The sequence below is a fragment of the Leeuwenhoekiella sp. NPDC079379 genome, assembly GCF_044542075.1.
Lineage (GTDB): Bacteria > Bacteroidota > Bacteroidia > Flavobacteriales > Flavobacteriaceae > Leeuwenhoekiella.
Window position 1 is genome coordinate 115,343 of the sequence record NZ_JBITTU010000001.1, and the last position, 115,343, is coordinate 230,685.

The window sequence follows — 115,343 nt, forward strand, 5'->3', positions numbered from 1 at the left end:
CAAATGTGATCCCGGGCTCATCACTACGTGATGCCCGCTTTTTGCAGCAGCGATACCTCCTTCTTCACCACGCCACGACATAACCGCAGCATTAGGAGCAAGACCTCCTTCAAGAATCTCATCCCAGCCAATAATTTGCCTTCCTTTTGAATTTAAAAATTGCTCTACCCGCGTGATAAAATAACTCTGTAACTCGTGCGCATCTTTTAGACCTAACGAGTCTATTTGAGACTGCACACGTGGTGATTGCTCCCATTGATCTTTTGGAGCCTCGTCGCCGCCTATATGAATATATTCTGAAGGAAAAATATCTATGACTTCGGTCAATACATCTTCCATAAAACTAAAGGTACTGTTTTCGACATTTAAAATATCAGGAAAAACACCCCAGGTTGTTGATGGCCTAACCCTATTTCCGGTTACACCCAACTCAGGATATGCAGCCACTGCAGCAGTAGAGTGCCCGGGCATCTCAATTTCAGGAACAACTGTTATGTACAAATTTTTAGCGTATGCCACGATTTCTTTAGCCTCTTCCTGAGTGTAAAAACCGCCATAGCGCTTCCCATCATATTTACCGGTACCGTAATGACCAACTAGGGTAGAATCACGAAATGCACCTACTTCTGTTAATAAGGGATATTTTTTTATTTCTAAGCGCCAGCCCTGATCCTCGGTTAAATGCCAATGAAAGGTATTTAACTTGTGCATCGCCATATTGTCAAGATATTCTTTAATAAATGCAATCGAACTCACGTGGCGCCCGGTATCTAAATGTAAACCTCGCCAGGCATATTTTGGAACATCGGTGATACTCACTGCAGGAACAACCCAATCAAAAGCACGAATAATTTCTTTTTTTACAATTTCGGGAGGTAGGAGTTGTATGAGCGACTGCACTCCGTAAAACAAACCAGCAGGTTGTTGTGCATTTAACTTAATTTGGTTAGTAGAAACTTCAAGTTCGTAACCCTCATTACCTAAATTACTCAGCGAATCTAGTTGAAAAGTAACTGCATGCAAAGTGCGCTCATTAAATTCTGAAAGTGGCTTAATAGGAATCATCATTCCGCCTACCTCTCGTAGCTTTGCCTGTAAACCTTCAGCAATTTTATAAACTTCTGCATTAGTGGTATCTACATAAAATGTAGTGTTTTCGTCAAATTGAAAATTACCCTCTTTGACTTCGTATTGCGTAGGAATAGGAATTATAGATAGTACTTCTTCCTGCGCTGTAATTTTTCCGCAAAGCGAAAAAATTAAAATCAGCATCGCTGCATACCGTAAACCTAAATTTATTCTCATTATCCTATATTTTGTTATAAAACTCACTGGCTACTTTAAAACTTAATACACTTCAATATTAGAAATTAACGGACACGCCAAGGCTTCAGTAATTTCAATTTTGAGCTTTGTGGTTGCTACGTCATTTAATTTTATAATACGTTTATATCCTATAGTTGTCTGATTTGCTACGGGCTTCCAGCTATCATTTTCCCAAACTGAAACTGTAAATGCAGCTACACGCTGACCCAGTGTAATATATTCCTGAAGCACTAAAAAATTTAGAGTTTGTGAAGAATCCCAGGTTAATTCTATGCTTCCGGTGGTAACACCATCGTTTGTCGCCCAGTAGGTATCCTTATCTGCATCAAGCACTTTACTTACTGTATAATTTTCTTTTTTACCTCTAGAGGTATTTGCACGAGCTGTTGCTTTTTCTGCAAGATTTACCGCAAAAACCGAATCTAAAATACTTCGAAAGCCTCTTAAGGCAGCTACATCATTTTCATGAAACAATCCTCGACGATCTGGCGGAATATTTAATAACAACGTAGAACCGCGACCCACAGAAGTAAGATACAACTCAAATAAATTTTCTGGAGTGCGCACCAAAGAATCTTCTGAAGCATGATAAAACCATCCCGGACGAATTGAGGTATTTACCTCTGCCGGTATCCAGCTTTTCCCGCCTTTAGCTCCTGATTGTAACAGATCTTCAATACCCGATTTACCTGCATAAAGTGTATCTACATCTATTGTATTCCAATGTGTTTCTCCTCCTATCCCGCGCTCATTTCCTACCCAACGTAAATCTGGTCCTGCATCACTAAAAAACAAAACCTGATCCTGTATATCTGATGCATAACGCAGAGTCAAAGGCCAGTCGTAGTAGGTTTGACGATCTATTTTTCGCTCTTCATTAGCACCTCCATAATATCCATCACCTCCGTTTGCTCCATCAAACCACATTTCAAAAACAGGTCCGTAAGCAGTAAATAATTCTTGTAATTGCTTCCGGTAATACGCTACGTAAGAAGGCTCTCCATAATCGGCACGGTTGCGATCCCAGGGAGATAAATACACCCCAAATTGCAATCCGTATTTTTGAGCAGATTCAGACACCTCTTTAACAAGATTACCGTTTCCGTCTTTGTAAGGACTCGCAGCAATATCGTGCTCGGTATAGTTAGAGGGCCATAAAGCAAAACCGTCATGGTGTTTTGCTGTTAAAATTGCGCCTTTAAAACCCGCATCTTTTAAGGTAGAAAACCACTGGTCTGTATCTAATTCTGTAGGGTTAAAAAGTTCTGGCGACTCATCTCCATAACCCCATTCTTTATCAGTAAACGTATTGATGGTGAAATGAATAAACGCATTCATTTCCATCGCATACCACGCAAGCTGTTCTTGAGAAGGCACTGCTCCAAAAGCTTCCGGAGGAGTTTCTTCATTAGAGTTTTTACAGGAAGTTACTCCTAATAATAACATTACAAGTAACGTGGTTATTATACGATTCATCGGTATTATTTTTTAAATGAAAATGCCAATGCCGCTGTTCCAGCTCTACGTATCTCTGATGGAATCGCTACTGTAACTTTATCGTCTTTAACAGTATACTTTAAAGATTTACCGCTGCTCACTAATTTTAAAACACTTCCTTTCTTGGGTAGATTTCCTTTCCAGGATACACTTTTAGGAGCATCACTGCCTTCAGGAATTAAGGTAATTGCAAAAGTCTCATTATCATTAGCCGTAAAATACGTATCTCCATCCTGAAAAGTATCTATAGCATGAGTATTATAAATTGCAGTACTGTTTGCATCAAGCCAGTCTCCTATTTCAGCAAGAATAGGTAATGCATCTGGAGGTAATAAGCCATCTGGTTGTGGACCAACACCCAGCAACATGTTTCCACCTTTAGCAACCACTTCTACCAGACTGTGAATCACTTTTGCTGAGGTTTTAAAATCATCATTGGGCACATAACCCCAGTTATTACCTAGCGTCATACAGGTTTCCCAAGGGTTATCCAGTTTCGTATCCGGAATTTTACGTTCGGGGGTTTGATAATTCTCATACGGACCGTGAACGGTGCGGTCTGCAAAAATAATTCCAGGTTGTGCTTCTCGTGCCATTTCTGCAATATGCGGCATATTTACTTCCTGGTCCCACTCTGGGATAGGCGCTCCCCAGGCTCGCACTTCGTCATTTACAGTCTCTTTAGGACGCACCCAGCCTCCATCTAACCACAAAATATCGATCTGCCCGTAATCGTGCATCAGTTCGCTAATCTGGTTGAAGGTAAAGTCTTGATAGGCTTTCCATTTTTCAGGATATTTACGAATGTCATAATTTACATTACGATCTGGTGTAGCATATTTATCCCACCAGAAATCCTGATTGTGCCAATCGGGCTTTGAGAAATAAGCTCCTATCATAAAATCTTTCTTTCTAAACGATTCAAAAACATACTTAGCCACATTGGCTTTAGGGTGGTTTTTAAAGGGTCCGTTTGTTATTTTATAATCGGTTTGCTGGGTATCAAACATATTGAACCCATCGTGGTGTTTTGTGGTAAACACCACATATTTCATCCCGGCTCCTGCTGCAGCATCTGCCCAACTATCGGGATCAAAATTCACCGGATTAAACACCGAACTCAAATTCCAATACCACTTTTTGTAGTCGTTATACGCCATGCCTTCCGGTCGCTCAAGCCACGGCTCAGAGCAAATTTGCCAGGATTCTATAATTCCGGGAACCGCATAAACTCCCCAATGTATCAGCATTCCGAACTTTTGATTCCCCCAGTTTTCCAGCTTGGCTTTCACTTGTGGGTCTACCGGTGCCTCATAAACTTCAGAGCGTTCGTGTAAATTACCACCTTGTGCAAATAAGCCTCCACTGCAGACTAGGGAACCTGCTAGTGCGGCTAAACAATAAAAGTATTTAGGGTATGAAAGGATGCGCATAAAATTTTATTTAGATTTTAATAGTATAGTTTCCGTAAGCTCAAAACTGTCTTTAAGTCTAATATCTTGAGAGGAAGCGCCTATTTGCACTTCAAAACTTCCGGCTTCTGCCACGTGTTTCATTTCAGCATTGTACAACGCCAACTCTTCGGGCGTAAGTACAAATTTTACTGTTTTGCTTTCGCCTGGCGCTAAATGTATACGCTCAAAACCCCGCAATTGTTTTACTGGTGTCACCACACTGCTCACCTCGTCTATCAGATACAATTGAACGACTTCATCGCCGGCAACTTCACCTGTATTTTTTACAGTTACCTGCACTTCTATTTGTGTAGATTCATCAGTTCCGCTTTGCGAAATTTTTAAAGTGGAATATTCAAAAGTAGTATAGCTTAACCCGTGCCCAAATGCATATAAAGGTTTTGAAGATTCTTCTACATAGTCACGGCGCCTGGGCCACCAATGGTTGTAATAAACCGGCGTTTGACCTACAGAACGAGGAATCGAAACTGGCAGGCGACCCGCCGGGTTATAATCACCAAATAAAACATCTGCCAACGCGTGTCCTCCCTGAGAACCCGGATACCAAGTATCTATAATCGCCGGAATATTTTTGGCAGGCCAATTTATTAAAAGAGGTCTGCCGGTAATCAACACTAATATTGTAGGAGTTCCTGTGGCTTCTACAGCCTTGAGTAACTCGAGTTGTTTTCCCATTAAATCTAAGGTAGAGCGGTCGTAGCCTTCACCACTTTCCATATCGCTAAGCAGTTCATCTTCTTTTGAAGCTACAGTAGCTGCCCCTGTTTCCAGATATTCGGTTTTAAAATCACGTGCGCTAGAGCCACCTAAAACCACAATGGCTATCTCTGCATTTTTTGCCGCCGCAACAGCTGCAGGAATATCAGTTTGAATGGTGTCACGTATCGCTGTCCCTTTTACGTAAGTGATTGTAGCATTGGGCATTTTTGCTCGTATACCTTCTAGTGGAGTAATAATATACTCGGGATCCTGAGGAGCTGTGTAATCACCCAGCTGGTTATACATCGCATCTGCATTAGGCCCAATAACTGCTATATTTTTTAAATTTTTAGAAAGCGGAAGTAAGTCACCCTCATTTTTTAAGAGCGTAACGCCTTCTAATGCCATCTGTTTTGCAATAGCTATATGAGCAGCATTGCGCACCACCTGTTTAGGTTTCTTTAAATCAACATAAGGATTTTCAAAAAGTCCCATTTCAAACTTTAAGCGCAGTACATATTTTACAGCTTCATCCAGTCGGGTTTCAGTTACTTTTCCGTCCTTACAAGCTGTAAGCAAAGCATCATCATAACCATTACCGCCTAAGTCTGCATCTACCCCGGCATTCATTGCTAAAGCCGCAGCTTCTTCTAAAGTCGCTGCTGCGTGATGGTCATTTTTTATACCTTCAATACTTCCCAGGTCAGAAACCACAAAACCTGTGAAGCCCCATTGCTCTCGAAGCAAACCCGTTAATAAACCTTTATGTGAAGTACTGGGAATCCCATCTACCGAACTGTAAGCGGTCATTACAGAAAGTGCACCTGCATCAATTGCCTTTTTAAACGGATACATATAATCCTGCATTAACTCCCGCTGGCCTATATGTACAGCTCCACCATTATGACCTCCCTCTGAAACTCCATAAGCAGCAAAATGCTTTAAAGTTGATATTACTTTTTCTGAATCATTTATACCGTCACCCTGAAAACCTTTTATTACCCCCAATCCCATTTGAGCAATTAAATAAGGGTCTTCCCCAAAAGTCTCTTCTACTCGCGACCACCTAGGTTCACGTGCCAGATCTAATATAGGCCCGTAACCAATATGTGCCCCTTGAGCGCGTAGCTCTACAGCAACGGCAGCTCCCATTTTTTCATTCAATTCTGGGTTAAAGGTACTCGCCTGAGCAATCGCACTCGGAAACTCAGTTGTACCTATAGCCATATGCCCATGCATCGCTTCTTCCGCCAGAAATAAGGGAATTCCTAAACGGCTTTCTTCTACAGCTACTTTTTGAATCGCATTGGTTGCCTTTGCAGCAAGTTCTGGGTTTAATCCATTTACCAGTGTTTTTTGCGTCCAGGGATCTGCACGCAAAACACCCCACAAAGCTCCTATTTTTTGATTTTGAATGGCATTTTTAAGTTCCTGACTAGCTTTTACCTTATCACCCGTTTTTGTGTACATTTTCCAGCCTAAAAGCGTGGTTAATTGTCCCACTTTTTCTTCAATCGTCATACGATTAACTAAATCAGAGACCCGTTGTTCTACAGCTAGTTTAGGGTTTTTATAGTCGGCGTTTGCCAAGATTTTATCCTGAGCAGAAAGTTGTGCCACTGCAACAAGCACAGTAACAGCGGCAATCAACCTCTTCAAATAAATAGAATGCATAGAATTTTGTAATGTTTTCTAAAAAAAACTGCTAATAACTCACACTTTATATCTGAGTTATTACAATACATCCTTTAAAGCTAACAGATTACTTCAGTTTATTGAAAAATAATCGCTGAATAACTACAGAGCGTAGCTTAGTGACTTGAAGAATTAAAATGATTTTTGAAAAGAATTATCTAATAGACAGCTAACTCAAGAAGTACATACGGGTGACTAATTCAAAATTGAATTTTTCCGCATTAAACGTATAAAAATCACCAGAAAGAAACCAAAAAACAGCCAGTCATTTACACCATACATCGAGAAAAATAGACCTGCTAAAGTGTCTTTCTCATAAACTTCTGGAAGATTGTGATTAAGCAACCAGTTAATCCAGATGATGCCATAAATCAATTTTTCAATAACAAAAACACCCACAAGCCATTTTACATGTTGATAGCTTTTGGTCACCGAAATATACGCCAGTCCCCAAATAACAATCATCAACAACCCAAAATTTGACATGACTACAGGATCGTATTCAGTTATGACGGGGTTTGAAAAGAATTTTGAAAATACCAATACAGACATATTCATAAGTCCGCCTGCGATAAAACCCTTAGAAATAAAAGCTTGTTTGTTTGTCATCCTTGCGTTGTAAAAAATTAGAAACCTTAAAATACAGGTTTAGTAAATTACGCTATTTAAAACCAGAATTGGTAGAACTTAAATACAAGGGAATGTATAACTCAGAAAGTATTAAGATATCTAAAATTTAAACCTTCTGAGGAAACTTCAAATTTAATCCAGAGCGGTAATGCTTAAAATTCGAACTCCGATAAAACAATCATCTGCACAATTATCTTCAACGTAACCGGCCAAAGAAATTAAGCCGTTATTTTTAGCTTCAAAATACGAACTAAAGCCTTTTTGCTTCACGAGCCATTTTTGAACCGCTTTAGTATAGATTTCGTCTAAAGTTAATGTAGCAGCTGCCGGCGAATCTTCGTGTGTATTTAAGGTATTTCCAGTTTCAGACCACTGTTTCTGATCTTCAGGAATAGTACTGGGACTACCACCCACATAAGCAAAATCACGCTGAGTGACCATCCCGTTTGTAACTGTAATTATAGTTTCCCAGGAGTAATCTGTAAAAACCGAACCCCCTCCTACTACATATTTATAATTGTTAGCAGATTCATTTTTAAAAGTCAGCCAGCTCTTAAAGCTGTTCTCATAATCACCATTAAAATTTAAATCATCGTCAGAAGCACACGAAATTAATGTTGTATTAAATACCAGAAAAATGATTAAATAATAATAGTGTTTCATAACTGTTTGATTTTTGATTGCATCTTGTAGATGCAGCAAACTGATTTTAGTTGCGTTAAATTAATGATATCTTAAAAGAAATTAATACAGTTGAATTCTAGAAAATAAAAAAGCGCTCTTTCGAACGCTTTTTAACCAGAAACAAATTTAAAAAAAACTCAAAAAACTCGCGTTTTTATGCGCTTCCATAGTTTTACCAGAACTAAGGTTGAAATAAGCGTGAGTGCTGTTAAGATCGTGGCCTGAGTAAAGTAACCGTATATCCAGTATCCGGTGCTAAACAAAGCACCATATATAGTAATACAACCTACTAATGTAGCGAGTATCCCTGCAGGTACAGACCATTTTTGGGTATTGGTAATTAAATTATTTCCCTCCTTACTGGCACGTTGTATAATGCGCTGCCAGCCTGGTCCGCCGGGTTGGGTTTGCTTGTAGAAATCAAATAAAGTTTTGTCCTTTTCGGGTTTGGTTAAAAAAGTTACTGCAACCCAAACTACGGTCGTTAACAATACAATCATCGGATAGGTTGACCAGTTAGGAAGCATCCCATCTTCTTGTGTAGTGCCAAAAAGCACAACTCCCAGAGAAGTAAAATTGAACAGGATTGAAATAATTCCCGAAGAAAACATTGCTGAAATTTCGCTCCACGCATTGATTCTCCACCAGAACCAGCGCAGGATAAATATAAGTCCTGTACCTGCACCAAACATCAAAATAATATTGAATAGCTGATACGCGTTGGTAAGCACCAGTGCCAGTGCCGAACTCACTACCATAAGCAGTACCGTAGAAATTCGACCTACATTTACGAGTTCCTTTTGAGAAGCCTCTTTCTTGATATAACGGGCATAAAAATCATTTACAACATACGACGACCCCCAGTTTAAATGTGTTGATATGGTCGACATATAAGCTGCAATTAACGATGCCATTACCAGTCCTAAAAGACCGGTTGGTAACTTAGTTAGCATCGCCGAATAGGCTAAATCATCTCCCAATTTGCTTTCTACAATGTTGGGAAATGCTTCGTGAATGCTGGCGATATCAGGATACACTACTAATGAGGCTAAGGCTACTAAAATCCACGGCCACGGACGTAATGCGTAATGCAAAGCATTAAAGAAAAAAGTAGCTCCTATAGCGTGATTTTCATCTTTTGCCGCCAACATCCGCTGGGCGATATACCCACCGCCACCGGGTTCTGCACCTGGATACCACGCGCTCCACCACTGTACTGCAAGCGGAATAATAAGTAATGTAACCACTAAACTTGTATCGCTAAAGTCTGGCAGAATTGCCAGTTTATCTATTACTTCAGGATGTGTCATCAGTCCGCTCATACCGCCAACTTCTGGCAGATTCACACAGTAATACGCTGCTCCTATACCTCCTGCCATAGCAGCGAAAAAGAGAATAAAATCGGTATAGACCACTCCTTTAAATCCGCCAATGGTACTAAAAATTACCGTTACCAAACCTGCATAGCCTATAGTTTCTAACGGACTCAACCCCAACATAATTTGACCGATTTTTATCGCCGCCAAAGTCACAGCACTCATCGCCAAAACATTAAAAATAACGCCTAAATAAATAGCTCTAAACCCACGTAAAAACTTTGCAGGTTTGCCACCATAACGCAATTCGTAAAATTCAATATCTGTATTTACCCCAGACTTACGCCACAGCTTAGCATATACAAACACGGTAAGCAAACCGGTGATTAAAAAAGCCCACCACACCCAGTTACCACTTACTCCCTGATTACGTACAATATCGGTAACCAGGTTAGGTGTATCTGTAGAAAACGTCGTGGCAACCATCGAGATTCCCAGTAACCACCACGGCATATTTCTACCCGATAAAAAATATTCTGAAGAGCTCTTACCTGATTTTTTTGCGACCAGTAATCCTATGATTAAAGTGATTGCAAAAAAGCTGATGATAATGGCATAATCAAGCGTTTCTAGAGCTACCATACTATCTATTATTATTGGTATTGTTATTACTATTTTAGATTCTTTAACTGATGCTATTTTCAGTATTCTTTTTAGAAATGATAGCGCATAAAAGCTTCCATTGCGGCATATTGTGCCAGTCCTAAATCTCTGTATTTCTGAGCCGTTTCTTTGTTTCGGTCTTCTGCACGTACCCAAAATTCGCGTAAATCTTCTCCCTGAAACATTACTCCGTCTTTTTGAGACTGGTGGTAAAATATCGCCTGTCGTTTTTTAAGCACCTGATCCGGACTCATAGGTACGGCCATTTCAATCTCGTGCATTTCAAACTCGTGCCACGCACCGCGGTACAACCACACCCAGCAATCGCTCATATACGCTTCTTTTTTGAGCTGCTCGAGGGATTCAAAAATAATATCAAGACAGACTTTGTGGGTTCCGTGGGGGTCGGCAAGATCGCCCGCAGCATAAATCTGATGCGGTTTTACTGTAGAAATAAGCTCGTTTACCACAGCAACATCCTGCTGCGACATTGGGTTTTTCTTAATGCTTCCTGTCTCGTAAAACGGAAGGTTTAAAAAGTGTACCTGCTCGTCTGCAACGCCTTCAAATCGTGTAGCGCCCAGAGATTCACAACGCCTGATTAAACCTTTTAACTGACGTACTTCTAGAGGATCTACTTCATTACGCTGCTTGTTTTTAATTTGCTCTGCAATTTTATTAAAACGATCGCAGTCGTTGTTTCCCAATTGTGCGGCTACTTCAGCAAACTTCAAGGCTTCGGTATCGCTTACTGCAATATTGCCACTGGTTTGATAAGCGATATGCACCTCGTGACCTTGTTCTACCAGACGGTCAAAAGTACCTCCCATAGAAATCACATCATCATCAGGATGCGGACTAAAAATTATAATTCGTTTTTTAGCTGGGGTAGCGCGCTCAGGACGGTTAGTATCGTCTGCCCCGGGTTTACCTCCCGGCCAGCCGGTAATGGTATGTTGTAACTTATTGAACATCTCTATGTTCAGATTGTATGCAGAGCCCTGTAATGCCAGTAAGTCTGACATACCATGGTCGTTGTAATCTTTATCGGTAAGACTTAATATTGTTTTGTTTGTTTTTTGGCAAAGCCAAAAAACAGCCTTTGCAGTGAGTTCTTTAGTCCAGTCACAGGTGCCTACCAGCCACGGCGTTTTTACACGGGTAAGTTCTGAAGCTGCGGCGTCGTCCAGTACAAACGTGGTGTTATCGTGTTCCTGCAAATACGTTGCAGGAACCGTAGAAGAGATTTCTCCTTCTATAGTTTCTTTTAAAATCTCTGCTTTATTTTGTCCCCAACCTAAGAGCACAATACGGTTTGCATTGAGCACCGTATTGATTCCCATCGTGATGGCTTTTTTAGGAACATTAGAAATACCTCTAAATGAACCTGCAGCATCTGCACGGGTTAAATAATCTAAAGTAATCATTCGGGTACCCGAATTAAAATGCGAACCTGGCTCATTAAAACCTACGTGACCCGTTCTACCTATTCCCAAAAGTTGAAAATCTAATCCACCAGCGGCTTTTATTTTAGCTTCATAACCAATGCAATAGGGTTTAATCGCTTCCTGAGCAATTGTGCCATCAGGGATATTTACATTTTCTGCAGGAATGTCTATATGATTGAATAAATGCTCGTGCATAAAATAATGGTAACTCTGTACATCAGACTTATCCATAGGCCAGTATTCATCAAGATTGAAGGTTACTACGTTTTTAAAACTTAAACCCTCTTCCTTATGCATACGTACCAACTCAGCATATACATTAATAGGCGATGAACCGGTTGCTAAACCTAACACACACTGTGCTCCCGCAGCTGCTTTACTACGAATTAAATCTGCAATCTCGTGTGCTACGATAACCGAAGCTTCACCAGATCGCGAAAAGCTGATGTTGTGGATTTTTTCAAAACGGGTCTCTTCAAATTTACCCGCCGGTTCATAATTTATAAGTGTCGAATTCTTAACGCTTGTTTCCATAATGATTCTGCTAAATAGTTCTGCTAAAAACTAATATTCAATAACTGTTTTAAAAACCTCTTTCATTCTAAAAGAAGACTTTTAATTTTCTGATATGAAATTCTAATTTATCTTAATATTTTCAAAAAAGATTCGATAGACAACGATTCTAAAGGTCTAAATAACATTTGGGTTATTTAAAATTTATTTCGTGTATTTACGACAGTAGTATTTATTCAAAAATTACGTGGCCTGCCTTCACCCAATTTTTATGAGAGATCAAATTGTCTTTTAAAGGCTTACCATCAATTTTAAAATTTGCATCCTTATCTGTTGTTGCATCACTTTTCCTTTCGATCAACAATAATTTTTCAGAATAAAAATCTGAGTTTAAGTGAATTTTAATAGTCTCAAATTGGGGTTCAGACAGGGTGTACATAGGATCTGCAGGAGTCATAGGATAAAATCCCATCATTGCATAAATTAACCAGGCACTCATTGTACCGGTATCTTCATTACCCGGTAATCCTGCCGGCTTATTGGTGAAATAGGTATCTATTAACGAAGCAACTTTCTCTCTTGTCTTATGCGACTTACCAGGCAGATAATTGTATAAAAACGGATAAGCAATATCGGGTTCATTTGCCATATCGAATTGTTGCTCACTAAAAACGGCATCCAGTTTTTCTTCAAAAGCTTTTGCTCCACCCATTAACTTAATCATTCCATTAATATCGTGCGGTTGCATAAATAAATACTGCCACGCATTGCCTTCTATAAAACCCGGATTTTCTGTAAAATTTGCGCCCGCTAATGGGTCAAAAGGTGTATGCCAGCTGCCATCAAGCATTTTAGGTTGTAAAAAACGGCTCTCTTTATTGTATAATTTTTTATAAGAAAGTGATCGTTTTTTAAAGCGCTTAGCATCCTCTTTTTCACCCATAGCTTCTGCTAATTGCGCAATCGCAAAATCGGCTATATTGTATTCTTGAGTGGTAGAAACAGGGCCTTTTATATGCGAATCTACACTTACATACCCATTATCTATATACTCGCCCAGACCGGGACGCAACGGATTATTCTCACGAGTATCTGCACTTTTTAGCATAGCCTCGTAAGCCTTATTGATATCAAAATCTTTAATGCCTCGTAAATAGGTATCTGCAAGAACTACAGCAGCAGGATCGCCCACCATCGTAAAAGTTTCGGTAGCATTGAGCTCCCACTTAGGCAACCATTCATTCTGATCATAAATATCGAGCATTGAATTCACCATATCTAATTGCTCTTGTGGATATAACAAACTCATTAATTGATGATAGTTGCGATACGTATCCCAAAGCGAAAACACGGTATACCGCGTGCCATCTGTATGCTTTACAGCACGGGTTTTCATCGCGGGGTACTCCCCATTGCTATCATTTAAGATACTGGGAGCAACCTGCGTATGATACAAAGCCGTATAGAAAATAGTTTTATCATCGGTGTTGTCGCCGGTAACTTCAACCACATTTAATTTATCATTCCAGTCTTTTTGAGTTTTTTCATACACCTCATCAAAAGTAGCATCACCTACTTCGGCATCCAGATTTTCACGCGCATTATCAATACTCACATACGAGATACCTACTTTCATCACCACCTGTGTAGGCGCTTCAAAATCATAACTAAAATAAGCTCCTATGCTATCTCCCACGACCTCTCGCATAAACTTTTCTTTTATGCGGGTTTTGCCATTATACGTCATCCACTCGGCTTCTACGCCTTTGTATTTTTCGGGTTTATCCCAAATACCATAATCTTTTGCTTCGATAGAAAGGCGCGCTACAAAATAAACAGGATAGGCACCCTCTGCATTGTTATAGCAAAATGATCCTACCATACGATAGCCTTCTAATTCATTAGCCGAATTTAGTTTTAGCATTGCCCCGTGTTCGTTAGTAAGACCTAACCCTAAATTGAGCAGAATATTAGATTTCCCTGCGGGAAAACTATAGCGACTCACACCTACACGCGTACTAGCAGTCAACTCTGTTTTAATAGCATATTTATCAAGTTCTACCCCATAATAACCGGGTTTTGCAACTTCATTTTTATAGGTTGTTCCGTATTTTAAATAATCTGTTTCGAGCGCACCTGTGGTAGGCATACTTAAAATCACACCTAAATCTGGGCAGCCTACACCGCTCATATTTACGTGGCTAAACCCCGTTAAAAACGTGTTCTCACTCACATATGGATTAGACAACCAGCGGCTGTCTTTTTCTAATGTATTTTGTTTTCCTGCTACGTTAAAAGGAGAAACACTTGCCATACCGCGTGGTGCAATTGCTCCGGGATTTGTAGCTCCAAAATTAGAAGTCCCTATAAATGGATTTACATATTGAGTATAATCTGCTTTTTGCGCATTCGCAAAAAAAACACTGAATAAACCAATAAGAAGAACTGTTTTTTTACTTACTATCATAACAATATTCTGGTAATTATTCAATCACTAGTTCATCAAGGAATGTAAAAACTCCTCTTTTATTTTCTGGAATATACGTAGTGATTTCTACTTTTATAAATTGTGCCTTTTGCATTTTAGTGTCTACTGTAAATGTTTTTAATGTTGATGCCCCATTGGCTTTAAATACATGTTCTAACTGACCAACTGTCACATAATTAATTGAATCTTTTGACACTGAAACTTTAAAATCTGATGGAAAATAAATGCCCGCACCTTGATTTTCTAAAGCTCCTATACGCACTTTAGAAAATTCTTTAACCTCATTGAGATCTATAAGTAACGTAACAGGTGTGGCTAACCAGCCCAGCCATTGCCCATCGTGAAAATTCTTAGAACCGCGTAACACATTAACTAATGTTGCGCCACCTGCTCCCCGGTAGTTTCTGTGCGGTTGTTCAACAAGCGTAACTGTAGAACCTGCTGCTTTATGAAAATTAAATGTTTTAGATAAAACGCGACCTGTGGGGGCTCCATTTTCAAAAACTGCTGCAGTAAGTGTGGTTGTAGAATCTATCGTAAATGGCTCATTATAAACTTTAGCATTAGCATTTAGCTCTTCATTATCTAGCGCATACAATACTGATGCCTGAGGCATTTCTGAAGCAAGCGCTAAACGAATTCCGCCAAAGACCGTGTCGCGTTCTGCAGTTGCTTCCACATTATAAATGCTTCGCGAATAATTAATTCCTAAAGCATCTAGACGTGGCAAAAAGCGCTGCAGCCGCGAAGTATAGTCTTCCCATCCCGGTTTAGAATTAGCAGACCAAAGCACTTCTGTAAGCGCTGTTATCCTCGGAAAAATCATGTACTCAGAGTCATCTTGGGTGGTGATATACTCTGACCATAAATTAGCCTGTGCACCCAGCACGTGATTTTTTTGACTTACGCTCATTGAGTCTATTACAGGTGAAAAATCATACACCTGCTCAAGGGTATTCATCGCGTCAAAGGCTAAGGGCTCTACATCAGGATTGCCCTGATAAAAATTAAAATACATCGGATTTTCGGGAGTCATAATCACATCGTGACCTGCCTTTGAAGCTTCCCAGCCTCCTTTTGTACCACGCCAACTCATAACGGTTGCAGATGGCGGTAAACCACCTTCAAGAATCTCATCCCAACCTATTAACACCTTATCATTAGCTTCCAGAAATTGCTCCATACGTTTCATAAAATAACTTTGGAGTTCGTCGGTATCTTCCAGATGTTCTTCTTTCATACGACGCTGGCAATCGGGACAGGTTTCCCAGTTTGTCTTTGTGGCTTCATCACCACCCACGTGTATGTATTTTGATGGAAAAAGCGGCATTACTTCGCTAAGTACCTCTTGTAAAAATTTAAAAGTAGTTTCTTTTCCGGGACAGTAAATCTCGGTAATGGGCCATACTCCACCACTGGGCACACCTATAGGTTGCTGTGTACAGGATAAAAATGGATATGATGCGATAGCACTCATCACGTGAGCCGGCATCTCAATTTCGGGAACTACGGTAAGACCGCGTTGTGTAGCATATGCTACGATCTCTTTTATATCTTCCTGCGTATAAAACCCGCCATACGTACCGTTCTCATCAGGATTATTTTCTGATCGGGCATTCCAATGCTTGTCTTCCTGATTTACTCTAAAGGCTCCTACCTCGGTAAGTTTGGGATATTTTTTAATCTCAATGCGCCATCCCTGATCGTCTACCAGATGCAGATGCAGCGTATTCATTTTTAGTAATGCAAGGCGATCTATAGTTTTTAAAATATAATCCTTCTCAAAAAAATGTCTGGAAACATCAAGCATCAATCCGCGCCACTTAAAGCCTGGCGCATCTTCTATTGCAAGATTGGGAATATAAAAACTATCTTTTTCTCCTACTTGTTTTTTTTCAATATGAACCGGTAGCAGTTGGCGTAAGGTTTCTAAAGCATATCTAAAACCAGCGGCAGAAGCAGCTTTGATATCTATAAATTCAGAAGTTACAGTTAAGGAATAGGCTTCGGGTTTTAGATTTTTATCAATGGTAAACTGGACATAATTATCAGCAGGAGCTTGCTGTTGCACTTGTAAATCCCAACCGGCGCTTGAATTAAATTGATCACGAAATACAGTTGTAACCGACTGTAAACTGTCTGAAATCACAAAAACGGTTGCTTCGGTAAATTGAAAATTTCCCGGGTTTAATGTTAGCTTTTGCGGTTGCGGGATTAATGCTAAATCATCTGCTGTAAAAATCGGCTTTTCCTGATCGTCACAACTCAAAAAAAACAAAACAAGCAAACCGATTAATATCTTCAGATTTTTCATATTAATAAATTTTATTGGGTTCAGGCATTTCTAACTTACGATCTGCCGGCTCACTGGTCATTTCAAAGAGCAGCTCGCCACCTTTTACAATTTCATCATGAGTTATAAAACCTCTTTTTAATTCGTTGCCGTTTAGAAATACCTGCTTTACAAAATTATTTTCTGTGGAAAAATTAGTGGTGTTAATCGTAAATTTTTTAATCCCCTGAAGTTTTATTTCTGCGTGTTTAAACAACGGGATTCCTAAAATATAAGTCCCTTGTGCGGGATTAACCGGATAAAAACCCAGTGCATTAAAAACATACCACGATGACATTTGCCCACAATCTTCATTACCGCAATGTCCGTTAGGAGTGTTCTTATACTGAGTTGTAAGAATCTGGCGAATGCGCTTTTGAGCTTCAGAAGGTTTATCTACATAATTGTATAAATATGCCACGTGGTGACTAGGCTCGTTTCCGTGGTTGTATTGACCTATCATACCTGTACTAAAAATTGGCAGTTTATCTGTAGCACTAGGATACAAACTAAACATGGAGTCTAATTTTTGTGTAAAAGCTTCTTTCCCTCCTGTGGTTTTAATTAATGCAGGGATATTCTGAGGTACAAACCAGTAGTATTGCCACGCATTACTTTCGCTATAAAAACGTGTATATTCTTTAGCCTGAAAATCATCTACAAATGCACCAGCTTTAGTTTTAGGCCTAAAAAAATTTGTCTTTTTATCGTGTAATTTCTTCCAGTTCTCTGAGCGTTTTAAAAATTGCCTGTATAGTTTGTTCTTACCGAGGGCCTTAGCAAACTGCGCTACACACCAGTCGTCATAAGCGTATTCTAAGGTTTTAGAAACACTCCAATCTTCATTCTCGTTAGTAGCAGGCACATAACTATAAGTCTCATATTCTGGTATCTGCCTGTCGGCAGCAGTTGCACTTGCGAGACAAGCCTCAAAAGCCAGCTCTGCATTAAAATCAATACCCTTAAAATAGGCATCTACCACTACAGGAACTGCATGATAACCCAGCATCATATTAGTTTCATTGCCCTGTAGTGACCATACCGGCAATAAACCAGTTTCTTTGTAATGAGCTAAAAGAGACTTTATAAAGTCTGAAGATTTTTCTTTTTGAATGAGCGTGTATAAGGGATGCGCTGCACGAAAAGTATCCCACAGCGAAAAAGTGTCATAACGATCAAAGTCTTTAGCATACATTATCGTATCATTAGGTGCTTTGTAATTTCCATTAGGATCGCTTAATAGTGTAGGCGCAAGCATAGACTGATAAAGCATGGTATAAAACAAGACTTTCTGATCTGCATTGCTTGTAGTGATCTCTATTTTTTGGAGTTGGTTTTCCCAAATCGCTTCAGCATTTTTCTTGTAGGTATCAAAATTAAAATGGGATGCCTCTGTGTTCATTGATGCATAAGCTCCATTAATATTGGCAGTAGAAAGCGCAGTTTTTATTACAAGCTGTTCTCCTTCTGCAGTATCATAGTTGAGAATAATTTTAGTGTTTTCGCCTTGTGCTTCCTTTCTTACTTTTGTAGTATCTCTAAAAAGGTCATAGCTCAAAAATGGTTTTGAGAACTGCATTACAAAATAAATACGCTGATCGCGTGCCCATCCCTCAGATTTTCTATAACCTTCTAACGTAGTAGAATTAACAACTTTTATATAGGTGTCTTTTGCTTTATCCCAATTTAAAGCATATCCCAGATCTACATAAACCTGAGAAAGACTGTCTTTAGGAAAAGTATAGCGCTGAATACCTGTACGTGCTGTGGCAGTAAGTTCTACGTTAATGTCAAAATCCTGAAGTTTAAGCTGGTAATAGCCGGGAATTGCCTGCTCCTCTTTATGGTCAAACTTTGAAAAGGGTCGGTAACCATTTGCAGCAATGCGCTTACTTGATTTAGAATTAACCGGCATTAATAGAATATCATATAAATCTCCTGCGCCTGTACCTGTTAAATGTGTATGAGAAAAACCGCTTGTAATACTGTCTTGATAAAAATAACCAGCAATGCGATCCCAGCCAGGCGTCCCTATATCTGGACTCAGTTGCACCATACCATAAGGAACAGTGGCACCGGGATACGTGTTCCCGGGACCATCTGTACCTATAAAAGGATTTACATAATGAGTAAGGGGAGACTGTTGCGCAAAACCAACAAGGCTTATACATAGTAAAATAACCAAGCCTGTTATTCTCATTTATTCAGATTTAAACGATTTTATAACTGCGAGCTGTTCATCTGTTAATGCATTACCGTCAAAAAAAGCAGCTCCTTTTGCGCCGTTATCTTTAGCTTGATTAATTGCTTCTTTCAATTGTTCTGGACTCATTTCCGGAACGTAAATCCCCGTATGCAACTCAGTATCTGAACCTTCAAGATCTTTAACTCCCTGGCGGGTTGCAAAACCTATCCAGTCTATCTCTTCATTATAAAAGTTATTATAAATCATTGGCAATACCACATCTATGTTCCATTTATCCCAACGCTGGCGTACCATATGGTCTGCCATTTCCGGATACGGAAAAACCGCCCCTGTAAGTAACTTTCCATTTTCATGAACAATTTTATAGGCATCATCAACCACTGCTTTTATTTGATTTAAACGGAATTGTTTCCACTCCATATCAATTGCAGTATTGTGAGATTCTAGCGGGTTTTTATGATGCTCTTCTTCAAACTTTGCTATACAAGCATCACAATAGCAAAAATCATATTCTGCAAGCTCCTCATCCTGTACAAGGTCATATTTAGGCAACAAACCTATAGGCAGAAACACATCTGGGAAACGTATGTAGTCCAGGTGAAAACTCGTCACACCTTCTACTTTACTCATCTTGTCAATTAAACCTAAAACATGCTCTCTAGATTCTTTACGGGTAGGACATAAAAACTGATAGTAATCTACATAAGGGCGGGTTTCAAAACTAGACTCACCATTGCGATTTACGACATACCACTCTGGATGCTGCATTGCAATAGAATCTCCTGGGCGGTTCATTGTAAACATCCACGCGTGAACTTCAAGACCTTCGTTAACTGCTAAAGGAGTTAATCGTCCCAGCAAATCTGCATCTGCATTGGTATTAATTAAAACAGCATCAATACCATTATCACTGTATTTTTTAAATTCTGTCGTGTACGACTCATCAGTACGGCTGGCATCTGCAGTCATCCACGTCCAGAATTTAAAATCTGTAGCCGTCTCTGTTACTTCTTCTGCTTTTTTCTTGTTCTCTTTAGGATGCATATTGTCTATGCAAGAGGTTGTAGCAATGATAGCTACAAGCATCATAAATAGATGTTTTAATCTCATAGTTGTATTATTTAATTTTTGAATATTTGCCGTCTTCTCTTATACTGTACACTGCATTAGAGAACGGACTTTCTACTGTAATAGACCAGCCGTACGTATGGTTTTCTAATACAGGAGTAATTGTTTTACTTTCTAATTTAAATGTCTGTGCCTGCAGATCGCTTAAACGTGTTGCCCAGGTATTGTGTTTTGAAAAATATGTTTTTTGCTTTCGGTAGATTTCATATAATTTCCAGCGTAATTTCTCGTCTTGAGGAATTGTAAACACAACTTTCTCCGTAGGTGGTTTAGCGGAAAAATATACATAGCCCCAATGCTCGGGTTCATGCATATTGATCACTCCTTGCGGGGACCAAACCCAATTATATTCAGGCAAAAATTTTCCCGAAGCATCTTTTTTACGGCTGTATTTTCCATTTTCTAAAGTGTGATCCCAGTTTACGCGAGAAAAATTGATTCGCCAAAATTTATCTATTGGTAAATCATTTGATCCGCTTGCTTCGGTTAATACAGACCACGGCATAGCTATTTCTACACTCCAGCTCGTATCTATATCACTCGGGTCATTTAATGTCCCATTAATAGAAACAGCAGATTGTAATCCCTGTATATCCCAACTGTCTAAAACCGGCGCAGACTCTCGATAAGGTTTCGCTAAAAGCAAATCCCAAATCGTGTTGAGGGAATTCATCTCAAACTCGTAATAGTTATGTGTATCCCCGTCAGGATCAATAAATATTTCAAAATCGTTATTGTAAAATATAACGGTATCGCGTTGCTTTAGGGTTGCCCAGATATGCGGTTCTATTAATTCGGCATAGAAATACAAATTATCATCATCCCACAACATTTTAAAACGAGTTTGATATTTTGGAGTCTTTACACCTTCTATATCAATAAATTCCTCAGAAAACTCTGCCTGTTGCCAAACACCTTCGTTTCCTTTACCATCAATAGTTAGTGGAGCTTCAATATGATGCGCTACATAAGAACGAGGAGTGATTTTTTGGGCTACGCCCGAAAAACAAAACAGAAAGACTAAAAGTGTAAAGCTGAATGTATTCATAAGTTACAGACTATTATTTTTTACAAAATCTATGATTTCGCTCAATTTCCCAAAAGCTACCGAAGTTACCGTATCTGCAGCACCATAATACAATGCCACTTTATCTTCTTCTATAGAATGCAAAGTTGCACACGGAAATAATACATTTGCCACATCACCTACCAATTCATAAGGTGCTGCCGGAGCCAGTAAATAGGGCTGACTGCGATATAATACCTTATCAGGATTTTCAATATCTAATAGCGCTGCCCCTACCGAATATCTAAACCCATTACATGTATTGATCACACCGTGATAGAATAATAACCAGCCTTCATCTGTTAATATAGGTACAGGACCTGCCCCTATTTTTGTACACTGCCACGCACTATCGACAAATGGAGTCACTTTCATCACGCAACGGTGTTCACCCCAATACTTCATATCGGGGCTGTAGCTGATGTAAATATCACCAAAAGGTGTATGCCCATTATCGCTAGGACGGCTCAACATAGCATATTTACCATTGATTTTCTGTGGAAATAAAACGCCATTACGATTAAAGGGGAGAAAGGCGTTTTCGCACTGAAAAAATTCTTTAAAATCAAAAGTATAACCTATACCTATAGTTGGGCCGTGATAGCCATTACACCAGGTAATCCAGTAGCGGTCTTCAATAAAACACACTCGCGGGTCGTACTTATAATCAGATTCAATCATCTCGGTATTGCCGGCACCAAAGGCAATTGGGTCGTGATTGATATCCCAGTTGATTCCGTCTTTACTAAAGCCTGCAAAAATGTTCATTTGCACCGCTTTATTATCACATCTAAATACTCCTGCAAAACCATCTTCAAAAGGTACTACTGCAGAGTTAAAAATACTGTTAGAACTTGGGATGGCATACCGGTCTATAATAGGGTTCGCATCATAGCGCCACATTACATCTGTATTGTTTGCCGGTCTATCTTGCCAGGGGATTTGGGTTGTACTCATAATCGTATTTATCGTTATCATTTTACCTGAAAACAGGCATCTTATATTTGTATTAATCTAATTTTTTAACCTTATCCAACCAGGTAAATTTTAAAATCAATGTGGTGACTCCAAAAACTAAAAAGCTTATCGCTGTCTTATTATAGTCACGTACTATTAGAAAAATAGGCAGTAAAATCATACTCGACTGCCATACTATACCTATTGCACAATTGAACATATCAATTTTAAAGTCTTTATTCTTCCCTATTTGTTCGGTTTCGGTGAGTTGCTCTCGCACCGGTTTCCACCAGCCCCATGGATGTACCGATGTATAAAAACTTTTAAGAGTTGCAATTGCCGTAGGGGGCGTAAAATAAGTTCCTAAAAATGAACCTAAAAGTGAAAATCCAAAAATTACCGGGAATAAGTATATGGCCGGAATTTGGGCGTATTGATATAATAAGGAACCCTCTTCATAAGTTGACGCACCCTGATCTATTATATATTGCAACGTCGCTACAATTAACCCTGAAAGCATTCCCCAGAAATATCCCCAGCCGTTAAAACGCCACCAGATCCATTTTAAGAAATTTGCGGCTACATAACCTCCATAAAGTGCACTGGTAATCCATAAAGTGATTGAGTTTATAGAATCTGCAAAAAAGCCCATAATAACACCAAGAATCACCACTGCAAAAGAGGCGATATGACTTGCTTTTACATAATGATTATCTGAAGCTTCTGGTTTAAAGTACTTTTTATAAATATCATTTACGATATAGGCGGGTCCTGCATTTACAAATGCTGAAAACGTTGACATAAATGCAGCAAGTAGCCCTGCGAGCATCAGTCCTTTTATACCTACAGGCACGTGATTATTAATAACCTGCGGTAAAATAACTTCAAGATCATTACCACTTATACCGCCTTGCGCAGCAAGCTCTGGAGCTATAAATACCAGACCTAATAATACAATTGCCGCAATCATTAAATATCTGGGAATAAACAGCACTAAATTTGTGAAACCGCTCATGTAGGCTGCATCTTTTACCGTTCGGGTTGACAAAATACGCTGCATGTCATAACTGGGTGTAGGCCCTGCAATACTTGCAAAAATGCCTTTAAACAAACTCATACCCACAAAGGCTCCAAACATTTTATAACCTTGCGAATCTATTAACGCATTAAAGCTTTCAAAATCGCCGGCCCAAAAACCGGTTAGCTCACTGCCAAATGCTACATTAGTCCATTCTGCGGGAATAAGCGCAGTTACCTGCGCATCTGTAAATGCGTAAAAAGTATATCCCGCAACCAGAACACCTGCCAATACCATTATACCAAACTGCAATACTTCGGTAGAAACCACAGAGAACATTCCGCCTTTAATGGTATAAATCGTAGTTAAAAAAATAAGCACTAAGGCATAAACCTGTTCTGAATTTAAAAGCTGCGTATCTGCAATCACCAGACTTACATCCCACGGGAGAATAACAGTCATAAATTTACCTACACCTTCAAAGAAATAAGCGATAAAACCTACCGAAGCCACAACAGCAAATATTGCGACAATAAGATGTGAAGCACGGCCTGCTTTATCATCTCCAAAACGAGAAAGAATCCATTCAGAACCGGTCATCACGCCCGATCTTCTAATCCATACGGCCAGAAACATCATCACAAAAATCTGATTAAATATGGGCCACATCCACATAAACATGAAGCTTTTTACGCCATATAAAAACAAGATTCCCACCATCCAGGCAGTTCCCGAAACGTCAAACATTCCCGAACCATTACTAAGGCCTAAATAGTACCATTTTATACTTTTACCTCCTAGAAAGTAGGAGTCTAATCCCTTTGAAGCTTTTTTAGCTACCCACACACCTATACCTATGGTGGCTAGTAAATAAACTGCAATAATTAGTATATCTATACTGTTCATCTCTAGTTTACCGTCTTAGTTACTCCCCACTTTTTATTAGGTGCAGACCCCATCACAAACTTGAGCTCACCGCCTTTTAAAAGTTGGTCGTGTGTAATTTGAGTTTGATTGAAAACTCCCCCATTAAGAGTTGCAGATTGAATGTAAAAATTAGCTTCAGAAACCCCTTGTGCGATTATACTGAAGGTTTTTCCGTTAGGTAAATTAATGGTTGATTTTTCAAAAATGGGACTTCCTATTTCGTAAGCTGCACTTGCCGGATTAAATGGGTAAAGTCCCATAGAACTCCATACATACCAGGCAGACATCTGGCCGGCATCTTCATTACCACTCAACCCATTAGGCGTTGTATTGTATTGTGTTTTTAGAATCTGATTAATCCAGTATTGGGTTTTCCAGGGTTTACCGGCTTTGTTAAATAAATAAGCGATGTGATGACTAGGCTCATTTCCGTGTGCATATTGCCCTATTAAACCAGATATATCTGCAGAAACATTATCTCCGGTTATTTCAGAACTTTGAGTAAAAAGCTGCTCCAACATTTTAGTAAAAGGTGCTGCCCCGCCATGAAGTTTTATAAAATTATCTGTATCGTGAAGTACAAACCAACTGTGCTGCCACGCATTACCTTCAGTATAATCTGTGTTTTTCATATGTTGAGAAAACTTAGGATCAAAAGGTACATGCCACACACCATTTGCAGATTTGCCACGCATAAAACCGGTTTCTGAGTCATACAACTGCTCATACGACTTAGAACGTTTTGAAAAATACTCGTAATCTGCGGTATGCCCCAGCGCTTTAGCCATCTCAGCTACACACCAGTCATTGTAAGCATATTCTAACGTGTAGGTTACAGATTCGTCTATTTTATCATAAGGGATATACCCATATTCTTTAAGATACTCTAGTCCCCGCTCATCACGCATTTGTGTGTGTTTTATCGCCTCAAAAGCCTTTTCTACATCAAAGCCTTTAATACCTTTAAAATATGCTTCAGTAATTACGGGTATCGCGTGATTTCCTGTCATGGTATTGGTTTCATTGCCATAAAGCGTCCATACGGGTAAGCTCTTATGTACTTGATAGTACGCCAACATAGAGTTGACAATAGCTGTGGTTTTATTAGGTTGAATTAATGCGAGCAAGGGGTTTTCAGCTCTAAAAGTATCCCACAGCGAAAGCGTTGAATATGCTGTAAAATCTACTTTTACAATGCTGTCATTTTCCTGACGGAATTCTCCATTTACATCGCTAAAAGTTACCGGCGCAATTTGTGTATGGTATAATGCCGAATAAAAAATTGTCTTTAAAGAATCTGTAGGGGTTTCTACTACAATATGCTGTAACTGTTCATTCCAGGCTTGCTGCGCGGCAGTTTTAGCCTGTTCAAAATTCATGTTAGCCGAAGCTTTCATATTTTCTTTTGCATTAGCAACACTCACCGAAGAAACCGAAATTTTGACCTCAACATCACGACTTCCATCTATATCAAAAAAGAATTGAGCCGCTGTATTTTTCCCGACTACGCTAGCTGTTTTTTGAATGTTTTTATCCTGTATTAATTGATATCTCGAAATAGGCTTTGAGAAAGTCGCCACATAAAAAACCTTTTGATTTTTTGCCCAACCTGTAGTATTCCTGTAGCCGCTAATCGTATTTTTATCTTCTACGTGTATCGCTGTCTCCATTGTCGCATCCCAGTTAATCGCAAAACCAAGATCAAGTACTACAGAAGGCTCACCTGCACCCTCGTAATTGTATTTTTGAAACGCTGTGCGCTGTGTAGCTGTAAGTCTCACCTTAATTTGAGGATCTTCAAGATAAACCGAGTAGTAGCCCGGTGAAGCGCTTTCACGCTTATGTGAGTATTTTGAAATATAAGGGCGTTCTAATCTACTGGAATAGGTTCTCGTTAAGTCAAGTTCTTTCGCTGTAGGCATAAATAATAGATCTGCTAAATCACCTATACCGGTGCCACTTAAGTGCAACTGACTAAAACCAGACACGATAGAATCTGAATAATGATACCCTGAGCACCAGTCCCAACCATTTGTACCATTGTCTGGACTTACCTGCACCATACCAAACGGCATCGTAGCACCAGGATAGGTGTGCCCGTGACCACCGGTACCTATAAATGGATCTACATAAGCCGCTAAATCAAACGCTGGTTTAGAAAGATTTTCCTTTTTTTCTTCGGTTTTACAAGAAAAAAAAGCGGTTATGAGTAAAATATAAATAGATTTTTTTAACATTTGTAAGCTTATTTTTTGCCTTGACAGTGTGAACTGTTAAGATTTTTAATAAATATGTAATATATTATAACGGTATAAGTTTTTTATTAGACCAACAACAGTTCTCAAAAGCTAAACAGCTTAAAATTCATTTTTAGAACAATGGCCCTAAGCGCTACACTCAAGAATAATTTGTTGCTAAATGCAACAACCGGCTACAAGATAAACAGCTCACACCACGTCATATTCTGGTTGGTTTATTTCTTATTTAACTTTTTGCGGTGGGGCAGTTATTATGAAGATTATTTCTACTCGTTTAAGTCTAATTTACTAGGCTTCCCCATACATATGACGTTATCATATTTTACAATTTATGTACTCATACCCCTATTTATATATAAGCGAAAATACATCTTCTTCATATTGAGTTTAGTAGTCGCTATTTTTATAATGGTTGTCGTAAAGTACGAGCTCACTTATTTCTTAATTAGCAATAATGTCTGGCCTGAAGGTCCCGAAGAAACCACGAGTCTCAATGTAAATTACATCGTAGTCATGATGCTGGGCGAACTATATGTAATCTCTTTTGTTACCGCTATTAAAATAACTATAGATTGGATGCGAGAACGCCAGCTGGCAGCCACTCTTGCCGCTTCGCAGTTAGAAACAGAATTACGATTTTTGAGATCACAAATCTCACCACATTTTTTCTTTAATACACTAAATAATATCTATTCATTAAGTTTAGAAAAATCTGAAAATACACCAGATACCATTTTAAAATTATCAGATTTAATGAGGTATTTACTTTATGAGACTAAAGAAAAACGGCAGTCTCTTGCAAAAGAGATTAAGTTTATAAATAACTATTTAGATCTGGAGCGCATACGCTATAATCACAAACTTGATTTGAGTTTTAATGTTACGGGCAATCCCAGAGGAAAAAAAATTGCTCCGATGCTACTCATTCATTTTATTGAAAATGGCTTTAAGCACGGAGCCAATAAAAATATAGGAATGGTATCTATTAAAATAGATCTTACCATAGATGAAGACGTTCTCTATTTTAAAATGAGTAACACCCTACCTCAAAAGGATTTAAAAAATAACATTCCAGATGTAGGCGGAATAGGTATTGAAAATATTGAAAAACGTCTTAAATTGGGCTACGGAGCACAGGATTATGACCTCAAGATTTTTTCAGAAGATGGGGAGTATAAAGTACATTTAAAATTAAAGTTATTATGAGTTTACAATGTGTAATAATAGATGATGAACCTCTGGCAATCAATGTCATTAAAAACCACATTACAAAACTTAGTACACTCAATGTTATTCAAACATTTGATAATGCAATCTCGTGTATTGATTTTTTAAGAAATAATCCTTGCGATTTAATATTTCTAGATATAAATATGCCAGTTTTAGATGGCTTAAGTTTTCTAAAAAGTCTTGATAAAAAACCAATGGTTATATTAACTACGGCTCATGAAGAATACGCCGTACAAGGTTTTGAACTCGAAGTTTTAGACTATTTAGTAAAACCTATTTCGTTTCCGCGGTTTTTAAAAGCTACAAATAAGGCGCTTTCTAAACATCAAGAACAACAGAAACCTAAGGGAGATACAGATTCTATTTTTGTCAAAGTAGATAAGAAAAAAATGAAGAAAGTATATCTAGATGATATTCTTCTTATTGAAAGCCTCAAAGATTATATTAAGATTATTACCACCAGCGGCAACTATGTAGTTCACCAGACCTTAGGAAGTTTTACAGATGAGTTGCCTACCCCAAAATTTATACGCATACACAGATCTTACACGGCTAATATCACAAAAGTAGATGCCGTCGAAGGTAATAGTGTTGAGATTGCTAATAAGCGCTATACTATAGGTCGCAATTATTTAGAAGATGCAAAAAATGCTATTTTACACAATCAAACCGGAAACTAGCTTCTTGATTATCAATAATTCAAAAAATTAAGAATCGCAATTCTACATAGTAAACAGTTAACATAATAGCATAAGTTATTTTGCTATTTTTGATTCAAAATTTTAACTGTATGCGATACATAAAACAACTGCTTTTCTTTGCTATTTGTTCTTTCTTCACCTATTCTGCCACTGCGCAAGACCAGGTTTCTGCACAAATAATAAAAGAAAGAGATTCTCTTTTACTCAACCTGAACAGACAATTAGAAGATAATGCGGTTAAACTTAAATCCCTTCAGGGTGAGTTTTCAGACCTAAATCCTAACCGTACCAGCCAACGCCTTGGAAGCCTAGACAGTATTATTTCTAAGCAAGAAAATCGCATCACGCTGCTTGAAAATTCTAGAAAAATTCAGCTTAAATTAAACGGCCAGCTTGCTTTTACAGAATTAATGAGTATTCATCGGGATATCAAACCCAGCAACCTACTACTTTCTTCACAGGAATTTTTCAGTAAAATAGCAGCAATAAATAATCCCACAAATTACGCGGCTTATGAAAGTTGGTTTAAAGAATATCAAGACTGGTATGAGCGTAAAAAAGGAAAAGACAACTGGTTAGATTTAATCAATAACAGTTTAACGGTTTTAAATAAACCTGCCAGCAATGTGCCTCTTTATGGCTCCTTATACCAAACATTCTCTACAGGAATCACTTCAGCATTAGAGATTGTAGGCGGCGCTAGTAAAGATTTGCGCGATAAAACCCCGGCAATGCTCAACGTTTTGAATACGGCGAGCCAGTTTAGCCAGCAACAAAGTATTATTGATAATGAGTGGAAGAGTATTAATGAAGAACTTAATAAACTTGAAAACGAATACAATCGCCTTTTAGAAGAACAAGCCACGTATTACGGTCTTAATATGAATATGGTTAAGCAATATCAGAATGCAACTTTAGACAGTGAGCGTGAGACTTTAAAAAATAATTTTAGAAAAGCTATAAATACAAAAATCGGTGCTATGGAAAAAGACCATAATAAAGAATGGCTCACTGAAGTTGAACGATTTATGGTTAAAACTCAGTCGTTACGTCAACGTTTTGGTATGCTTACGTTACGTATGAAAAGTAATATTGCTAAGTACAAAGAATTGATTGTTCAGTTCTCTAAAAATGAATTACTTGCGGAAGAATTTAGGTCTAAAATACGCGAATTACAAGGTAGCATAGATCAGGTAAACGCAAATTTTAATGCGGTATTTAACCCTTCAAAATACATTGAAGATTCTGCCGTAATGTACATCACGCAATAATCACGTGGTGCTGAAACCCGGTAAAATTTAAAAATAAGGTTATGAAAAAGCTTAAAAAAGAAGACATCAAACAAGAAGTTTTTGATCTGTATGACGCATACGCTCATAACAAACTAGAACGCAGACAATTTGTAGAACGGTTATCTGTTTTTGCTGTGGGTAGCATTACCGTACCGGCACTTATGAGCTTTTTAATGCCAGATTATAAAACTACCATGCTCATAGATCCTCAGGATCCTAATCTTGATTCTGAATTTATCACCTACGATTCGCCTAAAGGTGGTGGTGAGATAAAGGCGTTGCTTTCAAAACCTAAAAATGCAACTCAAAAACTAGGGGGTATTGTTGTTGTGCATGAGAATCGTGGTCTTAATCCTTATATTGAAGATACCGCGCGCAGAGCAGCTCTTGCTGGTTTTATAACAATTGCCCCAGATGCATTGAGCCCTCTGGGTGGATATCCTGGTAATGATGATGAAGGTCGGGAGATGCAACGCAAACGCGACAGTGGCGAGATGCTTCAAGATTTTATCGCGGCCTACGAGTTGCTTAAAAATCACCCCGATTGTAATGGGAAAGTGGGTGTTGTAGGTTTTTGCTTTGGTGGCTCTATCTCCAATATGATGGCCGTGAATGTTCCAACACTCGCAGCAGCTGTACCCTTTTATGGCGGGCAACCTACCGAAGATATTGATAAAATTAATGCGCCTTTACTACTTCAGTATGCCGGTTTAGACGAACGCATAAATGCAGGCTGGCCAGAATACGAAGCTAAACTGAAGGAATATAATAAAGAATATGGTGTGTTTGTTTATCCTGATGTAAATCACGGTTTTCACAATACCACTACCCCACGCTATGACAAAGAAGCTGCAGAACTAGCTTGGGAACGTAGCATTGCATTTTTTAAGGAGCATTTAAGTTGATTTATAAAAGTGAATTCAAATATTATACTAGTAAGAGGTGTAGAATTTCTAATTCACACCTCTTTTATTTTTAATGAAATCAAAATAAAGTTTAACCTCAATTTAAAACGGAAGTCTGCTGCCCTGCCTAACTTTAAAGAAAAACAAACATTATGAAATTTAATTATGTGGGAGATACTGGGCTTTTGGTATCAGAACTGTGTTTTGGCACAATGACCTTTGGTGGAGACAATGCAGGAATGTGGAGTAAAATCGCAGCAGTTGATCAAAAAGAAGTGAATGGGATGCTCAAAGCTGTTTTTGATGCCGGTATTAACTTTATTGACACTGCTAACGTTTACTCTTTTGGGCAGTCTGAACAACTATTAGGGCAGGGCTTAAAAGATTTAGGAACAAAACGGGATGATGTGGTAATCGCAACAAAAGTTTTAGGCCCTATGAGTCAAAAACCAAATGATGTAGGACTTTCTCGATATCACATTTTCAACTCAGTTGATGCCAGTTTAAAAAGATTACAGCTTGATCACATAGATATTTTATATGTACACGGTGTAGACCCTAGAGTTTCAATAGAAGAAATTCTAAAAACGCTTAATGACATCGTAGCTACTGGGAAAGTACGCTATATCGCTATTTGCAACTGGCCGGCTTGGATGGTTGCAAAAGCACAAGCGATTGCTAAATACAATGGCTGGCAAAAATTTATAGGCCTGCAGTATTATTATTCTGCCGTAACCCGAGATATCGAGACCGAACTCGTACCTATGGCTGCAGATCACAATCTGGCTATTTTTCCCTGGAGTCCTTTAGCAGGTGGTTTTCTAACCGGAAAATATGCTCGTGAAGGCAGCAGTGAAAAAGGCTCGCGAAGAGCAGACTTTGACTTTCCTCCTATTAATAAAGACAAAGCATTTAACCTTGTAGATGTAATGCAGGAAATCGCTATTGCTCACAATGTATCTGTCGCAGAAGTTGCTTTGGCATGGGTACGTCATCAAAAAGGAGTTACCAGTACAATTATAGGAGCAAAAACAATTAAACAATTACACTCAAATATAAAATCTACAGAAATTAATCTTTCTAAAAACGATTTAGATAAAATTGATGCAGTAAGTGCTAAACCCGATTTATATCCTGGGTGGATGATAGACCGCCAGTCAGAATATCGAAAATAAAATGTAAAACACGCTGTAAAAAGCTCCTCAACTGAGGAGCTTTTTAATTTTAAAACGATTCATCCATTACGTAAAACACCTTAGACATATAGGGGTTAAAAACCTCACTTATAGGTAATTTGCCTGTATAACAACATAGCACAATCTTGTAGTTTTAGAATATACAAATCACTAAAAACTACTCATTATGCCAGGACCGGCTGTACACTACATCGTAGGAAAAGATCTAACGCGCGGATTTCCTTTCAAAATTGATTACAAGCCAAATGCTCCCAGAAAAGATCATTTATTTGACCCACAAACAATTGGAATTTTAAATGAGCATCCCATATACCGAAACTTTGGAACGTTAGGTCCAGATTTTTTATTCTTTAATGTAAAAGATTGGCCTGCAGGCGAATTTATTCCTGTCAAACAAATGATCAAGTTTGCCGAAATTCTAAAATCTCTTGAAGTTAAAATTGAAGAAAGTTTTCCTGCACTTATAAAAATTAAGGAGCTGAAAGAAGATCTTGAGGAAGTGGTAGATGATGTTATAGCAAGCTCTGCAATTTTATTAACAATAAAGTTATTTATAGACGATATTAAAGCAATCATAGGCCTTATAGGATCTATTGTAAAAGAAGGACTTAAAGATCTCGTAACCTCAAATATTGATATTTATAGCTTTCTCTCAAGCCCTATACAGGTATGTGAACCTAAAAATAACTGGTGGTGGTTTGATGTTTTACATTATAGTAAAACCGGGGAATTTGCAGAGTATCTTTTAAAAAACTCAAAACACAATGATGCACTGCACGCTTATGCTATAGGATATTTATCTCACGTAGCTGCAGATAGTGTAGGTCACCCCTATGTAAACAATATTGTAAGAGGTCCTTATCGTACGCATAGCCAAAGACACAATGTTGTAGAGAAATTTCAAGATGTTTCTGCATTCAACTTTTTTGAGTCTAAAGAATTTAGCACAAGCGAACTGCATGAAGAATTTAAGTTTAATGATCGTATACATGATCTGTACACAGGAGCTCCTGTTCCCGATTATGATTCTATTATAGACGGCTTAACACCGGGGTTGACAGATGTAGGACTTCCTAAAGAGATTGCAAAACTTTTTGCGGAAGCTACTCAAAATGTCTATAATACTCCAGGTGGGCATCCGTTTGGGGGTGGTATGACCGAAGAAGAAGTTGATGCTTCCTACAGGCTTTGGTACAGCTGGTTTAAAGCGACCACTAGTGAAGCAATTCTACCAGACTCTCTTCCAGATTTACCACCACTTACAGAAGAAATACGTGAAGTATGGAACCGTTTTAGAGACAAATTTAATAATGCGTTAGATGAACTGGATAATGCATTAGAAGATTTATTCTCGGGTGGCGGAAGTTCTTTCAGTTTAAAAGGCTTAGCAAATTTCTTTAAAAAAATTGCTCGTATTATTGAAGCAGCTGTTGCTGCAGCTGCAGCATTTATAGAAGCTATCGAAGAAACTATAGCCAGTATCAGCAAACAGGCAGTGCACTTCATGCTTAATAAAGTATATCAGGCATTGTATGTCATTTACGACTATTTTAGACTCTCTGTATCGTTAAACGGCCTAGCGTTTCCCGGGGTGCGTCATCTTGACGACTCAAAAGTACGCCATATGTTAAATCCTATTATTGAAGATGTTAGAGGTAATAGGTTATCTAATTCCTGGCCCTACCCCATAAAACACGTTGATGTAGGAACGGGTATCTGGCGCACAGCATCACAAGAAGCACATTTAGTATACCCTAGCCTTTTAAAGCCTGAATTAGATCTGGTTACCCCGGCACCACTGAGTTACACCTCAAATGTGCATACGTATTATATTAAAGATGATGTAGGTATAGATTTAAATTTTATTAATCAATTTGCACCCATTCAAGATTTTATTAGTCACAATTTGCGGGTTAAGAATGAAGTGTTAGGCAACGCCAGTGAGCTAACGGGAGCGCTCTATGATAATTTTCAGAAAGGAAAAAAACTACCCAATATAAACTTAGATGCAGACAGAGGTATAGGGTATCCATGCTGGGAACCCGAAGGCTGTGAGAATGACAATATTAAGGAACCGGTAAATCCAAAATTCAATCATTAAAATTTTTGCATTATGAAAGAACTACTCAAAGAAATAAATAGAGATATTAAAATTCTTACAGAACAAATAAAAAAGGATAGTAACGAGCTAAAGCGATATAAAGATTCCCCAGAATTTAAGACGGAACAAGAATTATTAAAACGACAGGAGTTTGACAATACAATAGATGAGTTTCAAGCTAAATCATTTTTAGTGATCCCCAGCGTTATTGGCGATTCCGGAAATCGTCCTTTAAGCAGTTATGTTAGAGGAAGTAGCGTGGGGATAAAAATTTCTGATCCTGCAGGAATAACACAACATACAATTAAGGCAAATCATACTTATGTAATTGAGACAGAACTTATAAATAAAGGTGACTTATACCTCTCATCCATTAATGTTGATTTTTTTTGCAGCCCGAAGTATAAGGAGTCAGATGTTTTATTTGAAATTACGGGTATTAGCTTTTTATTTAAGGCTCCCATTGTAAAAGGAATATTAAAAAAAGGAAGTTTAAGTATAGGAGATCATTTAAAAATCATCACAGAATCTCATACAATTTATACTCAACTTACAGGAATTACAATTCCTAACGGAACAAATCATTCCATATCAAGCAGCTCTCAGATTATTAGTCTATTTCTAGATACAGATAAATTAAAAGATCAAATTAAAAGTATAGTCTTACCGGGAGACCGTATAGTGGAAGCACCAGAATACAATACAGATCAACGTATGTTTCGATTTAGGGTCGAAGATGTATTTTCAATAACAGGTAGAGGTACTGTCGTTTCTGGGCTAGTAGAACAAGGTACATACACTTCAAATGAAAAATTAAATTTATTTACAGGAACCCAAAGTGGTGAGCGATCAAGAAATAGACTTGGCCTTCAACCTACAAGTCTAACCATAATGCGCCAGACCATTACGCATATAAAAACAGGTGATCAGGTTGGTTTTTTGTTTAGCGGTCTGAATAAAGCAACTTTTAAAAGAGGTGATATTCTCGTTAAACAATTTAGAGAAACTTTTACTGCTGCAATTAACCTAAATGACCCCCCGCAAAGTGTAAAAAACAATGAATTTTTAGGAAGTAGAACCACCTATTGTAACGGGTTTGACGCTACCATATCCTCTTTAAAATGGACAGCGCCACCACATAAAGACAGAAGTGAATATATTTTTACAGCACGAGCATATGCTACATTCCCCACAGATATGCCCCAAGATTTTGATGCATTAAACCCAAAACTTGATCGCCACGTAGCATCAAAGAAAGTAGAATGGACTGTTTAGCTTAAAAAATAAATCCAAAAAAAACCTCTTGTTTTCACAAGAGGTTTTTGCTTTGTACAGGCGGGGAGAGTAGAACCTTGACAATTTGATTCAATTTTAAAAATACCTCAACACCTATAAAACCAATATTAAGCCCTGTAAATACTAATCAAATCAAATAACCCACAATCTAATTACATTTAAACAAATGGAATAAAACAGCAAAACGGTTGACTAGATGTTGACTAGATTAATTATATTTGAATGTTCAAACTTTCAAAATATGGCAACTACTAAATTTATACTACAAGGTAAAAGTAACCCTACACCTATTTACCTAAGATTGTCACTAGGCAGGAATAACACTCCAAAGCGTAAAACAGGCTTATTCTGCAATCCTAACGACTGGAGTACTACTACAGGTCTACCTAAACAAAACAAAGCAACTAACAAAGCCTTAGCATCACAATTAAAGAATTTAGAGAATCACATTTTAGACCGATATAATTTTGAGTACCCACAAGGCGTGCAGATTACAGGCGAATGGCTAGAAAATGAAATAGATAGTTTCTTTAAACAAGGCATTAAGAAAAACGACCTTAATAAATTAACAGATTACATAGATCATTACCTAAGTTCTGCACACCTTAGAAAAAATGCAAAAGGTGGAGTTGGTCTAGGAAAAAGTAGTATTAAGAATTACAATCGGCTCAAAGGACTTATACAAGAATTTGAGAGTAAAACACCGGTTTTAATTAGAGACGTTAATTTTAAGTTTAAAGATGCCTTTTTAAAATGGATGACCGATACTAAAGGCTATGCGTTAAGTTATGCAGGGCGTAAATTAGGCAGCATTAAAACGATCTGCATAGATGCTAAAATAAACGGCATAGAAACACACAGGCAATTAGATAAAATTTCTGGCTTTAAAGTTAAGAATGAAAATATCATTTATCTTAATCCTGACGAACTACAGCAAATTGAAAATGCCACACTAGAACACCCCTATTTAGAAAATGCGCGCAAGTGGCTTTTACTAGGTTGCAGCATTGGGCAACGTGGTAACGATATGTTAAGCCTTACCGAAAATAATATAGTCCTTAGAAACGGTTTAAAATTAATAGAACTCACACAAGAAAAAACAGGTAAAAATGTTGCTATACCTGTACTACCTACAACCGAAAAAATTATAAAAGACGGTTTACCTTATAAAATTTCACTTCAAAAATTAAACGATTACATTAAAGAAGTTTGCGAGATAGCCGGTTTAACTGATTTAGTTAAAGGACAAAAAGTTGAGGTAATTGAAAAAGGTAAAGGCAATAAGCAAAAGAGAATTAAAAAAGGGCTTTATCCTAAACACGAGTTAATCACTTCACATATTTGCAGACGGTCTTTTGCAACCAATCTATACGGCAATATGCCAACGCCACTAATAATGCAAATAACCGCACACAGCACGGAAAAGACCTTTTACGGCTATATAGGTAAAAATTCCCTTGATTATGCGCAACAAATTGCGGAATACTATGCAAAACAAACAGCAAGAGAAAGTAAAGAACCTCAAATGCAGGTTATAAAAAATGCAAGTAACTTATAAATCTTGGTTATGGTAAGAGAATCGAAAACGATCAATACTAAGGTCTAAAAATTGAAAACTTGACGTTCAAAAACACTCATTTTCAACTCAGAGCAAAACTTTAACATTATTTAATTAGCGATTTTCTTATTTAGAATGATTCTAAATAGTGATTATTCAAGGCTTTGCGATCATTTTACATCAAAAACAAAGGTAATGAAATTTCTTATACTAAACCGTTATAAGTCTTAAACAATACCCATATCTTTAATAAAACAAAAAAACGCATAAGATTAACTCAACATCAATCCCATACGTTTTGTAACCTAGGAATTACAAAAGTATAAAATAGTTGAGTTGATTTTGTGCAAAATCAAATTTTAACTTAATAGTTTTTACAATGAGTCAAGTGCAGTTTATTTCTGTTACGCCTGAACAATTACAGGCGAAAATCGTTGAGGGAATTAAAGCCCAATTAGACGATTTAAAAGAGTTTTATCAACCTAAACAACCTACCGAGTACTTAACACGTGTTGAGGTGGCAGAGTTGCTTAAAATCGATTTGTCAACCGTTCACAACTGGAGTAAAAAAAACATCTTAAAGTCTCACGGTATTGGAGGTCGTGTTTAGTACATTCGTAAAGAGGTAGAAAGCGCAATCATTAATTTAAAATCTTAATGATATGGCAACGCAAATACCTAAGTACCTAAAATGCGTGTTTACTGAAATTAACGCAGGTAGATACCGGACAGTAAGACACTATAAACCAAAAGAGGGAATTACTAACAATGGGCTTTTTTCTGACCTAATTAATGTTAGTAATAACCGCGCCTTTGCAAAGTCAAATCCTGAATTTTGGGTCAAATGCAAGAAAGGTAAAAAGTGGGATTACCCATTGACAGGGCTTTTTAAAACTGAAATAGATAACGTATTTAAAGGCGATCTATACCACAAAGCCCACCTACTAATAATGCACTTTAGTAGTGACTACACAACTATAACGGCTTACCTATTCCCTGACTTCTACACGCGGAATCTAGAGCCTTTACTCTCTCAAATAATACATTAATCATAAATAGAAAAAAGGGGCATAAAAACCCCTTTTCTATTGTTCAAACGGTAGGCAATTCGGCAACGCCTTACCTATCGTAAATATACGATTTTCAAATGATAGATTTTTTAAAAATCTGGATTTATGACATACGACAAATTGAAATATTATATACTAGTCCGTTATTGGTTTGGAGTGGAAAAAATGAAAAACTTTTACCTGATCTGGAAAGTATCAAAACCGTTGTAACTAAGACCTATGAGGGTATAATATTTAATTTTGATTGTGATAAACTAGAAATCCTATTCAAACCACATTATTATTTTAATGGCAATAAACACAACGCCAATGATTTTACTATAAAAGACTTTTTATATACTCTAAATTACTTTCAACAAATTTTAAACTTAGACTTAAACCTATGCTTCATTATGAATATAGAATTTGGGGTAAATATTATATCCCCGATATGTATTAAAGACCTTATTAATTATATAAAGTATCATTTGAAAAATGAGTTTTTATGCAATGCTGGATTGAGTTATAGTAAGTTTTCGACATCAACTAATAAAAAAGGTATATTGAATGTATATAAGATTATTAAAGCCTACGCCCAAGGCCTACAACACCCTAAATACTGTGACATAAATACTTTTAGGTTTGAAATAAAAAGCAATAGAACAGACTATATACAGTCCACCTTAGGCGTAAATACTTTACAGGATTTAACTATTTTAGACCCTTTTTTAAAAATGAAAAGTAAAATTATTGAAGAGTTTGAGAATGTTTTAATCTTAGATATTTTTGCAAATCCTATTTTAAATTTAACTGAACAAAAAAAGTTTGAAAAATTACTAAACTGTGATAGTTGGTATCACTTTAAACAGCATAAAGACCGGAATAAATTCTCTAAAAACAAAAAAATATACCTCAACTTAATAGCCAGAGATAATAACAACTTACACCTTACTATTTTAAATTCGATTAAAGATAAACTTTGTTTTTTAACAAAAGGTGCAATTTTAAGCCCCCCTATTAAAAGTTAGAAATGGTGCAATTTTGAGTATATATATAGGTTAAATACGCACCTATATTAAACACTCAAAAGAAAACAGGAACAATACGCGCGCGAGGCTTTAAGAATACCTAAGAATACCTAAGGTTAAAATAACTAATCGGAACAATCGGACGAAGCAAAAAGGTAATTAAACCCTAACAATACCTAACGAATTTTACAAAATAAAAAGTAAAGCAATACGCGCGCGCGAAAGATTTTATTGAGGTCACTACACGCGCACAAGGTTTTTTGATAGTCTATACACATACACGAGAAGCAAATCAAACCTAGCCTCATCAATTCTTACTCTTACAAATGTATTGCGACACTAAATTGTAATTAATATTCAGACATCATACACGCGAACAGCGAACAGAAAAAAATGCAAAGTTTAAAACATCACACCTAAACCGCCCAAAGCAAAAATTAAGATTACACAGAGTATTGGTATTGCGATAAGCCACCAAACCAGAGAGGAAGTATTTGACCTGATTTTTTCTAGTTTCTCAATCTGGAGCATTTGAGCATATAGAATTTCTTTTAGTGTTTCACTATCGGTATGCTCACCATATTTGTCTAAAAAATTAAGACGTTTTGCAGACATTTTTTCTTCAACCATATTTTTCATAACTAATTTTCTATAAATTGAACATCGAAATATTCTACACTTTCTAATTCTTTTGGGTCTTTATTTATTTTGAATAAAACAGATTGACCAGATCTAAAATAGTCACCTTGATTAATATGCGCCTTTGCATCGCCAATAATATCATTTTCAGAATTAAGGTACTTAACTTTAATGTAGCCTTTAATTTCCTTATTGGCTATATTTCTAACACTACCATTAATCGACCACAAAAACTTACTATCCTTAACTACAGTAATTGGTGAAATATCAACAACCATTTTTTTATTTAATCTCTTTGGAGCATCTACACAAGAATTAAACAAAAAAGGAATAAATAAAATTAGTATTAGTTTATTCATAACTAGTTAATTTCCTGCATCTAAAATATGGTTTTTTTTAAATGAATTCTCTTACATTATAAAAAGACTTAATTATAACGTGTAGTTTTTAATACGATAAGTAAGAGAAGTTTTTCACACCTATAAAAAAGGGGTTTTCTTACATTATAAAAACCAGGAGTACCTCTTTTGGGTTATGGTTGACTAAATGTTGACTAGGTAAAAAATAAAAAAAGCCTAACAAACTAATAAATAGTAAGTTAGGCTTATTCGTTGTACAGGCGGGGAGACTCGAACTCCCACACCTTGCGGCACTAGATCCTAAGTCTAGCGTGTCTACCAATTCCACCACGCCTGCATACTACTTTTAACATACTTAGGACTTCTGCTAAAAGCTTGCACTTCCATATCTGAAAATGCGAGTGCAAATATAGTAAAGATTTTTGATATGAAAATCATTTTTTGAGAGAAATTTCACATTCCAATTCTTATTTTTACGACAATACGATTTTAAAACTATGAAAGACACTAAGAACTACGTAGATACCCATCAAACACGTTTTTTAAACGAACTTATAGAATTATTAAAAATACCTTCTATCAGTGCAGATAAAGCCTACAGAGATGATGTTTTTAATACCGCAGATGCAGTTGCAGAACGATTAAAGGAGGCAGGTTGTGATACCGTAGAGGTTTGCGAAACACCGGGATACCCCATTGTATATGGAGAAAAAATTATAGATCGAAGCCTGCCAACAATCTTAGTTTACGGGCATTATGACGTGCAACCACCAGATCCCTTAGATTTATGGGACAGTGCTCCCTTTGAGCCGATAATCAAAAAAACAGATTTACATCCTGAAGGTGCCATCTTCGCTCGCGGCGCCTGCGACGATAAAGGTCAGATGTATATGCACGTAAAGGCCCTCGAGTATATGACTCAAAATGACGACCTGCCGTGCAACGTTAAGTTTATGATAGAAGGTGAGGAAGAAGTGGGCAGCGAGAACTTAGGTTGGTTTATATCACGCAATCAGGCAAAACTGGCTAACGATGTGATTCTTATATCAGATACGGGTATGATCGCAAAGGACGTTCCTAGTATAACGACAGGCTTACGCGGACTCAGCTATGTAGAAGTTGAAGTTACCGGTCCTAACCGTGATTTGCATAGCGGACTTTATGGTGGTGCTGTTGCAAACCCAATCAATATATTGACTAAAATGATTGCATCACTTCATGACGAAAACAACCACATCACCATTCCCGGTTTTTATGACGCCGTAGAAGAGCTAAGCACTGAAGAACGCGCTAAAATGGCCGAAGCTCCATTTTCTCTAGAGAATTATCAGAATGCCTTGAATATCGATTCTGTTTACGGCGAAAAAGGATATTCTACAAACGAGCGCAACAGCATACGCCCTACCCTTGATGTAAATGGAATTTGGGGCGGTTACATTGGCGAAGGTGCAAAAACGGTTATCGCAAGCAAAGCGTATGCTAAAATAAGTATGCGACTTGTACCCGATCAAGATTGGAAGGAAATTACCCAATTGTTTAAAAATCACTTTGAAAGTATCGCACCTGCAGGTGTTCGCGTTAAAGTAACACCGCACCACGGCGGGCAGGCATATGTGACTCCCATAGATCATATAGGTTACAAAGCAGCAGAGAAAGCTTATGAAAATACTTTTGGTAAAACGCCGATACCACAACGCAGCGGCGGTAGTATTCCTATTGTAGCTCTTTTTGAAAAAGAACTCGACAGTAAAACAATTCTTATGGGATTTGGTTTAGACAGTGATGCCATACACTCGCCTAACGAACATTTTGGAGTTTGGAATTTTCTAAAAGGAATTGAGACTATTCCACATTTTTATCATGAGTTTACCAGGTTAAAAATCGCAGAAAAATAAAGTTAAGAATAAGGGCATGACCCCGCAAAATAGCGGGGTCGGGCTTTACGCTCTATCTTTTTTTCAGCTTAAAAAGCCTCAAAAAAGGATGCCGCTGCAATCCCTCACGCAGGTATTGTATCTATCAAACACCACTATTTTAAATAAATAAAACCCATAGCACATTGCGTCTATGGGTTTTTAAATTTTATCGATTAAGGCTTAATTAATTGAGTTTAATTTGAGCATACCTCGCCTGAATAAACATAAATACAGCGTAAGCGACAAGTCCCAGCGCTACAACACCCATAGCTACAGCTCCTAGAGTATCTTGTAAAAAGTCAAAAGCAGCAACTTTTCCTCCAGATGAGCCTCCACTGCCTATAGCCACTTTAAACAATAAAAAAGCTACAATGCCTGAAACAATACCTCTGGCAGTAAATCCTATTTCCCCGGCTCTAATCAATACTTTCTTTCCTTTTGGCCCCAGATTACTTTCATTAACGTCATCTCTAAACTTCCCGGAATAGGCTTTATAGGTTTGAAATATTGCTTTTCCCGCAATACATAGGGCTACAAAACTTAATAAATAAGGTCCATAAGACTTTGACATTAAAGTCGTAATCATAGAATCACTTCCAGAACCCGAACTGCCCGCAACAACCATCTTAACTGCCGTTAAACCCAGAGCTCCATAAAATATACCGCTTATAATATAACCTGAACGTTTTACAAAACCTTTTAACTCACTCCAGGAATCACCACTACCTTTTAATGCTTCATACCATCTATAAAAGGTATAACCAAACAAGCCTATTCCTAAAATAACGAGTAGCACTTTACCAAAAGGTTGCTCTCGTAAAAATTGCAATGCATTCTGTTGTCCGCTTTTTGAACCTCCCAGATTAAAAGCTGCCATCGCTGTAAGCATACCTATTATAGCATATACCATACCTTTTGCTACCATGCCAAACCGGGCTAGTTTTTCCTTTTTAGAATTCATTATTGAGTTAATTGGTTAGTTTCTGAAAAAGTAGAAATAACCGCTGCTTATTACTCCCAACTAGATGTTATATTAAACCAAAGGCTTTATTAAATTTAAATTTTCTTCACGTAGTCTGTAATCAAAACAATCTGCTGACCATCTACTTTACCTTCTATGTATTTATCATTCTCGTGATCTAATGATATACGGCGTACCGCAGTACCCTGTTTAGCAACCATACTGCTGCCTTTTACCTTTAGATCTTTGATTAATACTACAGAATCACCTGCTGCCAGAATAACACCATTACTATCGCGGTGTATAAGTCCTTTTGAAGAATCATCTGCAATACCGGCCTTTGCCCACTCTTTAACATCTTCTTCCATATACATCATATCGAGCAGGTCCTGAGGCCAGCCCTGACCTTTTAATTGATTAAGCATACGGTAGGCTACCACCTGCACAGCAGGAACCTGGCTCCACATACTATCGTTAAGACAACGCCAATGGTTAGCTTCTACTAGTTCTGCATCTTGCAATTGTGTTCTGCAGGTTCCGCAGGCAAAAATATGTGTGTCTGCTGTAGCATTATCTGGAGAATCAGGAACTGCGTATATATCTAAATCGGTACTACTGTTGCATAATTCGCATACATTACTACTACGATCTCTTAAGTCTTGTTCTAGGCTCATTGTTATTTTATTTAGAACGCAAAGATAGATTTATAGATAAGGTAGCGTCACTTAAAACGCAATCATCGTTAAGCCTGAAGCCTATTTTCTCTTTAATGCGATAGGGATTGAGGCTTTGTTGAAGCTCTTTTTGCCTTTTGCAAAAAAGCGACTGCCGAAAGCTCGGTTTTATTCGGGCTTTTTCTGGCCCGTATAAAAATTGCCAAAAATTAAATATAAAAAAGTTTTGCTCTACGCTTGTAGAATTGAAATTTATTTCTACATTTGTAGAACACACTCTCAATTTGTAGAATATGACACTTTCTAATGCCGAAGAACAATTAATGCAACTGCTCTGGAAACAGGAAAAAGCGTTTATGAAAGATCTTATAGATGCGTATCCTGATCCTAAGCCAGCGACCACAACAATCGCAACGCTATTGAAACGGATGCAAGACAAAAATTTTGTTGACTATGTGCAATACGGGCGATCACGAGAATATTTTCCGTTAGTGCGCAAAAAAGATTATTTCTCAAAACAAGTAAATGGGATGATTAAAAATTTCTTCAACGACTCTGCGGCGCAGTTTGCTTCGTTTTTTACAAAAGAAACCGATTTGTCCCAGCAAGAACTTGAAGATCTTAAAAAACTGATTGATGAACGCCTAAAAACAGAGAAAAAATGATAGCCTATGTTTTAAAATCGGTATTGTGTTTAATGATTCTCTGGGGCTTTTACAAAATCACTCTTGAGCAACAAGCCGCACACCAGTTTAAACGTTTTTATTTATTAGGAAGTCTGGTTTTAGCGCTTGCTCTGCCCTTAATCACCTTGAACTACAGTGTAGCAGTTGAACCGCAACAGGCAGTTGAGCAGGTAGCATTTGATACTATCGCAGTTACAGACGAAGTTAATACATCGATTGAAGAAACTATACATTGGATACCTATACTAATAGGCTCAATTTACGCGGCAGGTGTATTGCTTTTTGGCTTTAGATTCTTAGGTAATCTATATCGCCTACGCCAAAAAGTAACTCACAATGAGCGCGTAAAATCTAAATCGCATATCAATGTGCTCCTTCTTGAAAAGATAGTCCCACACTCGTTCTTAAGCTATATTTTCTTGCCCAAAAATGACTTTAAAAACAATGCGATCGCCCCAGAAGTTTTGGCCCACGAGCAGGCACACGTCACGCAAAAACATAGTTGGGATATTCTTTTTATTGAATTCCTACAGGTGGTATTTTGGTTTAATCCGCTGTTGATTTTACTTAAAAAAAGCATTGCTTTGAATCACGAGTTTCTAGCCGATAGTGCTGCGCTATCTCAAAATAAAAATTTAGAAAATTATACTAATCTTTTATTCACCTATTCGGGTGGTAGTCATCATACCGCGTTATCAAGCCCGATTAATTATTCATTAACTAAAAAACGAATCATTATGTTATCAAAAACCCGTTCGGTCAAAAAACTGGCCACCCGTCTCGCACTCTTTGTGCCCGTGCTCGCCTGCTGTATTTATCTTTTTAATCAGGAAATTGTGGCGAAGCCTGTTTCTGTAAATATTGATAAGCAAACTGATTTATTGAATACACAGACAAATTCTGATTCATTAGCCTTAGAATATTACAATACTTCCTCTAAAAAAAGTAATCTTCTATTAAAGAAATTTATTGCTGATAATTTAATTGATCATTCAAGTGACGATTCAATAGCAACAAAAAAAATTACCGGTAGATTTAAAGGTGAAACATTCAACGGTAAAAATCCTACTAAATCACAAATAGACCGTTGGATTAAAGATGGTTTTAAATTAAGTATAAATTCAAAAATTAGTTCCCCAGAAGATTTAAATAAATACAAAGCTTCTGATTTCGAAATTTATAGTGGCGTAAAAACAGTTGACACGGTAACCGGGAAAATGGTAAATGCATATGTTAACCTGTTTACTAACAAATATTATGAGGATGTAAATCGTAAAAGAATTCAAAGCAAAAATCCAGATTCATTAGCTTTTGAATATTACAAAGCCTCTTCTAAAAAACAAGTTTTACTTGATACAGTTCGACACCAGGAATACCCCACTTTAAAAATACGTGTTGAAGATGAATCGGTATGGGTAAATGGTGAGTCTACTTCCATAGAAAATTTTGCTCAAACGATTAACATGATTACCAAAGACTGGAGCAAAAGTGATATGATGAATTATTCACTACAACTCAAATCTCAAAACGGTGTAGATAAATTTGTAGGGAAACTTACGGGTGAATTCAAAAAGACCAATATTTATAAAACCAATCCTTCGCGACAATTAATTCCGCCTCCACCACCGCCAGCTCCGGCTGTGCCTGAGGGTCAGCTTCCTCCGCCACCGCCACCGCCATTACCAGCAGATCCTGTATATTCTAATGCAAAAGAAGAAGTATTTGAAATAGAGGTGTTTGATGTTATTAGCATTGATATTGACAAAGACAATCAAGTCTTTATTAACAACATTAAGATTGATGAAAACAATATTGAAGAAGCATTGAATAAATACAATACAAGGACATCAAAAGAAGAAAGAGAACAATTTTTAGATGTCAAAATTAAAGTTGATCCAGATATTAAAATGGGTATTTTAACTGACGTTAAAAGTGCACTTCGCTCGTATGGCATAAAAAAAATAAGTATTACTTCTGAGCCAGTTAATTTTAATAAATCTAAAGTTCAAAAACCTACTCAAGAACAAACACCTGTAGCGATGATTAATACGCTAAAAGAAAATAACGGAACTGCTTACTACAACGGTAAAAAGATTTCTTATGAAGCGGCGCTTTCCCTTATGAATAAGAAAAAAGATTTACAAATACTCCTCAATGAAAATAAAGGAAAAGGAACTCCTGATCTAATCATAAAAGATTAATTAAATAGAAAAGGGTCAAATAAGCTTATCTTATTTGACCCTTTTTTCTTTAACCCTACTTAATAGAAACGTTTTCTGAGAAAACAATTAAATCATCAGCACCAGTACCGGTTAGCCTACGTACAAAAACTTCTATATAATCATCAGCCTCTAAGTTTACTACACTAGATAAACTTACATTTTGTATTTGTGTATTGCTATCTATGTAAACTACTGCATTAGATTCTGTTATTAAAGTTCCATTTTTGGCGAATAAGAAAGCATAAAAATTAGTTGCAGCATCTGTAACACGTACAGACAGTGATGCAGTCAATTGAAAATTACGGCCTTTTCTTCCGGTATAGGTAAGACGATTGTCACCTCCACTAGCTGTAAACCTAAAAAGGTTTTGAGCAGCAAAAGCACCGTTTCCCTGTATTTCTGCAGCAGTACCATCAGATATAGACTGTGTAAATCCAGTAGTTAAACCACTCGTAGAATAAAAATTAGCTGATGCATTGCCATCTGTTTCAACAGGTATTCCTTCACAATTTACATCCCATTTTATGGAAAAGTTATATCCGGGAAATGTATTTGCAGCTGTATAACCATTTACTAAAGTCCCTGCCCCCACAAAACTCAAACCACTCAACAAACCCGAATTAACTATAGTAGGATTAGAACTTACATTTAATCCGGTCTCCCCGGCATCTGCCACAATACGTCCATTTGCCATTTGCAGGTTGTCAAATGCCCCTGTTAAGGTCATAAACGTGCCTTGATTAGTATCTGTCCAGAATGTGTTACTCATAAAAAACGATTCGATACCCGATACTGTAAAACCGGTAGTATTACCCACATACTGGGAAACATTAAAAAATACAAGGTTTAATCCGGTTAATGTTCCCAATGATGATGCCCCAGAAAATATGGTATTATTCACTACCAAAACACCACCCGTCATATTAAAAACCTGACGATTACCACCACTAATTGTAAGATTTCGAATACTACCTCCGCCACTACCATTAAATAGCGAACCTCCTGATGCATTTACTAGAATATCGCTTCCAGAATCTACTCCTTCTACATATGCACCATTTAAATTAATAGGGAAATTAATAGGTATGATTCCGTTGATCTCATATAGAAAATTGGTGTTTAGTAAATACTGAGTTCCTCCACCTGCTGCAAGTTCGTCAGACAAATCTGCAACACTTTTAACCAATTTGTAATTATCTCTTTTGACCGCACCGGCAAGCTCTACCCAAACGGTTCCGTCGTTATAATAATAACTATTTGTTTCAGTATTAAAAATCGTAAGACCCTTTACCGGCGAGGCTATAGAATTCATTTGTGCTGTAGTCATTCGAGGCAGCAGCACACCACGTGTCGATGAAGTAACATCAAGTATACTTGAAGCATCTGGAGATGTTATTCCTATACCTACCTGTGCAAAAACTATAGCAGGTAATATAAATAATAAGAAGCGTAGATTTTTAAGCATAAAATAGGGATTTCAAACATTAATTGCGTGTAAAATTACAGTCAAATACTGCCCAATTACTTATATTAACGATGATTAACTCCTTATCTATGGTAGATGGTATATTTATACAAGTTAAATAGTACAAATACTATAACCGTGTAAAAACTACACTATACTAAATAATTCTATATTACGTTCTATTAAAATTCATCAAATCAAAATACCCATGTTAAAAAAAATTTTTATTCTTTGTTCTGGAGCAGATCACGCTCTTTTAGAAACCTGCGCTCCCGGTGAGCAAAATAAATATGCAGGTATAGGTGCTACTGTTTTTTTTACGGCACTTATGGCTTTTGTAGCCTCTGCTTATGCATTATTTACTGTTTTTGATTCTATTCCCATAGCGGTAGGATTTGGATTTATTTGGGGACTATTAATTTTTAATCTTGACCGTTTTATCGTTTCTACAATTAAAAAGCGAGACAGCTTTATAGACGAATTTTTACAGGCATTACCCCGCCTTATTCTCGCGCTCATAATCGCAATAGTCATTTCAAAACCACTCGAATTAAAGATTTTTGAAAAAGAAATTGATCGGGTTCTTTTAGAACAAAAAAATGATTTAACCCTTGCTAATCAGGTTCAAATTGCAGATCAATTTACCCCTGCGCTAGCCTTATTAGATTCTGAAATTACCGAACTAAAAAATGCGATTACTACAAAAGAAGCCGAAGTAAATACTCTTTACAATACGTATATCGCAGAAGCGGAAGGAACCTCAGGAACAAACCGCCTGGGAAAAGGGCCGGTTTACAAAGAAAAAAGAGAGAAACACGATGCCGCTTTAGCTGAATTAGCAAAACTTAAAGAAACTAACGCTGCTAAAATTGCGGCACTAGAAATTGAAAAAGCAGACCTGGCCACTACCTACGAAACCCGCGTAGCCGAAACACAACCTATTATTGACAATTTTGACGGTCTAATGGCGCGTATTGAAGCTTTAGAAGAATTACCCTGGATTCCCTCTTTCTTTATCTTTCTACTCTTTCTGGCTATTGAAACGACTCCTATATTCGCTAAGTTAATCTCACCAAAAGGAGAATACGATTTAAAACTGGCAGATGCAGAGGGCGAACTCAAAGCCTGGGTGACTCAAAAAGCGAATCAACGTAAAAATTTAATTGACGCAGATAATGTGGTCAACGATAAAGTATATGGCGATCTGGCTCAAGAAGATGAACTCTACAATTACAAAAAGAAAATGGCCCGCGACCTGATGCAAAAACAACAGGATGCCTTTTATAAAAGACAGAGTAAGTTACTTTAGGTCTTCATAAAAACAGTGCTGATGCGATGGTGAAACACGTTCAGCTTGATTTTAAAACTTCTTTCTTAAATTACTGAAGGATGACGCCTTGGGATGAATGCAAATTCTCGATATAAATTTGAACCTGCTACCGCTGTTCAAATTCACTCGAAGTGACATCATTAATGGCTGTCAGTTCGAGTATTTCCACAATACCATAGCATTGTGGAAATGTATCGAGAACTAAAACTTACGGTCCGGATTGTATACATTTAAATCTAACCACGGTTTTTTACCATTGATGATTTCAGAAACCAGTAATCCCGTGGCGGGACCGAGGCTCCAGCCCATCATCGCATGACCGGTGGCGAGGGTAAGGTTCTCCCATTTTGAAGTTTTACCTATATACGGCAAACCATCTGGAGTTACCGGTCGTAAACCGCACTGCGCTTCAGCCTTTTCTTGTTTTGTAATAGAAATATTATTAAAATATCTAGGCACCGCTTCTGCTATGGCTTCAACACGGGCCTTATTGATGTTGTGATTAATTCCTGCGATTTCCATCGTACCGGCATAACGGGTAAAACCGTTCATTGGCGTTATGGCAACTTTGGCTTCACAAAGTATAGATGGTAATGTAATACCGGTTTCTGATGTAGAGTTAATGCGATAGCCTTTACCGGCCTGCATTAAAATATTTAAGTTTAGTTTTTTGTTTAAAGACCCCGCCCAGGCGCCTGTAGCGAGGATGACCTCATCTGCTGATATCGTTTTACCCGATTCTGTTTTGACTTGCGTTATCTTTTTACCGTTAAATTCAAAATCAATTACCTTTTCATTTTTTAAAAAAGTAACACCTTTGTTTAGAAGCAAAGTTTGTAGTTCTGCCATAAATTCTCCAGGTGTGGTATGTTGATCACACTCGTAGTAGGCGGCTCCTTTAATATTCAATTGTGCATTAGGCATTTTTTGCTGTACTTCTTCCGCAGACAGCATTTTTGCAGGCAAACCCTCTTGCGTTGCTAAACCAAGTATATGAGCTTCTTCATCTAGCATATGATCTGTTTGACACAGCATCAGCAAGCCTTTTTTTTCTAATTGAAACCCAAAATTTTCAGTCTCCCTTATATCTGAATATAAATCCCTAGACAATAAATTAATAGCCTTAATTGCAGGTATTGCCTTAGCTACATTAGCTTTTGAACAGGATTTATTAAATGCTACAGACCATTTTAAAAATTCAGAATTGAGTCGCGGCTTTATGTACAACGGACTTTTACTGCTAAACATCCATTTTAGGCCTTGCTTCATCGCTCCCGGTGCTGCAAGCGGCATAATATGACTCGGCGTGAGATATCCGGCATTTACATACGACGCTCCGCCATTCATTGCACTTTGATCAATAATAGTAACCTTGTGACCTGATTTCTGCAGATAGTATGCACATGACAATCCTATAATTCCGCCACCTATAACCACACAATCTTTACCCATATTAATTGATGTTATATTCCCAAAGAGGTTCTTTATTCAATAGATTTTTAATAAAATAATTCCAGCGTTTCTTCTGAAAATAAGTATTGTATTTACCCGTATAACCGTGACGCTGACTCGGTATAATAAGCAAGTCAAAGTCTTTATCTGCTTTAATTAATGCTTCTGCCAGTTTGTAGGTTCCTGAAGGGTTAACATTGTCATCAATACCTCCGTGAACGAGTAGTAATTTGCCTTTGAGATTAGGCGCCATAGTCACATTAGAAACCTGCTCATACCGCTCATCTATAGGGTATCCCATATACATCTCAGGCCACCAGGCTTTCTCCATCCTAAAATCGTGATCCCCACTACTGGCTACAGCTACCTTATAAAAATCAGGAAAAGCAAGCAAGGCATGGGCCGCATCGTAACCACCAGCAGAATGGCCAAAAATACCCACTCGGTCAACATCTACCCAGCTGTATTGCTTACCTAAAAACTGAATTGCGTTTACGTGGTCCCTCAGGTTATCACCCATATTTTGATATGACACATCCCTAAAAGCTTTTGATCTCCCGGCAGTTCCCAAACCGTCTATAACCACAACAATAAAACCAAGATTAGCCATTGCCTGATTGCTAAAAGCGGCATCAAAAGATCTCGGAAATCGCTGTGTATGCGGTCCTGTGTAAGTCGCATCTATAACCGGATATTTTATGGCTTCATCAAAATCTACCGGTTTCCATAACGCCCCGTAAATAGGTGTTTTACCATCTTTACCGGCTAGTGTAAAAACTTCAGGGGTTTGCCAGCCTTCTTTAATTACCGATTCAACATCTGCTCTGGTGAGTGTTTTAACTATTTTACCGTCTTTCTTAGCTCGTAAAACCGTATGTGTAGGTGTGGTTACTGTAGAAATCGCATCAATAAAATATTCTGAATCTTTAAAAAACTGAATATCATGATTACCGGTTTCGGGAGTTAGAAGTGTGATCTTTCCTGCTAAAGAAACTTTATACAGGTTCTGATGGTACGGGTTTTCTTTAGCGTCAACACCCGATGCTAAATAGTAAATTTCCTTCTTTTTTGCATTTACTGAAACAATCTCATTCACAACAAAGTCACCACTGGTAAGGGTTTTCAATTTTTCAGATTGTTTATTGAGCAAATACAATTGTTTCCAGCCGCTACGTTCAGACAACACCACCAGATCATCCCAACCTTCAATCTCGCGATATTCAAAATTGTCTATACTGGTTGCTACTGTTTCTTCATAAAACGGCGTTACGGTTTGTGCATCAAGATCTATTTGCTGTAAATACTGGTTTTTATAACCTCTACTGCGATAGGAAGCAATCATTTTATGGGGTTCCCCATCCTGCCACTTTAACCAGATCCCGTTTACATGAATTTTTGCAGGTAAATCTATTGCCAACTGCTTTTTTGCAGGCACGTCAAAAAATACAGGTTTATACATCACCATCGTCGTATCTCCCGGAGACCCTCGATAATAACTCAACAGTTTAGGCTTGTATAAGCTATCTATGCTATAGTCGAGCAAATACATTTTCTCTGCATTACGCGTATCTACAACCTGCGTAACAAGATATTTTGAATCTGGTGACCACTGCACATCAAAATGATCAGGTCGTTCTGTACCTTCTCCTTCTATAATATCAAACCAGCCGATGCTGCTCGCATAGTCATAACCTTGTTTTCCATCGGTTGTTAATGCAAACTCGTTTTGAGTCGCTGCTTCTCTTAGGTATAGGTTGTGCGCTTTAACATAGGCTATCCACCTGCCATCTGGCGAAGTAGATTCTTTAATCGTTTCCCGCTTTAACGACTTCTTTTTTTGTTTTTCTTCGGAACGTAAAACGCTAGAATTTGAATTCCAGCTAAAACTCTTATTACCATATTTAAAGCGTATTCCCGATTGGGTTTTCTCAATATTTTCAAGATTTAGCGCTGTTGCCTCAACCTTAATTTTTGTGTTTTTAGCTAATGCTTCAGCCAGTTGAATATGGTCAAATAATGGTTTTTTTTGAAGATTCTTATACGCGACCGTTTGGTATGTTTTTCCGATTGTATCGTATTCTACAAACCAAATACCTGAATGATCTTCAAATTCGTGAACATCAGTCTTGAGATTGAAAACCTTTTTATTCATTAGATTTCCGTAGGTATATTCAATGGCATTCTGATATTCTGCCAAGGTCATTTGCTGTTGAGCCAAAAGACCTGAACTAAATACAATACCCATAAAAAATAATAGACTGTAAACCCGAAAATATCTCATAGCTGTCTGTTTAATTTAGATCACTTGAAACCCGAATGCATACGGATCTTCTTCATCTATAGTCATCGTATTGTGCCCGTAAATACGTGCCCAACCTTTGATACTGGGTACTATTGCCGGAAAATTACCCAGGGTGGTTACTTCTTCTACACACCCTATAAATTTTGAGCCGATAATACTTTCGTGAATAAATTCGGTTTTGGGTTCTAAAAGACCACGCGCATGTAATTGGGCTACACGTGCCGAAGTACCTGTGCCGCAGGGAGAACGATCTATTGCTTTATCACCGTAAAATACTGCATTTCTACCCGATGAACTTGGGTCTATAGGGGTTCCCGTCCATAACATATGACTCACATCTCGTATGGTATCATTTTCAGGATGAATAAAATGATTGGGGTATTTTAAATTAATACGCTGCCGCAACTCCTGACTTAACTGAACAATTTTTGAAGCTGAGTAATGCTGTATTCCGCTAAAGTTTTTCTGGGGATCAACAATCGCATAGTAATTTCCGCCGTAGGCAACATCAAATTTAAGTTCGCCTAACTCAGGGCAAATTATGGTCAAATCTTTTGCTGCCAGGTAACTTTTTACATTAGTTAGTTTTACCCAATCTACTTTGTTACCCGTCTGCTGATACTCGATTTCTACCAGTCCTGCGGGAGCTTCCATTCGTATTCTTCCAGGGATTTTAGGCACAACCAGACCTTCTTCAATGGCGATCGTTATTGTCCCTATAGTACCGTGGCCACACATAGGTAAACACCCGCTGGTTTCTATAAACAGAATTGCAAAGTCATTTACAGGATCATGGGGCGGAAACAAAACACTCCCACTCATCATATCGTGACCGCGGGGTTCAAACATTAGACCTTTACGTATCCAGTCATATTCCTTTAGAAAATGCTGCCGCTTCTCGCTCATGGTTTTGCCTTCTAAAGCAGGACCACCGGTTTTAACCACACGCACAGGATTACCACAGGTATGTGCGTCTATACATTCAAACGTGTGTATGGCCATTCTTATTTGTTATTTCTTGTTTCTTGATTGAAGGAATTCGGGTAAATTTTTTAATGTGTATTTTAACCTTTTACGGCTTTAGCGATATACGCATCTACCTGCTCTTCGAGAATAGGAAGCGTTACCGTTCCCGAGCTTAAAATCACTTCGTGAAATGCCCTAATGTCAAAGTTCTCACCAAGTTCCTTTTTAGCACGTTCCCGTAATTCGCGTATTTTGAGTTCGCCTATTTTATAACTTAACGCCTGTCCCGGCCAGCCGATGTAACGATCTGTTTCTGTGTTGATCTCGTGAATTGAAAGCGCTGTATTTTGCGACATATAATCAATAACCTCTTGTCTTGACCACCCCATTGCATGTATTCCGGTGTCAACCACAAGGCGACATGCACGCCACATCTCATAAGTAAGCTGACCAAATTTCTCATACGGTGTTCTATAAATCCCCATCTCATCTGCCAGATATTCTGCATACAAACCCCAGCCTTCCCCATAAGCAGAGAGGTATAAATTTTTTCTAAACTGCGGAATGCTATCGCTCATTTCCTGATTAAGCGCTCCTTGTAAGTGGTGGCCCGGCACCGCCTCATGAGCCGTCAAAGAAGGCAATGTATATAAGGTTCTACTATCTAATTTATACGTGTTTACTAAATAATGTCCTGCCTGAGTTCCGTTTATAGAGCTACCGCTGTAACGCCCTCCAGTATATTTTGGTGCGATCGCATCAGGTACTTTTATTACACCATAAGGCTGGCGTGGAAGCTTCTTAAAATATGCGGGCAACTCGTTATCAATGCGTTTTGCGATGTCACGCGCGTGCATTAAAAGCGCATCGCCTGTCGTTACAAAAAATTGCTTATCGGTACGCAAAAACTGAAGGAATTCTGCAAACGACCCTTTAAATTCAACTTCTTTAATGATCTCTTCCATTTGCCCTTTTATGCGCGCCACCTCTGCGAGACCAAGTTCGTGAATGGACGCTGCAGTATATTCTTTAGAAGTGGTGTAGAAGTTAATTCGATTTTGATAAAAAGCTGAACCTTCAGGCTGAGCAGAAACGCCGATAGTTTCACGACTATTGGGCAAATATTCAGTTTCAAAAAAGAATTTAATTTTCTTGAAACTCGGCACAACATCATCTGTAATAATCTGCTTTGCAGCAGTTAGCAAAGAGTCTTTTCGCTTTTGCGAAATGTTATCTGGTAATTCTAAAAATGGAGAATAAAAGTAGCTGTCTAACGGGTTTTCTACAATATGGGTCTCGTAGGATGCTTCATAACCTTTAAAAATTATTCGAGGCTGAACGATGCCCTGCGCAAGACCTTTACGCATTAATTTAAACTGACTTTCTGTAAAATACGGAATGGCTTTTAAACGCTCTAAATACCCTATTGCCTGCTCATAACCGCGAATGGGGCGTACCTGATAATTAAGATCTAGGTGAAAACCCTGATCCGCCTGCAAGGGATTGAGATGCATTTTATACGTGTATTCATCTACCTGATCTTGCAAAATAAAGCGCAGTAATTTATACGAAATCGTCTCACTCGTGTTTAAATCTGCAACAGCAACTTTATCAAGTTTAGCTAGCAAACTCGTTGCAAAATCTCCGCGCTCTTTGGGCAACTCTACGTCATATCGTCCTAAAGGAAAATCTTGCCGGTCGTAATCACGATGCTGCTCATACGTGTTGATAATGCTATCTAGTGATACCGCGTTTTGAGACATCGCAGAAGCGGAAACAAAAAGAATCCAAAATAATATACTATAGTTTTTCATAAGCTGAATTCCTTTAAATCTAGTTTCGGTTTAAATGCTGTACTCTACCTTAACGTTTTTATAATTTGTTTTTTAGTTCTACTTCCTGTTTACGAGTTGCTGTACGTTCCATTTACCTTACGGAAAATCCCTAATGGATTTTTATCCTGTAAAGCAGCAGGCAACAATTCTTGTGGCCAATCCTGATAGGAAACCGGCCGCACCCAACGGTAAATTGCATCATTACCCACAGAGGTAAATTTAGAATCTGAAGAAGCCGGAAACGGACCACCGTGATGCATTGCAGGACACACCTCAACACCCGTAGGAACTCCGTTAAATAGCATTCTTCCTACTCGAGAGCGCAGTGCATCTACCACGTCATTGTACTTAGCAACTTCTGTAGTTTCGCCAATTAATGATCCTGTTAATTGCCCTTCTAATTGATTTAAAACTTCTACTAATTGCGCCTGTGAATCGCAGGTAACCAGCATAGAAAATGGTCCAAAAACCTCATTATGTAATTCTGTGTTTTCTAGAAAAGCGTCTCCGCTAACCTTTACTAAAGTAGGCTTAGCGTCATTTGCTCCTTCTGTAGCCAGTTTTACGGCAAGTACTTCAGTTGAAGAAGCATCAAGCATCTTTTGTTTTCCGGTTTCATAAGCCGAAAGAATATTAGGATGCAACATGCAACTTGCTGCCTGCTCATCTAAATAGGAAGCCAGGTGCTTACCAAAAGTATCTAACTCGGCGCTAGCAACACCCAATATGAGTCCGGGGTTTGTACAAAACTGCCCTGCTCCCATATTAATACTTGCGGCATATTTTTGAGCCCAGAATTCTCCATTTTTCTTTAAAGCTTCCGGGAGCATTACTACAGGATTAATACTTCCCATCTCTGCATAAACCGGAATAGGCTCTTCCCTATTTGCTGCAATTTCACACAAGGCTTTACCTGCTTTTATACTTCCTGTAAAACCAACACCTTTAATTGCTGGGTGTTTTACTAATTGCTCACCTACCGCAATTCCTTTGCTATTTAGATTTGAGAATACACCTTCGGGCATTCCTGCTTTTTGCGCTGCTTTAATAATCGCTAAAGAAACCAGTTCTCCGGTAGCTGCGTGCATAGGATGACTTTTTACTATTACCGGGCAACCTGATGCCAGCGCACTTGCCGTATCACCACCGGCAGTAGAAAACGCAAACGGGAAATTACTGGCGCCAAATACCGCTACGGGACCTATAGCAATCTGCATTTTACGCAAATCTGGTTTAGGAGCAGGGCTACGATTAGGCTCTGCAAGATCTAATGTTGCCTGTACCCAATCACCTTGTTCAAGAAGCGCAGCAAAAGCATTTAATTGACCTATAGTACGACCACGTTCTCCCTGCGCTCTACCTTCAGGAAGACCAGATTCTGTAGTATAGGTATCTATAAGCTCCTGACCTAATGCCTCAATCTCTACTCCTATTTGACGTAAAAACAAAGCACGTTCAGCATCGGTTTTCTGTTTGTATATAGCAAAAGCTTCAGTTGCAAGTGTTGCAGCATCGTCAACTTCAGACGCTGTAGCTTCAGTAAACGTCCACTCATTTTCTGTATTTAGTTTTGGGTTTATGGTCGTGTAGGTTACATTGCCTTCCGCAGAAATTTTACTTCCTATATAATTCTTACCTGTTATCATTTGTTCAATTTCGTTTAACTCTATTTTTTGATTTATTAAGTTATTCTCAATAATCAATATAATCAAGTTCTTTATAATACCTGTAAAGCAGATACCTCTTGTTTATGGCAAAAGCACCGTAATTGCGGTGCTTAATTTTTCTCGTTAAATTGAGTGAAATAGATGTTCTGCAATGCCTCGGGTCTTGGTAATTACTGATAGCCGTATAACTAATTATACCACACTTCAAATCTACTTAATCACCAATTTAAATTTTACAATTGTTACACAGAAGCGCCTACACTCAAGTTTTTATATTCTGGCAATGTTGGACGACTCGCCAAACCCTCATTTATAATTTTAAGTACTTCTTCACGACGTGCTCCAGATAAAGGAAGACGTGGTGCGCGTACATGCTCAGAACCTATATTTGTATGTACTTCTGCAAGTTTAATATTTTGAACCAACTGCGCATCTATATCTAATTCTAAAAGCGGTAAAAACCATCTGTAGATTTCTAAAGCTTCTGCGATACGACCTGCTTTTTGCAACTCATAAATAGCAACCGTCTCTGCCGGAAATGCACAAACCAAACCCGCAACCCAGCCATCTGCGCCAATTAACAAACTCTCAAGAGCCAATGTGTCTACACCCGTCATAATTTTTAAACGATCACCAAAACGATTTTTAATACGCGTAACATTTGAAATATCACGGGTAGACTCTTTTACCGCTACAATATTTGCTTCTTGCAACAACTCTTCAAACATATCTAGCGTTACTTCAATCTTATAATCTACAGGATTGTTATAAACCATTATCGGCAAGCTGGTACTTTGCGCTACGGCTCTAAAATAAGCTACGGTTTCTGCATTGTTTGCTTTATAGCGCATAGGAGGTAACATCATTAGACCATTTGCACCATCCTTCTCTGCCTGTGCAGCTGCTGCAATAGCTCCTTTGGTAGTTTGCTCAGCAATGTTCATCATTACCGGCACACTGCCTGCTACAATCTCTACGGTTTTGCGCGTTAGCGTACTTTTCTCTTCATCTGTTAAGGTACTTGCTTCACCTAGCGTCCCTCCTAAAACGATACCATGTACCCCAGCATCAAGCTGTGCTTTTATATTAACCTCAAATAAATTAAGATCTAATTTATCGTCTGTTGTAAACTTTGTAGTTACTGCTGGCATTACGCCCTCCCATTTGATTTGCATAGTTTCTGGTATTTTTTACTAAGACAAATGTAACTGGCTTTGCACCATTTCATTTTGTAGGTTTTAGCAATAACTTTGCATATATTGACATAATTGCTCATTTTTAACCGAATAATATGTCAACTATTACGAATTGAAAGTTTTACCTTTTAAAATACCGAAGTCTGGCAATAACGCGCTCATCTTGCAGGAAGATCTTGAACCCCTGTTTTATGATCAGCTACATCAACACCCCGAAATACAAATGAGCTATATCGTTTCGGGTAGCGGAACCCTACTTGTAGGTGATACCATATCTCGTTTTAACTCAGGTGATGTCTTAGTTTTTGGCGGAAACTTACCTCACGTATTTAGAAGCGATGCACATGAAGATCAACTCTCGCATATGCTTACCGTATTTTTTGACCGGGAAAGTTTTGGGACTACTTTTTTTGATACTGAAGAATTAAAGGATTTTGATTATTTCTTTAGAAAAGCAGCTTCCGGTTTTAGAGTGCTAGACACAAACAAGCAATTTTTAAAAGAGTTTTTGATTTTAAAAGACAGACCTAATCTAGAGCGATTTATGAGTTTTATACGTTTGCTTTATCATCTAAATAAAGCAAAAAAAGAGCTGCTTTCTAATTTTACTAAAAACTCAAAATATACAGACACAGAAGGGCAGCGTATGAGTACTGTTTTTGATTATTGCTTAACTAACTTTAAGGAGCGAGTAACTCTCACCGAAATTGCCGAGATTGCTGCAATGAGTCCGACCGCTTTTTGCCGTTTTTTTAAAGAACGAACTAACAAAACTTTCAATCAGTTTTTGCTTGAATTGCGTATAGAACACGCCTGTCAAATGTTACGTACTAATGAAGATCAAGAGGCTATTGCAACTATAGCTTACAGCTGCGGATTTAATTCGGTTTCTAATTTTAATCGGTATTTTAAAAGGCAAAAAGGTATAAGCCCGCGTGAATATAAGAATCAAATTGCATAAGTATCTTTATAAAAGCCTAACCCATTTACATTTTACAGAATTAGATATCTTTTACATTTTAAAAAAAGCAGTTAACTAAAAGTTAGTTGCTATACTAGCAGATAAAAAGTAATATACATTATCAGAAACTAATAAATATTAGTATATATACAAGACCGATGTTTTTAATGCAACTTTTTTATTGATATTTAGTCCTTTGAAAAAGCTTTATATGAATATCAAAAACCCTCTCTGCAGTATTAAATTGTTTTTGATCTTAGGTTCATTGAGCCTTAACAGCACGCTACTGAGCGCTCAGAAAGAAGCTGAATCTAAGAACCTCAAAGCTTCATTTAATCAGCAAAAAGATAGCGTCGTTTATAACGATCTGGGGTTTTTTAAAAAATATAAAAATTCAATAAGTTTCTACAACAATAAATTAGAGATGAGTTTTAGCGCAAGTCACGTTGTGCAGGGTCTTGCAAACTCAAACACACTACCAGATATTCAGTTACAAGCTGAAGCTGAATTCGTTTACAAGTTAAAGCCCAGATTTGATATCTATGCCATAGGGAAATACCTGAGTAGTCCTATTAATAATCAAGGTACGAGTCAAACCTATATGAATCCGCTTTTTGAGCAAAGCGAATTAGGTTTAGGTATAAAAACAGAAATTAACGATATCAAATTAGACATGGGGCCTAAATTAATTTTAGATGCTCAAAATTTGAATATGGGTAATTCATTGAGATTTAGCACAAAGCTTTTAAAAAAATTCTAACTACCTACAAACTACTTAGTAAACCACCATCTATAGGAATTTGTGTTCCGGTAATGTATGCTGCTTGTTCTGAAGCAAGAAAAGAAACCAAATATCCATATTCTTCTGGTTTGCCGATGCGACGTACCGGCACTTTTGCTTCCATTTTCTTTAAGACCTCATCTTCAGAAATATTCTGCTCCTGAGCTTTTTTAGCATTTAAGGACGTGATCCGTTCGGTATCAAAATAGCCGGTGAGAATACTATTAACTGTGATTTGATCTTTACCTACTTCGGTAGCCAGGCTTTTTGCCCAGGTGACAACTGCTGCGCGAATAGAGTTTGACAAGACTAAATACGATAAGGGTTCTTTCACCGAAACCGAAGCCACATTAATTATACGTCCCCATTTATTTTTCCGCATAGCCTCCAGCGCCAATTCTGTTGTGAGCACTACCGTTTTAAATAACAAATCAAAAGCCTGCTGATAATCTGAAACTTCCTTTTCTAAAGCGGTTCCGGCAGCCGGACCTTGCGTATTATTGACAAGAATGTCGACAGTATTGCTTTTGAAAAATTCAGAAATCAATTTTTTATACGATTCAAAATCTGTAAAATCTACAACCAGAATCTGATGCTGCTGTCCCTGATCTGTTGACAGTTCTTCCCGCACTGCTTCTAGTTTTTCTTGAGATCGAGACATTAGTGTTACACTCGCTCCGCTCGCCGCCAACTGCATCGCAATGGCTTTACCAATCCCAGATGTGCTTCCGCCTACTAAAGCTTTTTTACCGTTTAATACTATTTCCATTTTTATTGATATTACAATTCTAATGTCTCAAATCTTACTTCTACCTATACTCTTCGCGCGTAGGGCTAAAAACATCCAGAAGTTTACAGGCTGTTAATGCTTTACCACTGTGTTTTAAGTGAGGAGCAATCACAACGATATCTCCGGGATGATACACTTTAGTTTCCCCGTCAAGTGTAAATTCAAATTCGCCTTCAATCACGTGCATAATTTGCTCATTCATATGACTGTGCTCTGGCACTTCTGCGCCTTGTGTTACTTCCCAAAAAGCCAAAGAAGTATTTTGTGTATGTACCAGTTTACCCTTATAACCGGGCATTATTTCTTTAGGTGTAATTTCAGATAGTTTGTAATGCATAACTATTGCGTTTATATTTTATTGATGTTAGTCTCTTCTTTATCTCTGCTCTTGAATCTATCGTAAAACCTTCTATCTCAATTCTAGTTTCCCCAGATCCTGTTCCATAGACTGCTTAAAACTTGTTTCATAGCTTCAGGATCGCGTTGTGCTTCTTCAATAGTAAGATCATCAAATTCATTAGGTATAAGTTGATAGCTGAATACAAAACTTAAATTTTCAGCATTTAAATCATATGTACCAAAGCGCAAATCATTAAAATACAAGTCGCCCTCTTTGTCTTCAATAGCATACCAACCTTCGGCAATAGTACTGAGTCTCTTAACCGTTTCTGAATTTTTCAAATCTCCTAACAGCTCCCGGTTCTTAGCAATGCGTTTAAAAGTTATGGGTTTAGAGTCAAAAAATGAATAATCGGCTAAAAGATAATACGCACCTACGTCAATATTTGCGTACCACAAAATGGTATTAAATGCTGCCGGTCGTGTATCGAGTTCTGTATATTCTAAATTCTTATCTGCTAATGCCTGCTCAAATTTCTTAAAGCTTACCCATTTTAAAATTAGAGTAAGTATCATATAGGCCGAGCTCACTAAGAGTCCCAGGCGATTAAATTTTCTGCGCTTCGCGGAAGTTTTTGGCAAACGCATCGCTAGAATTAAAAAGATTAAAAAGGGTACCGTGTACAGCGGATCGATAACAAAAATATTCTGATACGCCAGTCGTAAATCAAAAGGCCAGAAGAGTTGCGTTCCCCAGGTGGTATGCGCGTCGAGTAACGGATGTGTTACCAGGCCCCAGAAAAAGAGCCAGGACCAGTCTTTCCAACTTGCTTCAGCTTTTTTATGGATTTTGGAAACCAGCCACCCCAGCACTGGAGCCATCGCTATACTAAAAACAATAGAATGACTGATACCGCGATGAATTTCTATAGCCGTTAACGGATCTAAAAATTTACCTACAAGAGTATCTAAATCGGGAATTGTGCCGGCAATAGCGCCGTAAAGCATTGCTTTATTGCCTACTTTCTTACCTAAGACAGCTTCACCCACTGCAGCTCCCAGAACAATTTGAGTCAATGAATCCATCTAACTGTCTATTATATTCATTTTCCGAAGTAGAAAAGAAGCGTTCATATTTTGACAAATCCCTTTTTTAAACGTGTAGTCAAAATAAAGTTCGTCGTCTTTAATCTGCGCATCAAAGTAATAGTTTTTTACTTGCTCAAGATCATTTGCAGCTTCGCAAAGACTTAAATCGTGAGTAGCAATAATTCCTGTGCTGTGTGACGCCACAAGTTTTTCAATAAATTTTCTAGAACCTATCGCTTTATCGGTGCTGTTTGTTCCTTTTAGAATTTCGTCCAGGATGATGAAGTAGGTATCTGTCTTAATCGCATTTACAATAAATTGAAGACGCTTTAATTCTGAAAAGAAATACGACTCATCGTCTGTAAGTGAGTCGCTGGTACGCATACTGGTAATTAACTTTATAGGCGTGTATACCGCTTCTTTTGCACATATAGGCAAGCCTACATTACTCATTACAATGCTTAGGGATACGGTGCGCAAAAAGGTACTTTTACCCGCCATATTAGCTCCTGTAATTATAAAAAATTGCTCGTTATTAATATGAAAATCGTTTGTAACCGCTTTTCTGGGATCTAAGAGCGGATGTGCTAAATGAGTTGCATTTAAGGTATGTGTCGCGTCTGTTATTTTAGCAAATGTATATTGCGGGTGGTTGTAACTAAAGTTTGCCAGACTATTTTGAGAATCAAAAAAAGCAATCACATCAAACCACTCGTTTACTTCACCGGCATTAGCTGCAATCCATTTTTCTATTTTATAAACCTGTCTTAAGTCTGATAGAAAAAAAGCATTAACAAATGTTCCCACCAGTAGATTAGAACGCTGATCTAAAGTACCCAGCATTTTTGAAAATTGCTTAATTACCGCTGAAGCACTTGTTTGTTGAGACTTAATTTTTGCCCCCTCTTGTTTTAATAAGGTCGAATCAAACTCCTGCTCTTCCAGTAAAAGCATCAATTTATAATACTGTTCAAACGTAGACTGAGCTTTACCAGATTTATCCCAAAGACCGTTCACCTTTTTCACATAAATACCGGTAATCCCAAGACCTGCAAAAAACCACCATATCAAAATACTTTCAGGGATCAAGTCTAAATACATTAACACAAAGAGGAGTACCGAAACTGCAGCAAATGCATTTGGCAACCAGCTCATAATCTTAGGCGCAAAAGCCTCGTAGCTTTTTAGCCAGTTAATTATAGAATCTGCAGATGTTGTAGTTTTAACTAATGCAGCCGTAGCCTGATAATTTTGTCGCCACTTAATATGTGCTGCGAGTTCTTGTATAGCTTTCTGTTTTTGCGGAATATTCTCAATAGAATTTGCTGTAAAAAGTTCTACAAGTTTCTGCTCTCCGCTTTTGAGACTACTTCTGTTTATATACTGAAAAAAAGATCCTCTCCCAAAGAGATCTATATCAAGACTAAAAGGATGTAACGGATTCTTATAGTGTTCCCCGTCTGGCAAATCGTGAAAATCACGATTTAAAACCTGCAGTTCGGTTTCATTAAGTTGAATGAGTTGCTGTAGAAAATCGCGTTTATATTGAAGATTTGAATGTCTAGAAACTAAAATTAAAAATAGAATAACCACGACCACTATCACGGCTATTACAATTTGCATATTTGACCAAAAAAAATAAACAGCACACACACCGGCTAAAAACAGAACAAGTCGAATCATACTGCTTTTCAACAAGTTTGATTTAACTGTACCGAGTTGGGCGGTGTAACTTTCTAAAAGAGCGGTATAAGAATCACTGGGGTTTTGCATAAAAGAATAATAGCTACCTTAAATTTTACAGGCAGAAGATAGTTCGAGTAATTTATGAGTAACTTTAAAGACTATAAAAAATCAAAAAAGTGTCTGTGTAAAGCTAATTATTAAGAATCATTCACGAGTTTTTAATTCGTCTTTTAGCTTTTTACTAAGACCTTTTACTATTAGATCATAGCTGCTGTCTATAAATTGTGTAAGATGTTTTGGGGTGAGTTCCCCATTTAGTACCACGGTATTCCAGTGGGTTTTGTTCATATGAAAACCCGGAAGAATGCTTTGAGGATAATCTGCCCGCAGTTGCACTGCTTCTTCAGGATTACATTTCAAATTTATACGCGGCTCGCCTTGCTCCCAACTACTAAGACTACTTAAAGCAAACATCTTACCCATCACTTTAAAAACCAATGTATTCTGGTCAAACGGAAACTCTTCTGTAGTACCCGGCTTTTTAATACAGTATTCACGATAGTTTTCGATATTCATAGTATCTAACTTCTCTTGAGGAGAAAGGAACTTTGTAATTAATATTAAAACGGATAATACATAATATAATCTTCCATCAGGTAGCCGTTCCCGATATCAAAATCTCCAGAATAAGCATTTTTAAATCCGTAATGCTCGTAGAATTTAACGGCCTTATTATCTCTATTTACATTTAACAAGACACCGGTATCGCCTGCCTTTTTAGCTTCCGCGAAAGCGAAATCCATTAAATAGCGACCTGCTCCCGTTCCCTGTGTTCTAGGTAACACATAGATTTTATCAACCTTGGTTAGACCTCCTTCAGAATTTAATTTCTTATCCTTATAATGCAGACTGAATGCCAGATAACCCACAGGTAACTCCTCTTTATACATCAGAAAAAAACGACTCCCTTCTTGTTCCTGTTTTTTTAGTGATGTGATGCTGTACATCATATTCATCATATACGCAATCTGTTCTGATGAAAGAATGTCTTTATAGGTAGTGGGCCAAACTTCGTCTACCAACCCTTTTAAAACCGGCCAATCTGCCTCAGAAACCGGCTTGATGCTAAATTGTTTTTGCCCCTGCATGTTCTGTGATTTTTCGAGTTTCTACTGCTGCTGTTTCTAAAGCTTTATAATCGAGTTTCCAGCCTATGGTTTGTACCAAGTTTTCCATTAAAGCTACGGTACTTAAGGCTTGTTTTGAAGCTTCGGCAAATAAACCGCTTTGCGGCACTTTATCTACAATATGCTGTTTTGCTTCTCTATTAATTTCGGTTAGATCTGTAGAAGTAAATGGGTTTGCCCAGCCTTCTTTTTTGTCGTAGTATTTAAAATCAGTTTCAATACTTAATAATTCTGGTTGCGGGAAGTCTGTTAGAATAATCGTTCTATTATTAACATCTGGGTGCATTTTAATTTTTGTCAAATCAAAACCTATATACGCCTTAGCGTCTATAAGAACCAATGCTTTTTTGCTTCCAAGGAATAGATTTATCCATTTATCCTTTACATTCTGGTAATGATAAATCTCAGAGAAATCACCTTCTACAGTTATAAACTTACAGACGTTGCGTATTTTTTCCATCAAAACTACAGACTGCTGCTGTGCGTTTTGCTGACGCTTGGTTTTATTAAATCGCATAAAAACGAAATAGGCGATTACACTACCCAGGGCTAAACCAATAAATAAATATTCCATAAAGACAAATATAAAGTTACTTGCCAATTGTGCCCAATAGAAACAAGCATTTACTCAATTAGCTTAAAGCATACAAAACCGGCTTACTAGGTGTTGCGTCATTCTCAAATGAGGCTATTTGAAGATTAAGCAGGTACCTGCCGTCTGTAACGGTATGAGGTACAAAGATCATTTCTGTTATTGTAGCATCCATACGTATTTTGCCATCTAAATCCCAAAAGGCTTTGTGGGATGCCAAAACACCCTCATCTTTCTCGCGATCTACACTAGGTAAATCAAGAAGTAAATGTTTTATACCGCATTCTCTAAAAAACCCAACGGCCTCATCTAAGAGGTACGGCCAGTTTGTGTTTGACCATTTTCTGCTTTTTTTGCTAGACGTATTAGGCAGGGTGCGTATCACTAAAGCTTCTGGTCTATTGGTTCCCAAAGCTTTTTGCACCTGCTTTTTTGTAAACACATAATCTTCATTAAAAGCTTCAGGAACCAGCGTAATAACCTCAGCAACAAACATAAATCTTTGAAGGCTTTGATTTATACTATGTACCTTTTCGGTGATATGACCTACACACTCTGTGTGTGTGCCGTGCGCATGAGGATTAAATGAAATAGTATTAAAGTTAACCACCGCTCCCTGTGCAACCGCAGCAACCCATTTCCCTTCTTTTACGGGTTCTATTTTAGGTGCGTTTAAATACCACGCAACAGGGTTTGCTTCGCCATTAACTAACGGAATACTAAGATCTATAGGTTTAGAAAAATCTACAGTATATTCTTTTTTATCTATTTCTATTTTAGCTAACATACTTTTTGTTCTGACAGATTACTAACGTTATAGGTCCTAATTTTAGCAAAATGTTACACTATTATCCTATTAAAGATTGATTAAAAACAAATCACTTGCCAGCCCGTCACTTAAAAACTTTCCTTTTTTAGTGACTACAATTTGCTCTTCATCTCTAAATAAAAGATGCGCTTCAATGTGCTTTTGTGCTTGCTGAAGGGCATATTCTTTAAATTTTAAACCGAAAGACTCTTCGATTTTTTGAAGTGAAATTCCCCAGATTGTACGCAAACCAGTCATCACATATTCGTTATATTTATCTGTTATCGAGAGTATTTCCCGTTCTATGGCTAAATTACCGGCCTTGATTTCTTTAATGTACTTTGGGTTATTATTAATATTCCAACTGCGCACCTCACCATTGTAACTATGTGCCGAAGGGCCAACTCCCAGATAGGATTTCCCGGTCCAATATGCGGTGTTGTTTTGAGAAAAATATCCCGGTTTGCCAAAATTTGAAAACTCGTAATTCTCAAAACCGGCCTGATTCATACATTCTACTAAAATCTCAAAATGCGCCTGAGCAACCGCATCATCTGCCGGTTTGACAATTCCCTTTTCTATAAATTTCTGAAGCGCTGTATGTGGCTCTACCGTAAGTGCATAACTCGATATATGGGGAATTTCTAATGCGATTGCTTTATTTAAATTTTCTTGCCAGCGGGCATTACTCATATCTGGCATCCCGTAAATAAGATCTATAGAAATATTGTCAAAGTATTGTTTTGCCAGTTTAAGTGATTGTACAGCTTCAACCGCATTATGTGCACGATTCATTAATTTTAAATCTTCTTCAAAAAAAGATTGAACGCCAATGCTTAGTCGGTTTATTTGTGATTGTGAAAGTATTTTTAGCTTGTCTTCGGTTAAATCATCTGGATTAGCTTCCAAGGTAATTTCGGCGTTTTCTGCTACATTAAAATGCAAATGAATTGTATTAAAAATCTGATCGAGCTCTTTAGCATCTAATAAACTAGGTGTTCCCCCGCCAAAATAAATGGTTTTTAGAACACCTGGTATCTCCTCTTTTCTCAAAATAATCTCATCGCATAGTGCATCAATAAGCTCTTGCTTTTTACTCAACGAAGTAGAAAAATGAAAATCACAATAGTGGCAGGCTTGCTTACAAAATGGGATATGAATGTATAATCCCAGTTCTTCTACCGCTATAAGTTTCGTTTTATTTATATCTGAAGAATTTTTGGTTTTCATAGCGATTATTTAAACTCACTTTAGAGGTTTGCGAGCTACTACCCGTTTCTCATTCTGTTTTACAAAAGCATCCCAACCGGTGTAACTCTTGCCAGTTTCGACACGACCCGAATTAAAATGATGACAAACCGCCGCAGCAAGACCATCTGTACTGTCTAAATTTTTAGGAAGAGTTTTAAGCCCCAGCAGGCTTTGAAGCATTTTAGCAACCTGCTCTTTACTGGCATTACCATTACCGGTAATTGCCATTTTTATTTTTTTAGGAAGGTATTCTGTTACCGGTATTTGACGCGATAAGCCCGCAGCCATTGCCACTCCCTGAGCACGCCCCAGCTTAAGCATAGATTGCACATTTTTTCCAAAAAACGGAGCTTCCAGTGCCATCTCATCGGGGTGGTAGGTGTCTATTAACTCTATGGTACGTTCAAAAATAAGCTTCAGTTTTACATAAGGATCATCATACTTTTTAAGCATCAACTCATTGAGCTGCATAAACTCCATTTTTTTATTTACAACGCGTATGAGACCAAATCCCATAATGGTAGTTCCCGGGTCAATTCCTAAAATGATTTTTTCTGATTTCAAACTTAATTTTTTACATCTTTGAAGCTTTCACAAAGCTAAACATAATAAGCGTGATCCTTCTAGAAGCTATCTTAATCCTATACGTATTTCTAATTGCGCTTTTAGTTGTAGGTTTTATTAAACTTCCTTCACATAATATACCTCAAGATAAAATAACAACTACCGGCTTTTCAATTCTAATTCCGTTTAGAAACGAGGCCGAAAATCTAGAACGCTTACTCAAATCATTAGCTGCTTTACAATATCCTAAAGCTCGATTTGAAATTTTGTTAATAAATGACGCCTCAACTGATAATTCTGTTGAGATCATTGAAACCTTTCTTTTGACTCACAAATTGCCTTTAAAAATCTTAGATAACGAGCGGTTTTCAGGATCACCAAAAAAGGATGCACTTACTAAAGGCATCGCACACGCAGCTTTTGATTGGATTGTAACTACCGATGCAGATTGCGAAGTGCCCGTTTTATGGCTCTCGCTATTTAATGGGTTAGCTGTAAAAAAGGACATTCAATTTATAGCCGCACCGGTTTCATTCTTCCCCAAAAAAGGAATTCTAAATGCATTTCAACAGTTAGATTTTTTGAGTTTACAGGGCACTACGATTGGGAGTTTTGGTTTAAACCAAGCTTTTATGTGTAACGGTGCAAATCTGGCTTTTTCTAAAACCGAATTTCTAAAGTTAAACGGTTACGAGAAGACAAATCACATTGCTAGTGGCGATGATTTATTTTTAATGCAGAAGTTTAGTAAAGCAAATTCTAAGGGTGTCGTGTACTTAAAAACTAAAGAAGCTCTGGTTCTCACAACCACTCAAAAAACACTGAATGACCTTCTACATCAGCGCAAACGCTGGGCTGCAAAAGCATCTGCATATACCAGTAATTTTGCAATTGCTACCTCGTTTCTTGTATTTTTTGGAAACCTTTCTGTTTTAGCGGGATTCTTCTTTCTAGAGCAAATAGGATTTTTAATACTCCTAAAATTTACACTAGATTTTACGCTCATCTATCTAAGCGCAATACTTTTCGATCAAAAAAAAGTACTCAAAAATTATATATGGGTTATGCTCGTTTACCCGTTTTTTACCGTCTATGTAGCAGTTGCCAGTCAGTTCGGGAGATTTGAATGGAAAGGAAGGTTTTTTAAAAAGTAACTAATCTACTTTGACTAACACCGGCATTTTAAAAGCGGTTTTTACAGGAATGCTTCTTTTATTAGCAGGTGTAATTTTGGGAAGCGAATCTAAGCTGTCTTTTAACCATAGTTCTAATTCTGGCAATTGTAGTGCTATGGTATCTGGTATCTCAACACGTTCAATTTTTAAATCTCCCCGCTCGCTTATACTTAAATACAGCCAGATAGTATCATTCAATTCGGTCTCAACAATAATTGTTTTATTAGACAATTGGCGTTGAAAATTGAGTGCTAATTCTGCTTTAAAGCATTGATATCTTGAATCCTGATCCTTAAGTGAATCGCAAACGGCAAATGAGGGATATTCTTCAACCTCATTCATTTTAATCGTTTTAAGTTCTTCCTGCACTAAAACATCTGAAGATACTTTTTGAGTCTCCAGATCTTTACAGCTTGTTATTAAAAAAGCCAGCGCTAAAAGAAGTCTTAATTTTATCATTTTCTATTGAGTGTGAAAATACAATTTTAGACCGAAATAGCTAAAGGACACTAATTTAGTTTAAAAACGATAACCCACACTAAACTCTACGCCTTCGGCTTTTGCTCCGTGTGCCTTTACAGTTACCGAAGCAAATGTATCTTCTGTGAAATAACGCTTTAATCCCAAGCGGTTATACAGTCTGTTTTCAAACTCGTATGGGTAATAAATATAATAGCCCAAATGCGATACAAATGCTATTTTATTGAAGCGCAACTCGTGACCTACAAAAAGACCCACACGTTTCCAATCTTCATCTCCCGTCACACCTAGCTCAGGAAAAGAAGCCGCCTGAAGTTTTATAAGCTCTTTAAAAAAATACGCAAAAAATACATCTGTCCCGGCTACTAATGTACTCTTATGATTAATACGCTTGTCTGCAAATGCAGAAACTACAAAAAATGGAAATCTACCCTGACCTACAATATCACTTTCATTTACTCCACCTCTCAAAACCAAGTTGTAATGTATAGGCTCGGTATATTTTGTGCGCTCTCCCTCTGGTATGTAGTCTGGGAAATTCTCGTAATCTAGATTGTAGTTTGTACCTACATTGAAGGCAAATGTATTTGTACTGTTATTAGGCGCGCGCAGGTTTGCATTGCTGTAATGAACTACTGTGAACCCTGCATTTACTCCAAAGCCTTTGTAAATATTCTGTTTATTGTATTGAAGCGCTATATACGTTGAACTCAACAATTTTGTACCGTATGCGTTATTTTGATAATTTGTTTCTGCATCGTAGGGTTTACCGGCTAAAGCAACACCCTGCCCTATTCTAAAATAGGCATTACGGTTAAGGAAATAGAAGTTAAAATGACCATACAAACTTACATTCTCACTTAGAAACTCATTATCTAAATCCTGATATATCATTGAGAAACCATAGTCGGGGTAATTGTAACGGCGCTCCCATTCTTCAAAACCATAGGTTTTGTGATTGTAACTTAAGATAAGGCCTGTAGGGTGCCCGGTAATAAGATGATTTATATCTGGGTTATGCTCTAAAATTGTCCCGTAGAAATAAGAAGCATCAAGTGTAATAGGCTTTTTTTTACCCGTAAAATCTAAGTCCTGAGCGTAAAAACTAAGACTAAAAAAACAAAAGCATCCCAGTAAAAAATAGTTCATAAAGTGGAGTTATTCTTCAAAAATAAGACGGCCTGTATATAACTGTTCTACCTCAACAACAGGCGGTCTGTTTGCTGAAATCACATCTCCTGTGCCAAAAATAGTTCCTTTAATACTCGCCTGCGGGTTAACGATCATTTTATTAGCTGAAGTTTGAGAAATAACAACATTTTGGGTGATCAAATCTCTAGACTCAAGTCTGGGTCCCTCATTAGCAAAATTTACATTTAAACTCTGAGCACTTCCGCTTAGATAAAAAACACTTTTACCATTAGCGCGTATAGCTATATTTGTAGATTCTAGCTCTAAATAAAAATTACCGCTCTTACGAGCAGGACCGCCTTCAGCATCAAAAGAAGTATCACTTAGCAACGTTAATGAAGGAAAATCAAGCACTCCTTCACCTATGATATCTTGCCCTGATGCGTTGCGTATTTCGGTAAGATTAGGTGTAGTAACGTATACTATAAAGTTCTCATAATCTCTAACTAGATTACATCGCTTGTTATTTTTGAGCCTAAGCAGGTTACCGTCAATTATTTCTATTTGGGCATCGCTAAGCATATTTTCTCCTGTTTTGAGCACTACTTTTTGTACCGGCCCCTGTTTTAAATAAACAATAACGTCTGACTCACTGCGCAACCTTGTAAAAGGAGGAAGCTCATAAGACACCTCTACAACATCACCCTGAGACTCAAAACAATCACCAATATTGTCTGAACCGCAAGAAACAAGCACCAAAATAAAGAGCCCACAGAAAAATCTCATATCTAAAACTTTTAAGATAAAATATTTTTTAAATTTTATCGTGCGGCAAATTACGCTAAATGCAGTAGGTAGCCTAAATTTTATCAAATCTAGAAGTACGTAAAAAATTAAATCTGCCTAAATAAATAATCTCTTTATAATTTAAACCGATAAAAAAATTACAATTTTGATACTCTTAAAACACGATTTTGAAAAAGTCATTTTATCTCGTCCTTCTCTTTCTTTTTGTCGTATTGAATATAGGTCAGGGCAGCTGGGGACTTTCAGAGAGTAGCGAAGCGCGTTATGCAGAAATAGGCCGTGAAATGGCTCTAAGCAATGATTTTTTAAATCCGTCTTTGCTGGGTATAGGTCATTATCACAAGCCACCAGTAACGTATGCAATAACTGCTCTGGGTTATAAAATATTTGGGTACACAGAATATGGAGCACGTTTCTTTCTAAGCTTAGCCCTAATTTTTCAGTTGTTGCTGATTTATAAAATTGTACTTATTTGGTTCAAAAATGAGAAAACTGCAATAGCATCCTCGCTAATTTATTTCAGCTTTCCTATTGTACTCATTGCAACCCGCAATTTAACCACAGACGCCTATTTAACGACATTTATCATTTTTAGCGTTTACTTATGGCTTCAGTTTAAAATAAAAAATAAACCATACTATCTCTATTTTTTCTATGCAATTTTAGGAATCGCTTTTCTAACCAAAGGGCCCGTATCATTCTTGCCAGTTGCCCTTTTTATCTTTTGTTATAAAATCGTAAACGGGGAAAAACCGAAGTTTTCAATTCATACCCTACCGGGTCTTATTTTACTGCTTCTGGTTTCTGGATCCTGGTTTCTTTCTATAGTTATAAACAAACCAGAATTATGGGATTATTTTATACAAGAGCAAATCATAGATCGTAGCGTAAATGCAGAAACTTTTCATAGGTCAAAACCTTTTTGGTTTTATGCACTTATTGCTCCTGCTCTGGCATTACCCTGGATAGTACCAATAGCGATAACTATATACAAGAAAAGAAAAATCCTCAAAGTTGACAAACCTTCACAAGTCGCAGGTTTTACAGCACTTTTGATATTAATCATATTTTCTTTGTTTTCTTCAAAGTTACTTTTGTACATACTTCCTTTTTATCCATTTCTAGCTATGTACTTTGGTAGTATATTTATTAATCATTCCCGTATTAATAAAATAGAGTATTACTATGTATTCATAATATCCCTTTCAATTCTACTTATAGCTGTCATAGCTTTCCCATTTATTCCTCAATTAGATTTTAATTGGTTTTCTTCAATAAGCTTATTGTTGGGTATTGTAGCATTTGGATATTTTATGATCTATAGATTTAAAGCAGATCCTACTACACAATCTCTATATTTAATCACAGGAACGCTATGTTTTCTCATACTTATTTATACCGCTTTTAGCAGTCAAAACAGCTCTATTATTAACGCTCTTAAACCTGAATATACCTTTATAGAACAACAGCGCACCACTTCAGATTATAAAGTGCTGGTTTATGATAACCTCTTGTCTTCGGCACCTTTTTATCTAGGAGATCACGTGATTACAATTTATGACACTAATTTTGAGTCTAAACGAGATACCCGGTTTGAGGATACAGATAGTTGGAAAGAAAGCTATTTACCCATTCGTGATTCTGGGCAAGTACAACGGTTTAAAAACCTGATGCAAGATTCTAATACAGTCTTGCTTATTAAGAATAAAAAGAAGCTTCCAGACAGTTTATCTTACCTTTTAAAAGGATTTAAGTCTGAAAAATTTAAGAAGTACACAGTCTATTATTAAGGCCGTATCCCTATACCAAACTCTACCGCCTCAGCTTTTGCAAAATGAGATTTCAAGGTTATTGAACCAAATATTTTTGGTGTGAAGTACCTTTTGAGTCCGTTTCTTAAATAAACTCTTCCCTCAAAATCATAATCATAATAGGCATAATACCCTATCTGACTTACAAAAGCGTTTTTATTAAAATGCAGTTCGTGACCTGCAAAAACGCCTACACGCTTCCAATCTTCATCTCCACTCACGTTAAAACGCTTAAAAGCTATGCTTTCAAACTCTATCTGGTCTTTTAAAAACGGACTCAAAAATAAATCTGCTCCTAACTGAAAACTGCTCTTATGCGTTACGCGCTTATCTAAAAATGTAGAAACTACTAAAAATGGCTGCTGCCCCAGACCTATATAATCACTTTCATTAATACCAGATCTAAGAACTAAATTCCATTTTATAGGTTCAGAATAACGGGTTTTTACTTTAGGTATATAACCCGGAAAAGCATCCTCGTCAGACAATTGGTAATTAAGACCTAGATTAAATGTAAAAGAATTTGTACTGGCATTAGGCGATTTGACATTTGCATTAGAATAGTGAATTAATGAAATCCCTGTCTGTAAACCTATTTTATCAATAATATTAGGTTGCTTGTAATTAAGCATGATATACGTTGAACTCAGTAAAGTAGAGCCGTATGCATTATTCCTAAAGTTTTTATCTATATCAAAAGGCTTTGTAGTTACGGCAACCCCCTGACCTATACGCAACATTAATTTTCTGTTAAGTGCATAAAAATTAAAATGACCGTAAAGACCATAATTCTCTCCTAAAAACTCGTTTTTTTGATCTTGTGCGATAAATGAAAATCCGTAATCAGGATAATTGTAACGTGCTTCCCAATCATTAAAGCCATAAGTTCTGCGATTATAACTTAGAATAACTCCGGTAGGATGTCCTGTTATTAAATGTGCTAGATCTTTATTATGCTGTAGGATGGTTCCGTAAAAAAAATTTGCATCTAAACTATATGGTTTTTGCTCTACCTCCTGGCTAAATGCTGAAAAAGAACAAACAAGTAAAAACAGTAACTTATATTTCATTAAAAAAAGAATGTCGGCAAAAGTATGCAATTATTTAAGATCTCACGTCACTTAAAAAAGTGCAGAAGCAATCGCATGCACATTATCACTTTTACCCATAGAATAGTAATGCAATACAGGAGCACCACCTTCCATAAGCTCTTTAGATTGTTGTATAGCCCAGTCTATTCCTACTTGTCTAACCTCTGTATTTGATTTACAATCATCTACGGCATCAATTAGATCCTGCGGGAGATCTATTTTAAAAACTTGCGGCAACAACTGTAAATGACGTTTTACAGCAATAGGCTTAATCCCCGGAATGATAGGTATATCAATACCTTCGGCACGCACTAAATCAACAAACTCAAAGTATTTTTTATTATCAAAAAACATCTGAGTCACCACATAATCTGCCCCGGCTTCTACTTTTTGAATAAGCCTTTTTAGGTCTGTTTTTAAAGAAGGTGCTTCTAGATGCTTTTCAGGATAACCGGCAACACCTATACAAAAGTCAGAACAGCCAGAAGTTTCAACTACATTATTAAGATATCTGCCTTTATTCATTTTTGCTATCTGCTCTACAAGACCTAACGCATACTCGTGACCCCCATTTGTAGGTTCAAAATATTGTTGCTCTTTCATGGCATCACCACGCAAAGCCATTACATTATGTATATCTAGAAAATGACAATCTACCAGCAAATATTCAGTTTCTTCCTTAGTAAAACCACCACATAATACGTGTGGTACCGTATCTACGTTGTACTTGTGCTTTATAGATGCACAAATACCCAGAGTACCCGGTCGCATACGTGTTACCTTTTTATCTAAAAGCCCGTCTTTTTCTATATAAATAAACTCCTCGCGTGATGTAGTCACATCAATAAAGGGCGGCTTAAACTCCATCAACGGGTCTATGTTATCATACAATTCCTGAATACTTTTACCCTTTCTGGGTGGTATCAATTCAAAAGAAAATAAAGTCTTCCCGTTAGCTGCTTTTATGTGGTCTGTAATTTTCATAATGTCCCTTGTTTTCTCGTATGAAAACTTTATTCGGGTATTTTTAATTGAACAATTCTATTTATTTTTTGGGCGCTACCCTACGGGTCGGGCTTTCGCTCGTCGCTGTTTTCGCTATCGCTTCAACGAGCTTCAGCAAGAGCTCAATCCCTAGCGCACTTTAATCGTCAGAGATATTAGGATTTAACCATTTTTCTGCCATTCTTACTTCAATATTTTTACGCGCTGCAAAATCTTTAACCTGATCCATTTTGATTTTCCCTAAGCCAAAATAGCGTGCTTCGGGGTTAGCAAAGTAATAACCACTTACTGATGCTGCAGGCCACATAGCTAAACTTTCGGTTAGTTCAACCCCTATATTTTTATGTACATTAAGAACATCCCAAATCGTTAACTTTTCTAAATGATCTGGACAAGCAGGATATCCGGGAGCCGGGCGTATTCCTTTGTATTCCTCTTTAATCAATTCTATATTACTCAAGGCTTCATCACTTGCATAACCCCAGTATGTTGTGCGTATTTCTTTGTGTAAATATTCAGCAAAAGCTTCAGCAAAACGATCTGCCAGTGCTTTTACCATAATACTGTTGTAATCATCGTGTTCTGCCTCATACTTTTCAGCCAGTTCCTGAGTACCAAAACCTGCCGTAACGCAAAAACAGCCTATATAATCCTGTTTTCCAGTTTCTTTAGGCGCTATAAAATCTGAAAGTGCAATATTGGGCTTACCAGATGCTTTTTTACTTTGTTGGCGTAAGGTTCTAAATACAGAATTCCTTTTTTCTTCTCCAGTTCCCGAAATGACAATCTCAATATCATCATCATCAACAGTATTGGCTTCAAAAAGACCAAAAACCGCCTTTGCAGTGAGTAATTTTTCATCTAAAATGCGCTTTAAAATTACTTTTGCATCGGCAAATAATTCTCGTGCCTGCTCGCCCACAACTTCATCATCTAAAATATCGGGATATTTACCGTGTAGATCCCAACTTCTAAAAAATGGTGACCAGTCTATAAAATCTACAAGCTTGTTTAAATCGAATTCTTCAATTACCTGAATTCCTAATTCTGCGGGCTTAAAAGCTTCAAAAGAATCCCAGTCTAACTTCCAGTTGTTAGCTCTAGCTTGTTCTAAGGTTAAGAAATCACGCTTCTTACCACGGGTTAAAAACCGATCTCTAAACAAGGCATAATCTTCTTTAATACCTGCTTTATACTTCAATCTAGATTCAGGATTCAGCAAATCTCCAACTACAGTCACTGCTCTTGAGGCATCGTTGACATGTACAACTGCTTCAGGATATTCGGGATCTATTTTAACCGCAGTATGTGCTTTACTTGTTGTAGCACCCCCAATCAATAAGGGCACTGTAAAATTTTGACGCTTCATCTCTTTTGCGAGAAATACCATCTCATCTAGCGATGGTGTAATTAATCCACTAAGGCCTATAATATCTACGTTGCGCTCTTTTGCTGTAGCGATAATTCTTTCTGGCGGTACCATTACCCCCATATCTATAATCTCGTAGTTATTACACGCTAAAACAACGCTTACAATATTTTTACCAATATCATGCACATCACCCTTCACGGTAGCCATTAGAACCAAACCTGCCCCCCTTTCCCCCTTAGGGGGAGTTTTGGTAGTTATCTTCTGCAAAATGCTTTCTAAAACCGCTTCTGTGTTTTCTAAAACTTCCTTGTTTGAAAAACGAATTACTTTAAAACCCTGTTCTTCGAGCCATTCTGTGCGAACGTGATCATTTTCTTTATTTTGAGGAAGTTGATGAATCAAACCATCTATTTCAATTATCAACCGCTCTTTAAGACAGACGAAATCTGCAATGTATCTACCGATTATGTGCTGCCTTCTAAATTTGTAACCTTGAAGTTTTTTATTACTCAAATGTTCCCATAGCACCTTCTCGGCATCAGTAGGGTTATTATAGCGCATTCCTTGAGCGTACTCTTTTAGCAAACTATATAATAATGGATCTGCCGTTCGCCAGTATTGCTCCCCCATAGGGGGCTGGGGGGCTGAGTTTTTCAGCTTTTCTTCTTCGATATAAGGCAATAGGTAAGCCACTGCTTTTTTCATCACGCGGGCTGATTTAACAACCTGAGGTAAAAACATTTTTCCGCTTCCAAAAAGATCTCCCACAACGTTCATACCCGTCATTAAGTGACCTTCAATAACGTGTAATGGTTTCTCTGAAGCTAAGCGTGCTTCTTCAATATCTTCAAGAATATAGGCGTCAATACCTTTAACAAGCGCTCTTGTGATTCGGTTTTGAAGTGGTTCTTCCCTCCACGAGAGATCAACAACCTTTTCTTTTGAAGTTCCTTTTACGCTTTCTGCAAGATCTAGAAGTCGTTCTGTAGCATCGTCTCTTCGGTTTAAAATAACATCCTCTACATGCTCTAGAAGTTCTTTTGGGATATCATCATAAACCTCAAGCATACTAGGATTTACAATACCTATATTCATACCCGCTTTTATTGCGTGGTATAAAAATACAGAGTGCATTGCTTCACGTACCGTGTCATTGCCTCTAAAACTAAACGATACATTACTCACTCCACCACTCACGCTGGCGAATGGAAGATTTGCCTTTACCCATCGCGTCGCTTCTATAAAATCTATGGCATTGAGTTTATGCTCATCCATACCGGTGGCAACCGGGAAAATATTTAAATCAAAAATGATATCTTCTGGCGGAAACTTAACCTGATCTACCAGAATGTCATAGCTACGTTTTGTAATTTCTAATCTGCGCTCATAATTATCTGCCTGGCCTACTTCGTCAAATGCCATTACCACAACTGCAGCACCATAACGTTTTATTTTTTTTGCGTGTGCTATAAACTCTGCTTCCCCTTCTTTTAAACTTATGGAGTTTACAACACATTTACCCTGTACCACTTGTAAACCCGCTTCAATAATATCCCATTTTGAGCTGTCTATCATTATAGGTACGCGTGAGATATCTGGCTCTGCAGCAATTAGATTTAAAAAAGTTACCATTGCTTTTTTTCCATCTATTAGACCATCGTCCATATTGATGTCTATAATCTGGGCACCATTATCTACCTGGTCTCTTGCAATTGTAAGGGCTTCATCAAATTTTTCTTCATTAATAAGCCTTAAAAACCTGCGGGACCCCGCTACATTTGTGCGTTCTCCTACATTTACAAAATTACTTTCGGGCGTAATTATTAAAGGTTCGAGTCCACTTAATTTTAAGGGCCTAAATGCTATTTTAGTCGTATCAGCTGCTTCTAATCCGTTATTCATAAATACTATATTATAAAGCTGATTGTGCCTTTTTAAAAGCCGGTAATGGTCTTGGCTTATACTTTTTTACAAGTTCTGCAATTGCGCGTATGTGCTCTGGTGTTGTACCACAACAACCCCCTACTATATTAATAAGTTGTTTGTCTAAATAGGATTTAATTTGAGAAGCCATTTCCTGCGCTGTCTCATCATATTCACCAAATGCGTTAGGCAATCCTGCATTAGGATATGCAGACACGGCAAAATCAGATTTGCTAGAGATAACCTCTAAATAAGGTGTTAATTGCTCTGCTCCTAAAGCACAATTAAACCCCACCGATAGTAATGGCATATGCCCTATTGAAATTAGAAAAGCTTCTGCGGTCTGTCCAGAAAGTGTACGACCTGATGCATCTGTTATCGTACCACTTACCATAACCGGAATATCTATACTGCGCTCTTCTTTTAGTTCTTCAATAGCAAATAAGGCTGCTTTAGCGTTAAGTGTATCAAATATGGTTTCTACTAGAAGTATATCTACACCCCCATCTATAAGCGCCTCGGCTTGCTGTCTATATGCTATACGCAACTCATTAAATGAAATTGCTCTAAAACCGGGATCATTTACATCTGGCGACATACTCGCAGTCTTATTAGTAGGTCCCATAGCTCCTGCAACAAAGCGGGGTTTGTGTGGTTCTTTTGCAGTAAATTCTTCTGCAACCTTTTTAGCAATTTTAGCAGACTCGTAGTTTAAATCATATACAAGCGCCTCCATACCGTAATCTGCCATGGCAATGGTAGTACCGCTAAAAGTATTTGTTTCTACAATATCTGCTCCTGCTTCAAAATATTGAGCATGTACATCTGCAATTGCCTGTGGCTGGGTAAGACTCAATAGATCATTATTTCCCTGTACGGGGCTTGGCCAATCTTTAAAACGCTCTCCACGAAAATCTTCTTCAGTGAATTTATAGCGCTGAAGCATTGTTCCCATAGCGCCATCAAGAACTAAGATGCGTTCTTGTAAAACTTTATATAAACTATTCTGACTCATAAATCTCTTAAACTACATTTACAAACATTATATAACGCTTTCTAATTTAGAAAGGTCTAACAATTATAGTATCAAGAAAATAAAAAAGGAAAGCCAGAATGACTTGTTTTTTTGTTATCTATCCCTTACTAAATAAGAGTAGAACGTAGCACCTTCTCCAGAGGAGGGTTGCTAAGGCTTCAATGGGTCTAATCCCTCTGCCTTTCTTGATAACTTAATAAATAATGAACTTGGTTACAAAGATTGTAAAACAACTTGAGAATACACAAATTTTGAAGGAATAATATTAATTAATTATCAAAATGAAACAACTTTTAAACACGCTTAAATGAATCAATTATCCGCTTAAAAGTCTTAAAAAAGACACTCAAAAAGTCAAAACTCTGATTTACAATGTTGTATAAATTAATTTTTAAACTAAGTTTGTATACCCAAACTTGTTACCTTAACAAAACCAAATTTAAACCTATGATTAGCAACACTACACAATCACATCCTCGTTTTAAAGTTGTTTCTTATGAAGAAGCTTCTGATGAAGTTAAAGTCATCTATGATGACACTAAGAAAACACTTCAAATTCCTTTCGTACTAAACTGGTTTAAATGCCAGGGATCAAACCCTATTCTTTTAAAGGGTAATTGGGCTAAATTAAAATCTACGCTTATGCAGGGTGATATTCCTAATGTTTTAAAACAGCTCATTATATACAACGTTTCAAAAGAGCGTAACTGTGAATACTGTGCACAAGCTCACGGAATTTTTGCCGATAGTATGAGTGCTATGATAAGTGAGAATGAAAACTTTAGAGTTACAAATGACCTTGAAAGTCCTTTGATTCCTGAGAGTTACCGTACTGCTATTAAAATAGTAACTAAAGCAGCACTCAACCACGATATGATTATAGATTCTGATTTTCAAAAACTTCGCGAGGCAGGCTTTGATGACGCAGAAATACAGGAACTTATGGCTCAGGCAGATCTAGTAAATATGCTAAATACCTTAGCTGATGTAGCGGGAATCAAAATTGATAATGAGCTTATGGAAGCTCAAGCATAAAATTAAATAATTGAATCTAGCCGCCGCAAAGTACCGTATTACCTATGAGGCATTTTCTAAATTTTCTGGTGGTTTAAGTAAGGTTGAAAACCTTGAAAGCCTAAGCAATGTTGTTAGTAAACATTTAAAGTATCTTTTCAATTTTAAGATTTTTAGAATTCTTTTAATTGACAAGAGCAATGTTAACGGCTACACCTTTGCTAAGGGTCAAACCTGGACCTCAAAAAATAATGAAGACGTTTTAAACTATGAAAAAAAATTACTTAAGGATCAAATTCCATTTTCAAAAACTCTTAAGCAAGCTGAATTACCAAAATATCTAGATCATATTACACTTAATAATGGACAACTCTGGGGCTGGTACTTACCTTACTCAGACTATGAAGTTTGTGTGTCATTAGTCTCTGATGATAATGCTCAATTTAGCTATAGTGATGTAGAAATCTTGCATCTTTTAGTAGATACACTTACTTCAAAATATAGACAGATTTGTCTAAATCAAGAAATTAACCTTAAAAACCAACGATTAGAAGATGCAGTAGCACAGATTGCACTTAAGAATCAAGAAATAGAAAAAATTAATAGTAACCAGCAAAGTATAATAGATTCTCGTACCCGAGAGCTTCGTATTAAAAATAAAAAAATTCTTGAGCTTTTAAGATTGAATGCCCACGAGCTCAGAGAGCCTTTATGTCGCATTTTGGGCTTGCTAGAAATATCTGACTATTATACAGATACCGAATTACGCAATGAAATTTTACCTAAACTAGCAGAATCTTCTCATGAACTAGATTCTATTTTCAAAAGTGTCGTAATTAAGAGTGAGGAAGAAATAAAAAAATATTCCTATAATTATAATGATCAACTATGAGTAACCGCTTAAAAATAATGCTCGTAGATGATCAAAAAATGGCTAATTTCATTAATAAAAAACTAATTGCAGTTACAGAACTGGCAACAGAAGTTATTGATTACACATTACCCGAAATAGCTTTAGCTGAAGTAGAATTTCAAAAGCCAGATGTCATTTTTCTTGATCTTAATATGCCCGTCGTTAATGGCTGGAAATTTCTTGATAGTTTAACCGAAGCAAAAAATCTTACCAAGGTTGTAATTCTAACCTCGAGCACAAGTGAAATAGACAGAGAGAAGGCTCAGAACTATACTCAGGTAATTGACTTTCTAATAAAGCCATTGACCAAAGATATAATGCTGAGCCTTAAATCTAAATTGTATTTAACTTCTTAGTCAATAGCCTGTACAACAGCTTTCTCTGCTTCTTTACGCGTGCCATCAAAACCATCTATACCACTTACAGTAGTATATTTCATAACATAGCGCTTACCTGGATTTATGATTTGATAAGCAGCCTGACACATCATGGTAGCCTCGTGAAAACCACAAAGTATCAACTTTAATTTGCCAGGGTATGTATTAACATCACCTATAGCAAAAACACCAGGTATATTAGTCTGGTAGTCTAATGCATTATTTACTTTAATCGCATTTTTCTCTATCTCTAACCCCCAATCCCCTATAGGTCCTAATTTTGGAGAAAGACCGAATAATGGTATAAAAGCATCTGCCTCAAGAGTTACTTCACCTTCTGGAGTTTCTACAACTACACGGTCAAGTTTATCAACACCTGCAAGACCTACAACTTCACCCGGAGTGATTAGATTAATTTTACCTATTAATTTTAATTCTCTTACTTTCTCAACAGAATCTAAGGCTCCCCTAAACTCATTACGACGGTGTATAAGAGTTACTTCTTTAGCGATATCTGCCAAATAAATACTCCAGTCTAATGCAGAATCGCCACCACCGGCGATAACTACTTTTTTATCACGATATACTTCAGGGTCTTTTATCATATAAGCAACTCCCTTATCTTCAAACTCGTGAATATTAGGTATAAGCGGCTTACGCGGTTCAAAACTACCCAAACCACCTGCAATTGCAACCACCTTAGTATGGTGTTGTGTGCCCTTGTTTGTAGTCACAATAAAGCTACCGTCTTCTTGCTTATCTATAGTTTCTGCACGCTCACCTAATGTGAACCCGGGTTGAAACTGTTTTCCCTGCTCGATTAAATTATCAATTAATTTACCTGCCATCACTTCAGGAAAACCTGGAATGTCATAAATAGGTTTTTTAGGATAAATTTCTGACAATTGCCCGCCAGGTTGCGCAAGTGCATCAATTATATGGCACTTAAGCTTTAATAAACCGGCTTCAAAAACGGTAAATAATCCTGTAGGTCCTGCTCCAATTATAAGTATATCTGTCTTTATCATCTTCTTAATTCTTTGAGCTCTTAAAGCTCATCATTCAACTTTATCTTTAATTTTTGGATATCAATCCTTTTGTAAATTCATTAAGCGTTTCTACCTTTTCTTCAAAATCGCCTTTAATGGTTTTTCTATATTCGTTGATATTTTTAACCATATCGTCAATATTCTCAGGTATAACATCCTCAAAAAACTGTCTAAGACGTTTTGCTGTGGTAGGTGACTTTCCGTTAGTCGAGATTGCAATTTTTACATTACCTTTTGTTACAATACCACCCATATAAAAGTCACAAAGCTCTGGTACATCTGCAATATTACAGAGTAGAAAACGCTTTCTTGCAGCTCTATAAATTCGTTTATTTACAGCTGGGCTGTCTGTTGTAGCAATAACAACGTGACGCTTTTTAAGCATAGAACGCGTAAATCTCTTTTTAGTGATTTTTACATTAAACGTACTTGCTAAAGCTAAGGTTTCAGGTCTGAAAAAAGGAGAGACCATCTCAACTACAGCATCTGGACTTGATTTTGTGAGAAACGTTAATTTTTCTAATGCTACATTGCCTCCACCTACAATGAGTATTTGCAAGTTACGTACTTTTAGAAAAACCGGGTAAAGGTTATTATTCTCTTGAGGATCAATTATCATACGCTGTATATTCTAACTGCAAATTTAGCAATTGTGCACGATGTCTTACCACTTCGCCTATCACAATAATTGATGGGTTAGTAAGTTTTAACTCTTGCACTACAGATTCTATGGTGTCAATAGTGCCCACACCTATACGTTCTTCTGCAGTTGTCCCATTTTGAATAATCGCAACAGGAGTTTCATTTTTTCCGCTTTTGCGAAATAAATTTGTAATCTCTCCTAGCTTACTCATTCCCATAAGGATTACAACTGTAGCAGAGGATTGTGCTGCAAGTTTTACATCTTCAGAAAGTTTATGATCTTTAGTTGTACCTGTAATAACCCAAAAACTTTCAGAACTTCCTCGTTTAGTTAAAGGTATATTTTGATATGCCGGTACCGCAAGAGACGAAGATATACCCGGTACCATTGCTACCTCAATTCCGGCAGCTGCAGCGATTTCCATCTCTTCTGCACCTCGTCCAAAAATAAAGGGATCGCCACCCTTTAAGCGTACCACGTGGCCGTGACTTCTTGCCCGTGAAATAATTAAATCATTAATCTGATCCTGCTGGTATGCGTAACATCCTTTGCGTTTCCCAACAAATATAAGTTCGGCATTTTGGGCATATTCAAGAAGTGATGGGTTTACAAGCGCATCGTATAGAACAACATCTGCGCTTTGCAAGGCTTTCACCCCTTTCAACGTAAATAATGCAACATCTCCAGGCCCGGCTCCTACTACGGTAAGTTTTGGATTGTTAATTGGCATGAGCTAGTTGATTTTTTCGGTAAACATCTGCTCTGCTAAAGAATGCATTTGCATCAGAAAGATACGATTCAGCAAAGTCTTTAGTTGGCTCGTTATTCTGTATTTGATAAACTAATTCTGCAAAGGTTTTATCTATGGAAAGTGTAGCGTCTTCCTTAAATGTCTCATCAAACTCAGCAATTATATTTGCCTGTGTATTTGTCTTTACATTTTCTGAAAGTAAAATCGCTTTAGCTCCATTAACCAGACTTGCATACGTATGATATACGCTATCTGCCCAGCGTTTTTCTTCAAAAGATTCTATCGCACTTCCCAGCTTATCTTTAGCTTCTAAAAGTAGTGTTTGTACTAGATCAATTACTACACCAGCACACTCACCTACTCCAACTTCCTGAATATATTTTTCATCATTACCCCAGTCTATAAAGTCTGATGCAACCAGGTTGTCTGTATCTGAAAACGGTTTTAAGAAATCATAAAAATAACGCTGCCCTTTCTCATCATAATAACTTAGAAAATCTAAATCACCAGCATTCTCCTTATAATCATCAAGAATTGCACGTAGCGCCTGAGGTCCTCGTTTACTAGGAATTTTTATGACTTTATCTGCAAAACGACCCTGACCATCACCAAGTACACCACCACCTAATAAAACCTGAAGTGCCGGAGCCACCAATTTATCTGGAGTACGCACAGACATCCCCTGAAAACCAATGTGCGCCATATTATGTTGCCCACAGGCATTCATACAACCACTAATCTTAATCGTGATTTCTTTATTGTTTAAATATTCAGGATATTCTGCAATAAGAACATCTTCTAATTTATCTGCAATACCGGTACTACTTGCAATCCCTAAATTACAAGTGTCTGTACCGGGACATGCAGTAATGTCTGCCGTAGTTTCATATCCCGGACGAGCAAAACCAAGATTGGCTAGTTGTGAGTAGAAAAAAGGAATTGCCCCTTCCGGTATATTTCTTAATAAGATATTTTGACGCAGGGTGAATCGCAACTCATCGCCTGCATATTTTTTAATTAATCCTGCTAAAGCACGTGCCTTTTCAGTAGAAAAATCACCTAATTTAACTTTGATCCCTATAGCTACTAATCCGTTTTGTTTTTGCTTAAACACATTGGTAGCTTTCCAGGCTTCATAAGCTTTAAGGTCTTCAATTGTTACCTGTGGTGCTTCCGTTAAAGGAGCTGTAATTTCTTTTTCAAATTCTGCAGTATCAATCTCAAAAGTTTTATAAGCAAGTGCTTTCTGCTCTTCTTCCACTAAGGCCATAAAACCATCTACTCCCAGATCTTTTATAAGGAATTTCATACGTGCCTTAAGACGACGTGCACGCTCACCGTGACGGTCAAAAACACGTAACACACCTTCAATTAAAGGGATTAGTTGGTTCACCGGTAAAAACTCATGTAAGGTATCTGCGTGACGCGGTTGTGATCCTAAACCACCACCCAACATCACTTTAAAACCACGTGCACCATCTTTAATCTTGGGTATAAAACCTAAATCATGAATAAATGCCAAAGCAGAATCATCGTCTGTAGAAGAAAACGACATTTTAAATTTTCTGCCCATTTCCTGAGAAATAGGATTCCGCAGAAAATACTGAAAAGTCGCGTGAGCATAAGGTGTTGTATCAAATGCTTCATCTGGGTTTATCCCTGCATCAGGACTTGCAGTTACATTACGTACGGTATTACCACAAGCTTCACGAAGCGTAACATCACTTTTCTCAAGTTCTGCCCACAATTCTGGAGTACGATCTAAACTCACATAGTGAATCTGAATATCCTGGCGTGTGGTTATATGTAGTTTTCCTCTAGAATACTCATCAGAAACATCAGAAATACGCAAAAGCTGATCACTAGTAACTTTACCATAGGGTAATTTTATACGAATCATCTGCACTCCTTCCTGACGCTGACCGTAAACACCTCTTGCAAGTCTAAGACTTCTAAAACGCTCTTCATCTATCTTTCCATCTTTAAAAAGCTTGATTTTACGCTCAAGTTCTATGATGTCTTTTTCTACAACCGGGTTTTCTATTTCTGTTCTGAAGCTTTGCATAGCTTTTGTATTATATTTTTATAATTCATTTTAATCCTATGGGTGAAATAGGATTTTAGCAAAAAAGGATGCTTAAAATTATCATCCTTAAATCTGCGATTGTTAACCTATAAAACCAACTCCAGCAGTTGTGTTGCTCTGTGTATCAATTAAGATAAAAGAACCCCCTGCTTTATTATCGGCGTAATTGTCAAAAAATAAATTCTTACTCAATTTAAAGTTAACCTTACCTATCTCGTTTAGCGTGAGTTGATTTTTAGAAGTATCTTCTCCAGAATAATCAGTAGCAATAATACTTTCTATACTATCTATCTTGGCTAGAATTCGGTTCGAGTTATGCTGTATCTCATATTTTGCACCGGGAACTAATGCTTTCCCATCCATCCAACAAACTGCTGCTTTTAATGTCTTAGAAGATTGTGGCACCTCATCAGACTTCACTAAAACATCACCTCGGGTCACATTAATATCATCTTCTAACGTAATAGAAACCGAACTTCCTGCAATAGCCTCATCATACTGCTCATTAAAAAATTCTATAGTTTTAATTTTAGAAGATGTTAATGAAGGTAAAACCGTTACAGCATCTCCTACTTTGAGACTGCTTCCATAAATTTTACCGGCATAACCGCGGTAATCGTGAAATTCATCTTTCTTAGGTCGTATTACCGTTTGTACAGGAAAACGAGCAGCTGTTAATTCGTCTTGCTCTGGCTGTAGTTCTTCAAGATAATCTAGAACACTCACCCCATCATACCAGGACATAACATTTGTTTTCTTTGCAACATTATCCCCTTTTAACGCACTTATAGGAATAAAAGTTATCTGCTGATCGTCATAACTGCTTTGAGCATTAAGCTTCTCAAAATCTGCTTTAATATTCTCAAAAACCTGCTGATCATAATCAACTAGATCCATTTTATTTACAGCAACAATCACATGTTTTACACGCAGCAAATTATTGATAAAAAAATGGCGGTACGTTTGTTCGATCACGCCTTTACGAGCATCTATTAATATGATTGAAGCCTGCGCCTGTGAAGCACCGGTAACCATATTACGCGTATATTCTACGTGACCCGGTGTGTCTGCAATGATGTAACTTTTCTTTTTTGTAGAAAAATAAATGTGAGCCACGTCAATGGTAATTCCTTGTTCACGTTCTGCTACTAAACCATCTGTAGCTAACGAAAAATCAAGATAATCGTATCCTTTTTTCTTACTGTTGCGCTCAATGGCCTCAAGTTTATCGTCTGTTAGCGACTTTGTATCGTAAAGCAAGCGCCCTATCAAGGTACTTTTACCATCATCTACACTACCTGCTGTTGCTATTTTTAGAACTTCCATTTTTATATTTCCCGTCCCTCTTTATGAGAAAGAGTTTTGTGGGTATTTTTAATTCGTATTCGTTTTCTTTAAGCTTATTGAATATTCTCTTGTCTAATAAGACTAAAAATACCCTTGTTGCTTGCGCTTTTCCATTGCTGCTTCAGAGCGCTTATCATCTATACGTGCTCCTCGTTCTGAAATAGTAGAAACTTTAATTTCACTTACAATGCGTTCTATTGTGTCTGCTTCAGATTCTACAGCTGCCGTACACGTCATATCGCCTACCGTTCTAAAACGTACAATACGCTCTAAAACTTCTTCATCTTCCTCACGATATACATATTTTGACGCACTCCAGATTAGCCCGTCACGCACAAATGTTTTACGCTTATGGGAAAAATATATAGATGGAATTTCAATTTGCTCCTGCTCTATATAACTCCATACATCAAGTTCAGTCCAGTTTGAAATAGGAAAAACACGTACGTTTTGACCGATTTCAATCTTTCCGTTTAAAAGATCGAATAACTCTGGACGCTGATTTTTCTCATCCCATTGTCCAAAATCATCTCGTACCGAAAAAATTCGTTCTTTAGCTCGTGCTTTTTCTTCGTCACGACGTGCGCCACCTATACAAGCATCAAACTTAAATTCTTCAATTGCATCTAAAAGTGTCGTGGTCTGAAGCATATTTCGGCTTGAATATTTACCGGTTTCTTCAGTTACTTTACCTGCATCAATCGCATCCTGTACGTTGCGCACAATCAAATTCAACCCTAATTCTTCTACTAGTCGATCTCTAAATTCTATAGTTTCAGGGAAGTTATGACCGGTATCAACGTGCAAAAGTGGAAACGGAATTTTACCTGGATAAAATGCTTTTTGCGCTAAACGCACTAAGGTAATACTGTCCTTTCCTCCTGAAAATAACAATACCGGATTTTCAAACTGAGCAACTACTTCTCTAAAGATGTAAATAGCTTCGCTTTCTAATGCATTTGTTTTTAAAATCTTACTCATTGTATGCTTGTTTTAGGCGTGTAAGCCACACTCCCGATTCTCCAAAACTTTTGTTGGATCAAAATATTTATGTTCGTTTGGCAGGTTATGTTCTGTCAAAAAAGTATCTAATTCTTCGTCGCTATAGTAATAAAACGGACTCACTTTTAATACACCATCTGCTCCCAGGCTCAATATATCTAAGTTGTCACGATGTGCCGTTTGCCCCTTTCTAAGATTTGTAAACCACACATCTGGTTTATGATTTGCCATGGCTCTTTTAAATGGCTCAAGCTTTACCTGCTCTGTAAACACCTTATGTAATGGATCGTCTATTTGCGGAATACCCATTACAACATCTCGATGTGAAGTTGTTTGTTTTGGGACATATAAGTCAACGTTTAACTCGAGAAGCTTAATAACCTCTTCAGCGTGTCTATAGGTATTAGGTGTATTATAACCCGTATCACACCACACTACCGGAATATCTTTTTGAGCCTTACTGGCCGCATATAATATTGCAGCTTCATAGGGTCTAAAATTAGTTGTAACCACAGGATTGTTTGCATTCTCAACAGCCCAATCTGCGATTTCTAAAGGTGATTTAGCTCTCAAATCAGCATTTAATTGCTGTAATTCTTCAGTTGAATAACTCATTATTTTCCCCAGTTTATAGTGTTCCAAAGACGCTCGTGAAAAAAGTATAATACCATTTTAGTGACTAGCTCAATAGCTCCTATTGAAAAAGCTAATGCTAGCGTACCTGTAACAAACCAGGAAATTAATATAGTATCAATAGTACCTACTAATCTCCAGCTAATAGATTTAACAACGCTTCGCAATGGTTTCTCTGAAGTGGCATCCTTTTTAAACGTAGCCTTCTGTGGCTTGTCTGTGCGGGTTTCGCTATATACGTGATCTAAAATCATATCTCAACTACTAAATTCTGTATTTTACTTTAATCCTATCGATTTAGTAGGATTATAAGGCAAAAGTATACCTCGTGTACTTTGTGACCAAACATTTTAGATATTTTTTTGAAACTTTTAAGTGATTTTCAGCATTTAAGCTATAAAACAAGAATTCTGCAACTATTCCTTTATTAGATCTGCTAATGTGTTATTATTGAGCACAGCTAGATTGCTGTCTCGCAACTGCACCATTAAACTGTGTACCGAACATGCGGTCTCATCAGGGCAATCATCACATTTTTCGTAGAAATTTAAACTAACACAAGGCACCATAGAAACGGGACCTTCAAGAATACGCATCACCTCAACCATTTTAATGTCTGCCGGTTGTCTGCGTAGATAATAGCCACCACCTTTTCCTTTCTTGCTTCCCAAAAAACCGGCTTTACGCAAGGTAAGCATAATGCTTTCTAGAAATTTTTGAGAGATATTTTCACTCTTAGCTATGGCTCCTATCTGCACAGGATCTTCACCTTTATGCTTTGCCACAAAGGCTAGCGCCTTTAAACCGTACTTTGTTTTTTTTGATAACACAGCCTAAAAGTATGCAAAAAGTTATTATTCTATGCCTTTAAAGCTTGATCCAGATCTGCAATAATATCTTCTACGTGCTCAAGACCTACTGAACAACGTACTAAACCATCTGTAATACCTACTTCAAGACGGTCTTCTTCAGCCAGTTTACTGTGGGTTGTAGAAGCGGGGTGTGTAACAATTGTGCGGGTATCTCCCAGATTTGCTGAAAGCGAACACATTTTAATCGCATTTAAAAAATTACGACCGGCATCAATGCCTCCCTTTACTTCAAAGGCAACAATATTGCCTCCTAAACGCATTTGTTTCTTAGCTACTTCGTACTGAGGGTGTGATTTCAAAAAAGGATATTTCACCATATTCACTTTATTGTGACCTTCTAAAAATTCAGCGACTTTAAGTGCGTTTTCGCAATGACGATCTGCACGCACGTGAAGTGTTTCTAAACTTTTTGAAAGAACCCAGGCATTAAATGGTGACAATGCCGGCCCGGTATTACGGGCAAATAAATAAATCTCACGTACTAAATCTGAACGACCTACAGTCACGCCGCCTAAAACACGACCCTGACCATCAATCATTTTTGTCGCAGAATGAATTACCAAATCTGCTCCAAATTTAATTGGCTGTTGTAAATACGGTGTTGCAAAGCAATTATCAACTACAAAAATAAGATTATGCTTTTTTGCTAAGTCCCCTAAATACTGAAGATCCAATACATCACAACCGGGATTTGTAGGAGATTCTACGTAAAGAATTTTAGTTTCAGGCTTGATGAGACGTTCTGCTTTATCTACTTCATCTACTCTAAAATAGGAGGTTTCAATATTCCACTTTGGGAGGTATTTTGTAAAGAGTGTATGTGTTGATCCAAAAACTGAGCGTGCCGAAACAATATGATCACCACTATCTAAAAGTGCTGCAAATGTAGAAAACACCGCTGCCATACCTGTTGCAAAAGCATAACCAGATTCGGCTCCCTCCAGCTTGCAAATTTTATCTACAAACTCACTGGTGTTTGGGTTTGTAAAACGGCTGTAAATATTACGTTCTTTCTCTTCGGTAAACGAAGCGCGCATATCTTCTGCATCCTCAAAAACAAAACTCGAAGTCAGGTATAAAGGCACAGAATGCTCTAAGAATTCACTTCGGTTTAATTGGGTGCGTATCGCTTCAGTTTCAAAATGCTTGCTCATTACTTTATTAGATGTTAGATAATAGACATTAGATTTGAGATACTCGTTTTGATGATCTAATCAGATGTCTAAAATCCTGTTTCGTTTTTTCTTGTGGTCTTTAAAAGGTTAGAACGTTTAATCGCAATATCGTTAATCGCCTCTTATACTTCATTTTTAGACCCTTTCTTTTCTATTTTCTGTATTCTTTTATCTAAAATCTTAAGTCTTAGATATTAAATCTACTCGACTTCTTTTCCGTTTAAAAACACCTTATAAGCAATATCAACACCCGCTTGCAAAGTAATCGACACCGAACAGTATTTCTCAAAACTTAATTTTGCGGCGCGCAAGGCTTTTTCCGGCGGAATGTCTCCTTCTAAATACACGTGTACACGCATCGCTTCAAAAGGTTTGGCACCTCCTACTTCTTTGCGATCACCTTCTACTTCCACGTGATATGAATCTACCTCTAGCTTTTGCTTTTTTAAGATTGAAATGATATCAATAGCACTACAGCCACCTACACCCATAAGGAGTAATTCCATAGGACTACTACCCTGAACCACATCTCCGGTTTTATTATCTATCATCACCGAATTGCCTGAAGCTCCTTTTGCTTCAAACAGGTAATCGGTGTTTTTACGTTCAAGTGTAACTTTCATTTTGTATTATTTAATTATTTCGTTCTGCGAGTTTTAAAATATCTCCAAAAACTCCTCTTGCTGTAACAGCAGCACCGGCACCTGCTCCCTGAATCACTAATGGGTTCTCCCCATACGATTCTGTATAAATCTCAAATATACTGTCGCTTCCTTTGACCTGGCCTAAAGCTGAATTTTTAGAAACTGTTACCAGCTTAACTTTAAGTGTCCCGCCATCTTCTTGAGATAAATCTCCGTAAAGGTCGCCAACATAACGTAAAACCTCACCCTCTTTTAACGCTTTTTTACGCGCTTCAAATACAGAATCGAGTTCTTTTAAACGACTTAAAAAATCTGAAGCCGCTCCATCACGCAAATTATCAGGAATAAGATTTTCGATCTGCACATCACTAAACTCCTTATGTAAGTCGAGTTCGCGCGCTAAAATTAACAGTTTACGTCCTACATCATTTCCGCCCAGATCTTCCCGTGGGTCTGGCTCTGTAAACCCTTTATCAATGGCGTCCCCGAGCACATCAGAAAAGCTTCGGTCTTCTACAGAAAAAGTGTTGAATAAATAACTAAGCGATCCACTAAACACTCCCTTTATACGCGTAATATTATCACCTGAAAGATGTAATAATCGTATGGTATCAATAAGTGGTAAACCTGCACCTACATTAGTCTCATACAAGTAGCGCTTTTGATTTTCATCTAAAACCCTGCGTAATTTTTGATAGAAATCAAACCCCACAGTATTTGCAATTTTATTTGAAGAAACCAGATCAAAACCGTTTTTAGCCAGATCGATATAGTTTTCAATAAATTGCGCACTTGCAGTATTATCTATTGCAATCAAATTAGCCAGATGATTTGCTTTCGCGAAAGCGATAACCTCTTTTACACCACCATCTATTGCTTGTGCTTCAAAATGTGATTTCCAGTTTTCTGTTGCCCCGTTTTTATCTAACAATACCTTCTTAGAATTAGCTACAGCAAAAATATTAAGTGAAATACCCTTACGATCTTGAATTGTTGCCGCAGAAGCAAGAATTTGATTAATCAAAGTACCTCCTACTAGCCCCTGGCCAAAAATAGCAACATTTATTTTTTTAGCGATGCCAAAAATTTCACCGTGAACTACATTAATAGCCTTATTCAATTGAGGTTTGCGCACGACAACACTTACATTTTTACCGGTTACCGTATTATTAAAAAGTAATGGAACGATGCCATTTTTTATGAGTTCGCTATAGGGTTTATGAAAGGTGCTTAAATCCTGCCCTATTATCGAGATCACAGCAACCTCATCAATAACTTCAATGCGGTTTACATCCTGATTTTGAAAATCTGCCTCAAACTCAAAACGCAGTGCAGAGATTGCCTGCTGAGCTTGCTTTGTTTCTACAACTAATCCTATACCGCGTTCTGAAGAGCCTTGCGCAATAATACTCACGCTCACACCACTATTTCCCAAAGCTCTAAAAATACGGGCATCTACACCCACTTTACCTAAAAGACCACGGCCTTCTAGATTAATTAAAGCCATCTCACTCAATACCGAAAGGGACTTAATACCTTCCTGCTCTGTTTGTGCAGTGATTAAAGTACCGGTGTCTTCTGCATTAAACGTATTTAAAATACGTAAAGGAATATTCTTCTCAATCAACGGGATGATCGTCTTGGCGTGCAACACCGAAGTTCCAAAATTTGCGAGTTCGTTTGCTTCACTATACGTTAAACGCTCAATTTTCTGAGCATCAGGCACCATATCAGGATTTGCGGTAAAAATACCATCTACGTGGGTGTAGTTTTGCAACTCGCCTGCATCAAGGTAGTTTGCTAGTAAAGAAGCCGTGTAATTACTCCCGTTTCTACCTAAGGTGGTCGTTTGATTATCTTCATTACTGGCGATAAAACCGGTAACTACATTTACAGTATCGCCATTATACTTGGCAAAATGCTTTACCACCTGTTCTTTTGAACGGGTATCATTAGGCTGTGCATTGCCAAAAGTCCCATTGGTTTTTATAAGTTTACGGGTATCTGCAAAGTGCGCTTTAACACCTTGTTTTTGTAAAAGATGCGTTACTGTTTTTACTGAAATTAATTCTCCAAAGGACAAGACCTCATCTTTCACTTTTCGGCTGTAATCTCCCAGTAAAGCTACTCCTTCAAAAAGACGTTTTAATTCTGAAAATTCTTCAGTCAAATCAACATCAAAATTATGTTGTTGATAGGTTTTAAAAGCATCAAATCTATGTTGGATATCTAAGCCCGAAGCAGCTCCCTCAAGTAGCGCTTCTAACTCATCTGTTGCACCACCTCGTGCAGAAAGAACCACTGCTATGCGCTCGTGATTATTTACTTTAGATTGAATAATATCAAGAACAGTATCTAATCCTTTCCCATTTGCTAATGATTTTCCGCCAAATTTTAAAATTTTCAGCTTTGCGGTATCTGCTCTAAATACAGGATATAACAATTGCTCAAGCTGTTCAAATTCGATTAAAAAGGCATCGTGACCGTGTACCGAATTAATCTCGCCATAGGTTACATTGTTCTTATGTTGCGCCAGCTGCTTATACGTTTCTCTGTTTTCTGCAGGTGTAAAAAATAGATCAGAATCTACTCCTATGATGTGAATATTTGCCTCTACCTTACTTAAAATCTCATTAAAACCTTCGCGACCACGAGTTACATCTATAGTTTTTAGAAGCTGATTCATTAACCGGTATGCTGCTACCTGAAAGCGGTCTTTTAACTTGTGTCCGTGATGGTCTAACCAGCTTTCTACATTAAAGATTTTAAGATCTTCATTTGTGCTGCGCTGAAATTTATTCTTAAATGACTCTGGTGTTCTATAGCACAACATCGCGTGCATACGCGCATCGTGAACTGGCTGTGAAGAGTTTTTTAATATTTGTTCCTGAATCTGGCAGTTAGCAATAAGCCAATCTGTAGACTTCCAGTCTGATGCAACGGGGATTAGATGCTTAGTAATATCTGGCTGAAGTGCAATCATCTCCCAGGCAATACCGCCTCCCAGTGAGCCTCCTACAATAGCAAAAAGTTCCTTAATCTTCAGTAATTTAAGACCTTCTAAAAAGGAACGCGCCACATCCTGAGCCACAAAATCTTTATAGTTCTCGATCAAGAATCCGTCATAACCATTCCCCGGAATATTAAACGAAAGAATGCTATACGTATTTGTATCTATACACTTATTCTCTCCTATAATTTCATTCCACCAGCCGTCTTCACCACTCACGTGCGAGTTACCGGTAAGTGCATGGTTAACTAAAATTAACGGCGCTGTCCCCAGTTTTTGACCAAATGTCTCATAACTTAATGGCAGATCTAATTGATAACCTGACTGCGTTATGAAATTTAGTATTTCAAGTTTGTGTACCATTTAGGGTAAATTGTAGTATTAATCGCCTATCTCCAGACAGGCGATTTGTAATTTTATGTAGTAACTGCTTATTTAATTTGTGCGAATGCCGCTTTTAGATCAGCTTTTAAATCTTCAACATCTTCAAGACCTACAGAAAGACGTATTAAATCTTTAGTAACTCCCGTTGCTTCCTGAGCCGCATCTGGCAGTTGCTGATGCGTAGTACTTGCCGGGTGTATAATTAATGATTTAGTATCTCCTATATTTGCCAGCAGTGAAAAAATTTCCGTTTTATCTGCAACTGTTTTCGCTCCTTCAAAACCACTTTTTAAACCAAAAGTCACGATCCCACTTTGACCGTGAGGCAGGTATTTTTTTGCTAAAGTATTGTATTTACTACTCGCTAAACCAGGATAGTTAACCCAGGTTACCTCAGGTTGTGCTTCTAACCAGGTTGCTAATTCCAATGCATTTTCACTATGTTGTTTGATGCGGACTTTTAAAGTCTCTAATCCCTGAATAATTTGAAAGGCATTAAACGGACTCAAAGCAGCACCGTGATCTCGTAACCCTTCAATACGCGTTTTTGCAATAAAAGCTGCTGGTCCTAAAACATCGTGATATACTAACCCGTGATAACCTGCAGAAGGCTCTGTAAACTCGGGGAATTTTCCGCTAGACCAGTCAAAAGTACCTGCATCGATAATAACCCCACCTAAAGAAGTTCCGTTACCATTAATGTATTTAGTCAAAGAATGAATTACAATATTTGCCCCGTATGCAATAGGATTTAAAAGTGCAGGTGAAGCGACGGTATTATCTACTATTAAAGGTATTTTATGCTCTTTAGCAGTAGCAGAAATTCCTTCTAGATCTAAAACATCAAGCTTAGGATTTCCTAAAGATTCTACAAAAATAGCACGTGTGTTATCTTGTATAGCAGAATCAAAGTTTGAAACCTCATCAGGATTAACAAATGTGGTTGTTATACCAAATCTGGGGAGCGTAACACTCAATAAATTATAAGTTCCTCCATAGAGACTGCTCGAGGCTACAATATGATCTCCTTGCTTTAAGAGTGTGAGCAACGCTGTGTTAATCGCAGCAGTTCCAGAGGCTGTCACGACAGCTGCAATACCACCTTCTAATGCAGCAAGACGTTGCTCTAAAACATCATTTGTAGGATTATTTAAACGTGTATAAATAAAACCAGGTTGCGATAGATTAAATAATCCTGCGGCATGATCAGAATCATTAAAAACGTAACTGCTGGTCTGGTAAATAGGCACAGCTCGTGTACCACCATTTGTAGTAGTGTCATGACCGGCGTGTAAAGCTTGTGTTGAAAATTTTTGAGTACTCATTTTTCTCATTTTTAGTTAAAAAATTAAACCAAAAGTCAAATAGTGCCGCCCTGGCATCAATTACAAGAAAAATGTTATGAAGAAAAAACTATTTATGAACAAATAGTTTGTTAGGTTATCTATCATCAGTAATTAAACTGTTGTAGAATTTAGCACCTTCATCCCGTAGGAAGGGTTGCTAAGGCTTCATTGGGTCTATCCCTCCGCCTTTCTTGATAACATTTCAGTAAGTGTTTGAACTTTGTGAGTGTAAAGATTGCAAAACCTTTTACAGATATGCAAGTAAAGGACGTTTAATTTTACAAAATGAAAAGTTTTCATAAGATTTTGATTCCCGTTTTTTAATACCTTCTAAATTTATACATTTGCCACCCAAAAGAGGAAAGATTTGACTGATTGCAACCTCTTATACTGAATGATTTTTCGGTGTAAAAAATGCTAAAGGCAGTAACCACTACCATTAAGAAGCATTTGTCAAATCTTTTTTCAGCTTAAAGAATAATCCTCTGTGGAAACACCAGAGGTATAAATTGATAACTAATTTTAAATTTTGGTTAATTCTTAAATTTGAAACCCACTAGGGAAAAAATTGCTTGAATGGCTTACTTATTTACCTCAGAAAGCGTGTCTGAAGGACACCCGGATAAAATCGCTGATCAAATTAGCGATACATTATTAGACAATTTTCTAGCCTTTGACCCCGAGTCAAAAGTAGCTTGTGAAACACTTGTGACTACCGGCCAGGTTGTACTTGCCGGAGAAGTAAAAAGCGATACGTATATAGACGTTCAAAATATTGCAAGAGGCGTTATCAATGATATTGGCTACACTAAAGGTGCTTACCAGTTTAGCGGAGATAGTTGTGGCGTAATCTCTTTAATACACGAGCAATCTAAAGATATAAATCAAGGTGTAGACCGAGCTTCTAAAGAAGAGCAAGGCGCGGGAGATCAAGGGATGATGTTTGGGTATGCGACTAAAGAAACGGCTAATTATATGCCTCTCGCTTTAGACATCTCACACCGCATAATGATTGAGTTGGCAAAACTACGCCGCGAAGAAAAAGACATCACCTATTTACGACCAGATGCTAAAGCACAGGTGACTATTGAGTATTCTGATGACAACATACCTCAAAAAATCGTTGCTATTGTAGTTTCTACACAGCACGACGAATTTGATGAAGATGAAAAAATGCTTGCTAAGATTAAAAATGATATGATTTCTATTTTAATCCCACGCGTAAAGGCAGGTCTTACAGAAGATATTGCTAAACTATTTAATGACGAGATCACCTACCATATTAACCCAACAGGGAAGTTTGTTATAGGTGGTCCTCACGGAGATTCTGGTCTTACAGGGCGTAAAATCATCGTAGATACCTATGGCGGTAAAGGTGCTCACGGTGGTGGTGCATTTTCTGGTAAAGATCCCAGTAAAGTAGACCGTTCTGCGGCTTATGCTGCACGACACATTGCTAAAAATTTAGTGGCTGCAGGTGTAGCTGATGAGGTTTTAGTACAGGTATCTTATGCTATTGGTGTTGTAGAGCCCACTTCTATATTTGTAGACACTTACGGAACTAAGAATGTAGCTATGAGCAACGGTGAGATAGCCACAAAAGTACGTGAGCTATTTGATATGCGCCCTGCGGCAATTGAAGATCGTTTAAAATTACGCAATCCTATTTATAGAGAAACTGCGGCTTATGGTCATATGGGGAAAGATCCGCAGGTTATGACAAAGGTTTTTGAAAGCCCATATAGCGGTAGAGTTACTAAAGAAGTTGAACTCTTTACCTGGGAAAAGCTTGATTATGTAGATCAAGTAAAAGAAGCTTTTGGCTTGTAAACTTAAATACATCACAAACTATATCTAATGCCATTCAGTCTGAATGGCATTTTTTAATTTTAGATTTAAAAACAATGGCACTCTTACTTATACGCAACGATAAAAATTATACGCCGTGGATTGATGCTTTAAAAAAAGCCGATTCTTCAATCAACGTAGTAACTCCCGAGACGGTAGAAAATCGTGATGAGGTTATAATGGCTGTTACATGGAAAGCTCCACAAGGAAGTTTTGCAAATTACCCTAATCTAAAAGCGATAGGCTCTATGGGTGCTGGTGTAGATCATTTATTTGAAGATAAATCATTACCCGGCGATGTGACTCTTACTCGCGTAGTAGACGACAAGCTCGCCAGTGATATGCAAGAATTTGTAAGTGCTCTATGCCTTAATCACATTAGAAATCTAAAAGTTTATTCGGCATTACAAGATCAATCAAATTGGAAACCTACTCCATATCGCAGAGCAAAAGAAGTTTGTGTAGGGGTTTTAGGACTAGGAACATTAGGCCAGGCTGTGGGAACTATGCTAACTAATGTAGGCTTTAAAGTCACCGGCTGGTCACACTCAAAGAAGGAAATTGAAAATATAACTAGCTATTCTCAAAACGAACTTGATGCGTTTTTAGCTGAAGCTGAAATTCTTGTCTGCCTACTCCCTTTAACTGAAAAAACTGAAGGAATTTTAAATACTGAGTTATTTTCTAAACTTCCTAAAGGTGCGTATTTAATAAATGTTGCTCGAGGAGGACACCTTGTTGAAACTGATTTGATTGAAGCCCTAAACAATGGACAATTGAGCGGTGCAGCATTAGATGTTTTCAATACAGAGCCTTTGCCAGAAGATCACCCGTTCTGGAATAATAAGGATATTATAATCACACCACATATTGCAAGTATGAGCAATGCGGCTTCGGTTTCTGCACAAATTGCCGAAAATTATAAACGATTGCAAGACGGAAATGAATTGATGAATACAGTATCTAATGAAAGAGGATATTAATACTCATTCAATTGCTGAAAACCATTGAAGACGGGTTTGAAAGTTACCCGAAACATCTTTAGATTTTAATTTTTCAGATACTAGTGCTAATTCAGAATCATCAGGTTTACACAAACAGGATTTTAAGAAATAGAATACCACTTGATTACGCGGATCTATGCTACTTTCAGGGTATTCTTTTGCTAGAATACGAGTCACTTTTGATGTTTTTCCTCGGTATACATCAATCATTAAATCGTAAAGTGCAATACGCTCTTCAAATAGGTTGTATGTGCTCATTGTATTAACAAGTAGATCTTCAGATTTATTTAAATATTTTTTAGCAACCTGAAGAAAATTAAGACGAACTTCTTTTTCTGAAATATTTAGTGAAAAATCCATATAACGCTCTGCAAGTTTAAACGCAGTATTGTACTGCTGTTTTTGGTAATATTGAATTGCAGATGTATTGGTAAAAGCAATATTGATTTGATACTTTTTCAATTCCCGAATTAAATCAAAGGCATTTAAATATCCTTTATGATGGTAAATGACCGCTCCGTTACCATCCATAATATAAAAATCGGGTATGGCATTCACTTGATAAGATCGAGCTAAATTCTTTTGGCGATCAAAATCAATCTTAACCGGAATAAAAGCTTCCATCAAACTTTGCACCTCAGGATCACTCCATGAATCTTTATCCATTTTTAAACAAGGTCCGCACCACGAAGCCCAGAAGTCTACTAGTATTAATTTATTTTGACCTAAGGCTAGCTTCTGAGCGTCTTCTAATGAATGGAGCCAGTTTGTTGCAAATGAATTTGAAGTTGTAAATAAAATAATTACCACAAGTAATTTTTTAATCATACTAAGATCTATTTTGAGAATTACTATTAGCAATTATAATAGTTTATTTAGAGTTACCAGAATTTTAAACTAACTATCTTAACCTCATTCGTTTTAACTTCCATTCGTTAAAACACCCCTAATTATTTGTAAAGTAAGGTTAAATAAGACATTTTCGGGCTTTAACCCTTATATCTTTATTCAAAATTAAAAGATTATGGATCAAGCAAAGTATGACGAAATGGAAAAAATGCTTCACAAACTGGAAGATATTAAAAACAGCCAGGAAAGCATTATCGATAAAATAAATCATGTAATTACAGACCTTTTTCAGCATCCAGATAAGGAACTTGAAAAAGCAATGGAAGCTGCACATCAAAAAGCATCAGATAATGTCGACAAAATTTCAGAGGCCATTGAAGCCTATGAGATGAAATTCAATAAAGCTCAGTTATAACTGAGCCTTAACTATCAAATACAAAAACCGTAAAGTTCTACAGAACCTTACGGGTTTTTTTCATCCTTTATAACGCTAATTAATTGGGATTATAAATTGTATTTAACAGAGAGCATAACGATACGCGGCTGTACAAAGTATTCAGTTGTGGTACTAAAGGTCTCATTAAAACTGTCATTGTTTAATGAGTCTACATTAAGCAAATTAGTACCGTCTAAACGGAACTCCCACTTACTTTCTGGCTTTTGATAGCGCAATCCAGCTTCGATAAACGAATATTCGTTCTGTGTAGTATCGTCTTTATCATAATAATTATAATAACTCCAATCTGCGGTAAATGTAAAGCCGTTTAAAAATTTTACATCCACATTTGCAAATGGCCGATCTGTATAGAAAATACGCTCTAAACCACCGTTTTCGTAGTTGTTTATACTTCGGTTATATCCTATTTCAAAATTTGGAGCATTCTTAAAGTTAGTCTCTACACTCCCTTGATAATTTTGGGTAAAATTTTGAGATAATGTAGGCTGCGCATTTACAATATTATTAAGCTCGCTATATGAAACGCTTCCGCTCAAATTTGCTTTCCATTTTCTAAACGTCTTTTGAAATCTACCGTTAGCACTTAATACCTCATCAACAAAATTACTATTGATAGGAGATGAAGCCTGATTGATCTGGTTTATTGCTGTTTGACTTTTTATGGCATCTATACGTTTTGTATAGCTCAACCCACCATTAATATTAGTGAAGTTGAACATATTGAAGTTGAAATAATTCAATCGCGCCGTATGAAAAATTGCATTTTCAATCTCTCTGTTACCTCTAAACATCCGGTTATAATTATTGAATACATAGCCTTCAGCAAAATTATTTACATCTGTATAATCTGCAGTCATCTGGTAATCCAGACGTAAACTTTCACTTTGCTTAAACTGTGCTATTGCATACAAATCTGGAAGTAATTTGAACTCGCTCTCACTGGTTTCAGTTCCTAATTGTTCTGAAGCGACTGTGTAATTATGCAAGGTTAATCCCGGAGTAAATGTAAATATGCCAGTTTTAAATTTGTAATGCGCTCCTACAAATACATCACTAAATTTATAGGTAACATCGTTATTAAGACTATCTCCTACAAAATTGTTTAAACTCCCATTATCTAAAATTTGAAATATATTAGAGTTAAAATTTTGTCTGCTCAACGTGGTACCAAGAGTTAAATTAAGGTTGCTCTTATCATTTATCACGTAGTAATAATCAATCTTACTATCTATTTTATTGGTCTCAATCATTTTATCCTGATTGATATCAAAATTAGATTGATTAATAGTATCTAACGGAAGGATTTGTGTAAACGGCTGCTGTTGTAACGTCGCATTGTAAAAAGGATCCTCATTCTGATATAAATGCTGAATAAAACCGGCAAAGATATTCTTATCGTCTAACGTGTAATATGCGTTTAAATTCTGGTTAATGCTAAACGGGTTATTATCTTTTTGCTCATCTATGTCATTTGAGGTTGTAGTGCCTGAATCTGTAAAAACAGATAACGCATCTGTTATTTCACTTTGATTTGATTTTTTAGCTAACACATCATAATCTAATTGTAGTTTATCATTAGGTTTATAGATCGAACTAAATTTTACCATCCCTAATTGATTACGCTGCTCGCTAGACTCTGTATTTACTTCTGTGGCTTCTGTAGCAATATAATTACGCAAAGAGCGCTGAATAAAATCTGTAGCGTTATCACTAAATAAAGCAAAGCCACTTATATCCCAAGCGTCTGATGCTTCATAACTAAAGTTTGCAGCACCAAAGTTTGTAGAGATTTCACTTGCTCTATTATTTTGGGTAGTTAAAAAGCTTAACCCGCTATCTGCAATATTAAATGAGGTACCGCCACGCTGATTAAAATTTCTAAATCCTCCTGTAAAATTTAAGTAATCTCTAAAAGTAAAAGGCACATCACCGGTATTATTTGTATTTCCAATCACATTAATACTTCCTTTAGGACTGTAGTAAAACAGCTTTGTACTCCCCAAGTAACGCGTTTTTTCGCCATCTCCTAAACCACCTTGAATCTCTCCAAACCAAAAGTTCTTTTTACCTTCTTTTAATTTTAAGTTTATTGCTACATTATCTTGATCATTCCCTAAACCCCTCATTTGATCAATCTCATTGAAGTTCTTTAAAACCTCCACTTTCTTCAATGCATCTGCAGGAATATTTTTTACAGCTAATTTTGAACTTCCGTCAAAAAAATCTTTACCTTCTATCATTACCTTAGATACTGTTTGACCTTCTACTTGTATTTCTCCATCATCACTAACCGTAACCCCAGGTAATTTTTTAAGAATATCTCCTAGTTTCTGTTCGGTGCCATTAGTAAAGCTATCTGTGTTATAGACTATGGTATCTCCTCGAACTACAACGGGCATCTCGTACACAATTTCCACATCGTCCAGTTGGTTCTCTGCAGGTAAAAGCACAAAATCTAGTGTAATATCATCAGCATCTTTCTCGATGTTGAGTTCGCGTGTAGTGGGTGCAAGTCCTAAAAAACTAGCAACCAGGGAATAATTATATCCTGATGGTAAATTAAATTGAAATTTACCCGCTGTATTGGATATAGCATACGACTCCATTTCTCCTGTGTCGCTGTGTGTAGCTATTACGTTAGCCAATTCTAAGGGTGTTCCTGCATCGTCTTTAACTGTTCCTGAAATGCGTACGCTTTGAGCAGTTGTAGATAGACTTATTAAAAAAATTAGGCTGAAAATATATTTCATTGCTTGTACTTGTTAGTTGGTTTTTTGGTTGTTTAAAGCAAATTATTATCCTCTACCACCGGGACCATTACGTCTCCCGTTTCCAAAACGCTCTGCCATTTCCTTAGTTTTCTCTGCGACTATCTTTTCATATTCTAACCTTGAAACTTTATCTCCCTTTTTAGGAACATCAATTTCGATACCCTCTTTAGGGTTAATTACGATTTTATTACAAAGAATTACGGTGCGGCCCGCTGTAACTTCTAGTACGAGACCGGGAAGACCCCAGAATTCATCAGGACCTTGACTTACCGGTATTTGAGGTGTATACCAGACTGTAATTAATTCTTCGGTAGGCTTTGAAGATTCTTCTTTATTCTCATCACCGCCACGTCTGGGGCGCATTGCTTCCCAAGGATTTTCATCTATTTTTCGTATCGCAGTGGCTTTAAATGCTGCATATTGCCCTATCATTTTACTCTCTTTCTCAAGTTTCCAATCTAATTTTGACAGCGTATCTTTTACAAGAAATTTTTTACCCATCAAATCATTCTCGCGAGCATAGACATTGTCTGCTACATTTTTATAAACGCCCCCTTGTGAGAAACCACCACCAAAACGCATACCGCCACCACCCGCACCCGGGGTTTCTAATTTTTCTACCTCTTCATAGATAGACTCGTCTTTTGTAAAAGTCAGGGTAAAGGTTTTTTCTAATCTACTTTTAATACGTTCTGCAAACTGCTTTTTTTGTTGTTCACTAATTTCACGACCTCCAAAACCTTCCATATCAAAAGAAGTTTTGGATTGATAGGTAGCTATACCTCCATCAAATGTCTGTGCGCTAAGTGCAGTAGTTAAAATACTAAAGATAAAAGCGAGAACTAAAGATTGAATTTTCATAAGTCATATGGTTTATCGCTCTTTGACATTTTAAATTCTGAAAGGTTTAAAGTGATTAGTAAAAATCATCCTCCTATTTTGATAGTAAAACTTTTACCATCTCCCTTATTGCTGCTATTACGCTCTAACCATTCTTCCATCTTTTCTTTTTCGATGGCTTTAAGGCTGGCTTCGTCTACGATTTTTCCACCTACGGGAGCTTTTATTTCAATTTTCTTTTCAGGATTAAGTACAATCTGGGTACATAAAATGCTTTGTTTACCATCTTGAACTTCTAAAATCAAGCCTGGTAAACCCCAGTTCATATCTGGCCCATGACTTACGGGAATTTGAGGCGTGTACCAGACAGTAATGGTTTTGGCAAACGAAGTATCAACTGTTTTCATAGAGTCTGAAGCAAAGGTTTGAGTGTTTACCATTTCAGTGCGCGTGGCTTTAAAGCAGGTATAATCACCTATTGATTTGCGCTCTCTTTCCAGTTTCCAGTCTGGCTTAGCAAGTGAATCCTGAACCAGAAATATTTTACCCAGCACATCTTCCTGCCGCTGGTAATTTTGAGTTGCAGTATTTGAGTACAAAACAGTTTGACTTTGATTTACTTTTATTTGTAATCCGCTAGTATTTCCTATGTTTGGAGTTGCCAGCTTCTCATCTTCTTTGTATAAGGATTCGTTTTGATTGAAGGTGAGCGTGTACGTTTTTTCAAATTGTTTTTTGAGCTGCTCTGCGATTTGCTTTTGCATCGCATCATTCATATTTTTCCCGCTCATTTTAAGATCTACCTGACGTCTACTTTTATACGTTGCCACGCCTTGAAAATTCTGAGCCTGTACTGCTTCCGCGAATGCGAGAAAAAAAGCCATAATTGAAACTATTTTAATTATCATGTCTGTTTGATATTTGATTGATTCTGAAACAAAGATGGGCAACTGTATAAACTAAAACCGTTAACCAGTGTTAACGTCTGTTAACCGAAAAACCTGCTGTCATATTTTCGATCTATTTTTGAACTATGCAAAACCGAAAGTATTCTTATCTAATTTATTTTATTGCTGCCGTAATGGGCATTACACTGGCTATACAGATATATTGGAACTATAAAAACTATCAGTACAGTAGGCAGCAACTCATTAATGAAGTGCAGACAAGCTTAGATAATGCAGTAGATACCTATTACACGATTTTGGCTAAAGAAAATACCATAGGATTACGCTTTGATAATCAAAATGCAGACAACCCTGTTTTAGAACAAACGATAGATAGTTTGATGCGCAAAATTGACAATAGCAGTAAAGGATTTAGGGGTATAGATTCTATTGATGCTGGGAAAATTAATAACATCACGGTTTTGAAAGCATCTACAAATGATAGTTTTTTTAAATCACCTGAGACTCAAAATATAATTCTTAATAAAAAATTCCGGGATTCTGGACTTCAAATTAAAAGACTCAAAACCGACACCTCGAAAATAAAAAAACGCACACCTTCAGAATGGTCGGCTTTTACCTCAAAAATTATCGTATCAATAAAAGAAGATACTATTCAACCCAAAAAAATGGATAGTCTTATAAGACTTGAATTATTAAGAAAACAACTTGATATACCGTATGGTGTTTTATTTATTGCTAAAGACAGCACCGCTCAAAGTGTAAACTCGTATTACATAAATAAATCAAATCTCAACACATCTTCAAATTCAAAACTTTTACCTGACGATAGTAGTTTGCATATCTATTTTTCTAATATTTCATGGATAATTTTAAAGCGGAATCTTTTAGGCATAATGCTTTCTACACTTTTAGTGAATTTGGTTCTTGTATGTTTAATTTTTTTGCTCAACATAATTAATCGTCAAAAACAACTGGCAGAAGTCAAAAACGACCTCATAAGCAATATCACTCACGAGTTTAAAACGCCTATCGCTACCATAAGTGTCGCTCTGGAAGGCATCAAAAATTTTAATACTGAAAACGATCCGGTTAAAACCGCTAGTTATATCAATACTTCGGCTAACCAGCTTAATAAACTCTCAATGATGGTTGAAAAATTACTGGAAACCGCGACTCTTGACAGCAATGATCTTTCGATTAATAAGGAAGAAATAAATCTTAACGATTTATTGCAAAGCCTTATACATAAACATCAGACTTTAGCCACAGGAAAGAAATTTAGTTTCAGCCAGATTGATAAAGATGTAATTTTAGTTGGCGATCCTTTTCATCTCGAGAATGCTTTTAATAACCTGCTGGATAATGCGGTCAAATATGGAGGCGAAAGCATTGATGTAGAGCTGGAAAATCTATCCTCTAAAATCGTAATACAAATTGCAGATTCTGGTAAAACCTTAAGTAAAGGCAATACAAAGCAAATTTTTGAAAAGTTTTACCGGGTTCCTACAGGTAATACACACAATGTAAAAGGGTTTGGAATAGGACTGTATTATACTAAGAAAATTATTGAAAAACACGGTGGAATTATAAGTGTTGTTACTCTACCACAAACTACGTTTAAAATCGAACTTCCCCATGACTAAAAAAACCTACATCCTCCTCGCTGAAGACGAAGCGGCATTAGGACAAATCGTAAAAGAAAGTTTAGAAACTCGCGACTTTATAGTGGACTTAGCAGAAGATGGAGAGAAAGCGCTAAAGCTATTCCGTGAGAATACTTATGAAGCCCTGGTTCTTGATGTGATGATGCCTAAAAAAGATGGCTTTACTTTAGCAAAAGAGATTCGAATAGAAGATGATACTATTCCTATTATTTTTCTAACGGCAAAATCGCAAACCAGTGATGTAGTAGAAGGTTTTAGTATAGGCGGTAACGATTACCTTAAAAAGCCATTTAGTATGGAAGAGCTAATTATACGTATTCACAATTTGCTACAACGTAAAACGCTTCAAATTAACACCGATTTACTGGAACTAGGCAGCTACCTGTTTAACTTCCCAAAACAAACGCTACAGTATGAGGACGACGAACTCGTTTTACTCACACACCGCGAGGCGCATTTACTTTTTCATCTGGTTAAAAATAAAAACCAGGTGCTTGACCGCAGTCTAATACTTAACAAACTTTGGAACTCTGATGATTTCTTTGCCGCTCGTAGTATGGATGTTTTTATCTCTAAACTGCGCAAAAAACTAGCTAAGGACGAAAGCATTCAAATTATTAATGTAAGAGGGTTCGGGTATAAATTGACATGCTAACCGGCAAACTTTTCAATTGATTCATTTTAAATATGTTTGCTTCTTTTTCGTATTTTTCAACAATGCGTATAATTGCCCTTTTATTAATTTTCTTACCACGGCTTACACTCGCTCAGGACCTAGCAGACTTCTATGCAATTCCTCTTAAAATAAGCATTCCACTGGAAGCTGATCAATTTATTGGGGTTGATGCCTATAAGAACTTGTATTACACTAAAGACAAAACATTATTTAAACAAAGTACTGATAAAACGATTCAATTTAGTGATTTGTTATTGGGCGATATAAGCGAAGTTGATTTAACTAATCCGCTGCGTATTACACTATTTTATGCCGAATCAAATACAGCTGTAATTCTCGATAACACGCTTAATGAGATTACCCGAATAAAATTTAATGAACTTGAGAATTTTAGAAATGTGAGTCACGCTCGTACTGCTAGTGACCGCAGATTATGGATTTTTAATACAGATTTACAGCGCCTTGAATTATATGATTATCAAAACAATACATTTAATAGCGATTTTAACCCACAGCCGTACAACGCTTTAATGCTCGCCAGTAATTTTAATACCTGCTGGGTTCTAACAGACGATTTACTTTACGAGTACAATCAATACGGAAGTTTACTCAATAAACACACTGCGAATGGAGTAGGCCAAATTCAGTATTCAAACGATCTATTAATAGGTAAATATGATGGAAAACTTTCAGTTAAAGCAAAATCAAACAATACGTGGATTCCTATTAAAAACCTTCCGGAAGATAGCATTGCATTTTATTTGAATGCAGGAATCCTGTATCTTTACCGTTCTGATCTAATCTCAACCTACAAACTAAATCTACCTAAATAACAACAACATGCACGTAGCCATCGCAGGCAATATAGGCGCCGGAAAAACAACCCTCACACGACTTCTCGCAAAGCATTTTAACTGGCAAGCTCAGTTTGAAGATGTAGTTGACAACCCGTATCTCGATGATTTTTACAATTCTATGGAGCGCTGGTCTTTTAATTTACAGATATACTTTTTAAACAGCCGCTTTAGACAACTCTTAGAAATACGAGACAGCAATACAGACATTATACAGGATCGTACGATATATGAAGATGCTTTCATATTTGCACCTAACCTGCATGCAATGGGTTTATTGACAAATAGGGATTTTAATAACTATCGATCCTTGTTTGACCTTATGGAAAGTGTTGTCGATCCGCCAGATCTATTAATTTATTTACGCAGTAGCATACCTAATCTAGTAGCTCAAATACATAAGCGTGGTCGAGATTACGAGAATTCTATATCAATTGACTATTTAAGTAGATTGAATGAGCGCTACGAGGCATGGATTCACGATTATAAAAAAGGAAATCTTTTAATCATAGACGTTGACGACATTAACTTTGTTGATAATCCTGAAGATTTAGGAGACATTATAAATAGAATAGATGCAGAATTAAACGGTTTATTTTAAACCTAAAACATCAGAATCTTTGAACTATCTAAATGGCTTTCTAGTTATAGCAATACTTATCTTAAGTTGTGATAAACCTGATACCATTGAATTTATAGCACAACCAAAAGCTCCCATTCTGGGAGCAGACTTGTCGTATGTAAATGAGATTGAAGATTCTGACGCTTATTTTACATCGGCAGGAGATACCATAGACCCGTATGCTTATTTTGCAGAAAAAGGCGCTAATATTATACGTCTACGGTTATGGCATAATCCAGAACACTCACCCTATTCTAATTTTGAAGATGTAAAAAGGTCTATTAAACGTGCTCACAAAGCCGGCGTAGCTGTGTTGCTTGATTTTCACTATTCAGACTTTTGGGTTGATCCTCAAAAGCAAGAACGCCCTAAAGCCTGGGATACTATACTAGACGACCTTACAATGGCTGATAGCGTTTACAACTACACCTTTAAAACGCTGACGAAATTAGCAGATGAGAATCTGGCCCCACAATGGGTTCAGGTAGGAAATGAAACCAATATTGAAATTCTTCAACCCCTGGACACGGTAAATACAGCTAGCATTAATTGGACACGGAATGCTTTATTACTCAACAGCGGCATCAAAGCCGTCAGAGATTTTTCTGATACATTTATTCAACCTGTAAAAATTGTTCTACACATAGCACAGCCCGAAAATGCACTCTATTGGTTTAAAGATGCTGAAGAAAATGGTGTAAATGATTTTGATATAATCGGATTGTCGTATTATTCTAAATGGTCAACATACCCGCTAAATAAACTTTCTATAGCTATAGATTCCTTAAGAACCACCTATAAAAAAGAGTTAGTTATTGTTGAGACGGCGTACCCGCACACATTAAATAATATTGATAAAGCCGGTAATATCTTAGGCGAAGATGCTTTGATTGAAGGCTACCCCGCAACACCAGAAGGTCAGAAAAACTATATGATAAAGCTTACTCGTGAAGTTTTAAAAGTAGGAGGTCTTGGTGTGATTTACTGGGAACCCGCCTGGATCAGCTCAACCTCAAAAACGCTTTGGGGTACAGGATCACACTGGGATAATGCCACATTTTTTGATAGTTCAAATTCAAACGAGGCCTTACCTGCATTTGAATTTTATGATATAAAAAATTATAAGGATTTAAATTATTAAATCTAATTCACGCGCATGCTCTTCTGCCGTACTACTATCTTTTACTAAAAGTGCAGGTGTAACCTCAAATTTTTCTAATAAGCCTCGTACTCTAAAGGCACGTTTTTCGTGATTTACACTTCGTAAATAAATAGCTTTTATGCGTTCTGGATATTCTTCAGCGATCTCAATGTAAATATCTGCATCGTGCTCACCGCTATCACCTATTAGAACAAATTGAAGATCTGGGTAAGTCTTTAAAATATTTCTAATCTCGTGTTGCTTGTGTGGCTTTTCAGGCTTAGGTGTTCTGTCAAAAGGAGTTCGTAAATCCCGAAGCAAAATAGCTCCTTTAGGAAAATTATTTTGTTTAATGAAAGCCTCAAGATAGTGATATAAATTCCATGGACTGTTACTCACATAAAACATAGGATTAGATGCATTGCCAGATTTACCTAAATGTAATTTTTTGTAAAAATCTGCTGCACCGTTGAAAGGGGAACGCTTACCTACACCTCTAAAAATGGTGTTTAAAATTACTCTCCATTTTAATAAAGAAGTTACACCGGTTTTAAGCATGGTATCGTCAATATCACTAATGACACCATACTCTACCTTTTCTGATGGTATGAGCATCTGAGCAGCAAATCTGTTATCATTATTAACCAGACGCTTTTGATTTTCATCATCATAACTTAACTCTAATTGTAACCAGCCCTCATCATTTGTTAAACTTTTTAAATCAGCTATTTTTTCATCTATTTTAAAATAGCCTTCATTATCTGTCACAGCATAAAGGACTCTATCATCTGGAAGCTTAATTTTTAATCTCGCTTTTGATAACTCGTCACTTCTAAACTGTTTATAGGCGTTCTTAAACGCATTTACAAAACCTGTTCTCTCAAGATTAACACCCTCATCTTCAAGAGCTCTACCTAATAAATAGATATGTTCGTTTGTTCCATAGCTTTGATACCCATGTATCTGTAATGGATCTTTTTTATGCAAGTGCAATCTTTGTAAAACATCTTTCAACATAACTTTAAATTATAAAATCCCGGCTGACTAGCCGGGATTTTAATGGTAAAGTTGTCTTAAGGATTCGTTATAATTTAATGCTCAATTTGTTGAGCCTATTGTATTTTTGAAACTCTAGATCCTGATTTCTTATTGTAGACAGCTAATTGTTCTTGTACCTCTGCCTCACTACCTTGAATATGTTTTTTGGTGAATTTTGCTTTTCCATTAACCGTTGAAGTTTCTGTAATAACAGCGCTTACTAAATCGCTACCCTCATTTTCTACCTTGACTTCAATCTGTATGTTGTTTGTGTTTGCTATTGCATCTTCAGAGTGATTGCCTAAAATAGGAGCAATTACCAAACCTACTAAACAGGTCAATTTTATTAAAATATTCATAGAAGGGCCAGATGTATCCTTAAAGGGATCACCTACTGTATCACCCGTGACTGCTGCTTTATGTGCATCACTACCTTTATAAGACATTTTGCCATCTATCTCTACTCCTGCTTCAAAAGACTTCTTTGCATTATCCCAGGCACCACCCGCATTGTTTTGAAAAATAGCCCACATTACACCAGATACACATACACCTGCCATATAACCTCCTAATGGTTCAGCTCCAAAAATTAATCCCATTAAAACAGGAGTAATTATAGTAATTAAACCGGGAAGAATCATTTCACGTAGCGCCGCTTTGGTAGAAATCTCGACGCATTTGCCATATTCTGGCTTTCCTGTACCCTCTAGAATACCTGGTATTTCTCTAAACTGACGTCGTACTTCCTGTACCATTTCCATCGCTGCTTTACCTACAGATTGCATCGCTAGAGCTGAAAATACAACAGGAATCATTCCGCCTACAAAAAGTGCAGCAAGAACATCTGCCTTAAATATATTTATTCCATCAATTCCTGTAAAAGTTACGTATGCTGCAAATAACGCAAGTGCTGTAAGTGCTGCAGAGGCTATAGCAAAACCTTTACCTACCGCTGCTGTTGTATTACCTACAGAGTCTAAAATATCGGTACGTTCGCGCACGTGATCTTCAAGATTACTCATTTCTGCCACACCACCTGCATTGTCTGCTATAGGACCAAATGCATCTATTGCCAGCTGCATTGCTGTAGTCGCCATCATTGCAGAAGCAGCTAGAGCGACCCCATAAAAGCCCGCTAACTCGTAAGAACCATAAATAGCAGCAGCAAAAAGTAATACTGAAAGAAATGTAGATTTCATACCTACCGCCAGACCAGCAATGATGTTAGTCGCTGCACCAGTCGAAGAATTTTTGACAATATTCATAACAGGTCCTTTGCCTAAACTGGTATAATGTGCTGTTACTACAGAAATTAATGCGCCTACAGCCAGACCTATACACGCCGACCAAAAAACATTTAAAGACGGAATATCTTTATAGCCCTCACCAAAAAAGTGCATAGACATAGTTTGAGGAAGCATCCAGTCTATAAGAAAATAACTTGCTACAAGGGTTAAAAGAATTGCGACCCAATTACCCATATCTAAGGCCCGTTGAACCTGCGTTTCTTTAGCTTCATTATTTTTAATACTTACCAAGAATGTACCTAATATTGACGCTAAAATACCAACTCCCGCAATTACAATAGGAAGCAAAATAGGCCCCATATTATTAAAAGCATCAACAAATTGAGTTCCCTGTGACATATCCTGCACGAGATAATTTCCTAGTACCATAGCCGCCAGAACAGTTGCTACATAGCTACCAAAAAGATCTGCTCCCATACCTGCAACATCTCCTACATTATCACCTACATTATCTGCAATTGTCGCCGGGTTACGTGGGTCATCTTCTGGAATACCGGCCTCAACTTTACCTACAAGATCTGCTCCTACATCTGCAGCCTTTGTATAAATACCACCACCTACACGCGCAAACAGCGCGATAGATTCTGCTCCTAATGAAAACCCGGCTAAGGTTTCAAGAACCACTGTCATCTCCTTATAAAAATTACCCCCTTCAGTGAGAAAGCTTCCCATTAAGAATAAGAAAATTAAACTCAATCCCAGTACTGCTAATCCCGCAACACCAAGCCCCATAACCGTACCACCACCAAAACTTACTTTCAACGCCTGTGGTAAACTTGTTTTTGCAGCTTCTGCAGTACGCGCATTGGCATCAGTAGCGATACGCATTCCTATGTTTCCGGCAAGTGCCGAAAAAAATGCTCCCATTATAAATGCAGGTACAATCATCCAACTTGTGGTGTCTACTATATACGATATACCGAATAGTAATGCCGAGGCAATAACAACAAATATGAGCAGCAGTCTATATTCTGCAGCTAAAAATGCAAGAGCTCCCTCCTTAATACTTTTAGAGATGCTTTGCATTTTCTCACTACCTGCAGGTTGTTTTTTAACCCAGGCCATTTTAATAAACATAAAAAGCAGTCCTAAAATTGCCAATGCAATTGGCACGTAGATAATGTTTGATTCCATAAATAAGCTTTTGATTTATAAATAATGTAATGCTAATGTAGCAAAATTGAGATTAATATAAATAATTTCATTATTTACCGAGAATATACAATAAAAAAAGACCGCTTATTAGCGGTCTTTCAAATTACTTAGGATATCGTTGCGATATTAGTCTATGCTCACTTCTTCTTTAGGAACATCACTATCTGCAAAGCGTTGAATACATTGTACTATAATTTCTTTAGCTTCGTTTACATCACCAAAACCGCCTACATCAACTTTTTTCTTTTCTAAGTCTTTGTAAACCTGAAAGAAGTGTTCGATTTCTTTAATAAGATGAGGATTTAATTCACTTAGATCTGTAGTACTGCTTGCAATAGGATCACTTACAGGAACACAAATAATTTTCTCATCAGGACCTTTTTCATCGGTCATATGGAAAACACCAATTGGCTTCACTTCCATAACACAACCAGGAAAAGTAGGCTCTGTTACTAACACTAAAACATCTAAAGGATCTCCGTCTAAGGCTAAAGTTTCAGGAATGAAACCATAATCTGCAGGGTACATCATAGATGAAAAAATCATACGATCGTAACGTATTTTTTTCAACTTAAAATCATACTCATACTTATTACGACTACCCTTAGGGATTTCGATAAGAACGTCAAATGTTGAAATTTGCTCTTTTGTCATGCTATTATATATTTTTTCTATTGTTTTATTACCTGAAATAGGCTGCAAAAATAGACCAAATAAGAAGTTAGGACA

Annotated in this window: 95 protein-coding genes, 1 tRNA gene and 2 riboswitches (1 of these 98 cut by a window edge); of the genes, 30 read left to right on the plus strand and 66 right to left on the minus strand. The window is 37.3% G+C overall.

The annotated features are described in order from the left end of the window. From ACIGAM_RS00455 to ACIGAM_RS00530, 16 genes are all read right to left on the minus strand, one after another. Window positions 1-1,305: the 5' portion of a beta-N-acetylhexosaminidase gene (locus ACIGAM_RS00455; RefSeq protein WP_396509513.1), read on the minus strand. It extends 573 nt beyond the left edge of the window; 1,305 of the gene's 1,878 nt are visible here — the first part of the coding sequence; the start codon lies at window positions 1,303-1,305; its stop codon lies off the left edge, out of view. Window positions 1,306-1,347: 42 nt separating this feature from the next. Then, on the minus strand, window positions 1,348-2,802 hold the full coding sequence (locus ACIGAM_RS00460; RefSeq protein WP_396509514.1) for an alpha-L-fucosidase: 1,455 nt from the start codon (window positions 2,800-2,802) through the stop codon (window positions 1,348-1,350). Between the two features lie 5 nt (window positions 2,803-2,807). Further along, complete coding sequence (locus tag ACIGAM_RS00465) at window positions 2,808-4,256, minus strand: alpha-L-fucosidase (RefSeq protein WP_396509515.1); 1,449 nt, start codon at window positions 4,254-4,256, stop codon at window positions 2,808-2,810. A gap of 6 nt (window positions 4,257-4,262) precedes the next feature. Then, a complete protein-coding gene (locus ACIGAM_RS00470; RefSeq protein WP_396509516.1) occupies window positions 4,263-6,671 on the minus strand; it encodes a glycoside hydrolase family 3 N-terminal domain-containing protein in 2,409 nt (802 codons plus the stop codon). Between the two features lie 216 nt (window positions 6,672-6,887). After that, entirely contained in the window at window positions 6,888-7,301 is a 414-nt protein-coding gene (locus ACIGAM_RS00475) for a hypothetical protein (RefSeq protein WP_396509517.1), read from the minus strand. Window positions 7,302-7,454: 153 nt separating this feature from the next. Beyond that, window positions 7,455-7,985, minus strand: a complete 531-nt coding sequence (locus tag ACIGAM_RS00480; RefSeq protein WP_396509518.1) for a hypothetical protein — start codon at window positions 7,983-7,985, stop codon at window positions 7,455-7,457. Between the two features lie 158 nt (window positions 7,986-8,143). Then, window positions 8,144-9,964 (minus strand): sodium:solute symporter family protein, encoded by a 1,821-nt coding sequence (locus tag ACIGAM_RS00485; RefSeq protein WP_396509519.1) that lies wholly within the window; start codon window positions 9,962-9,964, stop codon window positions 8,144-8,146. A gap of 71 nt (window positions 9,965-10,035) precedes the next feature. Beyond that, entirely contained in the window at window positions 10,036-11,967 is a 1,932-nt protein-coding gene (gene nagB, locus ACIGAM_RS00490) for a glucosamine-6-phosphate deaminase (RefSeq protein WP_396509520.1), read from the minus strand. Window positions 11,968-12,178: 211 nt separating this feature from the next. Further along, the gene (locus ACIGAM_RS00495) at window positions 12,179-14,413 is read right to left on the minus strand and encodes a GH92 family glycosyl hydrolase (RefSeq protein WP_396509521.1); all 2,235 of its coding nucleotides are present in this window, start codon (window positions 14,411-14,413) and stop codon (window positions 12,179-12,181) included. A 16-nt stretch (window positions 14,414-14,429) separates the two neighbouring features. Beyond that, on the minus strand, window positions 14,430-16,748 hold the full coding sequence (locus ACIGAM_RS00500) for a family 20 glycosylhydrolase (RefSeq protein ID WP_396509522.1): 2,319 nt from the start codon (window positions 16,746-16,748) through the stop codon (window positions 14,430-14,432). 1 nt (window position 16,749) lies between these two features. Further along, window positions 16,750-18,966: a GH92 family glycosyl hydrolase gene (locus ACIGAM_RS00505; RefSeq protein WP_396509523.1), complete on the minus strand. Its 2,217-nt coding sequence runs from the start codon at window positions 18,964-18,966 to the stop codon at window positions 16,750-16,752. Next, window positions 18,967-20,082: a hypothetical protein gene (locus ACIGAM_RS00510; RefSeq protein WP_396509524.1), complete on the minus strand. Its 1,116-nt coding sequence runs from the start codon at window positions 20,080-20,082 to the stop codon at window positions 18,967-18,969. A gap of 7 nt (window positions 20,083-20,089) precedes the next feature. Beyond that, entirely contained in the window at window positions 20,090-21,148 is a 1,059-nt protein-coding gene (locus tag ACIGAM_RS00515) for a carbohydrate-binding family 9-like protein (RefSeq protein ID WP_396509525.1), read from the minus strand. Window positions 21,149-21,151: 3 nt separating this feature from the next. Continuing rightward, on the minus strand, window positions 21,152-22,123 hold the full coding sequence (locus ACIGAM_RS00520) for a glycosidase (protein WP_396509526.1): 972 nt from the start codon (window positions 22,121-22,123) through the stop codon (window positions 21,152-21,154). Between the two features lie 52 nt (window positions 22,124-22,175). Then, complete coding sequence (locus ACIGAM_RS00525; RefSeq protein WP_396509527.1) at window positions 22,176-24,047, minus strand: sodium:solute symporter family protein; 1,872 nt, start codon at window positions 24,045-24,047, stop codon at window positions 22,176-22,178. 2 nt (window positions 24,048-24,049) lie between these two features. Further along, a complete protein-coding gene (locus ACIGAM_RS00530) occupies window positions 24,050-26,305 on the minus strand; it encodes a GH92 family glycosyl hydrolase (protein ID WP_396509528.1) in 2,256 nt (751 codons plus the stop codon). Between the two features lie 141 nt (window positions 26,306-26,446). Here ACIGAM_RS00530 and ACIGAM_RS00535 point away from each other — a divergent pair, with 141 nt between their 5' ends. The 11 genes from ACIGAM_RS00535 (at window position 26,447) to ACIGAM_RS00585 (ending at window position 38,682) form a co-directional block, all read left to right on the plus strand. Further along, window positions 26,447-27,532 carry a sensor histidine kinase gene (locus ACIGAM_RS00535; protein WP_396509529.1) on the plus strand — a complete coding sequence of 362 codons (1,086 nt, stop codon included), beginning with the start codon at window positions 26,447-26,449 and terminating at the stop codon, window positions 27,530-27,532. Then, window positions 27,529-28,236, plus strand: a complete 708-nt coding sequence (locus ACIGAM_RS00540; protein WP_396509530.1) for a LytR/AlgR family response regulator transcription factor — start codon at window positions 27,529-27,531, stop codon at window positions 28,234-28,236. The genes ACIGAM_RS00535 and ACIGAM_RS00540 overlap by 4 nt, the downstream gene beginning before the upstream one ends. A gap of 110 nt (window positions 28,237-28,346) precedes the next feature. Continuing rightward, on the plus strand, window positions 28,347-29,528 hold the full coding sequence (locus ACIGAM_RS00545; protein WP_396509531.1) for a hypothetical protein: 1,182 nt from the start codon (window positions 28,347-28,349) through the stop codon (window positions 29,526-29,528). Window positions 29,529-29,569: 41 nt separating this feature from the next. Then, complete coding sequence (locus tag ACIGAM_RS00550) at window positions 29,570-30,454, plus strand: dienelactone hydrolase family protein (RefSeq protein ID WP_396509532.1); 885 nt, start codon at window positions 29,570-29,572, stop codon at window positions 30,452-30,454. A gap of 152 nt (window positions 30,455-30,606) precedes the next feature. After that, a complete protein-coding gene (locus ACIGAM_RS00555) occupies window positions 30,607-31,629 on the plus strand; it encodes an aldo/keto reductase (RefSeq protein WP_396509533.1) in 1,023 nt (340 codons plus the stop codon). A gap of 187 nt (window positions 31,630-31,816) precedes the next feature. Further along, entirely contained in the window at window positions 31,817-33,751 is a 1,935-nt protein-coding gene (locus ACIGAM_RS00560) for a zinc dependent phospholipase C family protein (RefSeq protein ID WP_396509534.1), read from the plus strand. 12 nt (window positions 33,752-33,763) lie between these two features. Beyond that, on the plus strand, window positions 33,764-35,026 hold the full coding sequence (locus ACIGAM_RS00565; protein WP_396509535.1) for a hypothetical protein: 1,263 nt from the start codon (window positions 33,764-33,766) through the stop codon (window positions 35,024-35,026). Between the two features lie 262 nt (window positions 35,027-35,288). Continuing rightward, window positions 35,289-36,605, plus strand: coding sequence for a tyrosine-type recombinase/integrase (locus ACIGAM_RS00570; protein WP_396509536.1), 1,317 nt, complete (start codon window positions 35,289-35,291; stop codon window positions 36,603-36,605). A gap of 379 nt (window positions 36,606-36,984) precedes the next feature. Continuing rightward, on the plus strand, window positions 36,985-37,215 hold the full coding sequence (locus ACIGAM_RS00575) for a helix-turn-helix domain-containing protein (protein WP_396509537.1): 231 nt from the start codon (window positions 36,985-36,987) through the stop codon (window positions 37,213-37,215). A gap of 52 nt (window positions 37,216-37,267) precedes the next feature. Next, window positions 37,268-37,654: a hypothetical protein gene (locus tag ACIGAM_RS00580; protein ID WP_396509538.1), complete on the plus strand. Its 387-nt coding sequence runs from the start codon at window positions 37,268-37,270 to the stop codon at window positions 37,652-37,654. A 98-nt stretch (window positions 37,655-37,752) separates the two neighbouring features. After that, window positions 37,753-38,682 carry a hypothetical protein gene (locus tag ACIGAM_RS00585; protein ID WP_396509539.1) on the plus strand — a complete coding sequence of 310 codons (930 nt, stop codon included), beginning with the start codon at window positions 37,753-37,755 and terminating at the stop codon, window positions 38,680-38,682. 402 nt (window positions 38,683-39,084) lie between these two features. Here the strand turns inward: ACIGAM_RS00585 and ACIGAM_RS00590 are convergent, their stop codons facing one another. The 4 genes from ACIGAM_RS00590 to ACIGAM_RS00605 all read right to left on the minus strand — a co-directional run bounded on the left by ACIGAM_RS00590 (window position 39,085) and on the right by ACIGAM_RS00605 (window position 40,118). Then, window positions 39,085-39,321 carry a hypothetical protein gene (locus ACIGAM_RS00590; protein ID WP_396509540.1) on the minus strand — a complete coding sequence of 79 codons (237 nt, stop codon included), beginning with the start codon at window positions 39,319-39,321 and terminating at the stop codon, window positions 39,085-39,087. Window positions 39,322-39,323: 2 nt separating this feature from the next. Continuing rightward, window positions 39,324-39,680 carry a hypothetical protein gene (locus ACIGAM_RS00595; protein ID WP_396509541.1) on the minus strand — a complete coding sequence of 119 codons (357 nt, stop codon included), beginning with the start codon at window positions 39,678-39,680 and terminating at the stop codon, window positions 39,324-39,326. 255 nt (window positions 39,681-39,935) lie between these two features. Beyond that, window positions 39,936-40,017 (minus strand) — tRNA-Leu (locus ACIGAM_RS00600). Beyond that, entirely contained in the window at window positions 39,996-40,118 is a 123-nt protein-coding gene (locus ACIGAM_RS00605; protein WP_396509542.1) for a hypothetical protein, read from the minus strand. The genes ACIGAM_RS00600 and ACIGAM_RS00605 overlap by 22 nt, the downstream gene beginning before the upstream one ends. Before the next feature lie 59 nt (window positions 40,119-40,177). On the opposite strand from ACIGAM_RS00605, the gene ACIGAM_RS00610 reads away from it, so the two are divergent. Beyond that, window positions 40,178-41,575, plus strand: a complete 1,398-nt coding sequence (locus tag ACIGAM_RS00610) for a dipeptidase (protein ID WP_396509543.1) — start codon at window positions 40,178-40,180, stop codon at window positions 41,573-41,575. A 205-nt stretch (window positions 41,576-41,780) separates the two neighbouring features. On the opposite strand, the gene ACIGAM_RS00615 is transcribed toward ACIGAM_RS00610, so the two are convergent. Together ACIGAM_RS00615 and ACIGAM_RS00620 are read right to left on the minus strand one after the other, a co-directional pair. Next, window positions 41,781-42,557, minus strand: a complete 777-nt coding sequence (locus ACIGAM_RS00615) for a DUF1206 domain-containing protein (RefSeq protein WP_396509544.1) — start codon at window positions 42,555-42,557, stop codon at window positions 41,781-41,783. Window positions 42,558-42,652: 95 nt separating this feature from the next. Then, window positions 42,653-43,231 carry a PhnA domain-containing protein gene (locus ACIGAM_RS00620; protein WP_396509545.1) on the minus strand — a complete coding sequence of 193 codons (579 nt, stop codon included), beginning with the start codon at window positions 43,229-43,231 and terminating at the stop codon, window positions 42,653-42,655. 293 nt (window positions 43,232-43,524) lie between these two features. On the opposite strand from ACIGAM_RS00620, the gene ACIGAM_RS00625 reads away from it, so the two are divergent. After that, entirely contained in the window at window positions 43,525-43,896 is a 372-nt protein-coding gene (locus ACIGAM_RS00625; protein ID WP_028376598.1) for a BlaI/MecI/CopY family transcriptional regulator, read from the plus strand. Between the two features lie 32 nt (window positions 43,897-43,928). Further along, entirely contained in the window at window positions 43,929-46,118 is a 2,190-nt protein-coding gene (locus ACIGAM_RS00630) for a M56 family metallopeptidase (RefSeq protein WP_396509546.1), read from the plus strand. A gap of 55 nt (window positions 46,119-46,173) precedes the next feature. Here the strand turns inward: ACIGAM_RS00630 and ACIGAM_RS00635 are convergent, their stop codons facing one another. After that, complete coding sequence (locus tag ACIGAM_RS00635; RefSeq protein ID WP_396509547.1) at window positions 46,174-47,604, minus strand: cell wall anchor protein; 1,431 nt, start codon at window positions 47,602-47,604, stop codon at window positions 46,174-46,176. 208 nt (window positions 47,605-47,812) lie between these two features. Here ACIGAM_RS00635 and ACIGAM_RS00640 point away from each other — a divergent pair, with 208 nt between their 5' ends. Beyond that, window positions 47,813-48,913: a DUF4407 domain-containing protein gene (locus ACIGAM_RS00640; RefSeq protein ID WP_396509548.1), complete on the plus strand. Its 1,101-nt coding sequence runs from the start codon at window positions 47,813-47,815 to the stop codon at window positions 48,911-48,913. A gap of 222 nt (window positions 48,914-49,135) precedes the next feature. On the opposite strand, the gene ACIGAM_RS00645 is transcribed toward ACIGAM_RS00640, so the two are convergent. The 6 genes from ACIGAM_RS00645 to ACIGAM_RS00670 form a co-directional block, all read right to left on the minus strand. After that, the gene (locus ACIGAM_RS00645; protein WP_396509549.1) at window positions 49,136-50,386 is read right to left on the minus strand and encodes an NAD(P)/FAD-dependent oxidoreductase; all 1,251 of its coding nucleotides are present in this window, start codon (window positions 50,384-50,386) and stop codon (window positions 49,136-49,138) included. Window position 50,387: 1 nt separating this feature from the next. Beyond that, window positions 50,388-52,667, minus strand: coding sequence for a prolyl oligopeptidase family serine peptidase (locus ACIGAM_RS00650; protein ID WP_396509550.1), 2,280 nt, complete (start codon window positions 52,665-52,667; stop codon window positions 50,388-50,390). Window positions 52,668-52,682: 15 nt separating this feature from the next. Then, window positions 52,683-53,690 carry a 4-hydroxyproline epimerase gene (locus ACIGAM_RS00655; RefSeq protein WP_396509551.1) on the minus strand — a complete coding sequence of 336 codons (1,008 nt, stop codon included), beginning with the start codon at window positions 53,688-53,690 and terminating at the stop codon, window positions 52,683-52,685. A 62-nt stretch (window positions 53,691-53,752) separates the two neighbouring features. Further along, window positions 53,753-55,468 carry a DUF885 domain-containing protein gene (locus ACIGAM_RS00660; RefSeq protein ID WP_396509552.1) on the minus strand — a complete coding sequence of 572 codons (1,716 nt, stop codon included), beginning with the start codon at window positions 55,466-55,468 and terminating at the stop codon, window positions 53,753-53,755. Window positions 55,469-55,557: 89 nt separating this feature from the next. After that, complete coding sequence (locus tag ACIGAM_RS00665; protein WP_396509553.1) at window positions 55,558-57,135, minus strand: aldehyde dehydrogenase (NADP(+)); 1,578 nt, start codon at window positions 57,133-57,135, stop codon at window positions 55,558-55,560. Between the two features lie 263 nt (window positions 57,136-57,398). Further along, complete coding sequence (locus ACIGAM_RS00670; protein ID WP_396509554.1) at window positions 57,399-58,331, minus strand: dihydrodipicolinate synthase family protein; 933 nt, start codon at window positions 58,329-58,331, stop codon at window positions 57,399-57,401. Between the two features lie 133 nt (window positions 58,332-58,464). On the opposite strand from ACIGAM_RS00670, the gene ACIGAM_RS00675 reads away from it, so the two are divergent. Then, window positions 58,465-59,313, plus strand: coding sequence for an AraC family transcriptional regulator (locus ACIGAM_RS00675; protein ID WP_396509555.1), 849 nt, complete (start codon window positions 58,465-58,467; stop codon window positions 59,311-59,313). Window positions 59,314-59,524: 211 nt separating this feature from the next. Further along, entirely contained in the window at window positions 59,525-60,073 is a 549-nt protein-coding gene (locus tag ACIGAM_RS00680; protein ID WP_396509556.1) for a hypothetical protein, read from the plus strand. Window positions 60,074-60,077: 4 nt separating this feature from the next. Here the strand turns inward: ACIGAM_RS00680 and ACIGAM_RS00685 are convergent, their stop codons facing one another. The 10 genes from ACIGAM_RS00685 to ruvC form a co-directional block, all read right to left on the minus strand. Further along, complete coding sequence (locus tag ACIGAM_RS00685) at window positions 60,078-60,863, minus strand: SDR family oxidoreductase (RefSeq protein WP_396509557.1); 786 nt, start codon at window positions 60,861-60,863, stop codon at window positions 60,078-60,080. 40 nt (window positions 60,864-60,903) lie between these two features. Continuing rightward, window positions 60,904-61,221: a cupin domain-containing protein gene (locus ACIGAM_RS00690; protein ID WP_028376610.1), complete on the minus strand. Its 318-nt coding sequence runs from the start codon at window positions 61,219-61,221 to the stop codon at window positions 60,904-60,906. 83 nt (window positions 61,222-61,304) lie between these two features. Then, window positions 61,305-62,309, minus strand: coding sequence for a metal-dependent hydrolase (locus tag ACIGAM_RS00695; protein WP_396509558.1), 1,005 nt, complete (start codon window positions 62,307-62,309; stop codon window positions 61,305-61,307). Next, window positions 62,310-64,085, minus strand: a complete 1,776-nt coding sequence (locus ACIGAM_RS00700; protein WP_396509559.1) for a DNA mismatch repair protein MutS — start codon at window positions 64,083-64,085, stop codon at window positions 62,310-62,312. Window positions 64,086-64,202: 117 nt separating this feature from the next. Continuing rightward, window positions 64,203-64,574, minus strand: a complete 372-nt coding sequence (locus tag ACIGAM_RS00705) for an MmcQ/YjbR family DNA-binding protein (protein WP_396509560.1) — start codon at window positions 64,572-64,574, stop codon at window positions 64,203-64,205. Window positions 64,575-64,618: 44 nt separating this feature from the next. Continuing rightward, complete coding sequence (locus ACIGAM_RS00710) at window positions 64,619-65,146, minus strand: GNAT family N-acetyltransferase (protein ID WP_396509561.1); 528 nt, start codon at window positions 65,144-65,146, stop codon at window positions 64,619-64,621. Next, window positions 65,124-65,759, minus strand: a complete 636-nt coding sequence (locus ACIGAM_RS00715; protein ID WP_396509562.1) for a DUF4230 domain-containing protein — start codon at window positions 65,757-65,759, stop codon at window positions 65,124-65,126. Before ACIGAM_RS00715 ends, ACIGAM_RS00710 begins: the two co-directional genes overlap by 23 nt. Before the next feature lie 58 nt (window positions 65,760-65,817). Continuing rightward, window positions 65,818-66,564 carry a cyclase family protein gene (locus ACIGAM_RS00720; RefSeq protein WP_396509563.1) on the minus strand — a complete coding sequence of 249 codons (747 nt, stop codon included), beginning with the start codon at window positions 66,562-66,564 and terminating at the stop codon, window positions 65,818-65,820. A gap of 69 nt (window positions 66,565-66,633) precedes the next feature. After that, window positions 66,634-67,815, minus strand: a complete 1,182-nt coding sequence (gene hemW / locus ACIGAM_RS00725; RefSeq protein WP_396509564.1) for a radical SAM family heme chaperone HemW — start codon at window positions 67,813-67,815, stop codon at window positions 66,634-66,636. Window positions 67,816-67,830: 15 nt separating this feature from the next. Further along, window positions 67,831-68,400: a crossover junction endodeoxyribonuclease RuvC gene (gene ruvC, locus ACIGAM_RS00730; RefSeq protein ID WP_396509565.1), complete on the minus strand. Its 570-nt coding sequence runs from the start codon at window positions 68,398-68,400 to the stop codon at window positions 67,831-67,833. Window positions 68,401-68,450: 50 nt separating this feature from the next. On the opposite strand from ruvC, the gene ACIGAM_RS00735 reads away from it, so the two are divergent. Beyond that, window positions 68,451-69,554 carry a glycosyltransferase gene (locus ACIGAM_RS00735; protein WP_396509566.1) on the plus strand — a complete coding sequence of 368 codons (1,104 nt, stop codon included), beginning with the start codon at window positions 68,451-68,453 and terminating at the stop codon, window positions 69,552-69,554. Here ACIGAM_RS00735 and ACIGAM_RS00740 read toward each other — a convergent pair whose 3' ends face one another. Genes ACIGAM_RS00740 through ACIGAM_RS00750 form a run of 3 tightly spaced genes read right to left on the minus strand, consistent with a single transcriptional unit; the run spans window position 69,555 to window position 71,972 of the window. Beyond that, window positions 69,555-70,034 carry a hypothetical protein gene (locus tag ACIGAM_RS00740; RefSeq protein ID WP_396509567.1) on the minus strand — a complete coding sequence of 160 codons (480 nt, stop codon included), beginning with the start codon at window positions 70,032-70,034 and terminating at the stop codon, window positions 69,555-69,557. It abuts the gene before it with no gap. A 60-nt stretch (window positions 70,035-70,094) separates the two neighbouring features. After that, window positions 70,095-71,204, minus strand: a complete 1,110-nt coding sequence (locus tag ACIGAM_RS00745) for an acyloxyacyl hydrolase (protein ID WP_396509568.1) — start codon at window positions 71,202-71,204, stop codon at window positions 70,095-70,097. Window positions 71,205-71,213: 9 nt separating this feature from the next. After that, window positions 71,214-71,972 carry a head GIN domain-containing protein gene (locus ACIGAM_RS00750; RefSeq protein WP_396509569.1) on the minus strand — a complete coding sequence of 253 codons (759 nt, stop codon included), beginning with the start codon at window positions 71,970-71,972 and terminating at the stop codon, window positions 71,214-71,216. A gap of 188 nt (window positions 71,973-72,160) precedes the next feature. On the opposite strand from ACIGAM_RS00750, the gene ACIGAM_RS00755 reads away from it, so the two are divergent. After that, window positions 72,161-73,783: an ArnT family glycosyltransferase gene (locus tag ACIGAM_RS00755; RefSeq protein WP_396509570.1), complete on the plus strand. Its 1,623-nt coding sequence runs from the start codon at window positions 72,161-72,163 to the stop codon at window positions 73,781-73,783. Here ACIGAM_RS00755 and ACIGAM_RS00760 read toward each other — a convergent pair. The 4 genes from ACIGAM_RS00760 to ACIGAM_RS00775 all read right to left on the minus strand — a co-directional run bounded on the left by ACIGAM_RS00760 (window position 73,780) and on the right by ACIGAM_RS00775 (window position 80,210). Then, window positions 73,780-74,874 (minus strand): acyloxyacyl hydrolase, encoded by a 1,095-nt coding sequence (locus ACIGAM_RS00760; RefSeq protein ID WP_396509571.1) that lies wholly within the window; start codon window positions 74,872-74,874, stop codon window positions 73,780-73,782. The two genes, ACIGAM_RS00755 and ACIGAM_RS00760, sit on opposite strands and share 4 nt — an antisense overlap. Window positions 74,875-74,925: 51 nt before the next feature. Continuing rightward, window positions 74,926-75,879 carry a methylenetetrahydrofolate reductase [NAD(P)H] gene (gene metF / locus ACIGAM_RS00765; RefSeq protein WP_396509572.1) on the minus strand — a complete coding sequence of 318 codons (954 nt, stop codon included), beginning with the start codon at window positions 75,877-75,879 and terminating at the stop codon, window positions 74,926-74,928. A 160-nt stretch (window positions 75,880-76,039) separates the two neighbouring features. Then, a complete protein-coding gene (locus ACIGAM_RS00770) occupies window positions 76,040-79,174 on the minus strand; it encodes a vitamin B12 dependent-methionine synthase activation domain-containing protein (protein WP_396509573.1) in 3,135 nt (1,044 codons plus the stop codon). 10 nt (window positions 79,175-79,184) lie between these two features. Next, window positions 79,185-80,210 (minus strand): homocysteine S-methyltransferase family protein, encoded by a 1,026-nt coding sequence (locus ACIGAM_RS00775; protein WP_396509574.1) that lies wholly within the window; start codon window positions 80,208-80,210, stop codon window positions 79,185-79,187. A 111-nt stretch (window positions 80,211-80,321) separates the two neighbouring features. Beyond that, window positions 80,322-80,426, minus strand: a riboswitch (SAM riboswitch). Window positions 80,427-80,678: 252 nt separating this feature from the next. Between ACIGAM_RS00775 and ACIGAM_RS00780 the strand changes: the two genes are divergently transcribed. From ACIGAM_RS00780 to ACIGAM_RS00790, 3 genes are read left to right on the plus strand one after another with little or no spacing between them, the layout of a single operon-like run. Then, window positions 80,679-81,266 (plus strand): carboxymuconolactone decarboxylase family protein, encoded by a 588-nt coding sequence (locus tag ACIGAM_RS00780; RefSeq protein ID WP_396509575.1) that lies wholly within the window; start codon window positions 80,679-80,681, stop codon window positions 81,264-81,266. Window positions 81,267-81,276: 10 nt separating this feature from the next. After that, on the plus strand, window positions 81,277-82,137 hold the full coding sequence (locus ACIGAM_RS00785) for a hypothetical protein (RefSeq protein ID WP_396509576.1): 861 nt from the start codon (window positions 81,277-81,279) through the stop codon (window positions 82,135-82,137). Further along, complete coding sequence (locus tag ACIGAM_RS00790) at window positions 82,134-82,514, plus strand: response regulator (RefSeq protein ID WP_396509577.1); 381 nt, start codon at window positions 82,134-82,136, stop codon at window positions 82,512-82,514. The genes ACIGAM_RS00785 and ACIGAM_RS00790 overlap by 4 nt, the downstream gene beginning before the upstream one ends. On the opposite strand, the gene ACIGAM_RS00795 is transcribed toward ACIGAM_RS00790, so the two are convergent. From ACIGAM_RS00795 to ACIGAM_RS00855, 13 genes are all read right to left on the minus strand, one after another. Beyond that, entirely contained in the window at window positions 82,511-83,563 is a 1,053-nt protein-coding gene (locus ACIGAM_RS00795) for an NAD(P)/FAD-dependent oxidoreductase (RefSeq protein ID WP_396509578.1), read from the minus strand. The two genes, ACIGAM_RS00790 and ACIGAM_RS00795, sit on opposite strands and share 4 nt — an antisense overlap. A 46-nt stretch (window positions 83,564-83,609) precedes the next feature. After that, window positions 83,610-84,203, minus strand: a complete 594-nt coding sequence (locus ACIGAM_RS00800) for a bifunctional precorrin-2 dehydrogenase/sirohydrochlorin ferrochelatase (RefSeq protein WP_396509579.1) — start codon at window positions 84,201-84,203, stop codon at window positions 83,610-83,612. Further along, entirely contained in the window at window positions 84,193-84,957 is a 765-nt protein-coding gene (gene cobA, locus ACIGAM_RS00805) for a uroporphyrinogen-III C-methyltransferase (RefSeq protein WP_396509580.1), read from the minus strand. Before cobA ends, ACIGAM_RS00800 begins: the two co-directional genes overlap by 11 nt. Beyond that, entirely contained in the window at window positions 84,947-87,043 is a 2,097-nt protein-coding gene (locus ACIGAM_RS00810) for a nitrite reductase (protein WP_396509581.1), read from the minus strand. The genes cobA and ACIGAM_RS00810 overlap by 11 nt, the downstream gene beginning before the upstream one ends. A 102-nt stretch (window positions 87,044-87,145) precedes the next feature. Then, window positions 87,146-88,390: a sulfate adenylyltransferase subunit 1 gene (locus tag ACIGAM_RS00815; protein ID WP_396509582.1), complete on the minus strand. Its 1,245-nt coding sequence runs from the start codon at window positions 88,388-88,390 to the stop codon at window positions 87,146-87,148. 102 nt (window positions 88,391-88,492) lie between these two features. Beyond that, window positions 88,493-89,392, minus strand: coding sequence for a sulfate adenylyltransferase subunit CysD (gene cysD, locus ACIGAM_RS00820; RefSeq protein ID WP_028376636.1), 900 nt, complete (start codon window positions 89,390-89,392; stop codon window positions 88,493-88,495). 12 nt (window positions 89,393-89,404) lie between these two features. Continuing rightward, on the minus strand, window positions 89,405-90,028 hold the full coding sequence (locus ACIGAM_RS00825; RefSeq protein ID WP_396509583.1) for a phosphoadenosine phosphosulfate reductase family protein: 624 nt from the start codon (window positions 90,026-90,028) through the stop codon (window positions 89,405-89,407). Continuing rightward, a complete protein-coding gene (locus ACIGAM_RS00830; protein WP_396509584.1) occupies window positions 90,028-90,300 on the minus strand; it encodes a DUF2061 domain-containing protein in 273 nt (90 codons plus the stop codon). Before ACIGAM_RS00830 ends, ACIGAM_RS00825 begins: the two co-directional genes overlap by 1 nt. 162 nt (window positions 90,301-90,462) lie before the next feature. Beyond that, window positions 90,463-90,876, minus strand: coding sequence for an RrF2 family transcriptional regulator (locus tag ACIGAM_RS00835; RefSeq protein WP_396509585.1), 414 nt, complete (start codon window positions 90,874-90,876; stop codon window positions 90,463-90,465). A gap of 29 nt (window positions 90,877-90,905) precedes the next feature. Continuing rightward, complete coding sequence (locus tag ACIGAM_RS00840) at window positions 90,906-92,072, minus strand: trans-sulfuration enzyme family protein (protein ID WP_396509586.1); 1,167 nt, start codon at window positions 92,070-92,072, stop codon at window positions 90,906-90,908. A gap of 221 nt (window positions 92,073-92,293) precedes the next feature. After that, window positions 92,294-92,716: an OsmC family protein gene (locus ACIGAM_RS00845; protein WP_396509587.1), complete on the minus strand. Its 423-nt coding sequence runs from the start codon at window positions 92,714-92,716 to the stop codon at window positions 92,294-92,296. Window positions 92,717-92,726: 10 nt separating this feature from the next. After that, entirely contained in the window at window positions 92,727-96,110 is a 3,384-nt protein-coding gene (gene thrA / locus ACIGAM_RS00850; RefSeq protein WP_396509588.1) for a bifunctional aspartate kinase/homoserine dehydrogenase I, read from the minus strand. Between the two features lie 68 nt (window positions 96,111-96,178). Beyond that, window positions 96,179-97,456 (minus strand): O-acetylhomoserine aminocarboxypropyltransferase/cysteine synthase family protein, encoded by a 1,278-nt coding sequence (locus ACIGAM_RS00855; RefSeq protein WP_396509589.1) that lies wholly within the window; start codon window positions 97,454-97,456, stop codon window positions 96,179-96,181. Between the two features lie 112 nt (window positions 97,457-97,568). Further along, window positions 97,569-97,678: riboswitch (SAM riboswitch) on the minus strand. Between the two features lie 375 nt (window positions 97,679-98,053). On the opposite strand from ACIGAM_RS00855, the gene metK reads away from it, so the two are divergent. Further along, the gene (metK, locus tag ACIGAM_RS00860) at window positions 98,054-99,307 is read left to right on the plus strand and encodes a methionine adenosyltransferase (RefSeq protein ID WP_396509590.1); all 1,254 of its coding nucleotides are present in this window, start codon (window positions 98,054-98,056) and stop codon (window positions 99,305-99,307) included. Window positions 99,308-99,381: 74 nt separating this feature from the next. Beyond that, window positions 99,382-100,308 carry a 2-hydroxyacid dehydrogenase gene (locus ACIGAM_RS00865; protein WP_396509591.1) on the plus strand — a complete coding sequence of 309 codons (927 nt, stop codon included), beginning with the start codon at window positions 99,382-99,384 and terminating at the stop codon, window positions 100,306-100,308. Window positions 100,309-100,311: 3 nt separating this feature from the next. Here ACIGAM_RS00865 and ACIGAM_RS00870 read toward each other — a convergent pair whose 3' ends face one another. Then, complete coding sequence (locus ACIGAM_RS00870) at window positions 100,312-101,157, minus strand: thioredoxin domain-containing protein (protein WP_396509592.1); 846 nt, start codon at window positions 101,155-101,157, stop codon at window positions 100,312-100,314. Window positions 101,158-101,353: 196 nt separating this feature from the next. Between ACIGAM_RS00870 and ACIGAM_RS00875 the strand changes: the two genes are divergently transcribed. Continuing rightward, window positions 101,354-101,593: a hypothetical protein gene (locus ACIGAM_RS00875; protein WP_371457703.1), complete on the plus strand. Its 240-nt coding sequence runs from the start codon at window positions 101,354-101,356 to the stop codon at window positions 101,591-101,593. An 89-nt stretch (window positions 101,594-101,682) separates the two neighbouring features. Here the strand turns inward: ACIGAM_RS00875 and ACIGAM_RS00880 are convergent, their stop codons facing one another. The 3 genes from ACIGAM_RS00880 to ACIGAM_RS00890 form a co-directional block, all read right to left on the minus strand. Further along, on the minus strand, window positions 101,683-104,385 hold the full coding sequence (locus ACIGAM_RS00880; RefSeq protein WP_396509593.1) for a carboxypeptidase regulatory-like domain-containing protein: 2,703 nt from the start codon (window positions 104,383-104,385) through the stop codon (window positions 101,683-101,685). A 45-nt stretch (window positions 104,386-104,430) separates the two neighbouring features. Then, the gene (locus tag ACIGAM_RS00885; protein ID WP_396509594.1) at window positions 104,431-105,267 is read right to left on the minus strand and encodes a GLPGLI family protein; all 837 of its coding nucleotides are present in this window, start codon (window positions 105,265-105,267) and stop codon (window positions 104,431-104,433) included. A gap of 65 nt (window positions 105,268-105,332) precedes the next feature. Continuing rightward, window positions 105,333-106,130, minus strand: coding sequence for a GLPGLI family protein (locus ACIGAM_RS00890; RefSeq protein WP_396509595.1), 798 nt, complete (start codon window positions 106,128-106,130; stop codon window positions 105,333-105,335). A gap of 149 nt (window positions 106,131-106,279) precedes the next feature. Between ACIGAM_RS00890 and ACIGAM_RS00895 the strand changes: the two genes are divergently transcribed. From ACIGAM_RS00895 to ACIGAM_RS00915, 5 genes are read left to right on the plus strand one after another with little or no spacing between them, the layout of a single operon-like run. After that, window positions 106,280-107,800: a sensor histidine kinase gene (locus tag ACIGAM_RS00895; RefSeq protein WP_396509596.1), complete on the plus strand. Its 1,521-nt coding sequence runs from the start codon at window positions 106,280-106,282 to the stop codon at window positions 107,798-107,800. Further along, window positions 107,793-108,476, plus strand: a complete 684-nt coding sequence (locus tag ACIGAM_RS00900; RefSeq protein ID WP_396509597.1) for a response regulator transcription factor — start codon at window positions 107,793-107,795, stop codon at window positions 108,474-108,476. The genes ACIGAM_RS00895 and ACIGAM_RS00900 overlap by 8 nt, the downstream gene beginning before the upstream one ends. 32 nt (window positions 108,477-108,508) lie before the next feature. Further along, window positions 108,509-109,330 carry a hypothetical protein gene (locus ACIGAM_RS00905; protein ID WP_396509598.1) on the plus strand — a complete coding sequence of 274 codons (822 nt, stop codon included), beginning with the start codon at window positions 108,509-108,511 and terminating at the stop codon, window positions 109,328-109,330. A gap of 7 nt (window positions 109,331-109,337) precedes the next feature. Further along, window positions 109,338-109,952: a deoxynucleoside kinase gene (locus ACIGAM_RS00910; protein WP_396509599.1), complete on the plus strand. Its 615-nt coding sequence runs from the start codon at window positions 109,338-109,340 to the stop codon at window positions 109,950-109,952. Between the two features lie 19 nt (window positions 109,953-109,971). Next, the gene (locus tag ACIGAM_RS00915) at window positions 109,972-111,114 is read left to right on the plus strand and encodes an arabinogalactan endo-beta-1,4-galactanase (RefSeq protein ID WP_396509600.1); all 1,143 of its coding nucleotides are present in this window, start codon (window positions 109,972-109,974) and stop codon (window positions 111,112-111,114) included. Here ACIGAM_RS00915 and ACIGAM_RS00920 read toward each other — a convergent pair. The 3 genes from ACIGAM_RS00920 to ACIGAM_RS00930 form a co-directional block, all read right to left on the minus strand. Next, window positions 111,103-112,131 carry an App1 family protein gene (locus tag ACIGAM_RS00920; RefSeq protein WP_396509601.1) on the minus strand — a complete coding sequence of 343 codons (1,029 nt, stop codon included), beginning with the start codon at window positions 112,129-112,131 and terminating at the stop codon, window positions 111,103-111,105. The genes ACIGAM_RS00915 and ACIGAM_RS00920 overlap by 12 nt on opposite strands. Window positions 112,132-112,226: 95 nt before the next feature. Continuing rightward, complete coding sequence (locus ACIGAM_RS00925) at window positions 112,227-114,593, minus strand: sodium-translocating pyrophosphatase (RefSeq protein ID WP_396509602.1); 2,367 nt, start codon at window positions 114,591-114,593, stop codon at window positions 112,227-112,229. 147 nt (window positions 114,594-114,740) lie between these two features. Continuing rightward, entirely contained in the window at window positions 114,741-115,268 is a 528-nt protein-coding gene (locus ACIGAM_RS00930) for an inorganic diphosphatase (protein WP_396509603.1), read from the minus strand. Between the last annotated feature and the right edge of the window lie 75 nt (window positions 115,269-115,343).

Bases quoted from the DNA above. Each gene is read 5' to 3' on its own strand.
- ACIGAM_RS00640 (WP_396509548.1), top strand. From the start codon at position 47,813: ATGTTAAAAAAAATTTTTATTCTTTGTTCTGGAGCAGATCACGCTCTT.
- ACIGAM_RS00790 (WP_396509577.1), top strand. From the start codon at position 82,134: ATGAGTAACCGCTTAAAAATAATGCTCGTAGATGATCAAAAAATGGCT.
- ACIGAM_RS00525 (WP_396509527.1), bottom strand. From the start codon at position 24,047: ATGAACAGTATAGATATACTAATTATTGCAGTTTATTTACTAGCCACC.
- ACIGAM_RS00510 (WP_396509524.1), bottom strand. From the start codon at position 20,082: ATGAGATTAAAACATCTATTTATGATGCTTGTAGCTATCATTGCTACA.
- ACIGAM_RS00775 (WP_396509574.1), bottom strand. From the start codon at position 80,210: ATGAGTCAGAATAGTTTATATAAAGTTTTACAAGAACGCATCTTAGTT.
- ACIGAM_RS00480 (WP_396509518.1), bottom strand. From the start codon at position 7,985: ATGAAACACTATTATTATTTAATCATTTTTCTGGTATTTAATACAACA.
- ACIGAM_RS00695 (WP_396509558.1), bottom strand. From the start codon at position 62,309: ATGGATTCATTGACTCAAATTGTTCTGGGAGCTGCAGTGGGTGAAGCT.
- ACIGAM_RS00740 (WP_396509567.1), bottom strand. From the start codon at position 70,034: ATGATAAAATTAAGACTTCTTTTAGCGCTGGCTTTTTTAATAACAAGC.
- ACIGAM_RS00505 (WP_396509523.1), bottom strand. From the start codon at position 18,966: ATGAGAATAACAGGCTTGGTTATTTTACTATGTATAAGCCTTGTTGGT.
- ACIGAM_RS00855 (WP_396509589.1), bottom strand. From the start codon at position 97,456: ATGAGTACTCAAAAATTTTCAACACAAGCTTTACACGCCGGTCATGAC.
- ACIGAM_RS00910 (WP_396509599.1), top strand. From the start codon at position 109,338: ATGCACGTAGCCATCGCAGGCAATATAGGCGCCGGAAAAACAACCCTC.
- ACIGAM_RS00865 (WP_396509591.1), top strand. From the start codon at position 99,382: ATGGCACTCTTACTTATACGCAACGATAAAAATTATACGCCGTGGATT.
- ACIGAM_RS00705 (WP_396509560.1), bottom strand. From the start codon at position 64,574: ATGAATATCGAAAACTATCGTGAATACTGTATTAAAAAGCCGGGTACT.
- ACIGAM_RS00670 (WP_396509554.1), bottom strand. From the start codon at position 58,331: ATGCAAATCAAATGGGAGGGCGTAATGCCAGCAGTAACTACAAAGTTT.
- ACIGAM_RS00570 (WP_396509536.1), top strand. From the start codon at position 35,289: ATGGCAACTACTAAATTTATACTACAAGGTAAAAGTAACCCTACACCT.
- ACIGAM_RS00580 (WP_396509538.1), top strand. From the start codon at position 37,268: ATGGCAACGCAAATACCTAAGTACCTAAAATGCGTGTTTACTGAAATT.
- ACIGAM_RS00630 (WP_396509546.1), top strand. From the start codon at position 43,929: ATGATTCTCTGGGGCTTTTACAAAATCACTCTTGAGCAACAAGCCGCA.
- ACIGAM_RS00840 (WP_396509586.1), bottom strand. From the start codon at position 92,072: ATGAGCAAGCATTTTGAAACTGAAGCGATACGCACCCAATTAAACCGA.
- ACIGAM_RS00470 (WP_396509516.1), bottom strand. From the start codon at position 6,671: ATGCATTCTATTTATTTGAAGAGGTTGATTGCCGCTGTTACTGTGCTT.
- ACIGAM_RS00560 (WP_396509534.1), top strand. From the start codon at position 31,817: ATGCCAGGACCGGCTGTACACTACATCGTAGGAAAAGATCTAACGCGC.
- ACIGAM_RS00565 (WP_396509535.1), top strand. From the start codon at position 33,764: ATGAAAGAACTACTCAAAGAAATAAATAGAGATATTAAAATTCTTACA.
- ACIGAM_RS00930 (WP_396509603.1), bottom strand. From the start codon at position 115,268: ATGACAAAAGAGCAAATTTCAACATTTGACGTTCTTATCGAAATCCCT.
- ACIGAM_RS00660 (WP_396509552.1), bottom strand. From the start codon at position 55,468: ATGAAAAACTATAGTATATTATTTTGGATTCTTTTTGTTTCCGCTTCT.
- ACIGAM_RS00610 (WP_396509543.1), top strand. From the start codon at position 40,178: ATGAAAGACACTAAGAACTACGTAGATACCCATCAAACACGTTTTTTA.
- ACIGAM_RS00650 (WP_396509550.1), bottom strand. From the start codon at position 52,667: ATGAGATATTTTCGGGTTTACAGTCTATTATTTTTTATGGGTATTGTA.
- ACIGAM_RS00605 (WP_396509542.1), bottom strand. From the start codon at position 40,118: ATGATTTTCATATCAAAAATCTTTACTATATTTGCACTCGCATTTTCA.
- ACIGAM_RS00460 (WP_396509514.1), bottom strand. From the start codon at position 2,802: ATGAATCGTATAATAACCACGTTACTTGTAATGTTATTATTAGGAGTA.
- ACIGAM_RS00895 (WP_396509596.1), top strand. From the start codon at position 106,280: ATGCAAAACCGAAAGTATTCTTATCTAATTTATTTTATTGCTGCCGTA.
- ACIGAM_RS00575 (WP_396509537.1), top strand. From the start codon at position 36,985: ATGAGTCAAGTGCAGTTTATTTCTGTTACGCCTGAACAATTACAGGCG.
- metK (WP_396509590.1), top strand. From the start codon at position 98,054: ATGGCTTACTTATTTACCTCAGAAAGCGTGTCTGAAGGACACCCGGAT.
- ACIGAM_RS00815 (WP_396509582.1), bottom strand. From the start codon at position 88,390: ATGGAAGTTCTAAAAATAGCAACAGCAGGTAGTGTAGATGATGGTAAA.
- ACIGAM_RS00800 (WP_396509579.1), bottom strand. From the start codon at position 84,203: ATGATAATTGATCCTCAAGAGAATAATAACCTTTACCCGGTTTTTCTA.
- ACIGAM_RS00665 (WP_396509553.1), bottom strand. From the start codon at position 57,135: ATGATAACAGGTAAGAATTATATAGGAAGTAAAATTTCTGCGGAAGGC.
- ACIGAM_RS00585 (WP_396509539.1), top strand. From the start codon at position 37,753: ATGATAGATTTTTTAAAAATCTGGATTTATGACATACGACAAATTGAA.
- ACIGAM_RS00625 (WP_028376598.1), top strand. From the start codon at position 43,525: ATGACACTTTCTAATGCCGAAGAACAATTAATGCAACTGCTCTGGAAA.
- ACIGAM_RS00885 (WP_396509594.1), bottom strand. From the start codon at position 105,267: ATGAAAATTCAATCTTTAGTTCTCGCTTTTATCTTTAGTATTTTAACT.
- ACIGAM_RS00590 (WP_396509540.1), bottom strand. From the start codon at position 39,321: ATGAAAAATATGGTTGAAGAAAAAATGTCTGCAAAACGTCTTAATTTT.
- ACIGAM_RS00680 (WP_396509556.1), top strand. From the start codon at position 59,525: ATGAATATCAAAAACCCTCTCTGCAGTATTAAATTGTTTTTGATCTTA.
- ACIGAM_RS00655 (WP_396509551.1), bottom strand. From the start codon at position 53,690: ATGGCCATACACACGTTTGAATGTATAGACGCACATACCTGTGGTAAT.
- ACIGAM_RS00905 (WP_396509598.1), top strand. From the start codon at position 108,509: ATGTTTGCTTCTTTTTCGTATTTTTCAACAATGCGTATAATTGCCCTT.
- metF (WP_396509572.1), bottom strand. From the start codon at position 75,879: ATGAAAATTACAGACCACATAAAAGCAGCTAACGGGAAGACTTTATTT.
- ACIGAM_RS00830 (WP_396509584.1), bottom strand. From the start codon at position 90,300: ATGATTTTAGATCACGTATATAGCGAAACCCGCACAGACAAGCCACAG.
- ACIGAM_RS00745 (WP_396509568.1), bottom strand. From the start codon at position 71,204: ATGAACTATTTTTTACTGGGATGCTTTTGTTTTTTTAGTCTTAGTTTT.
- ACIGAM_RS00825 (WP_396509583.1), bottom strand. From the start codon at position 90,028: ATGAGTTATTCAACTGAAGAATTACAGCAATTAAATGCTGATTTGAGA.
- ACIGAM_RS00530 (WP_396509528.1), bottom strand. From the start codon at position 26,305: ATGTTAAAAAAATCTATTTATATTTTACTCATAACCGCTTTTTTTTCT.
- ACIGAM_RS00700 (WP_396509559.1), bottom strand. From the start codon at position 64,085: ATGCAAAACCCCAGTGATTCTTATACCGCTCTTTTAGAAAGTTACACC.
- ACIGAM_RS00710 (WP_396509561.1), bottom strand. From the start codon at position 65,146: ATGCAGGGGCAAAAACAATTTAGCATCAAGCCGGTTTCTGAGGCAGAT.
- ACIGAM_RS00900 (WP_396509597.1), top strand. From the start codon at position 107,793: ATGACTAAAAAAACCTACATCCTCCTCGCTGAAGACGAAGCGGCATTA.
- ACIGAM_RS00520 (WP_396509526.1), bottom strand. From the start codon at position 22,123: ATGAGTACAACCCAAATCCCCTGGCAAGATAGACCGGCAAACAATACA.
- ACIGAM_RS00555 (WP_396509533.1), top strand. From the start codon at position 30,607: ATGAAATTTAATTATGTGGGAGATACTGGGCTTTTGGTATCAGAACTG.
- ACIGAM_RS00620 (WP_396509545.1), bottom strand. From the start codon at position 43,231: ATGAGCCTAGAACAAGACTTAAGAGATCGTAGTAGTAATGTATGCGAA.
- ACIGAM_RS00795 (WP_396509578.1), bottom strand. From the start codon at position 83,563: ATGATAAAGACAGATATACTTATAATTGGAGCAGGACCTACAGGATTA.
- ACIGAM_RS00540 (WP_396509530.1), top strand. From the start codon at position 27,529: ATGAGTTTACAATGTGTAATAATAGATGATGAACCTCTGGCAATCAAT.
- ACIGAM_RS00615 (WP_396509544.1), bottom strand. From the start codon at position 42,557: ATGAATTCTAAAAAGGAAAAACTAGCCCGGTTTGGCATGGTAGCAAAA.
- ACIGAM_RS00515 (WP_396509525.1), bottom strand. From the start codon at position 21,148: ATGAATACATTCAGCTTTACACTTTTAGTCTTTCTGTTTTGTTTTTCG.
- ACIGAM_RS00750 (WP_396509569.1), bottom strand. From the start codon at position 71,972: ATGAGATTTTTCTGTGGGCTCTTTATTTTGGTGCTTGTTTCTTGCGGT.
- ACIGAM_RS00500 (WP_396509522.1), bottom strand. From the start codon at position 16,748: ATGAAAAATCTGAAGATATTAATCGGTTTGCTTGTTTTGTTTTTTTTG.
- cobA (WP_396509580.1), bottom strand. From the start codon at position 84,957: ATGCCAATTAACAATCCAAAACTTACCGTAGTAGGAGCCGGGCCTGGA.
- ACIGAM_RS00890 (WP_396509595.1), bottom strand. From the start codon at position 106,130: ATGGCTTTTTTTCTCGCATTCGCGGAAGCAGTACAGGCTCAGAATTTT.
- ACIGAM_RS00780 (WP_396509575.1), top strand. From the start codon at position 80,679: ATGATTAGCAACACTACACAATCACATCCTCGTTTTAAAGTTGTTTCT.
- thrA (WP_396509588.1), bottom strand. From the start codon at position 96,110: ATGGTACACAAACTTGAAATACTAAATTTCATAACGCAGTCAGGTTAT.
- nagB (WP_396509520.1), bottom strand. From the start codon at position 11,967: ATGGAAACAAGCGTTAAGAATTCGACACTTATAAATTATGAACCGGCG.
- ACIGAM_RS00770 (WP_396509573.1), bottom strand. From the start codon at position 79,174: ATGAATAACGGATTAGAAGCAGCTGATACGACTAAAATAGCATTTAGG.
- ACIGAM_RS00535 (WP_396509529.1), top strand. From the start codon at position 26,447: ATGGCCCTAAGCGCTACACTCAAGAATAATTTGTTGCTAAATGCAACA.
- hemW (WP_396509564.1), bottom strand. From the start codon at position 67,815: ATGAAAACCAAAAATTCTTCAGATATAAATAAAACGAAACTTATAGCG.
- ACIGAM_RS00715 (WP_396509562.1), bottom strand. From the start codon at position 65,759: ATGGAATATTTATTTATTGGTTTAGCCCTGGGTAGTGTAATCGCCTAT.
- ACIGAM_RS00690 (WP_028376610.1), bottom strand. From the start codon at position 61,221: ATGCATTACAAACTATCTGAAATTACACCTAAAGAAATAATGCCCGGT.
- ACIGAM_RS00920 (WP_396509601.1), bottom strand. From the start codon at position 112,131: ATGTTGAAAGATGTTTTACAAAGATTGCACTTGCATAAAAAAGATCCA.
- ACIGAM_RS00810 (WP_396509581.1), bottom strand. From the start codon at position 87,043: ATGCAAAGCTTCAGAACAGAAATAGAAAACCCGGTTGTAGAAAAAGAC.
- ACIGAM_RS00645 (WP_396509549.1), bottom strand. From the start codon at position 50,386: ATGGGTAAAGATTGTGTGGTTATAGGTGGCGGAATTATAGGATTGTCA.
- ACIGAM_RS00925 (WP_396509602.1), bottom strand. From the start codon at position 114,593: ATGGAATCAAACATTATCTACGTGCCAATTGCATTGGCAATTTTAGGA.
- ACIGAM_RS00685 (WP_396509557.1), bottom strand. From the start codon at position 60,863: ATGGAAATAGTATTAAACGGTAAAAAAGCTTTAGTAGGCGGAAGCACA.
- ACIGAM_RS00720 (WP_396509563.1), bottom strand. From the start codon at position 66,564: ATGTTAGCTAAAATAGAAATAGATAAAAAAGAATATACTGTAGATTTT.
- ACIGAM_RS00635 (WP_396509547.1), bottom strand. From the start codon at position 47,604: ATGCTTAAAAATCTACGCTTCTTATTATTTATATTACCTGCTATAGTT.
- ACIGAM_RS00545 (WP_396509531.1), top strand. From the start codon at position 28,347: ATGCGATACATAAAACAACTGCTTTTCTTTGCTATTTGTTCTTTCTTC.
- ACIGAM_RS00845 (WP_396509587.1), bottom strand. From the start codon at position 92,716: ATGAAAGTTACACTTGAACGTAAAAACACCGATTACCTGTTTGAAGCA.
- ACIGAM_RS00880 (WP_396509593.1), bottom strand. From the start codon at position 104,385: ATGAAATATATTTTCAGCCTAATTTTTTTAATAAGTCTATCTACAACT.
- ACIGAM_RS00465 (WP_396509515.1), bottom strand. From the start codon at position 4,256: ATGCGCATCCTTTCATACCCTAAATACTTTTATTGTTTAGCCGCACTA.
- ACIGAM_RS00550 (WP_396509532.1), top strand. From the start codon at position 29,570: ATGAAAAAGCTTAAAAAAGAAGACATCAAACAAGAAGTTTTTGATCTG.
- ACIGAM_RS00760 (WP_396509571.1), bottom strand. From the start codon at position 74,874: ATGAAATATAAGTTACTGTTTTTACTTGTTTGTTCTTTTTCAGCATTT.
- ACIGAM_RS00485 (WP_396509519.1), bottom strand. From the start codon at position 9,964: ATGGTAGCTCTAGAAACGCTTGATTATGCCATTATCATCAGCTTTTTT.
- ACIGAM_RS00875 (WP_371457703.1), top strand. From the start codon at position 101,354: ATGGATCAAGCAAAGTATGACGAAATGGAAAAAATGCTTCACAAACTG.
- ACIGAM_RS00595 (WP_396509541.1), bottom strand. From the start codon at position 39,680: ATGAATAAACTAATACTAATTTTATTTATTCCTTTTTTGTTTAATTCT.
- cysD (WP_028376636.1), bottom strand. From the start codon at position 89,392: ATGAGTAAGATTTTAAAAACAAATGCATTAGAAAGCGAAGCTATTTAC.
- ACIGAM_RS00495 (WP_396509521.1), bottom strand. From the start codon at position 14,413: ATGATAGTAAGTAAAAAAACAGTTCTTCTTATTGGTTTATTCAGTGTT.
- ACIGAM_RS00870 (WP_396509592.1), bottom strand. From the start codon at position 101,157: ATGATTAAAAAATTACTTGTGGTAATTATTTTATTTACAACTTCAAAT.
- ACIGAM_RS00475 (WP_396509517.1), bottom strand. From the start codon at position 7,301: ATGACAAACAAACAAGCTTTTATTTCTAAGGGTTTTATCGCAGGCGGA.